Source organism: Streptomyces sp. NPDC041713, from assembly GCF_055591085.1.
The window spans coordinates 57,672-166,104 of record NZ_JBVIZY010000015.1 but is presented as its reverse complement, the minus strand read 5'-3'; the positions used below and the strand labels follow the sequence as shown (position 1 = coordinate 166,104).

Below are 108,433 nucleotides of genomic sequence, written 5' to 3'. Positions count from 1 at the left end.
GGGGGTGCCGGGGGGGGGGGGGGGGAGGGCGACCGCGGTGGTCTTCTCTTCCGTCCTGTTGGGCTCTGTACTTGTTGTGCCGCCCGCCACGCTACTGGGTCAACTCGTCGGCTGGCGGGCCTCGTTCGCCGCGATGGGTGTCCTCACCCTGATCGTCTTCGGCGCGCTCCTCGCCACCCTGCCGCCGCTGCCGCCCCGGCAGGTCACCCGGCTCACCGTGCTGCGCGGCCTGCTCGGCACGGCCCGGGCGCGGGTCGCTCTCGTCGTGACGTTCCTGATCGTGACGGCCCACTTCGGCACGTACACCTACGTCACCCCCTTCCTCGCGGACGTGACCCACGCGGGCCCGGCGCTCATCACCGTGTTCCTGCTCGCCTACGGTCTGGCGGGCATTGTCGGCAACTTCCTCGCGGGCGAGTGGGTACGGCGCGCACCCCGGCCCGCCTTCGCGACGGCGGCGGGCCTGCTCGCCGCGGCGAACCTGCTCCTGCCGTCGCTGGGGGCGGGCCGGGCCGGCGCGCTCGTCCTGCTCCTCGTCTGGGGGCTCGCGTACGGTGCGGTGCCGGTCTGCTCGCAGACGTGGTTCGTGAACGCGGCGCCGGGCGCGCCCGAGGCGGCGTCCGTCCTGTTCACGTCGTCGTTCCAGGCGACGATGTCACTGGGCGCGCTGGCGGGCGGCACGGTCGTGGACGCGACATCGGCCTCCACGGCGCTGCCCCTGGGCGGGCTCGCCGCGCTGCTGGCGGCGGGCCTGGTACTCGGGATCAGGCCCGCGGACCGCAGCAAACAAGGCGGGACGACGTGAGGGGCTCAGGAGTCGGGGCTCAGGCGCGGTCGTGCCACGAGAACGCGGCGATCCGCCAGCCCTCCGGGGTACGGACGTACTGGAAGGCAGTCGTGCCGCCACCGCCGAACGGCTCACCGTCCAGGAGGCCGGACTTGCCGTACTCGCCGGAGCGCGACGCGATGTCGCCGCTGATCTCGGTCCGTTCGGAGATCTCCCACTCGTGGAACTCCGTCACCCGGCCGTCGGCCAGCAACTGTTCGCGCGGCTCGATGAACCCGTCCACGGTGTAGGCCTCGAAGTCCGGCCCGGCCTTGACGATCACGCCGCCCGGCAGCATCAGCCGACGGAGCCGGGCGAGGTCGGCGGCCCTGCCGCCCCGGTTGTCGAGACAGTCGAAGAAGTCGGCGGTCAGCGCATCGATCTCAGCCTTGGACATGCCGGGACCGTAACACCTGGAGTCTGGAGTATTTCCTCGGGGCCGTGCCACGGTGGCAGCCATGGATTGGACTGCGCCGGTCAGTACGGCCCTGGGTGGATTCATCAGTGTGGTCTCGGTGTTGGTGGCACATCGTGCGCAGTGGGGGAAGGAGGTAAAGAAGCAACGGCGGGAAGAGTTGCGGGCCGCATGTGTCCAGTTCTTGTCGGCCGTGACTCGGGCCAGGGAGCAGATACACCGCGCGGGCAGGGACAGCAGCGACGAGGAGAAGGTGCGTCGGGTCCAGGACGCGTTGGCCGATCACGATGTATTCCCCGCACGCATACAACTGCACCTGGTGGCACCGCCGGACCTCGCGGAAATGTCCCGTGAGCTCGTCCACCTGCTGATCCGCTACCGGGACGCGATGACCGGCGGGGAGCCGCACCAGGAGGCTGAACTCGCGTTCACCAACCATCGCAACGCGGTGACGCAGGCCATGCAGACAGCCCTGTCTTAACCGCCGCACACCTCCGCGGAGTTGATGGAGCCGCCCGCGTTTTCGTCGTCGGTGGCGAGGACGGCGTCCCTGGTGCCCGGCACGCACTCGACGGCCTCGATCTTGTGGCCCTTGAACTTCCGCAGCACCTCGGGGTGGCGGGCGACGCTCAGCCGTACCGTGCCGTGGCGGCCCACGGTGACCCGGCCCGCGTCCATGACCGCCGAGTCGAAGGGCCCGTCGTCGCCCGCATCCGACGCCGAGCCGACTATCAGACGGCCGCTCGCGGTGACCGAGATGTCCGAGGCGTGCCGGACGTTGCCGTTCGGGTAGGGCGCGCGCAGGCGGGCCGTGGTGACGCGGCCGAAGTCGGCCTCGCCGTACTCGTTGAAGGAGAAGGACGCCGCGTGGACCGTCGCGGGCCGCTCCTCGCCCGCTCCCCGGTCGGCCCAGACCGCCGCCAGCTTTCCGTGCCGCCTGGTCAGCGCGAAGCTCTCGTAGTCGTCGCCCTCGGCGATGGCGGGGAGCGGGGAGGTGTCCAGGACGCCGACCTCGGAGCCCTTCAGCTTCAGGTGGTAGACGAGCCCCCGGCTTGCCAGTGCCACGTACTCGGTGGAGGTCCCCGGCACCGCCTCGATGGCCTCCAGGTCGATCGGCTCGGCCCCGCCCGTCCAGGCGAGGGGTTCGATCCGGGCCGAGCGGCCGGAACGGTAGGTGAGTTCGGCGACGCGGTTCTGGCCGGGCTTCTTGTTGTCGCGTACGACCAGGGCGTGGGCGGTGCCTCCCGTACGGCCGGTGAGGGCGAGACCGCTGATGCCGGAGTTGATGTCGTCGCCGGCCTGCTGCCAGCCGGGCGCTTGCGCGGGCGCCTGCGCGGGAGCCGCGGCGGCACCCGTACAGGAGAGGACGGCGGCACAGGCGGCGGCGGTGGTCAGCACGGTCGTTCGGAGGAACATGGGGATCTCTCACCTCGGTACGGGGGCTGTCCGTGGCGCGCGCAGGTGGACGCGCGTAGACGGGGAGTTGGGCGGGACCGTATCCAGTTCGACCCGCGGGAGGCAAGAGGAGAGAGGTAAGAGGCAGGAATAGACGCGCGGGGCGCACGTGGCGCCCCGCGCGTGGGGCGGGAGCCGGGGAGGGCCGGCCGCCGCCCGTTGACGGGCGGGCAAAATCACCCGATGTGGTACGGGTCGCCGTAGACCTTCCAGTCCAGCGGCGGGTCGAGGTTGAGGTTCCGCTTCTGCAGGAACACCCGCTGGGCGGTGTCGACCCGGCTGGTGTCCTCGTGCGCCTCCTCCTGTTTCATCGCCCAGACGCGGGCGTCGAGGAAGGCGTTCAGGTACGTCACCTCGTCGCCGCCCTGGGCCGGCGGCTTGGCCGAGCGCAGCGCGCGCTTACGGATGTTGCGGAAACTGGTGGAGTCGCCGCCGTCGCCGTGCATGACGATGGCGTCGTAGTAGCAGAACTGGCCGAGGGTGCCGACGCCGTCCGCCTTGCCCTGCTTGACGGCGGGGTTGAAGTAGACGCGGTCGCGCTCGTCGTTCTGCGCGGTGCGGAACGCCGCGTCCGTGTCGGCGGCCCGCTCCCAGTCGCGCTTGAAGTTCGGGTCGAGGCCTTCGTGCGAGTCGGTGCCGTCGACCTCGCGCAACGCCGGGAGGTACTTGGCCAGGACGTTCCCCGGCTTGCGCTGCGTGTAGAGCTCGACCAGGTCGAGCATGTCGCCGGTGCCGGAACAGAAGCCGATGATGCCCGCGGTGTAGCCGCGGCCGTCGTCGATGTCCTCGCAGTATCGATACTGCTTCTTCCAGTCCAGCGAGGAGTTCTCCGCGCTGCAGACGATCCGCATCGCGATCTCCTTCTTCGCCGGGTCGTCGAGCCCGCCGGCCGCGAGCCGGACCGGCGATGCCGGGGTCGGGGTCGCGTTCGCCGCCTGGGTGGCGAGGAGCGGGCCCGCCACGGCCGCGGCGCCCAGGAAGGCGAGCAGCGTGCGGCGGGTGGTGTGAGTGGTGCGCGGGCGTATGTGGGGGGTCTCCACGAGGGCCTCCAGGTAAGGGAGTTCATGGTTCCGCGTCGGTACCGCGTCTGTTAGTAAGGTTTCCTACCAGAGATTCGGTGTGACGTATACCCGTCAAGACGCGACGAGTCGACGATGCGGAATGGCCGGACCTCGCTCTGGCAGCGCGCCTCAGCGGTCCGTACGCTCCCCCTCGCTCACGCAATCCGCTCCAGGCGCCCGCAATGCGTTCCACGCACCACAGGCACTTCTCCAACCCCCCTCCTCAGAAACGGAATGGAGAACCATGGCCGGTGCACTGCTGCTGAGCGGCGCCATCGTGGCGCTCTTCGGCTCGACACTCCCCGCTCAGGACACGACCGCGATCCTCGATCCGCCCCCGGACAAGATCGTGATCGAGGTCGCCACGGTGAACGGTTCCGGCTGTCCCCTCGGCACCGCGGCCGTCGCCGTCTCCGAGGACAACACGGCCTTCACGGTCACCTACAGCGACTACCTCGCCAGGGCGGGCGGCGGCGCGGACCCCACCGCGTTCCGCAGGAACTGCCAGCTCAGCCTCATCGTGCACGTCCCGTCGGGCTTCACCTACGCGATCGCCAGCGCCGACTACCGCGGCTACGCCTCACTCCAGCAGGGCGCCAAGGGGACCGAGAAGGCGTCGTACTACTTCCAGGGCTCACCGCAGACGGCCTCGATCAGCCACCAGTTCAACGGCGCGTACACCGACAACTGGCAGGCCACCGACACGACCGACTGGGCGCAGCTGGTCTGGGCGCCCTGCGGGGTGAAACGGAACTTCAACATCAACACGGAGCTGCGGGTGGACGCGGGGACATCGGACCCGGCGAAGTCCAGCTTCATGACGATGGACTCCACGGACGGCGACATCAGCACGATCTACCACATGGCGTGGAAGGAGTGCCCCCGCGCGTGAAGCGGAGGCGGTGCCCCGGGGTCTCGCGGCCCCGGGGCACCGCTGTCCGCCCGTCCCTTACGGGGAGCTCAGCCGGTCGCGCACCCGCACGGCGATCTCGTACGTGTCGCCCGTCGGCCGGGTCGCGAGCCGGCCCGGGTCGCGGATCCACGCGTCCTCGACGGCGAACCAGTCGATCGTCCGGGGCGCGCGGTCCTCCGCGAGGGCGGTGCGCAGCTCCGTGAAGTACCGCTCCCAGCGCAGCCGGTATAGGCCGCCGACCAGCCCCGCCCACTCGCGGTTCGCGTAGTCGCGCAGCCCGGCGTCGGCGCCCGACCGCCCTCCCCACACCGTCACCAGCGACAGCTGGTCGTACGCGAGCCGCTCCCGTTCCGCGGCGCCGACGCCCCACGCGCGGGCGTCGGCCACCCAACGGCCCAGCAGATGGCGGGAGTCGGTGGCCAGGAGCCGGTCGAGCAGCTCCATCAGGCCGAGCCAGTCGCGGGTGAGCGCGTCGAATCCGGTCGCGTCCCCGGCGTCGTACGCCTTCTTGATGCGCGGAAGGAGGACGCGGCTGCGGTTGGACAGGGCCTGCCGGGCGACGTCGAGCAGATCCCTGCGGTACGCGGACGAGCCCCGCAACCCGCGCCGTACGGTCAGGAGTTCACCGAGGGCGGGCTCGAAGTCGGCCGGCTCGTACCGCATCTTCTTCGGCGACCAGGCCGCCGCCGACTCCGCGCCCAGGTCGGGCCGCGCACCGAAGAGACCGTCGGCGCCCTCGGCCCAGCCGTCGGCGCGGGTCGTGCCGTAGGCGGTGCGGCGCAGCACGTCCCAGGCCGCGGCCGCGTGCGGGTCGGCGGCGCCGTAGCGGACGGTCGACCAGGTGGCGAACCAGGCTTCGAGGTCCAGGTCGCCCGTGCGCCAGGCAAGCTCCGAGAAGAGGGCGAACGCGGCGGGGTTGTTGTCGGCCGCCTCCGGCATCAGCGAGATGCCGCGCAGGGTGCTGCCCTGCTTCGTGCGCCACTTCTCGAACAGCTCTGCCCAGTCAGGGGTGTTGGCGCCGAGCGTGGTGTGGCCGCCGAAGTTCCAGATGGAGCCGAAGGTGTACGGCGTCGAGCCCCAGTCGGACTCGCGGTCGGTGATCTCCGGGAAGCGGTCGGAGATGCCGTCGACGACGAGCATCCGGCGCTTGTCGACGGCATCCGTGATGGCCTTCGGCGGATTGTGCTGCCAGCCGAGGATCACCCAGGTCGCGCCGGGGTGCGCGGTGCGCAGGGCCTTCTCGACGCCCTTGGCGGCGTCACCGACGGGCACGTCGCCGGGCTTCCCGCCCTCGTGCAGGAGGTCCATCTTGTACATCGTGGACGGCCCGAACAGCTCGTCCTGGGCCCGGTAGAACGCGGCGGCGACCCGCGCGAAGTGGCCGGTGCGCGGATCCAGCCAGTCCGGTCTCGTGAAGCCGACCCACTCGACCTGCGGCACGGTCCTCGCCCCCGGATTCCTCTCCTCGAACCCGGGCGGGACGGTCCCGAAGTAGCCCGGCAGGACCGGCGTCATGCCCAGGTCGCGCAGCCGGTCGCAGATGCGGCGGCCGAGCCGGGCGCGGGCGTCGAGCAGCTGCCGCGACACCGGGTGCGGGAAGGCGGCCATGTTCTGCAGGAGCCACCACGGCTGGTGGGCCGGCGCGGGTATCCAGGCCCGCAACTCCGCGTCCGTGTAGCCGAATTGCCGGAGGGAGCGGTGGTAGACGGTGTCCGCGCCGGCGTAGACGAGGACCTCGTTGTAGCCGTGCAGGGCGAGCACGTCGATCTCGTGCTCCCAGTAGGCCCAGTCGTGATAGGCGCCGGTGTAGCCGTCGTTGGTGTCGTTGAGGACGAAGCGGTGCGGGGTGTTGGCGGCGCCGGTGAGGGGCGTCGCCGGGGCGGGGAGCCGGTCGGGCAGGTGGTCGGTGCTGCTGCCGGCCCAGGTGATGTCGGCGTGCGTGACCCGCGTCAAGTAGTGACGCAGGCCGACGAGTTGGGTGGCGGGATCGGTCGCCGTGACGGTGATGCGGCCGCGCTCGCCGGTGACGTGGAAGGAGTCGTCGGCGCCCGGCTGCTTCGGGGCGGTCCGGAACGTCAGCTGCTCCCCGTGGCGGGGGAGCAGGCGCCGGGCCGCCTCCGCTGCGGCCGTGCGGCGCGGGGCGGGCATGCCGTCGGCCGGGGTGCCGGAGCAGGCGACGGCGGCGGCACCGGCGGTGCCGGCGAGTCCGGTGAGGAAGGTGCGGCGGGGGAGAGGCATAGGGGCTCCGTCGGTGGGAGGGGTGCCGAGGGGTGTCTTCCCCCGGGCCGGCCGGTCGACCCGTGGTGATCCTCCGGGTCCTCCGGGCCTTCCGGGGGGTGAGGTTCGGCCTCGTACATCGCGGATACATCGGATCGGTGGCAGATCAAGGGCGGAACGATGACGGCTCAATGGTGGCCCCGGCCGGGTAAATCGCGCCAGAGCGACGGGAGTTGGGCCCATTGACATCCGATGTATTCCTCCCTACGTTCCCGAGCGACCCCCCAACCCCCCAGGGAATCCCGGGAGCCGCCCCATGCGCCACAGAGCCACTGGACTCGTCCTGCTCCTCGCCGCCGCCCTCGCGGCCACGGTCGTACCGGCCGCCACCGCCGTCCCCGACGGCGCCCCGGCCCCGCACCCCCCACGGGCCGCCGCCGGGCCCGGCACGGACCACGCGGCGGACGACCCCTTCACCGCGGACCGCACCAACTGGTTCCGGCAGGACCGCTTCGGCATGTTCATCCACTTCGGCGCCTACTCGAACCTGGAGGGCGAGTACCGGCGGCCCGACGGCACCATCTGCCGCGACGCCGAGTGGATCAAGCGGCAGTGCGCGATCCCCATGGACGCGTACGAGAAGCAGGCGCAGCGGTTCGATCCCGCCGACTTCGACGCGAAGGCCGTCGTCAAGGCTGCCCAAGACGCCGGCATGCGCTACATCGTCATCACCGCCAAGCACCACGAGGGCTACGCGATGTGGCCGACGAAGGTGAACGGCTGGAACCTGCGCGACCACTCCTCCTTCGACAAGAACCGCGACATCATGGACGAGTTGAAGAAGGCGGCCGACGACGCAAGCATCAAGCTCGGCTTCTACTACTCGATCTGGGACTGGCACGACAAGGACTTCGCGGACCCGGCCACCTTCCCCGCGTACGAGAAGCGCATGTACGCCCAGCTCAAGGAGCTCATCGACCACTACGACCCCGCGCTGCTCTGGTTCGACGGCGAGTGGGACACCGACGGCCCGCACAACCCGTGGACGGCGCGGGACGGCGAGCGCCTGGAGGCCTACCTCCGCGGCCTCGGCCCCGCCCTGGTCATCAACAACCGCGTCGGCAAACGCCGCGTGGTCGACGGCGACTACGGCACCCCCGAGCAGGAGATCCCCGCCGCCCCGGTCGACGGCCAGCTCTGGGAGTCCTGCATGACCCTCAACAACCACTGGGGGTACGCCCGTTACGACCAGGACTGGAAGTCCTCCCAGACCCTGACCCGCAACCTCCTCGCCACCACCTCCCGCAGCGGCAACTACCTCCTGAACGTCGGCCCCGACGCCCGCGGCCGCATCCCGCAGCCCTCCGTCGACCGCCTCAAGCAGATGGGCGACTGGCTGCGCGAGGACGGCCAGGGCGACGCGGTCTTCGGCGCGCGGTACGCCGGCCTCGTCGAGGAGCCGGCCTGGGGGTCGGTGAGCCGCAAGGGCGACACGCTGTACGCGGCGGTCACGCGGTGGCCCGCCGCGGGCGGCACCCTGCACCTCACGGCGCGCACGGACCTGCGGGTGAAGGCGGCGCGGGTCCTCGGCAGCGACCAGCGGGTGACGGTCACCAAGGCCGGCGACGGCTTCGACCTCAAGCCGTCGGGAGCCGCGACCAACGACACGGCTACCGTGATCGAGCTGAAGGTCGACCCCGGCCCGACGGCACGGCCGGGCCACGGCACGGGCCTCAAGCAGGAGATCTTCGACAACGCGACCCTCTCGGGCGACCCGAGGATCACGCGCACCGACGCCACCCTCAACCACGCCTGGAAATACACCGGTTCGCCGGACGCCGCGATCCCCGCCGACCGCTTCAGCGTCCGCTGGACCGGATCGGTGGTGCCGCGCCGCTCGGAGACGTACACCCTGACGACCGTCTCCGACGACATGGCGCGCGTCTGGATCGACGGCAAGCTCGTGATCGACTCCTGGACGCCGCACGAGCCGAAGATCGACAAGGCACAGGTGAAGCTGACCGCCGGCAAGCGCCACGCGGTCAGGGTCGAGTACGCGGAGCAGACGGGCGAGGCCCATCTGCGGCTGCTGTGGTCGAGCCCCGGGCAGGAACAGCAGATCATTCCCCGTTCGCAGCTGTACACACCTTGACGGCTGCGATTCATCGATAATCGGGCCTCAAGTCCTTGGAATCAGGGGCTTGGGGCCCTCGGCGTGAGGACCATCGGCGGCCACTTCGACTTCTCACGGCTTGGCAATGTTGATCGACGTCCGACCGGGGTAGCCGGGCGGAACGACCAAGGTGCCGACAGAGAGAGTGACAGTCACGTGAGCGCGCCAGAAGCCCCCGAAACACCGGCACCGCCCGCGCCCGAAGCCGTGGCCCGCCACCGTGCGCTGTTCCGCGCGATCCACCGCCGCAAGAACCCCAGGCTGCGCCAGACGGACATCACGGTCACCGAGGAAGCCCAGGTCAAGCGGGCGGTGAAGGCGACCGCGCTGGGCAACGCCATGGAGTGGTACGACTTCGGTGTCTACGCCTACCTCGCCGTGATCATCGGCAAGGAGTTCTTCCCCTCCGGGAACGACACCGCGCAGACGCTCTCCTCGCTGGCGACCTTCGCCGCGGCCTTCCTGGTCCGCCCCATCGGCGGCATGTTCTTCGGCCCGCTCGGCGACAAGGTGGGCCGCAAGAAGATCCTCGCGCTCACCATGATCATGATGTCGTCGGCGACGCTCGCCATCGGCCTGATCCCCGGCTACGCCTCGATCGGCGTGTGGGCGCCGGTCCTCCTCGTCCTCTGCCGCATGGTGCAGGGCTTCTCGACGGGCGGTGAGTACGGCGGTGCCGCCACCTTCATCGCGGAGTACGCGCCCGACAAGCGCCGCGGATTCTGGGGCTCCTTCCTGGAGTTCGGCACCCTGATCGGCTACACGGTCGCCGCGGTCCTCGTCACCGCGCTGACCATGGGGCTCAGCGAGGACGCCATGCAGTCCTGGGGGTGGCGCATCCCGTTCCTGGTGGCGGCCCCGCTCGGTCTCATCGGCCTCTACCTGCGGCTGAAGCTGGACGAGTCGCCCGCCTTCCAGAAGATGGAGGAGGGCGAGGGCCCCGCGGCCGAACGCCAGAAGAAGTCCTTCCGGGAGTCCTTCTTCGGCCAGTGGCGCGCGATGCTGCTGTGCATCGCGCTGGTGGCGGCGTTCAACGTCACGGACTACATGCTGCTCTCGTACATGCCGACGTACCTCACGCAGCTCGGCTTCGGAGAGACCGGCGGGCTGATGTCCATCGTGGTCGTGATGCTGATCCTGATGGCCCTGATCAACTCGGTCGGCCGCCTCTCCGACCGCGTCGGCCGCAAGCCGGTCCTGATGGCGGGCTCCATCGGCTTCTTCGTCCTGGCCCTGCCTGCCTTCCTACTCATCAAGCAGGGCGGCACGATCCCGGTCTTCGCCGGCCTGCTCATCCTCGGGCTCGCGCTGGTCTGCTACTTGGGCGCGATGTCCTCGTCGCTGCCCGCCCTGTTCCCGACCGACGTCCGCTACGGCTCCCTGTCGATCGGCTTCAACATCTCCGTCTCGCTCTTCGGCGGTACGACGCCGCTGGTGGTCGCGGCGCTGATCGGCGCCACCGGCAACGACCTGATGCCCGCGTTCTACACGATGCTGGCGGGACTGGTCGGCATCGTGGCGGTGGCCGCGATGAAGGAGACGGCACGCAAGCCGCTGGAGGGCTCGCCACCGTCGGTGGCGACGGACGAGGAGGCGCGGGAGCTGGTGGACGCACAACGGGGTTGAGCGGTTGGGCAGTTGGGGCGTCGCGCCGACGGTGAGCGCCGGCGCCCGAAGGCCGGCAGAGCGGCGCGGACGCCGCTGGGGCCCGTGATTCACCCTGTGTACATTCGGACGGGGTGTTACCGGACGCGCGGCGTACGCCGGAGCGACACGGACGGGCCCCAGTCTCACGCACGATCATCCATCCGTTCCCGGAACGAGGAGACATCGCGTGACCAGACACCGTCCGACCCGCCGAACGACCGGTCCGGCCGTCCTGGCCCTGGCCGCCGTCCTCGCGGCGGCCCCCGCCGCGCCCGCGGCCGACGCCCCGCTGCCGGCGGTCACCCCGAGGGCCGAGACGCCCGTCCTGCACGACGACGAAGCGGGCGGCAACGCGGACGCCGACGACCCCGCGATCTGGCGCGACGCCGCGGACCCGGCGCGCAGCCTGGTGATCGCGACGGCGAAGGAGGGCGGCCTGCGCGTGTACGACCTGGACGCCCGCCCCGTACAGTCCATCGCCGCGCCGCCCGCCGAAGGCCCCGACGACGCCCCCGGCCGCTTCAACAACGTCGACCTCGTGCACGGCCTGAAGCTCGGCACCGGCCGCGCGGACCTGGCCGTCACGAGCGACCGGGGCCACGACCGGCTGCGCTTCCACCGGATCGACCGCGACCGCCCCGGCGGACCGCTCACCGACGTGACGGACCCCGCGGCCCCGCCGGTCTTCTCCGCGAACCAGGCCGAGATCAACGAACAGCGCACCGCGTACGGCCTGGCCACCTGGCAGGACCGGTCGACGGGACGCTCGTACGCCCTGGTCAGCCGCCGCGAGCGCACGAGCGTGGCGCTCCTGGAGCTGATCCCGAGCCGGGCCGGCAAGGTCACCTACCGCACGGTCCGCACCCTGGACCTGCCGTCCACGTTCCGGCTCCCGAACGGCCGGTCGTGGACGCCGTGCGCCGAGCCGGGTGAACTCCCGCAGGTCGAGGGCATGGTGGTCGACCCGGCCACCGGAACGCTCTACGCGGGCCAGGAGGACGTGGGCATCTGGCGCGTCCCCGCGGACCTCACGGGAAAGCCCCAACTCGTCGACAAGGTACGGGAGTACGGAGTCCCCGGCACCTACGACGAGGGGACCGAGGAGTGCGTGCCGGGCCCCGACCCCGGCTACGGCGGCAAGCGGATCGCGTCCGACGTGGAGGGGCTGACCCTGGTGCAGGAGCGTGACGGCGACGGTTACCTGCTGGCCTCCAGCCAGGGGGACGACACGTTCGCCGCGTACGACCGCGAGCCGGGTGAGCACCACGAGTACGAGGGCGGCTTCCGCGTCACCCCCGCGGGCGGCGCGCTGGACGGCTCCGAGGAGTGTGACGGCGCGGCCGCGCTGAACGAGCCGCTCGGCCCGAAGTACCCCCACGGCCTCCTGGTCGTCCAGGACGGCCACGACGCCCCCGGCGAGGGCGACCGCCCGTCGACCGACTTCAAGTTCGTCGATCTGGGGAAGGTCAAGGAGGCGCTGGACGACTGACGGACGCGCCGGGCGAGCCGTAAAGTGCGGCGCCGGTGCACCAAGTCGCCCCGGACCACCGCACGGTGGAGCGGACGGGGTGGGGAAGCGGGGGCGACGTGAGCGAGCCCATCGGTGTCGGCGAGGCCGTGCAGGCGCTCCGGGACGAGCTGTTGAGCGCGGCCACGGCGGGCGCCTCCAGCGACGTGCAGTTCGAAGTCGGGCCCATCGAGCTGGAGTTCGCGGTCACCCTCACCCGGGAGGCCACCGCCCGGGTCGGACTGGGGCGCGTCCTGAGCGCGGTGGTCTCCGCGGGCGCCTCCGGAAAGGTCGCCAAAGAGGACGTCCACCACGTCAAACTCGTCCTCACCCCGCGGGACCGAACCGGCAACCCCCTGCTGATCAGCAACGACGCACCGCCCGAGACGGGCTCGCTGGACTCCTCCTACGGGCGCTGAGACCCGGCGGCCCGTGGTGGAGGACAGACGCCGCACCGCGGTGGTGCGGGCGGCCGGGCAGGGATCCGGTTATGTGCTGGCCCCGCGGCTCGTCCTCACCGCCCGGCACGTGCTGGGCGACCGGACGGACGCGACGGTGCAGACGCCCGGCGGGGAAGCCACGCCGTGCCGGGTGGTCTGGTCGCGCTCGGACGGCCCGTACGACACGGCCCTCCTGCTGGCCGAGCGGGACCTCGCGCGCGATCCCGCCCCGGTGCGCTGGGGGCGCCTCGTGACGCCCGAGCCGACGCAGACCTCGGTCCGCGGTTACACCGGCCTGTCCGGACGCGACGGCCGCCTCGGGTCCACGTCGTTCCGCGGCACGCTCGATCCGATGGAAGCCGTCGAGTCCGACCGCTATGTGCTGGGCCTGACCGGCAGCCCGCCCCTCGGCTCCCCGACGGCGTCACCGTGGGCCGGCCTGTCGGGCGGCGCCGTGTGGTGCGCGGGGACGCTCGTGGGCGTCGCCGTCGCCGACCTGCCCGGCTGGCCGCACAGCAGGATCGAGGCCGTCCCCGGCTATGTGCTCTTCGCGGACGAGGCCTTCCGCGAACTGGTCCGCCGGCACACCGGGTCGGCCGTCCACCTCGAACCGGCGGAGTTCGCCGACCACGCCGAGCCGATCGAACCGCTGGAGCCCAGGTCCGCCGCCACCCTGCTGCACCCCAGGGCGGAGACGGTGCGGTTCACCGGACGCCGTGAACTGCTCGACGAGATGGTGGCCTGGAGCACCTCGGGCGACGACGTGTCGGTGGCGCTCCTCGCGGGGGCCGGCGGCGCCGGAAAGACTCGCCTGGCCCGCGAGTTCGGGCACCGGCTCGCCGCGTCCAGGTACGCGGTGGTGCACCTCAGGCGGGGCAGCGGACCGGAACAGCACCGGCTGCTCGCCGCCACGACGGCTCCCGTCCTGCTCGTGGTCGACTACGCGGAGAGCCGGGTGGAGGAGCTGGGCGACCTCCTGCGTCACCTGGGCCGGCGCCCGCGCGGCGCCCCCTTCAAGGTCCTGCTCGTGGCGCGCGCCGTCGGACCCTGGTGGGAAGAGGTGCGCTCCCACGCGGGAGCCGAGGCGGCCGACATGTCGGGGCAGGCCCGGCGCTGGTCGATCCTGGACACGTCCTCGCTCGGCGTGGACGAGGACGAGGTGTTCCGTACGGCCGTGGAGGACCTGGCGCGCGGGGCCGCGGCGATCGGCCTCGCGGTGGCGCCGCCGACGCCGGGTGGCGGCGGGCCGTCCTCGCCGTCCTCCTCCTGGCCGGGCGTCCCGAACCCGGCGCGGCGGACCGTGCTCGACATCCACATGGCGGCGCTCGCCGGCGTCCTCGCGCCGAGCGCGCGCACGCAGGTGCGGGGTGCCCAAGAGGCGCTTCTGGGCCACGAGGCGGCCTACTGGAAGGAGACGTCGCGGCGCGCCCCGCTCAGCACCCTGGGCGACGCCGCACTGCGCAACGCCGTGGTGACGGCGACGCTGGTGGGCCCGGTCGCGCGAAGCCGCGCCCATACGATGCTCGCCCACGTGCCGCGCATCGGCGACCACCGGGAGTCGGTGCGGCGGGCCGTGGCGGACTGGCTGCACGAGCTCTACCCGCGCCCCGACTCCGCCGAGGGCGGCGCCGCGTGGCAGTGGGGCCCCCTGCAGCCGGACCCCCTGGGCGAGTACCTCGTGGGTACGCGCGTGGCGGCCGAACCGGAGATCTTCCTGCGGCTGTTGCAGGTGCTCGACGCCGAGGAGACCGTGGGCTCCCTGGTCGTCCTGAGCCGGGCCGCCGCCCAGGTCGAGACCGAGCCGCTGACGGAGGTCCTGCGGACGGCCGTGCGGGCGTCCCCCGAGCGACTCGCGTCCCTGCTTGTGGCGGCGGGGACGCGCAGCGCGGAGCCGGCGATCCTGATCGCCGCGCTCGATCAGATCCTGGTGGAGGAGCTGCTCCCCCCGGACCAGCTCCTCGACCTGGCTCAGCGCATTCCGGCGCTGACCCGGGCCTTGGCGTCGTGGAGCGTGCGCCTGCACGAGAAGCTCGTGCAGGCCGAAGCGGAGTCGTCGGCCGCCCCCGAGCTGCAGCGGGCGGGCTCCCTGCACAACTCGCCATGCGGCTGCTGGCAGCGGACCGCTACGAGGAGGGCCTGGAGGCGGCGACGGCCGCTCTGGGCCTCCTCGACGCAGGGCGTTCCGGGGGCTCGTTGCTCCGGGGAATGCTGCTGCACCATCGCGCGTCAGCACTGGGGAAACTGGGTCGGGCAAAAGAGGCCGTGCGCGACGGAAGAAGGAGCGAGGCCCTGTTCGTGTCCATGCGGGACCGCGAGGACGCGCACCGCTCGTTCGCGGACCTGGGGCTGGCGGCAGTGCTCAACAACCTCTCCCAGAACCTCGCCGACACGGGCGACGTCGACGCGGCACTCACGGCGGCCAGGACCTCGGTCGGCCTCCGGCGGGAGAAGGCCCGGTACGACCTCTCGGTCCTCCCCGATCTCGCCCGTTCGCTGAACACGCTCACCCTGCGGCTGCACGAGGCCGGCCGGCTCGCCGAGGCGCTGGAGGCCGCGGAAGAGTCCCTGAGCGTCCGGCGGACGGCTGCTCAGAACCATCCCGACGCGTACGTGGGGGAACTCGCCTCGACGTTGAACAACAGGGCGCGGGTGCTGAACGACCTCGGCGACCTCGCGGGAGCCCGGGAAGGCATGGCAGAGGTCGCATCGATCGAGCGCCGCCTCGCCGCGTCGGGCCCGCCCCGCTCGCGGGCGAAGTTCCTGCGGACGTTGTACATTCTCGCCGATCTGAGCGTTCGCGCGGATGCGACGTCGGATGCTCTGGACCTGGCGGAGGAGTCCGTCGGGCTGGCGAGGAGACTCGTGGTCGAGCACGGCCGCGAACACCTGCCCCTGCTCGCCCGGGCCTTCCTCGTGCAAGCGATGGCTCTGACGCACGCGTCGTGCCAGCAGGTGGCCTACCGGGTGAACAACAAGGCCGCACAGGTCGCGCGAACCGTGTACGACCAGGATCCGACCGAGTTCCTCTCGGCGGCCGGGATGAGCGAAGAGGCGGAGCAGGTGGCGGCCGAAACCCTGGCCGTCCTGTCCGCTCTGCCACCGGAGTCGCGGGAGGTGAGCGCCGAAGAACGCGCGGCGGCCCACGTCAGACACGCGGAGACGCTGCGCGTCCTGGGCCGCACAGTGGCGTGCCGGAAGGCCTGCGACGACGCGCTCGACCTCTACCGGCGACTGGAACGCGAGGCCCCGGGCTCATACACCCGGCACATCGCCGAGACGGAGCGCCTCAGGGACGCCATGGCCTGACGGGACCGCGGGGCGCTCACACCGTCGCCGCGTACCGCCAGAAGTCCCGCATCGCGGCCGGCGGTGTCGGGCTCGTCAGCTCGAGCTGGGTCATGAGGACCGCCACCGTGCCCGTCGACGGCGTGACGTGGGCCGTCGTGCCGGTGCCGCCGACCCAGCCGTAACGGCCCGGGATGTTCCACGGGGAGGTCGGGACGATGTCGACCGAGCCGCCGTAGCCCCAGCCCTGGCCCTCCGTGAAGAGGCCGCTCGCCTCGCGCTGGGCCGCGGTCAGGTGGTCCGTGGTCATCCGGCGCACGGACTCGGGGGAGAGGAGCTCGCGGCCGTCGTCCGAGGTGCCCCGGGCCAGCAGGAAGCGGGCGAAGGCGTGCCAGTCGTCCACCGTCGAGACCAGGCCGCCCGCGCCCGAGGGGAAGGCGGGCGGACGGCTCCACTGGCCGTCGGGCGCGTCCACGAGCTGCAGGGTGCCGTCCGTCGGACCGGAACGGTAGGCGGAGGTGAAGCGGTGGCGTCGGTCGGCCGGGACGTGGAACGCCGTGTCCGTCATGCCGAGCGGCTCGAAGATCCGCTCGGCCAGGAACTCGTCCAGCGGACGGCCCGACGCCCGGGCGATCAGCACGCCCTGGATGTCGGAACACGTGTTGTACAGCCAAGCCTCACCCGGCTGGCGCAGGAGCGGCACGCGGGCCAACGCGGCCATCCACGCGTCCGGCCCCTGGACCAGCTGCGGCTGCGGCGGCCCCTGCTTCAACTCGCTGAACAGCGCCTGCACCGCGGGGAGCGAGAAGTCGGCGGGGAAGCCGTACCCGGCGCGGAAGGTGAGGAGGTCCTCGACGGTGATCGGGCGCACGGCCGGGACGACGTCGTCGACCGGCGAGGACGGTGTGCGCACCACGCTCGGCGACGTGAGCTCCGGGAGCCAGCGCGCGACGGGCGCGTCGAGCGCGAGGCGGCCCTCCTCGACCAGCATCAGCACGGCCGCGGCGACGATCGGCTTGGTGATCGAGGCGATGCGGAAGAGGGAGTCCCGGGCCATCGGCGCGCTGCCGTCGGCGTCGACCGCGCCGACGGCCCGCACCTCCACGCGGTCGCCGCGCGCGACCAGCGCGACCGCTCCCGGCGCCATCCCGGGGCCCTTGCCGACGTGTGCCTCCAGCACGTCCCGCAGTTCCGTGCCGCTCATCGGTCCACCACGTCCACCACGTCCATCACCGTCTCCTTGGGTCCTCGGACCGTACGTACGCCGCATACGCCACGTACATAGAGGAGACCTTCGGCGGGGCCGGAACTCATCGGTGGGAGCGCCACGGATCTGGAGGGCAGCGCGGCGTTACGGCTTCCTACCCACCGCCCCGTACGCGTCGACCTCCGTCGTCTCCCCCGCGTCCTCCGGGCGCCAGCGCGTGACCTGGGCCACGCCCGGCTCCAGCAGCTCCAGGCCGTCGAAGAAGGCGGCGATCTCCTCCACGCTCCGCACGTAGTACGGGATCGCGCCGCTCTTGTTGTACTCGTTCGACGCCGCGATCATGCCCTCGCTCGTCGCCGTCGAGTCGCTGATGGCCAGGTAACTCCCGGACGGGAGGCCGGACATGAGGCGGGTCACGAGGTCGCGTGCCTGGGCGTGGTCGGCGACGTGGCCGAGCGTGTTGAGGATGATCAGGGCGACCGGCTGCGAGAGGTCCAGCGTCTTGCCGGCCTCCGCCAGGATCGCCTCCGGCTTGTAGAGGTCGGCGTCGATGTACGCCGTGTGGCCCTCCGGCGTGCTGGTCAGCAGCGCCCGCGCGTGGGCGAGGACCAGCGGGTCGTTGTCGACGTACACGATGCGCGAGTCGGCGGCGGCCCGCTGGGCGACCTCGTGCGTGTTGTCGGCCGTCGGCAGGCCCGTGCCGATGTCCAGGAACTGCCGTACGCCCTGCTCCACGGCGAGGTGGCGCACCGCGCGCCCGAGGAAGAGCCGGCTGGTGCGCGCCACGTCGACCAGGCCGGGGAAGATCTGCTTGATGTGGTCGCCGAGCTCCCGGTCCTTCTCGTAGTTGTCCTTGCCGCCCACGAAGTAGTTCCAGAAGCGCGCGGAGTGCGGTGTGCTGGTGTCGATGCGCGTGCGTATGTCGGTGGTCGCTGAGTCGAGCTGAGGGTCGTGATCTGACACGGTTGCCTCCTGGCAAGGTGCTTGTGTCCTGCGTCCGCCGTACCGGGTAGTTCGACGATCGAGCGACAATCTAGACGGTTTCACGGCCCGTTCCATGCCCTGTCCCACGGTTCGTGCCGGGCACCTTCGCGTCGTCGGGCATTCCCGGTCCTCTCAGGTCGAACTCGTGCGCCCGCAGGCCCGCTTGGAAACGGGACGTGGCGCCGAGCACCGTCATCAGTCCCGCGACGCGTCTGCGGTACGTACGCAGCGACATGCCCAGCTCGCGCGCCGTCACCTCGTCCGTCTGCCCGGCGCCGAGCGCCCGCAGGATCCGGCGCTCCCCCTCGTCCAGCGCGGGCGGCCGGGTGCGGCGGAACTCGGCCAGGTCGGTGGCCGTCTCCCAGGTCGCGTGCACCAGGGCCCTGACGCCGTCGACGGCGACCGGGGACCGGATCACCGTGAAGGTCCGCACGCCGCGCACCGGGGCGCCGGCGAGGATCGCCACGCGCCGGTCGATGACGATGGCCTCGTGGGCGAGCGGCGCCGCCGAAATGCGCACGTGCGCCCCGGACTCGGCGATCCTGAGCAGCCGTTCCTCGGACTCCTGGTCCGCCAGCGCGCGTGGCGTGTACAGCTTGCGCATGGTCAGCCCGCCGGGGGTGAGCGGCGGCCGTCCGCACGCGGCGAACGCGGCGTTCACCCCGGGCGAGAAGGTCACGAGATCCGCGGCCGCGCACAGGAACTCCTCGCGGGCCCCGGTGAACAGGCCGCCCGCCCGTCGCACCAACTCCCGCTCGCCCCGCAGGGACACGATCTGATCGCTGTCCGATGTGCTCGCCATGGTGGCGACAGTCTGCGGCGCGGGACCGAGGGGGTCAACGGTGGCAGCAAGTGGCCATGTGTTCGCGTACGAAATGCGTACGACGGAGGATTTCGCCCATGACGACGACGAACGGTACGGACACCTCGGCCGCCGCGGCCTCTTCGGACGGTACGGCCACCCGGGCCGCTGCGGCCTCCGCGGGCCACTTCCGCATCGGCGGTGAACTCCCCGTCCGGCGCATGGGGTTCGGGGCGATGCGGCTGCCCGCCGCCCAGTGGGGCGGGCCCGCGCACGACCCCGACCGGAGCGTCGCCGTGCTGCGCCGCGCCGTCGAGCTCGGCGTGAACCACATCGACACGGCGGCCTTCTACTTCTTCGAGGACATCGCGGCCAACGACCTCATCCGCACGGCCCTGCACCCGTACCCCGACGACCTCGTCATCGCCACCAAGGTCGGTCCGGGCCGTCGGCCCGACGGGAGTTGGACGGATCCGGCCGGTCCCGCCGAGCTGCGCGCGGCCGTGCACCGCAACCTGCGCGAGCTGGGCCGCGACCACCTCGACCTGGTCTATCTCCGGTTCCTGCGGACCGACGGCCCCGGCCAGGACCGCTTCGCCACGCTGGCGGCGCTGCGCGAGGAGGGCCTGATCCGCCACCTCGGCGTCAGCGGCGCAACGCCCGAACAGCTCGCCGAGGCACAGGAGATCGCGCCCGTCGCCGCCGTGCAGAACAGGCTCAGCCCGCTGTCGCGCGAGCACGCGGGGCTGGTCGGCCGGTGCGCGGAGCAGGGCATCGCGTACGTCCCGTACTTCCCGTTCGGCGGCGCGGGCGCGCCCGACCTCGGCGTGCTGCGGCGCGTCGCCGACCGGCACGGAGCCACGCCCGCGCAGGTCGCGCTGGCGTGGCTGCTCGGCATGTCGGCGGCGACGCTGGTGATCCCGGGGACGTCGTCCCCGGACCACCTGGAGGAGAACGTGGCGGCGGCCGGACTGCGACTCGACGCCGGCGATCTCGCGGAACTCGCCTGACCTACCAGACCTCTTCCACCCACTCCGGGTGGTCGATGAACGGGTTCCGGTTGTGCTGGAACTTGTCAAATATGACCTGGTTGCGGTTCTTCTCGAACGCGTCCGGCGGATCCTCGTCGCTCCACTGCTTCAGGACCGAGAGGCGGCCGATCGCGGGGGCGCTGCCGTTGTCGACCTTGTCGTTGGGCTCCAGGTCGGGGAAGCCGCCGTCGCCGTCGTACCGTACGGCCATGTAGAGGATCATCCGGGCCACGTCGCCCTTGACCGCGTCGCGCGGTTCGAAGGAGTCGTCGTCGGTGAGGCTGCCGGGGGCGCCGTCGACCGCGCTGCCGCCGTTGTCGAAGTCCTTGTTGCCGCGGATGCTGTTGACCGTGACGTCCGCGGGGCGCAGGTGGTGGATGTCGGTGCCGGGCCCGGTCGCCGTGCCGAAGTCTCCGTGGGACTTGGCCCAGACGTGCTCGCGGTTCCAGTCGCCCTGGTCACCGCCGCTCGCGCTCTTGCTCCGTGAGGCGCCGCTGTAGAGCAGGATGACGTTCGAGCTGTTGGCCGGGTCCTGGTCGGTGGTCTTGATCGCGTCCCAGACCTGGTCGTACGTGAGCTTGGTCTGCTCGCTGATGATCGTGTGCAGCGCCGACTTCAGCTCGGGGCCCGTCTTGCCGAGCGCGTCCTTGTAGTACGTGTCGTCGTAGGCGCCGACGGACGTGCGGGGCGGCGCGGGGGCGGCCGGGGTCGCCGTGGCGGTGGCCGGGACGGTGACGCCGGCGAGGAGGGCGGCGGCGGTCAGGGCCAGCGGTTTCCAGCGGGGTACACGCGGGAGGGGCATGTGGGGGTGTGTCCTTTCCCGAAGGTCTCGCGCACGCCGCGCGCCCGGCCGTGGGGGGCCAAGAGGCGTGCGGTCTACGCGAGTTGACTAATCAACCATCGGGAGAGTGGCACGGATGTGCGGACGACCGTGTGAACGGATTGCGACGGTTGGGTGACGATGTCATGTGCACGGTCGGCGGTGCGGAGGACTCGGTGTGGCGCCGTGGGGGCGTGCCGTTTCGGAGTGCGGAAGAACTATTCTGAAAACTGAGTGTCCGGGCCATCGACCCGGCCCGGCGCGCCGGTTGGATCACCGCGTGTCGCCTGTCGCGCACCGCCGCCGTACCCGTGAGGAGCTCCCGTTGCCCGAGGCCCTGCCCGCCGCCGACGCAGGCGCAGCCGGACGTGACGAGACGAAGAGATCGGCACCCGGCGGCCTGGTGCTCGGCGTGTTGCTCTCGGCGATGTTCATCGTCCAGTTCGACTTCTTCGTCGTGAACGTGGCCGCGCCGTCGCTGGAGCGCGACCTGCACGCGAGTGCGGGCATGCTCGAACTCGTCGTCGGCGGTTACGCGTTCGCCTTCGCCAGCGGAATGATCACGGGCGGCCGCCTCGGCGACCTCTACGGTCACCGCCGGCTGTTCGTCATCGGCATGGCCGCGTTCGGGGCCGCCTCGCTGCTCTGCGGCGTCACGGTCACGGCCGGACAGCTCGTGGCGGCGCGCCTGGTGCAGGGCGCGGCGGGCGCGCTGATGGTTCCTCAGGTGCTCGCCGTGATCACCGCCCACTTCCCGGCCGCGTCGAAGCCGCGTGCCCTCGCCGGGTACGGCATGGCGAGCGGGCTGGGGTCCATCGCGGGGCAGGTGCTGGGCGGCGCGCTGCTCGAAACGCATCTGTTCGTGCCGGGCTGGCGGCTGATCTTCCTGATCAACGTGCCGGTCTGCGCGGTGGCCGCGGTGCTCGCGGCCCGCCACCTGCCCGCCCCGGTGCCGGGCGGGAAGGCGGGCCTCGACCCGGTGGGCGCGGTCGGGGTCTGCCTCGCGCTGGTCCTCGTCCTGCTGCCGCTCTCCCTGGGGCGGACCTCCGGCTGGCCCGCGTGGTCGTGGATCTGCATGGCGGCGGCGGTCCCGGTGGCCGTCGGCACGCTGCTCTGGGAACGCGCCCTGACCCGCCGCTCGGGCAGCCCCGTCCTCGACCTCACGCTGTTCCGCAGCGCCTCCTTCAGCTCGGGGATGATCGCGGGAATCGCCTTCCAGCTCTACTTCGGCAGCTTCATGTTCACCCTCACGCTGCTGCTCCAGTCGGGCCTCGGACTCGGTCCGCTCGCCGCCGGTCTGGCGTTCGCTCCCATGGGGGTCCTCTTCGGCGTGAGTTCACTGCTGGGGCGACGGTTCATGGGCCGGTACGGGATGAGGGTGCTGCTGGCGGGCAGCACGACGACGGGGGCCGGCCTGCTGGCGCTGACGCTGCTGCTCCACGCGTCCGGCGCGTCGGTCGAGGTGCCGTGGGTCGTGCTCTGCCTCTGCCTGATCGGCTTCGGCAACGGCCTCGTGCTGCCCGCGCTGATCGGCGCGGCGCTGGTGCAGGTACGTCCGCACAAGGCGGGCGCGGCCTCCGGAGTGCTCACCACCTCGCAGCAGTTCGCGAGTTCGGCGGGCGTCGCGGTGGTCGGCGCGACGTTCTTCGCGATGCTGGGCGCGTCCCCGACGGCGCGCGACTACGCACACGCGATGACGGGCTCCGCCCTGATCGACCTGGTACTGGTGGCGGCGGTCCTGAGCATGTGCTGGCTGATCAAACGCCGTACGGAGGCGGTGGGGGCGGCGGCCACCTGACCCCGCCGCGAGCCGACGCGGCCGCCCCCCGCTCACGTCCTCCGCGGCGACGCCAGCACATACCGTCCCCCGGCGCGCCGCTCCGCGTGTTCGCTCGTCTGCCAGCCCGCCCGGGACAGGGCGTCCGCGCACGCCCGCAGGCCCTCCGGCGTCGGTTCCCGGACGGCCACCGCCTCCGGCTGCGGGGTCTCCTCCACCCGGTAGCCGGGGGTGCCGGGGGCCGCAGGGCGGCACGCGGCCGCCTCCAGGGCCAGTGCCGCCGCCTGCACCAGGTGCGCCCGCTCCCAGCCGCACGGACGGTCCCGCGCGCCGTCCGTGTTCGTCATGCGGCGCAGCTCCACCAGGCCCTCCCAGGCGCTTCGGACCTCCCGCGCGCGGGCGGCGCCCTCGGTGCCGGGCCGCTCCGTCTCCGTGCCCGTCCGCGCGGCGAAGACCCCCGAAGCCGCCGAAGACGTGGGTGCGGGTGGCGGGGAGGGATCCGGGGCCGCGCCCTCCTCCCGTACGCGATGACCCGCCGGGGTCAGATAGCACGCGTGGGGCGGCCGCGGATGGCGGAAGGCGAGACGCGCTCGCACCAGGCCCGCGAGCTGCGTCTCGGTGCCGGACAGGCGCCCGGTCTCCGGGTCCGCGGCCTCGATGATCCGTCGCTGAACGGCAGTAGGCGGTCTCACCGCACGCACCCCTTTCCCGGCCGGTCCCCTCACCTCCTACCGATGGTGCACCGAGCCACTGACATCAGGGCGCCGTCGACATCACGAGCTCGAGCACCCGCCGGTCCTCCGCCGCGTCCGCCCGCTCCTCGGGCGTGCCGGGATACGTGTCCAGGAGTACGTCCGTGGCGCCGAGCCCCGCCAGCGCCTCCAGGTCGGCGCGGACCTGCTCCGCGCTGCCGTGCCCGAGCGGACGCTCCGGGGAGTCGGGGAGCTCGCCGAGCCTGATCTGCAGACGCGGCACCAGGTCCGGCACCGGGCGGCCCGCCGCCTCCGCCTGCGCGGCGATACGGGGGAGCGCCTCGTCGAGCAGCGCGCGGCTCGGCATGAACGGGTGCCAGCCCTCGCCGAGACGTGCCGCGCGGCGCTGCGCCGCCGGGGAGTTGCCGCCGACCCAGACGGGCAGGTGAGGCCGGGTCGCGGGCGCAGGGGCGGTGCGGACGCCCTCGTACGCGACGTACCGGCCGGCGAAGGACGTCGGGTCCTCGCTCCATGCCGCGCGGATCGCCGTCAGATACTCGTCGGTGATCGCGCCGCGCTCACGGAAGGGCACGCCGAGCACCTCGTACTCGGCGGCGGACCAGCCCACCCCCGCGCCCAGGATGAACCCGGCCTCGTTCAACTGGTCGATGTTGGCGGCCATCCGCGCGGTCTGCAGCGGGTGCCGATACGGGATGACGGTGATCGTCGTGCCGAGCCGCAGCCCCGGCACCCGGCCCGCGAGATACGCGGCGAGCACGAACTGGTCGTAGAACGGCGCCGGATAGACGCCGTGGACGTCCGGGGTCACCGCTATGTGATCGGAGATCATCGCGAACTCGAACCCGAGGTCGCGGGCGTCGGTGGCCTGCCGCAGCAGGGAGTCGGGGGTGGTGCCGGAGCCGAAGTTGAGGAGGTTCACGCCGTATCGCATGACCGCAGTCTTGATGATCATCGGCGGGCGTGTCGAATACGGAAGGGGCCCCGGCATCCTCGTACGGGGGAGCCCCCTAAGTCGTACAGGGGAGCCCCCTAGGGCACGGTCCGTCAGTTCAGCAGCTGCGGCCGCAGGTTCCAGCTCGCCACCACATGGCGCCGGTGCTCGGTGCTCAGCCGGCTCACCGTGCCGGTGGCGAGCAGGAACATCGAGCCGCCCGACGCGGGCAGGCCGAGCCTGCGGGCCGTCAGGACGCGCAGGAAGTGACTGTGGGCGAAGAGGACCACGCTGCCCTCGTTGTCGGCGAGCGCCGCGTCCACCTTCGCGAGCATCCGGTCGGCGCGCTCGCCCACCTGCTCGGGCGACTCCCCGGGGTGCTCCGGCGGGCCCGGGGCGACGCCGTCCGTGAAGAGGTACCAGTCGGGCCGGGTGCGGTGGATGTCGAAGGTCGTGATGCCCTCGTACGCCCCGTAGTCCCACTCGGCGAGGTCCGGGTCCACCCGGGCGTCGGCGAAACCGGCCAGCTCCGCGGTCTCCCGCGAACGCTGCCGGGGGCTGGTGAAGGCGGCCCCGATCCGGAACCTGCCGATGAGCGGGGCGAGGGAGCGGGCCTGCTCCCTGCCGTTGTCCGTGAGGGGGATGTCCGTCCAGCCGGTGTGCTGCCCCGAGAGGGACCACTCCGTCTCGCCGTGCCGCACGAGGAGCAGATCACCCATGGTCGCGCCGTTCCTGTTCTTCCGGTGGTGGCGGAGCCGTCCGGCACCGCCACCACCGAGCCTGCCACGCCCCCGGGGACCGGCGCCCGGCGGGGACCGGCAAGCGGGCGCTACAGGCCCTGCGGCGCCCGCGCGGGACGGCCCGAGCCGCGCGTCAGGGCGTAGCCGCCGACGCCCGCGAGCGCCGCGAGGACACCGCCGGCGCCCGTCCACAGCCAGCGCGAGGACCACCAGCCGCCCGACCAGCCGTCCTCGGGCTCGACGGCGGCCGCGCCGGCCTGTTTCTCGTCCGCGCCCGCGCCCGGCACCAGGGGCTCGCCGAGCGTCCCGTCCACCGCCTGCGCGCCGCCCGCGTCGGTCGTGGTGACCTTCGCCTCGGCCCGTACCGGAAGGCCCAGGTCGTCCGCCTTGAGGTCGGCGACGGTGAGCCGCGCGTAGTACGTGCCCGGCAGCGGGTCGTTCGCCCACTGCTCCGACCAGGACCGCACCGTGCGCAACGTGCACGTCAGCGACACCGACGCGGCGTCCTGCCCGACGGTCCTCGAGGGTGTGCCGAGCCGGCAGGCCTGGCGGCGCCGCAGCCCGTCGTACACGTCGACCCGCCAGGTGGACGCGGCGTGCCGGGCCGCGGCGTCCGGCAGCTTCACCGTCACGTGCACGGTGGCGCGCTGTCCGGTGTCCACGGGGAACGCCCAGTAGAGGTAGTCACCCGTGGACGCCTCCGCGGAGGCCTCCTGGTCCGGGCGGATCGCGGTCGCCGTACGGAAGGACGTGCCCGCCTCGGTGACCTTCTCCGGCGCCTCGTCGTCGGCGGTCGCGGCCCCCGCGGCGCCGGTCAGCGCCAGCAGGGCGGTACCGGTCACGGCGGCGAAGCGCCGTACCCCACGTGTCGTACGCATCAGTTGGTCCTCCAGACCGCGAAGCGCCAGCGCGACAGCCAGCCCCAGAGCACACCGGCGAGGAAGCCGACGAGGACGAGCAGGCCGAGCAGCCACCAGCCGTGGCCGAGCCCGAAGAAGGCGACGTCGGACGCGTCGTCGGGGGAGTCGACCAGGTCGACCGCGAGCTCGACCGGCAGGCCGGGCGACGTCTTCACCGACGCGGGCGCGGAGAAGGAGTTGCTGACGCGCAGACAGACGGTCTTCGGCGCGGCGCTCTCGTCGTCCTCGTCATCCGCCTCGGGCCTCGGGTAGCGCAGGCCGGTCGAGATCACGTCGGTGCGTCCGTCGCCGGACTCCTGGCCGCGCACGATCTCGCGGCCCCTCGGCGTCTCGGCGCGCAGCAGCACGCCGTAGTCCTGGTTCACGGCGCGGTCCGCGGCCACGCTGACGGAGGCGCGCAGCTCCTTGCCGGCCGGGACGTCCACCCGGTACCAGCGGTGCTCGCCGAACTTCTCCCGGTCGGTGTAGAGGCCCGAATCCAGCTTGGGGGCGGCGGCGCACTGCGCGGCGCCCTTCGCCTCGACGGGTGTGACGACCGGGTCGGCCGCCCGGTCCACCAACTGCTTGACGCGGCCGGAGAGTTCATCGGTGTGCCGGACGGAGGTGTACGTGCCGCCGGTGGCCTCCGCGATGCAGCTCAGCTGGTCGCGGGTCTTGGCGTCGGGCACCAGGCCGAGCGTGTCGATGGTGAGGTGGATGCCCTTGGCCGAGATGTCGCGGGCGACCACGCACGGGTCGAGCGGCCGGCAGGTGTCCTCGCCGTCGGAGATCAGCACGATGCGGCGGCTGCGTTCGGCGGTGTCGTCCGTCAGGTCGTGGGCGGCCTTGAGCAGCGTCGGGCCGATGGGGGTCCAGCCGGTCGGCGCGAGCGTCGCCACGGCGGTCTTGGCGTCGGTGCGGCCCGCCTTGTCGAGCTGCTCCACGGGGTAGAGCAGCTCGGTGTCCTTGCAGCCCGTCCTGCGGTCGTCGCCGCGGTAGTTGGCGCCGAGGGTGCGTATGCCGAGCGCGACCTCGTCGGGCGTCGCGTCCAGGACCTCGTTGAAGGCCTGCTTCGCGGCGGCCATGCGGGACTTGCCGTCGATGTCGCGGGCGCGCATGGAGCCGCTGACGTCGAGGACCAGCTCGACCTTGGGGGAGGGCCGGGCCGGTTCGTCGCCGTCGTCGGCCGCGGCGGGGCCCGCCGTGACGAGCCCGGCGGTCAGGGCGGCGAGCAGGGCGATGACCCAGGCCGCCGGCCGTTGTCTTGTGATCATCGCCGGATCTTATTGATCTCCGCGCGCATCCCCCAAAACGAGGTGCGCGCATCCCCGAAACGAGGATCGTGCATCCCCGAAGCGTGGTCAGCAGGGCACGCACAGCCACCGTCTGACCACGCGTCACACCGCCCCCGCGCGAGCGGATCAGCGCTTCAGCTCCCGGCCACCGAACGCCCCGGACCCGTCCGCCCGCCTCCACCACGTCTCCAGTGCGGCCTGGTCCATGGCGTGCCAGTCGGGGGTCGCCTGGACGAGCACTCCGCCGAGCCGCCGCCCGAGGTCCACCAGCGCGCGGCCGGAGGCGGTGCGCTCGGCGTCGTACGCCGCGAGGGCGTCCGTCCAGGTGTCCGCCGAGGTCAGGGCGGCCTCCAGGGCGGCGGCGTCCTGCAGCGCCTTCACCGCGCCCGCGCCGGTGTGCGGCCGGGCCACCGCCGCCGCGTCGCCGAGCAGCAGGGTGCGGTCGGCGGTGCAGCGCGGCGCGGTGAAGTCGTACATGGGCTGCAGGAAGAGCTCGTCGGGCGCCGTCGCGCGCAGCAGCGCGCCCCAGTACGGCGGAAGCAGTTCGTCGGCGACGTACGCCAGGTGCGTGGCGAGCGCCTCGGTGAGGCCGCCGGGCGGCAGGATCGAGGGGCCGGTCAGCCGCAGGTCGAGGCCGAGCCCGAGGTCGAGGTCCGGGGGTGGCGCGGTGTACAGGACCCAGTTGACGCGGTGGCCGCCCGCGCCGTCCGGGATGCGGTAGATGATGACGTGACCGCCCGGGAAGACGGCGTACACGCAGATGTCGTCAGCCCACAACTCCGCATCGCGCAGCCGGGCTTCGGGGTACGCGCCGCGCCAGGCGAGATACCCCGCGTACGCCGGACGCACCGCACCGAAGCGGGCCTCGCGGACCACCGAGCGGTACCCGTCGGCGCCGACGACGAGATCGTGGCGCGCGCTCCCCGCCTCGGTGACGACCTCGACGCCGCCGTCCCCGGCGTGCGCCGGCCGGACCGACCGCACTTCGGCACCCGTCCGGAAGTCGACGCCCTGCGGGACGCGCCCGCGCAACTCGCGCCAGAGCGGGCCCCAGTTGTACGTACGGAAGGGGAACGGCAGCACGCCGATCTCCCGCCCCACGGGGGAGCCCGCCGCGTCGTCCCGCACGTACCAGCGCCGCCGCGTGAGCTGCACCCACGGCATGCCCGCGTCGAGGTAACCCGCCGACTCCAGCTCCGCGTAACGGGAGTTGTGCACGGCGAGCCCCACGCCTCGGTCGGCCAGGTCCCCCGCGGCGCGTTCGTACACGGTGATCCGGTCCGCGCCGCCCCGGTGCGCTGCCAGCGCCGCCGCGCACCCGGCGATGCTGCCGCCGACGACGGCGACGTTCCCTCCACGCATCATGACGGCATCCTGGCAGCCCCGGTGACCGTCTGTCAGCGCAGCGAGACCCCGCGCCCGGCGAAGAACGGCTCGAACTCGCCGGGGGAGAGCCGCGCGGTGCGGGTCGCCGCGTCGATGCCCGACGGGTTGTGGAAGTGCAGGGCCCCGTCGCCGGTGCGGCGGGTCACGAGGACCAGGTGGCCGCCCCTGCCCGGCGCGGGGCGGTGCGGGCGGCGGATCTCGAAGTGCACCGAGGCGATGACCTTGCGGCCCTCGTCGAGGAGGGCGCCGATCTCCTCGACGGAGAGGTGCCGGTGGACCTCGGCGTCGACGCCGTGCACGGCGCGGGCGTACTCCGCGAAGGGGGCGTAGACCATGCCTCGGATCTCGCCGTCCACGTCCGTGTAAGCGCCGAACTTCAGTGCGCCGTCCCGCAGTTCGAAGAGCGACGGCGCGGCCGGGCCGAGCGCCATCCGGTAGCAGGTCAGACCGCACAGGTGGCCGCACCAGCGGGCGTAGTCCTGCACGGTCGCCGCGCCCGAGGCGGGCCACGCCGGGTCGGCGGCCCGGTCGAAGCCCTCGTACACGATGGGCCCGACGAGGTCGGGCGAGGCGAACTGCGTGAGGACCGGCACGTCGCAGGTGGCGCAGGGCGGCACGGGGCTCCAGGGGTCGGTGTCGGCGGGGCGGGTAGGTCTCAGTGACTCCGGGGCCTCGGCGGCGGGTCCGGTGTCACTGACGATATCCGCTGAGGAAGCGGCCGATGCGGCTGATCGCGGCGTCCAGGTCGTCGGCGTGCGGGAGCGTGAGGACGCGGAAGTGGTCGGGGCGGGGCCAGTTGAAGCCGGTGCCCTGGACGACCTGGATCTTCTCCTGGAGGAGCAGGTCGAGGACGAACTTCTCGTCGTCGTGGATCGGGTGGACCTTCGGGTCCAGGCGCGGGAAGGCGTACAGGGCGCCCTTCGGCTTCACGCAGGAGACGCCGGGGATCTCGTTCAGCTTCTCCCAGGCCCGGTCGCGCTGCTCGTGCAACCGGCCGCCGGGCGCGGTCAGTTCGTGGATGGACTGGCGGCCGCCGAGCGCGGCCTGGATGGCGTACTGCGCGGGGGCGTTGGGGCACAGCCGCATGGAGGCGAGCATCGTCAGCCCCTCCAGATAGCTCTTCGCGTGCTGCTGCGGCCCGGTGACGACCAGCCAGCCCGACCGGAACCCGGCCACGCGGTACGTCTTGGAGAGCCCGCAGAAGGTGAGGACGACGAGGTCGGGGGCGAGGGCGGCGACGCTGTGGTGCACGGCGTCGTCGTACAGGATCTGGTCGTAGATCTCGTCGGCGAAGACCATCAGGCCGTGCCGGCGCGCCAGGTCGAGGATGCCCTCCAGGATCTCCTTCGGATAGACCGCGCCCGTCGGGTTGTTGGGATTGATGATCACGACGGCCTTGGTGCGGTCGGTGATCTTCGAGGCCATGTCGTCGAGGTCGGGGTACCAGTCGGCGGCCTCGTCGCACACGTAGTGGACGGCCTTGCCTCCGGAGAGGGTCGTGACGGCGGTCCACAGGGGGAAGTCCGGGGCGGGGATGAGGACTTCGTCGCCGTCCTCCAGGAGCGCCTGCACCGCCATGGTGACGAGCTCGGAGACGCCGTTGCCGAGGAAGACGTCGTCGACGGAGACCTCGTCGAGGCCGAGCGCCTGGTAGCGCTGGGCGACGGCGCGGCGGGCGGAGAGGATGCCGCGCGAGTCCGTGTAACCGTGCGCCTGCGGGAGCATCCGGATCATGTCCTGGACGATCTCCTCGGGCGCCTCGAAGCCGAAGAGCGCGGGGTTGCCGGTGTTGAGCCGCAGCACGCTGTGGCCCGCCTCCTCCAGGGCGTTGGCGTGCTCGATGACGGGGCCCCGGATCTCGTAACAGACCTCGCTGAGCTTGCTCGACTGCCGGAACTCCATGCGGTGCGCCTCCCGTGACGTGTGTTACTTGGTTTTACCAAGGATGCGCTTGGAAAGTCCAACAACTTGCATAGACTATGTCGCATGCCACCTCGCCGAAGCTACGACCAGTACTGCGCGGCCGCCCGTGCGCTCGACGCCGTGGGCGACCGCTGGACCCTGCTGATCGTCAGGGAGCTGCTGGCCGGCCCCCGCCGCTACACCGACCTCCACGCCGACCTGCCGGGCGTCAGCACGGACGTGCTGGCCTCGCGCCTGAAGGACATGGAGCAGCGGGGCCTCGCGACGCGGCGCAGGCTGGCCCCGCCGTCGGCGGCGTACGTCTACGAACTGACTGTGCGGGGCCGTGAGTTGCTGCCCGTCCTGGAGGCGCTCGCCGCCTGGGGCGCGCCCGCTCTGGCGGAGCGGGCGCCGACGGACGCGGTGCGGGCGCACTGGTTCGCGCTGCCGCTGCTGCGGGGGCTCGCGGCGGCGGCAGCGGGGTCGGGGGCGGAGGGTGTGGTGGAGGTGCGGCTCGACGAGGGCTGCTTCCACGTGCGGCTCGCCGCCACCGACGACGACCGGACGTACGGGGACGGGCCCGCGCCGGACGGTGCCGACGCGGCCCTCGCGCTGGACGCGGCGTCGTGCGTGGCGGTGAGCCGCGGCGAGCTCACGATCGCGCAGGGCGTACGCGAGGGCCGGATCGAGGTCACCGGCGACTCGGTGCTTGCGAAGGCGCTGCGGGAGTCGTAACGGCGGCCGGTTTCCGAGGAGTCAGGCTTCCCGGCCGCTCGCGCGGGTCACGGCAGCGGGCCGCCGCGGGCCGTGATCCAGAGCTCGTACCACTCCTCGTGGGTGAGTTCCGGCTCGCGGGTGACGGCGTCGCGGCAGGCGAGGATGCGTTCGGGGCGGCTCGTGCCGATGACCGGGGCGATGCGGGCCGGGTGGCGCTGGAGCCACCAGAGCAGGATCGTCTCCGGTGTCGTCCGCTTGCGTTCGGCGAGGGCGGAGACAAGCGTCGCGGTGGGGGAGTCGGTGCGACCGGTGTAGCGGCCCTGGGCGAGGGCGCTCCACGCCTGCAACTGGACGTCGTGGGCCCGGCAGTACTCGATCGTGCCGTGCGGGAAGCCGTTCTCGGCGGCGGCCGGGGTGTTCACGAGGACCCCCGCCTCGACCCAGTCCCTGCTGCTCAGGCTCATCTCCAACTGGTTGGCCACCAGCGGGAATGCGAGGTGCTCCTGCAGGTGCGCGATCTGCGCCGCGCTCATGTTGGACACGCCGAAGTGGCGCACCAGGCCCTGGTCGCGCAGGGAGGTGAGCGCCTCCGCGATCTCCTCCGGGCCGGTCAGCGGGTCCGGCCGGTGCAGCAGGAGGACGTCGATCACGTCCGTGCGGAGCCTGCCGAGGCTCTCCTCGACGCGGCGGAGGATGCTCGGGCCGCGCAGGTCGTACCTCCCCGGCAGCTCGCCGTCGGCCTGCCGGATGCCGCACTTGGTCTGCAGCACGATGCGGCCGCGCAGCTCCGGCGCCCTGGCGAGCAGCTCGCCGAAGACCGCCTCGGCCTTGCCCTTCCGGTAGATGTCGGCGTGGTCGAACACCGTGATGCCGGCGGCCAGCGCGGCCTCGACGGCGGCCTCCGCGTGGGCGATGTCCGCGGCGGTGTACGGGGCGGTGTCCCAGGTGCCGCCGAGCCCCATGCACCCGTACAGCGGCTGTCCCGCGGGCAGGTCGTTCTGCGCGGTCATGCGTCTCCCTCCGTGGTGAACTCCGTGACGCGTCAGCTCATCGTCGCTCACCCGCTCCATCGCCACTCCACCACTCGACCGCTCAATCGTCGCCCAACCGCCCCATCGTCGCTCAACCCCTCAGCGGACGTGCTGGACTTCCGGGCGACGGTCCGCCGTCCGGGCGGCGGCGAGCTCCCGCGCCGTGGCCATGTCGCTGAAGACGAGCAGCTGTCCGCGGACGGTCTGGTGCGGCTCGCTGCCCTTGCCCGCGATGAGCACGGTGTCCCCGGGGGCCGCCGCCGACAGGGCGAAGGCGATGGCCTCGCGGCGGTCGGCGAGCCGCTCGAACGGGACGCCGGCCGCGGCGAGGCCGGGCACGATCTGGTCGAGGATCGCCTCCGGGTCCTCGTCGCGCGGATTGTCGGAGGTCAGGACGCACAGGTCGGAGTGGTGCCCGGCGATCCTCCCCATGTCGGCCCGTTTCGTGGTGTCCCGGTCGCCGCCGCACCCGAAGACGGTGATCACCCGGCCGCGCGCGTAGCCACGGATGGTGGCGAGGACCTTGTCCAAGGAGTCGGGGGAGTGGGCGTAGTCCACGACCACCGAGACACCTTCGGCGGTCTCGAAACGCTCGAACCGCCCCGGCACAGGCGGCAGTTGACCGAGCGCGGTGACGAGCGCGTCCAGGTCGTGTCCCAGTACGTGGCAGGAGGCGAGCGTCGCGAGGGCGTTGGCCACCGAGTAGCGGCCGGGGAAGGGGATCGACGCCGGGCGGGCGCGCCCCTCGTGGTGGAGCACGAACCGCGTGCCCTCGGCGCTCACCACCAGGTCGGTCGCCCGGTAGTCCGCCGGGGCGTCGAGCGCGTACGTGGTCACCGCGCCCGGCATCATCGCGCCGATGCCGGCCCCCACCGGGTCGTCGGCGTTGACCACCGCGTGCCGGCACAGGCCCTGGAAGAGCCGGAGCTTGGCGTCGCGGTAGGCGGCCATCGTGCCGTGGTCGTCGAGGTGATCCTGCGTCAGGTTGGTGAACACCCCGACGTCGATGAACGTCCGGTCCACCCGGTGGGTCAACAGCGCCATGGAGGTGGCCTCCAGCACCACGCTGCCGGTCGCGCGGTCACGCATGTGGCCCAACAGGTACTGCAGATCGGGTGATTCGGGCGTGGTGAGCACCGACGGCGGCATCGGGATGCGCTCGTCACCGATGCGGCTGCCCGCGGTCCCGATGACGCCGGCCTTCGCCCCGGTGGCGAGCCGCAGGGCGGACTCGACCATGTACGAGACGGACGTCTTGCCGTTGGTGCCGGTGACCGCCACCACGTCCATGTGCCGCCCCGGTTCGCCGAAGTACCGGGAGGACACCACCGCGGCGGTCCGTCGAGTGTCCGCCACGCGTATGAGGCACCCGGCCGCGGACAGTGGCACGGCCGCACGTGTGGGGTCCGCCCCTTCGACGATGACGGCGGCGGCGCCGCGGGCGAACGCGGCGGCCACGGAGCCGGGCCCGCCCTCCCGGTGACCGGGCACCGCGACGAAGAGGGCTCCGGGCCCGACCCGGTCGACGTCGAAGGTCACCCCCGCGGTGATCGCGACCGAACGCGGCTCGCCCTGGAGGACGTGGTGGTCGTGTCCGGCCAACAACTCGTTCAGCTTCACGGTGATCCCTTCGAGGCGGCGCGGCCCGGTCGTGCGGTCGCGGCCGGGCTGCGGCGCCGGCGGGGGCCGGGGCGCGGGTGGGCGGAGAAACCCTGAGGTGGAGAGGGAAAACCAGAGGTTGGATGAGGAAACCCCGAGGTTGGAGAGGGAAACCCTGAGGGGGAGAGGCGGACTCGGGGGGTACGGCGGGTGGGCCGGCGGGCCGAGCCGCAGGGAGAATCGCTAGCCGTGCTCGTGCACGGCGATGCGGAGGGCGCGGGGCGCTCCGGTCCCCGGAACGGCCGTCGGCCGGCCGGCTCCCGGGCGCGGTTCGGAGGCGGCCCGCTCCCGGCCCTGCCTCGTAGAACCCGTGTGACCCATGGGGCCGAGTGTACGGCTGTTGCGGGGGCCGCGTCCCCAGGCGCCGGTCAAGCGCTCACAGGGCCGACTGGATGCCAGGGCCGACGGGGACGCCCAGCCGCTCGGCCACCGTGGTGAGCGCCGGTCCCAGCGGGAGCGAGATCCGTGTGACGGCGTGCTGGTCGCCCCGGGTCGGGTCCTGGTTGACGATCAGCACCGGCGTCCCCGCGGTGGCGGCCTGGCGGACGAACCGGAGGCCCGACATCACCGTCAGCGAGGAGCCGAGGACCAGCAGCGAGGTGGCCCCGCGCACGAGCTCGCGGCAGTGTTCGACCCGCTGCGGGGGGACGGCCTCGCCGAAGAAGACCACGTCCGGTTTGAGGACGCCGCCGCAGACCGTGCAGGGCACGACGTGGAAGTCGCCGACCTGCTCGTCGTCGAGGTCGGCGTCACCGTCGGGGTTGATGCCGGCGGCGACCGGCGAGAAGCCGGGGTTGGCCTCCTCGAGCCGGCGGGCGAGTTCGCGTCGCGGGGCGAAGGTGCCGCAGGTGAGGCAGACGACGCGGTCGAGGCTGCCGTGCAGCTCCACGACGTCCTCGCTGTCGGCACCCTGGTGCAGACCGTCGACGTTCTGGGTGATCACGCCAGAGAGGAGCCCGTGCCGCCCGAACGCGGCCACGGCCCGGTGCCCGGCGTTGGGACGGGCACGGCCGAAGGTGCGCCAGCCGAGGTGACTGCGCGCCCAGTACCGGCGCCGGGCCCGTTCGGAGGCGGTGAACTCCTGATACGTCATCGGGGTGTGCCGGCTGAGACTCCCGCCCTCGCCCCGGTAGTCGGGGATCCCGGACTCCGTGGAGATCCCCGCCCCACTGAGCACGAGCACGCCGCCCGCGCCGAGCGCGTCGGCGACGGGCTTCAGATCCACGGTCGCGGGCGGCAGATCCTCGGGAGGGTTCCAGCTCAGGGTGGGGCGCATCCGCATGGGGCCCAGCGTACGCAACGCCTGGGCGGCGGGCCTGGACGGTTTCCGGTGCCCCGGCGCGGGGCGGGGGCCTGGGCGGTTGGGGGTGCCCCCGGCGCGGGGTGGGGGGCTTGGACGGTTGGGGTGCCCCCGGCGCGGGGTGGGGGGCTTGGACGGTTGGGGTGCCCCCGGCGCGGGGCGGGGGGCTTGGACGGTTGGGGTGCCCCCGGCGCGGGGCGGCGGGCCTGGACGGTTGGGGCGCCCCGCCAGCCCGGGGCGGGGCCGGTGAGGCTGCGGCGCAGCGCCTCGCGCACGGCGGGTGCCCCCCAGCCCGGGGCGGGGTCGGAACGGTTGAGGTGCGCCCCTGGCGCGGGGCGGGCCGGGGGCGGTCGAAGGCGCCCCTCCCGGCACGGGGACGGCGGGCTGGACGGTTGACGGCCCCGGGACGGTGCCCCCGGTGGGGGGGGGGGGGGGGAGGGGGCCGCCGCGCGCGGCCTGGCATCACCCCGCCGCCCCGTCGGCGCTCGGGCTTACCCGTGGCGGGTGGGGTGATCGCCCCTGTCGCGGGCAGAGAGAGGTCGTCCCGGCCGGGGGGGAGAGAGACCGTCCCGGTGGGGGACACCTGCTCTGCGCCACCAGGGCCTGAGCCCTCCGGACCGGTCTGCGACCGACGGCCGGATCCGTTCAGCGGCCGCTCCGCCCCCGGACCATGCCGAGCAGCCCGTCCAGTTCGTCGACCTTGAGCCGGCGCGCGAGGGCGACATAGAGGACCACGAGCACGAAACCGCCCGCCACGAGGGCCGTGGCGGAGCCCAGGGCTCCGGTGCCGAGGGCGTCGAGGAGAAAGAAGGCGAGCGCGCCGCTCGCGAGGGCCGCCGGTAGCGAGGCGGCGGCGAGACGCCCGTACGTCCGCGCGACGCGCGCCCCGTCCAGGTCGCCGCCAAGCCGGTCACGCAGCCGGCGCCAGGCCACCCCGACCCCCACGGCGAAGGCCACCCCGTACGCGGCCGCCATGCCGACGACGGCCCAGCGCGCGGGCAGCACGAAGAAGGAGAGGGCGGCGCCCGCCGCGTTCACCATGGCCACGACGACCGTGTTGTAGAAGGGCGTACGGGTGTCCTCGAAGGCGTAGAAGCCGCGCAGCACCACGTACTGCACGGAGTACGGGATCAGGCCGAGGCCGAACGCCATCAGGATGTAGCCGATGTTCCGCGCGCCGCTGCCCGCGGTCGCGAACATCAGCGTGGCCATGGGCACGCCCAGCGCCAGGAAGGCGAAGGCGAACGGCACGATGGCGACGGCGGAGGCGCGGAGCCCGTACGAGATGTCGGCGCGCACGGCACCGGTGTCCCCGGCGTCGGCGGCGCGGGCGATCCGCGGCAGCGCCGCCGTCATCACGGACACGGTGATGATCGCCTGCGGCATCAGCCACAGCTGCAGGGCGACGTTGTACGCGGCGATGCCCGTGCCGGGGTGCCCCTGCTTCTCGGCGATCGGCCCCGCCCACGTGGCGAGTTGGGTGACGACGATCAGGCCGAGCTGGTTGGCGAGGACGAACAGGAGGGTCCACTTGGCGAGGCCGAAGGCCCGCCCGAGCCCGTGCCCACGCCAGTCGAAGCGGAGCCTGAGCCGCACCCCCGCCGCGCGGACGTACGGCACCATGGCGAGGGCCTGGACCACGAGACCGAGGAGCGTGCCGATCCCCAGCAGCCGCACCCCCTGCGGCGTGATGCTGCCGGCGTCGAGGTGGGAGTCGGAGAACGGGCCGAAGGCCCAGATGAAGGTGCCGAACGACGCGATGATCAGGACGTTGTTGAGGACCGGCGTCCACATCATCGCGCCGAAGCGGCCCCGGGCGTTGAGGATCTGCCCGAGCACGACGTGCGCGCCCATGAAGAACATGGTCGGCAGGCAGTAACGGGCGAAGGTCGTCGCCAGTGCGAGCTGCTCCGGATCCTTCCGCAGGGACGGCGACATCATCTGGACGAGGAGCGGGGCGGCAAGCACGGATATGAGGGTGATGGCCCCGAGCAGCACGAGGACCAGCGTCATGAGGCGGTTCGCGTACGCTTCGCCGCCGTCGGCGTCCTCCTTCATCGACCGCACCAACTGCGGGATGAAGACGGAGTTCAGCGCGCCGCCGCAGACGAGCACGTAGATCATCGTCGGCAGGACGTTGGCGACCTGGTAGCTGTCGTTGAGCGTGCCGACGCCGATGGCCGCGGCCATGACGAGCGTGCGCAGGAACCCGGTCAGCCGGGAGGCGACGGTGCCGACGGCCATCAGCGCGCTTGACTTCAGCAGACCGGAGTCACGTCCGCCGGTGCCGCGGCCTCCGCCACCCGGGCCCTGGCCGCCGGGCACGGTCTCCTGGGCCGGGGGCGGGCCCGGCCTCAGGACACCCAGGTTCAGCGTCGGTTCGGGCGGGGGGACGGGCCGGTCGATGCGCATGGGGCTCCAGGGGGTACGCGGATTCGCGGGTTCGCCTGTTTCAGGAACGGGCGGTGAAGGAGCGGCAGTTCCTTCGAACCGGGCCAGAAGCCTAATAGATGGTCAGATCAATCCCTTTCCGTGTGGCCCGGACAGCAGCGCGTACCGGACAGCCGCGCGGTCCGCCGGGCCCCGCCTCGATCGGCCGCATCGGTGGGTGTGCGTGTTATGCCCGGATGTCGGCGGGTACCTCTGTGCGGACGAAATCGGTGCCGAGGTGCGAGGAGACGAGAGGTACATGCAGATCGGATACAAGCTGGCGGCCGAGGCGTTCGGCCCGGCGGAGCTGGTGCGGCAGGCGGTTCTCGCGGAGCGGGCCGGCTTCGACTTCGTGGAGATCAGCGACCACTACCACCCGTGGCTCGACAACCAGGGCCACTCGCCGTTCGCGTGGACGGTCCTCGGCAGCATCGCGGCCAAGACCGAACGGATCGGTCTCGCGACCGGCGTGACCTGCCCGACGGTGCGCTACCACCCGGCGATCATCGCGCAGGCCGCCGCCACGCTCGCCCTCCTCTCGGAGGGGCGGTTCGTGCTCGGCCTCGGCTCGGGGGAGCGGCTCAACGAGCACGTCACGGGCGTCGGCTTCCCCGACGCCGTGTCCACCCGGCACGAGATGTTCCGGGAGGCCCTGGAGATCATCCGGCTGCTGTGGCGCGGCGGCTACCGGTCGTACGAGGGCAAGCACCTGCGGCTGAGCGACGCCCGGGTCTTCGACCTGCCCGACGAGCTCCCCCTGATCGCGGTCGCCGCCAGCGGCAAGGCCTCGACGGGGCTCGCCGCCGAGCTGGGCGACGGCCTGTTCGCCACGGAGGACAAGCCGGAGATCGTCCGGCAGTACCGCGAGGCGGGCGGGGACGGGCCGTGTTACGCGGAGGTCCCGATGGCCTGGGCGCCGGACGAGCACACCGGGGCGAAGGCGGCCCTGGAGACCTCGCGCTGGGCGCTGACCGGCTGGAAGGTCATGAGCGAGCTGCCCAACCCGGTCAACTTCGACGCGGCGACCGCGACCGTGCGCGAGGAGGACATCCGGGAGAAGTTCGCCTGCGGCACGGACCCCGCCCGGTTCGTCGAGGTGGCGCAGCCGTTCGTGGACGCGGGCTTCGACCGGCTGGTCATGCAGAACGCCGGGCCCGACCCCGACGGCTTCATCGACTTCTACCGGAGCGAACTCGACGGGCGCATGCGCGCGCTGCGGCCGGGGGGCGGGCAGGGCTGAACCGCCCGGTCGCCGAGAGGGCTGCCCGGCCTCCGCCGGGGGCCCTGTTCCGTCGCGGCGGGCGCGGCGCTCAGCCCGCCGCGTTGTCGACGCGCAGCCGCACCTGTTCCTCCAGCCGCTGCAGGCTGCTGTCCAGGGCGGAGTGCACGGCCTGCTCGCCCGGGTCGTGCGCCTCCTCGAAGAACGACAGGTGCACCGTGACCTCGCTGGTGCCGCTGTCGAGGCCGGCGACCTGCAGCCAGCCCGTGTAGCCGCCCTGCTCGCGCGTGCCCCATTCGAGCCGCATCTGCTCGGGCTGGGCCCGCAGCAGCGCGGACACGTCCTGGTCGGTGCGGTCCTCGTGCACGGTGACGGCGGGCAGCTCCCCGGCGTCCACGTGCAGCTCCCGCGGCAGCCACTCGTCCATCTGGGCGACGTCGGAGGCCTGGTCGAAGACGTGCTCCGGCAGGGCGGGCATCGTGCGCGAACGCTCGTACTCGGTCATCGGGACACCGTTTCCTCGGCTCGGGTGCGTACTGGGGTGCGTACTCGGGGGACGTACGAGACAACGCATGCCCGGCCCTCCGGATGGGAAGCCGCGGTGCGACAAATCCACCCGATTGCGCGCGGGGGCGGCGCCGGGCTCGCGGTGAGCGCCGTGCCGTCACGTCACGCGCGGGGGGACGAAATCCGGCCCCCGTGCATGGAAGCGGAATGCCGCACGGCGCCGGCCCCCGTACAGCCGAGCGACATGATCGCCCGATCGTGACTTCCGCCCACCCTGGGCCCGGCGCGTCCCGATGCTGGAGAACGTGGCGCCCGACCGGCGTCGAAGGACGTGCTGGGGGTGGGGAGCGCCATGACACGAGACACCGGCAGTGGTGGAACCGGAATGGGCGGCGGCGGGAGAAGCGGAGGCAGCAGGGGCGGCGGCCTGGACGAGCGGATGGTCCTGCTGGTGGCGGGCCTCGCCGATCTGGCGGTGAGTACGGCGGGGTCGGTGCTCGGGACCGTGCGGGAGCTGACGCGGCGCTCGGACGCCGCGGAGCTGGCGGCCGACGCCGAGCACGACCTGCTGGCCCGCGGACGCCTGGCCCTCGACCGGTACGCGGCCGCGCCCCCGGCCCATCTGGAGATCCTCGCCCGCCAGGCCATGGCCCGACGGGTCGCCGATGACGTCTGAGCGGTGGGAGCCGGCCGCGTTCAAGGCGCGCGTCGACGCGGTGCTGCAACCGTTCGTCGCCGAGGAGGGCGACCGCTTCGCGGCCGTCGACCCGGCCCTCGAACCGGTGGCCGAGCAGCTGGGCGCGGCGGTCGCGGACGGCAAACGCCTGCGGGCGGCCTTCTGTTACTGGGGCTGGCGGGCGGTCGGGCAGCCCGACAGCGACGCGCTGGTGCGGGCCGCGGCCTCCATGGAGCTCGTGCACGCCGCCGCGGTCGTGCACGACGACCTCATCGACGACAGCGCGCGGCGGCACGGCCGGCCCACCGCGCACGTGGCCCTGCGCGGCGCGGTACGCGGCCGACCGCGCGCCGTCGCCGCCGCCAGGTCGCTCGCGATGCTGGTGGGGGACCTGCTCATGGGGATGGCCGGGCAGCTGTTCACCACCAGCGGCCTGCCCGCCGCGTATCTGGCCCGGGCCCGCCCGCTGTGGTCCGTGCTGGCCCGCGAGCTGATCGCCGGGGAGTGCCTGGAGATCCTCCGTACCGGTGCCGAGCCGGACACCGCGGCCTCGCTCAAGGTGATCCGGTACAAGACCGCCAAGTACACCGTCGAGCAGCCGCTGCTGATCGGCGGCGCCCTCGCGGGTGCCTGCGGGCGGCTGCGCGCGGGGTACTCCGGCTACGGGCTTCCGCTCGGCGAGGCCTTCCAGCTCCGGGACGACCTGCTCGGCCTGTTCGGGGATCCGGCCCATACGGGCAAGGCCAACGCCGACGACGTACGCGGCCACCGGCCGACGGCCCTGCTGGCCGAGACGTGGCGGCTCGCCGGTGACGACGACCGCGCACGGCTCGGCGCTCTGCTGGGCCGGCGAGATCCGGACGGGGAAGGCCTGCGGGAGGTGCGCGAGGTGATGCGGCGGCTCGGGACGCCCGACCGCGTCGAGGCCATGATCGCCGAGCGCGTGGAGGAGGCCTTCGACGCCCTCCACGAGCTGAACCTGCCCCCGCACGCGGACACCGCGCTGACCGCGCTGGCGCACTCGGCGGCGGCGCGGGTGTCCTGACGTGAGGGCCCGCAGGCCAGGCCCGACCTCACGTACGTCCCGCCTGCGCCGTCCCACCCCGTACGAGACGAGGAGCCCCCGCCATGAACCGCTACACCGACGCATCGATGGACGCCCTCAGAACCGTCGGCGACGAGCTCGCCGACGCCACCGTCACCACCCTCTTCGCGCGCGGGGAGGTCGGGAAGTTCAACACCCTGATGCGGTACGTCTCCACGGCCGGCGCCCCGCTCCCGGAGGGCCTGCCGGACGTCGCCCGCGAGTACCTGCGGGCCACCGCCGCGCCGCCGGACTGGGTGGACTGGGGCGAGATGGAGAAGGCCCGGCTGTTCTTCATCGACAACAACGTGCACATCTCCACCGCCCTCTCCTTCGCCTCCATGCCGGCCTGCTACGTCGTCCCGCACGTGGCGAAGCTCCTGTCCACCACCCACGGGCTGAAGTACCCCTCCAAGCGCATGGCGGAGACCGGGCAGTTCACCGTCCACCTGATGCGGCCGGACGCCTTCGAGGCGGGCAGCCGCTTCATCCCCGCCGCCCAGAAGGTCCGCCTCCTGCACGCCTCCATCCGCCACCACCTGAAGCGGGAGGGACTCTGGGACACGGGGTCCCTGGGGGTGCCGATCTGTCAGGAGGACATGATCGGCGGGCAGATGTTCTTCTCGATGCTGGTCCTGGACAGCCTGCACCGGCTCGGCATCCACATGTCCGACGAGGGCGCGGCCGCGTACTACTACGCGTGGCGTGTGGTCGGCGCCATGCTCGGCGTCGACCAGGACGCCGTGCCCAAGTCCCTTGAGGAGGCACGGCAGTTCCTCGACCTCTACATGCTGCGGTACATGGGCCCCTCCGAGGAGGGCGCGCATCTGACGCGCCAGCTCATCGACCTCTACGAGGAGGTCGTGCCCGGCACCTTCTTCGACCCGATCGTCTCCGCGCTCATCCGCCATCTCACCGGCGACACCTGCGCCGACTGGCTGGAGGTGCCCCGCACCTCGTGGGACACGGTCGTCAAGGCGGTGCCGCACCTCCTCGGCGTCCTGGAGACCATCGAGGACCGCTCGCCGCTCGGCGCCTGGGCCCTGGACCGACTCGGCCACCTCACCGCCGTCCTCGAACTGTCCTCGCTGACCCGTGGACGCGTCATGCACTACGCCATCCCCGAACAGCTGAAGACGGAGTACGGGCTCGCGCACACGGTGCCGCCGGGCCACCGCTGGACGCCCCCGGCGCCGAGCGTCCCCTCGTGAGACCGTCGCGGACCTGCCGCTCCGTCCCGGGGGAATTCGCTTGCCTCGGCGACGGACCGGCGTTGGACTGGTGCGCGACGCCGCGCACCGCGGTGCCGGTCTTCCGAGGAGGCAGCGGCCGCGATGCAGATCCGATCGACCACCGATGAGGACTTCGACGTCTTCGTCGACACCCTCCATACGGCGTTCGGGCGTTTCCCGGAGACCCCGGTCGACGGGGGCGGACTCTGGTGGTCGGCGCTCGAAACGGACCGCTGCCTGCTCGCCCGTACGGACGACGGACGGCCCGTCGGCACCGCCGCCGCGCACTCCTTCGAGCTCACGCTGCCCGGTGAGAGCGTCATCCCGGTCTCCGGAGTGACCGCGGCCGGTGTCCTGCCGACGTACCGACGCCGGGGCGTGCTCAGCGCGCTGATGCGGCATCAGCTCGCCGGCCTGCGGGAGCGCGGCGAGTGCGTCTCCGTGCTGCTGGCGTCCGAGGCCCCGATCTACGGGCGGTTCGGCTACGGGCCGGCGACGTATACGGCGCGGCTGACGGTGCCGCGGCACAACGGGGCGTTGGCGGCTCCGCGGGCGGGCGGGGACTTCGGCGGGGGCCCTGGCTCGGGCTCCGTCTCGGGTTCCGGCTCGGGACCGGGATTGGATCCCGGCTCGGGCGGGGGCCCCGGCTCGGTCGAGGTGCTGCCCCGTGCCGGGTGCGGGGACATCCTCGCGGAGGTGTACGACTGGTACCGCCGCGCCCAGCCCGGCGCGCTGTCCCGGCCGCAGGTCTGGTGGGACCGGCGCGCGGGCCGGCCGCCGATCTCGCCGGCGCCGCGCCACATCGCCCTGCACCGCGACGCCGACGGCGTCCCGGACGGCTACGCCAGCTACGCGATGGGCGAAGGCGGCACGTTGACGGTCGACGAGACCATCGCCACCGACGACGGCGTGTACGCGGAGCTGGCCCGGTTCGTGCTCGGCCACGACCTGGTCTCCCGGGTCGTGTTCGCGTCGGTCTCGACCGAACACCCGCTGCGCTGGCGGTTCGCGGACTTCCGTGCCGCCGAGGTGAGCGATGACCCGACTGCGTCCCGACGGACCGGACGCCCGACCTCTCCCTGGACGTACGCGATTTGGGCTCGGTCTATCTCGGCGGCACGGCGCCGAGCACGCTGGTGCGGGCCGGTCACATCCGGGAGCACCGGCCGGGCGCGGCCGCGCTGGCCGACGCGCTCTTCCGCGCGGAACGGCCGCCGCACTGCCTGCACTGGTTCTGAGGGAGGGGAGGGGAGTGGAGTGGACCGAGGCGACGGAATCCGTAGGTGGACGAGAATGTGAGCGTGACCGACCCGACGCGGACCCCCCGGCCCCTCCAGGACTCCCAGCCCCACCGGGACCCCCAGCCCCACCGGGGCTCCCAGCCCCACCGGGACTCCCAGCCCCACCGGGACCCCCAGCCCCTTCAGGACCCCCAGCCCCTCCAGGACTCCCAGCCCCACCAGGGCGCCCAGGGCCCCCAGTCCGACCAGGACCCCTACCCCGCGTACGCGGCGATGCGGTCCGCCTGCCCGGTGCAGCGCGTGCCCACCGGTTCGGGCGGGCGCCACAGCTACGTGGTCACCGGATACGCCGAGGCCAGGGAGGCACTGGCCGACGCCCGGCTCTCGAAGGACACGGCCGTCTTCTTCGCGGACAAGGGGTCACGGCGCCGGCTGCACCCGGCGGTCGCCCATCACATGCTGGCCACGGACCCGCCCGAACACACGCGGCTGCGGGGGCTGGTGACCAAGGCGTTCACGACGGGAGCCGTAAGGAAACTGCGCCCCTTCATCACCGCCGTGACCGACGATCTGCTGGGCCGGTGGAACGCCGACGAGCCGTTCGACTTCGTGGCCGGTCTGGCGGTACCGCTGCCCGTCATCGTCATCTGCGAGCTGCTCGGCGTCCCGGAAGCGGACCGGTCCCGGGTGCGGCGCTGGTCCGCCGAGCTGTTCACGGCGGGGGCGCCCGACGTCATCGACGCGGCGTCGCACTCCCTGGCCGACTACATGACGGACCTCATCGCCGCCAAGCGCCGCGACCCCGGCGGCTCGCTCCTCGACGGGCTCATCGCGGCCCGGGACGGCGACGACCGCCTGAGCGAGCAGGAACTGGTCTCCCTGGCGGTCCTGTTGCTCGTGGCCGGGCACGAGACGACCACCAACTTCCTCGGCAACGCCCTCCTCGCGCTGCTCCGCAGTCCCGCCGACCTGGCTCGCCTCAGGGAGGACCCGGACTCCGTCCCCGCCGTCCTGGACGAACTGCTCCGGTTCGACGCCCCCGTGAGCACGGCCACCTTCCGTTTCACCACGGAGCCCGTCACGCTGGGCGGCACGGAGATCCCGGCCGGCGTCCCGGTCCAGATCGCCCTGGGGGCGGCCAACCGCGACCCGGCGCGCTTCCCGGCACCGGACCGCCTCGACCTGACCCGGGACGCCACCGCCCACCTGGCCTTCGGCCACGGCATCCACCGCTGCGTGGGCGCTCCGCTGGCCAAGGCGGAGGCGGAGATCGCGCTACGAGCGGTCCTGACCCGCTACCCGGCCATCCGCCTGGCCACCCCACCGCACCAACTGACCTGGCGCCACACCCGCTTGGTCCGCGGCCTGACGTCACTTCCGGTACGGGCGTGACCCCGCGAAGGAGGGTGCTGAGGGGCATGACGACGACGGGTGCAGCAGCACCTGGTGAGGGGCCTTCGCGTCACGAGGGCTGACGGTTTCACTTGGTCGGCTGAACGAGCTGAAGGATGGCCGTACCGTCCTCGCCGGTCGCCGCCTGGATCACCACGGCGTCGGGCTGGGGGTTCGGCCGGGTGGCGTTCCCCAGGCCGCCGCAGGAGTTTCCGCTGCCGTTTTTGCGGAGGACCGTGATGCACCCTTGGCCCGGGCCGCTCACCCCGCCGCGGGAATGGCCGGTGCCCGACTTCACCGTGTATGCGACCTTGTTCGGGCCGACCTTGGTCACGGACAGGGTGGCCGGACCGGCCGGGCCCTTGAAACGGAGCGTCGTCGGCTCGGATACCGCGATCTCGCAGTCGCCGTCCGCGCAGGCGCCGACGTCATGCCCGTCCGCCGCCGACACCGACGGCTTCGCCGACGACTGCCCGGGGGAGGGTCGGGCGGACGGAGAATCGGAGGTCTGCCGCTGAGGTGAGGACGCCCCGTCGGCCTCGTCCGAGCTGTCGCAGCCGGCCACCGTCAGGCCGGCCAGTGCGGCAAGCACGATGCTCGTTGCCCACCGATGCGCACGCCCTGCTCGCAGCCCGTATGCGGATGTTGTCGCGGCCATGATGTTTCCCCCGTGTCCCGGCCTGCCTAGGTTCGGCATTCGGCGCCAGTCTTCCCTCTCGCCATCGCCGTCACGCGCCACGGCGGCAGGAAGGAGGCAGGAAGGACCAGCTCAGCAAGATCCTTACGTACCACGTGGTCGGCGAGAAGCTCACCCCCCAAGGACGCCTTGCGCCGGGAGGGATTCCCGGTCGGCGTCCGGTCCGCTGGGGGCCGGCAGGCCGGAGGTCTCAGGTGCGAAACGCGATCAGACCGACGGGAGGGAGCGTCGGGGTCTTGGAGCCGCCTGCGGACTCAAGCGTGATGCCCATACCGGTCGCACTGTTCAGTGCCCCTTGCGCCAGCGTGATCTGGTTGCTCCGCCGCTGTTCCAGGAGACCGGCGGGTCGCATCGTCCCCGTCGTCGTCGAACCAGAGTTGGTAGACCTTGCCCTCGGGTGGTGTCTCCAGGCCGGACGCCGTGAAGACGGCGCGGTTCCGCGCCGCCGAGGTCACGACGACGCCGCGAGCGCCGTCGGGCAGGGTGGCGGTGTGGGTCCGCGCGTCACCGGCGGCCAGGACGGAGGCGATCTGATCTGCGCTGCCATGCGCCAGGCCAAGGTGGTACAGCCTCGGGCCCCCACCGGGTGCGAAAGGCCCGGCCGTCATCGTCGGCCACGTCACCTGGAACGGAACACCCTCCGTCTTCTTGCCTCCGCCTCATCACCTGCGGCGGCGACTACTCGAAGGAAGACCGGCACTGCGCCGACAACGTCGTCGTCTATGCCACCCTCACCGGCCTTCACCGCTGACCCGCGACCACCACGATCGGGCACCTCATTCGCGATCACCCCCGGTTACTATGCTCACTTCATGCCGGAGGGCGGAGGCAGGAGGCACAGATGGGTGGCCCGGGAACATGCTGAGAGAGGTCACCGCGACCCGGTACGTCGAGCCCCTGCGCACCGGCGGCTCCGTGCCCGGTGTCGTCGAGGCCGACGATCTCGGTACGTACGTCGTGAAGTTCACCGGCTCCGCCCAGGGCCGCAAGGCGCTCGTCGCCGAGATCATCGTCGGTGAGCTGGCGCGCCGCCTCGGGTTGCGCTTTCCCGAGCTGGTCCTCGTCGACTTCGACCCCGCGGTCGCCGCCGACGAGCCGCACCAGGAGGTCCAGGACCTGCTGCGCGCGAGTGCCGGGGTCAACCTCGGCATGGACCTGCTGCCGGGCGCCGCGGACTTCACCCCCGAGGCGCTGGACGTGGATCCGCTGGAGGCGGGCAAGGTGGTGTGGCTCGACGCCCTCACCGCGAACGTCGACCGCACGGTGCACAGCTCGAACCTGATGATCTGGCCCACGTTCGGCGTCCACCCACCGCGCCTGTGGCTGATCGACCACGGCGCGGCCCTGGTCTTCCACCACCGCTGGGGGACGACGGCCCCGGACAAGGCGTACGACTTCCGCCACCACGCCCTCGGCGGGTACGCCCCCGACACGGCCGCCGCCGACGCCGAACTGGCGCCCCTGGTCACGGAGTCGGTGCTGCGCGAGATCGTCGCCCTCGTGCCGGACGCGTGGCTCGCGGACGAGCCGGGGTTCTCCTCGGCGGCCGAAGTGCGCGACGCGTACGTGGAGTTCCTGCTGGCCCGCGCCCGCTCCTCGGCGGCCTGGCTGCCCACCGACTTCCCCAGCAGGGGAGAGCTCGCCGCCGCCGACGCGCGCCGCGCCGCCGCCACCGAGAAGGGCCGCCCCGCCTGGCTGAAGCGCGTCCCCGACCTGCACGGGAAGCCTTCGGCGGAGCAGGACTGGTCCTCACATCTCGGTTAGCCGGAAGCCGGAAGCCGGTGGCCGGTAGCCCGGCTCTCGGCGCGCGGGCACGCCAAAGCCCCCGGCGCTGTGCGGTGCCGGGGGCCTTGTCACAGGTGCGTCGTACGGGCGAACGTCAGCGCAGCTGCTCGTACGCCGGGAGGGTCAGGAAGTCCGCGTAGTCCGCGTCCAGGGAGACCTGGAGGAGGAGGTCGTGGGCCTGCTGCCACTTGCCGGCCGCGAAGGCCTCGTCGCCGATCTCGGCACGGATGGCGTCCAGTTCCTGCGCCGCCACCTTGCGGGCGAGCTCCGCGGTCGCCCGCTCGCCGCTCTCGAAGACGACACCGGCGTTGATCCACTGCCAGATCTGCGAGCGCGAGATCTCGGCGGTGGCCGCGTCCTCCATGAGGTTGAAGATGGCGACGGCGCCGAGGCCGCGCAGCCAGGCCTCGATGTAACGGATGCCGACCTGGACGGCGTTGACCAGACCGTCGTACGTGGGCTTCGCGTCGAGGGAGTCGATGGCGATCAGGTCGCCCGGCGCGACGTGCACGTCCTCGCGCAGCCGCTCCTTCTGGTTGGGCTTGTCGCCCAGGACCGCGTCGAAGGACTTCATGGCGATCGGGACCAGGTCCGGGTGCGCCACCCACGAGCCGTCGAAGCCGTCGCCGGCCTCGCGGTCCTTGTCGTTCTTGACCTTCTCGAACGCGACCTTGTTGACCTCCGCGTCCTTGCGGGACGGGATGAACGCGGCCATGCCGCCGATCGCGTGCGCGCCGCGCTTGTGGCAGGTGCGGACGAGGAGTTCGGTGTACGCGCGCATGAACGGCGCGGTCATCGTCACCAGGTTGCGGTCCGGCAGGACGAACTTCGAGCCGCCGTCACGGAAGTTCTTGACGATGGAGAAGAGGTAGTCCCAGCGGCCGGCGTTGAGGCCGGAGGCGTGGTCGCGCAGCTCGTAGAGGATCTCCTCCATCTGGTACGCGGCGGTGATCGTCTCGATCAGGACGGTCGCGCGGACCGTGCCCTGCGGGATCCCGACGTAGTCCTGCGCGAAGACGAAGATGTCGTTCCAGAGGCGCGCCTCCAGGTACGACTCCGTCTTCGGCAGATAGAAGAACGGGCCCTTGCCGAGCTCGATGAGGCGCTTGGCGTTGTGGAAGAAGTACAGCCCGAAGTCGACGAGCGCGCCGGGGACCGGCTTGCCGTCGACCTGCAGGTGGCGCTCGTCCAGGTGCCAGCCGCGCGGCCGCATGACGACCGTCGCCAGCTCGCCGGCGTCCTTCAGGGCGTACGACTTGCCGGTGCGCTCGTCCGTGAAGTCGATGCGGCGCTCGTAGGCGTCGGTGAGGTTGAGCTGACCGAGGACCACGTTCTCCCAGGTGGGCGCGGAGGCGTCCTCGAAGTCGGCGAGCCAGACCTTGGCGCCCGAGTTCAGGGCGTTGATGGTCATCTTGCGGTCGGTCGGGCCGGTGATCTCCACGCGGCGGTCGTTCAGCGCGGCCGGGGCCGGGGCGACCTTCCAGGAGTCGTCCTCGCGGATCGCGGCGGTCTCCGGGAGGAAGTCCAGGGTGGAGGTGCGGGCGATCTCGGCACGGCGCTCGGCACGCCGGGCGAGGAGCTCGTCACGCCGGGGCGTGAACAGCCGGTGCAGCTCGGCCACAAAGGCGAGGGCCGCGTCGGTGAGCACCTCTTCCTGCCGGGGCAGGGGCTCTGCGTCGACGATGGCCAGCGGCGACGGCGCTAGTGCGGACATGTCCTGTCACTTCCTTCAGAGAGCTGCACGGACGGGTGCCGGGCCAGCCGCCGGGCAGACACAGTGGCACTGGGTGCCACGGGAGCCGAGGTACGGCTGCGGGCCCCGTCCGAGGTAACGGGCCTTCTGGTCAGTGGATACTAGTTTCCTCATAGTGGAAGTTCAATGGTTTGTTGATGTCGAGATTCTCTTCGTCGACAGAACGTGTCGCTGAGTGCCACGCCGGTCACTCCACGTGGGCCGGGGCGTCCGATGTGTCGGAGGCGGAGATTCCGGGGGCCGGTTCCAGTCGGGCGAGGTCCTCCGCCGTGTCGATGTCGTACTCCTCGGCGACATCCCCGCACGGGACGAGGACGATCTCCGACGCGTGCTCGCGCAGATAGTCGCGCGCCCCGCGGTCACCGACCGCACGCGCCGCGATCCCGGCCCAGTGCCCGGAGCCGAAGAGCACCGGATGGCCCCGCCGCCCCTCGTACGAGGCGGCCGCGAGCGTCATGGGGGAGCGGTACGCGGCGCGCACGCGGGCGATGGCGGCGGCGCCGATGCCGGGCTGGTCGACGAGGGAGACGAGGGCGGCGCCGGCGGCTGTGGCGGTGCGCGCGCCTGTGTCTGTGTCTGTGTCTGTGCCCGCGTCAGCGTCCGCGCCCGTGGCCGTGCCCGCGTCAGCGTCCGCGCCCGTGGCCGTGCCCGCGTCAGCGTCCGCGCCCGTGGCCGTGCCCGCGTGAGCGTCCGTGCCCGTGGCCGTGCCCGCTTCCGTGTTCCGGAGCGAGTCGAGCCCAGCCCGCAGCGAGGACCCCATGCCCTCCTCCCAGTCCGGGTTGTCGACCAGGACGCAGCCCGGGAGCGAGGCGCGGGCGCGGACGATGTCGGCGGAGGCGCCGAGCACGACGTGGATCCGCTCACACCCCGCCTCGCGCAGCACCCGTACCGCGTGCTCCACGAGCGGCCGCCCCCGGTGCTCCAGCAGGGCCTTCGGCCGCCCCCCGAGACGCCGCCCACCGCCCGCGGCGAGCAGCAGCCCCACGACTTCGCCCGCTGCTCCCGCTCCTTGCGCCGCTCCCGCACCGTCGGCCCGCGCGTCCGTCGCTTCAGTCGTCATGCCTCCTGGATACACCCAACGGAGACGCCGCGTTCGAGACGGAGATCACGTCACTCGCCGACGCCGCAAAAGTCACAGCGTTCACAGCATGCGCAAAGTGGCGCATCGCTATCGGGAACGGTTTACTGACCCGCGGTCCTCAGGTGCCCGACCAGCATTGGACGGACCGGTGAAGACATGCACGAGAACGGCCGCACGGAGACGTGCGAGGGGGAGAACCGTGTTGCGGAGTGTGGAGCAGAGGCGAGTGAACGGCGAGGACGAGGACCCGAGAGTGGCGGAGCTGCGCTCCGCCGTGTCCCGCCTGCGCCGTGAACTCGCCGCGCACCCGGCGGAGTTCACGGACCGCGGCATCGCCGAGGACGAACTGGCCGCGCTCGCGGCGATGGCCCGCGGCGGCACCCCCGAGATCCCCCGGATGCGCAGGTCCCTGCTCCTGGTGGCAGGCGCGATCGGCTCCGTCAGCGCGCTGGCCGCGGGGCTCGCGGGGGTGCGGGGCGCGGTGGAGATGTTCGGGGAGACGGGCCGGTAGCAGCGCCGTTGTTGCTGTTGCTGTTGCTGTTGCTGTTGCTGTTGCTGTAGCTGTAGCTGCCGCCGCCGCAGCTCGGCTCCGTGCTGCGCGGCATCGGTTGAGGGATCCGCGGCATCGGCTGAGGGCTCCGCGCGGGCGCGTGTCTTCCGTTCGGGTCAGGCCACCCAGTGGCGGGGGCCGGTGCCGGTGGTGGGGTCGCCGGTGCTCCGCAGGTCGCCGGTGAGTGCGGTCGCCAGGCGCCGTACCGCCTCGTCCAGGCATTCCGGTGGCAGTACGTACGGAATGCGAAGCCGGTGCTCGTGCGTTCCCGGATCCGCGCCGAAGCGTGCGCCGCCCTCGATCCGTACGCCCTGCGCCAGCGCCGCCCGCGCCAGGGAGGACGCGATGGGGCGGCCCAGGTCCACCCAGAGCGAGAGCCCGCCCGGCGGCAACTGCCAGCGCCACTCCGGCACATGGCGGGCCAGCGACGCGGCGAGCGCCTCCCGCTGCACCCGCAACCGTTCCAGTCGCTCGCGCAGCACGCCGTCCATGCCGCGCAGCAGATGGAGCGCGACCAGCTGCTCGATGACGGGCGTCGCCATGTCGCTCGGCACGCGCTTCGTCGCGAGTTCGGTGATGACCCCCGACCCCGCTCGCACCCAGCCGATGCGCAGTCCGCCCCAGTGCGTCTTGCTCAACGAGCCGACGGTCACTACCTGTTCACCCGTCCCGTGCGGCGCGAGCGACGCGAACGGAGGCGGCGGCGTGACGTCAAGTGCGATGTCCGCGATGGTCTCGTCGATCAGCAGCCACGTGCCCGTCGCGCGCGCCGTCTCCAGAATGCGGACCCGCTGCTCGCGCGGCATCAGACTGCCCGTCGGATTCTGGAAGTCCGGTACCAGGTACGCGATACGGGGCGCCGCCTGCCGCAGCGACGACTCGACGAGCCCGCTGTCCCAGCCGTCCTCCGTGACCGGCACGGGAACCGCCCGCAACTGCGCGTCGCGGATCGCGTCCACGGCGTTCGGGTACGACGGGTTCTCGATCAGCACCCGGTCGCCCTGCCCGCCGAGCAGGGACAGCGTCAGGGACAGGGCGTGCTGCGCGCCGGTGGTGATCAGGATCTGGTCGGGGAGGGTCGGCAGCCCGCGCCGCGTGAAACGGTCGGCGACGGCGGCCCGCAACTCCGGTATCCCGTACGGGTGGTAGCCCGGCGTCGGCGCGTGCCGGGCCAGCATCGCGCCGGCCGCGACGAGGGCCTGTGCGAGTTCCGCCTCGGGGGCGCCGGGTGCGGCGGACGCGAGGTCCAGCGTGTCGTCCCCGGCCGGGAACGCCGCGACGTTGGACGGCCGGCCTCCCTCCGGGAGCTCGGTCCAGGTGCCCGCGCCGCGACGGCTGCGCGCGTAACCGCCCTCGCGCAGCACGTCGTACGCCGCCGTGACGGTGGCCCGGCTGACCGTCAGCGCCGAGGCGAGCTCGCGCTCGGCGGGCAGCCGGGTGCGCAGCGGGATGCGGCCGTCGAGCAGCAGGGTGCGGACGCCCTGCGCGAGGGCGCGGTAGCCGGGGCGCTCCCCGGAGACGCCGGTCAGCAACCCGGCCAGCTGACGGCTGCCGAGCCGCCTGTCCACGGTCTGGACCACACGTACCCCACCCATGCCAACTCCCGCCGATTGGCCCTGCTCCCCAGGCCAATCAGAGTACAGACTCCGTTCCAGGGAGCTCGAAGGGCTCTCGGAGAGCTTCAGTCGGCTGTTTGGCCTGGGGAGGGGCACCGATGTCAGGGCACGGAAGCAAAGCGGACGCCGCGAGGGCCGAGCGGGCGGATAGGAGGCGGCTGGCTGGGCGATCAGGTACGGGCGGCGGGCGCGTCGTGGTGGGGGCCAGCGGTTCGCCCGCGAGCCTCGCGGCGCTGCGGGCCGCGGCGGAGCAGGCGCGGCGCGGGGGCCGGGTGCTGGTCGCGGTGCTCGCGTGGGAGCCGCCGGAGGGGGAGGCGCTGTATCTGCGCCATCCGGACCCGGAGTGGGCCCGGCACTGGTGGGGCGAGGCGCAGGCCCGCCTCGACCGAGCCTTCGACGCGGCGTTCGGCGGCGCGCCGCCCGGCGTCACGGTCGAGCGCCGGTTGGTCCGCTCCCGCCCGGGCTGCGCGCTGTGCGAGCTCGCCTCGCACCCGGACGACCTCCTGGTCCTGGGCACGCGGTCCGGCCGCCGCGGCACGGGCCACACCCAACGCCACGTCCGTACGCACGCGTCCTGCGCGGTCCTCACGGTCCCGGCCCCTCGCACCCCGAAGAGCTTCCGCCGCACCCTCCGCAGAATGACCCCACAGGACTTCGCCCTGGCAAGCCACTGATCGCCGGGGGCGGGGGCGGGAGCGGTGCTCTTGGCGCGGAGCGCGGCACCCGGTCGAGAGCACCGCTCTCGACGTGGGGCGGCGCCTTCGGCGCGGAGCGGCTCCTCCGGAATGGAGCAGTGTTCTCGAGGCGGACGGGTGTGCTCTGAGCGGAGCAGTGCTCTCGGCGCGGAGAGGTGTGCGCGGACCGGAGCGCCGCTCTCGGCGCGGAGCGGCACACCCAAAGCGGAGCACCGCTCTCAGGCGCGGAGAGGTGTGCACGAAAGGGAGCACCGCTCGCAACGCGGGGCGGCGCCGTCAGGTGAGAGCACCGCTCTCGAAGCAGGGCGGCACACCCGGACGAGAGCGCCGCACCCGAACCAGAGCACCGCTCTCGACGCCGGGTGGCGCCGTCAGGCCAGAGCACCGCTCTCGGAGCGCGGCGGCACACGCGGACGAGAGCACCGCACCCGGACCAGAGCACCGCTCTCGAACCGGAGCGTGGCGTGCCAGTCAGCGCAGAGCCAGCCCTCGCCCCGGAGTTGAACACGCCCGGCGGCTCAGGCCCAGGCCCCGGCCCCGCCCAGGGCGTCAGCCTCGACACCCGAGGCTCAGGGTCAGACCCCGCTTAGAGCGCCACCCTCACTTCGCCGGAGGCCCAGGCCCAGGCTCCGCCCAGGGGCCACGACCTGCCCGCCCAAGGCTCAGGAGCCAGGCCCCGCGCTGACCAAAGCCGCCGACAGTTCCACAGCCACCTGCTGCAGCACCGGCACGATCTTGTCCGTGGCCGCCTCCGTCACGCGGCCCGCGGGGCCGGAGATGGAGATTGCCGCTGCCGTGGGGGAGTTCGGGACCGGTACCGCGAGGCAGCGGACGCCGATTTCCTGTTCGTTGTCGTCCACCGCGTAACCCGTGCGGCGCACGTCCTCGAGGGCGTCGAGGAAACCCTCCGGCGTGGTGATCGTCTTCTCCGTGGCGGCCGGCATGCCGGTGCGGGCGAGCAGGGCCCGTACCTCGTCCGGCGAGGTGTTCGCGAGCAGGGCCTTGCCGACGCCCGTGGAGTGCGGCAGGACGCGTCGGCCGACCTCGGTGAACATGCGCATGGAGTGCTTGGACGGCACCTGCGCCACGTACACGATCTCGTCGCCGTCGAGCAGCGCCATGTTCGCCGTCTCGCCGGTCTCCTCGACGAGCCGGGCGAGGTAGGGCCGTGCCCACGTGCCGAGCAGGCGGGACGCGGACTCGCCGAGGCGGATGAGGCGGGGGCCGAGCGAGTAGCGGCGGTTGGCCTGCTGGCGCACGTACCCGCAGGCGACCAGCGTGCGCATGAGGCGGTGGATGGTGGGGAGCGGAAGACCGCTGCTGGCGGAGAGCTCGCTGAGACCGACCTCGCCCCCCGCGTCCGCCATCCGCTCGAGCAGATCGAAGGCGCGCTCGAGGGACTGGACACCACCGCTGGCGGCGGGGGTCTTGGTGGCGGCGATTTCAGCAGGGGCGTCGCTGGCGCTTGACGTCGGCACGGCGCGTTCCTTTCGGTGCTGGCGGGCAAGGAAGCAGCCTACCGTTCGGTTCTTCGCGCAGGGTCTCGCGCGGCGGGCCGTCGTCGCCGGTCAGGGGGCCTTTGTCCGTGTCTCGCGGGGGTTGTCCCGCGACCCGTCGGCGCTCGCGTTGTGCGTAGCTACGTTCTGGTGAGCGGAATTCTAATTCCACGTTGTGGAAACGTCCAGTCCGTACCGGAATCAAGGAGTGTCACCCCCGGCGGGGCGTCCCGGGTGGCGAAGTCGACCCTTGACGTCGGAGACACAAGCGTGAAAACTCCTTCAACAGAACGTTGAATTCCGTTAAGCGGAACCAAAAGGTCTGTGTAGCGGAAGAGAAGAGAGCAGAGAGGGGACGCGGGTGTCCGACAAGGACGTGGACGTGGACGCGGCGATGGATGCGAAGGTGGAGCTGGTGCTCCGCTCGACCCGCGTCGTCACCCCGGACGGGACGCGGGCCGCCTCGGTCGCCGTCTCCGGCGGAAGGATCGTGGCCGTCGACGCGTACGACGCCGCCGTGCCGGCCGGTGCCCGCCTCGAGGACCTCGGCGACGACGCCCTGCTGCCCGGCCTCGTCGACACGCACGTCCACGTGAACGACCCGGGCCGCACCGAGTGGGAGGGCTTCTGGACCGCCACCCGCGCCGCGGCCGCCGGCGGCATCACCACCCTCGTCGACATGCCCCTCAACTCCCTGCCGCCCACGACGACGGTGGACAACCTGCGCACCAAGCAGGACGTCGCCCGCAGCAAGGCGCACATCGACGTCGGCTTCTGGGGCGGGGCCCTGCCCGACAACGTGCAGGACCTCAAGCCGCTGCACGACGCCGGCGTCTACGGCTTCAAGTGCTTCCTCTCGCCCTCCGGCGTCGACGAGTTCCCCGAGCTGAACCAGGACCAGCTCGCCACCTCGATGGCCGAGATCGCCGGGTTCGGCGGACTCCTCATCGTGCACGCCGAGGACCCGCACGAGCTGGACGCCGCCCCGCACAAGAGCGGCCCCAAGTACGCGGACTACCTCGAGACCCGTCCCCGTATCTCGGAGGACACCGCGATCGAGGGGCTCATCGCCGTCGCCAAGCGGATCGGCGCGCGGATCCACGTCCTGCACCTGTCCTCCTCCGACGCGCTGCCGCTCATCGCCGCCGCCAAGCGCGAGGGCGTCGAGCTGACCGTCGAGACCTGCCCGCACTACCTGACCCTGACCGCCGAGGAAGTCCCCGACGGCGCCAGCGAGTTCAAGTGCTGCCCGCCCATCCGCGAGGGCGCCAACCAGGACCTGCTCTGGGACGCGCTGGCCGACGGCACCATCGACTGCATCGTGACGGACCACTCGCCGTCCACCGCGGACCTCAAGACCGACGACTTCGCGACCGCGTGGGGCGGCATCTCCGGGCTCCAGCTCAGCCTGCCCGCGATCTGGACCGAGGCCCGCAAGCGCGGCCACAGCCTCGACGACGTGGTGCGCTGGATGTCGGCGCGCACCGCACAGCTGGTCGGACTCGACCAGAAGGGCGCCATCGAGGCCGGCCGGGACGCCGACTTCGCGGTCCTCGCGCCCGACGAGACCTTCACCGTGGACCCCGCGGAGCTGCAGCACCGGAACCGGGTCACGGCGTACGCGGGCAAGACCCTCAGCGGCGTCGTGAAGTCGACCTGGCTGCGCGGCGAACGCATCCTGCACGGCGGCGAGTTCAGCGAACCCGCAGGCCGTCTTCTGGAAAGGAACAACTGATCACCGTGACGGCGATACCCTCTTTCACCGGCGACGCCAGCCCCTACGGCGGCGGCGAGCCCTACGCCGACTACCGCACGGCCGACTTCCCCTTCACCCAGTACGCCAACCTCGCCGACCGTCAGCTCGGCGCCGGTGTGATCGCCGCCAACGACGAGTTCTTCGCGATGCGCGAGAACCTGCTGCTCGCGCACCCCGCGGTGTTCGACCCCGAGCACTTCGGCCACAAGGGCAAGGTCATGGACGGCTGGGAGACCCGCCGTCGGCGCGGCGTCTCCGGCGAGCACCCCTGGCCCACCGCGGACGACCACGACTGGGCGCTCGTACGCCTCGGCGCCCCGGGCGTCATCCGCGGCATCGTCATCGACACCGCCCACTTCCGCGGCAACTACCCGCAGGCCGTGTCCGTCGAGGGCACCAGCGTGGACGGCTCGCCGACCCCCGAGGAGCTCCTCGCCGACGACGTGAAGTGGACGACCATCGTCCCGCGCACGCCGGTCGGCGGCCACGCGGCCAACGGCTTCGCGGTCGACGTCGAGCAGCGCTTCACGCACCTGCGCGTCAACCAGCACCCGGACGGCGGCATCGCCCGCCTGCGCGTGTACGGCGAGGTCGTCGCCGACCCCGCGTGGCTCGCCGCGCTCGGCACGTTCGACGTCGTCGCCCTGGAGAACGGCGGCCAGGTCGAGGACGCCTCCGACCGCTTCTACTCGCCGGCCACCAACACCATCCAGCCGGGCCGCTCCCGCAAGATGGACGACGGCTGGGAGACCCGCCGCCGCCGCGACAACGGCAACGACTGGATCCGCTACCGGCTCGTCCAGCAGGCCGAGGTCCGCGTCGTCGAGATCGACACCGCCTACCTCAAGGGCAACTCCGCCGGCTGGGCCGCCCTGTCCGTCCGGGACGGCGAGAGCGGCGAGTGGACCGAGGCGCTGCCCCGCACCCGGCTGCAGCCCGACACCAACCACCGCTTCGTCCTCGCCGCGCCGGTCGTCGGCACGCACGTGCGCGTCGACATCTTCCCGGACGGCGGCATCTCCCGGCTGCGCCTGTTCGGTTCGCTGACCGAGGACGGCTCGGCCAAGCTGGCCGCCCGTCACCAGGAGCTGGGCGGCTGATCCGCCCCCCCCCGAACGTGGGGCGTACCGGGTGGACAGCCCCGGTGCGCCCCACTCTCATGTCCGCGGCACGGAACGGTGCGACACATCACGGCACATGCGGCGGGTTACGCCGAGTGGCCGCCGTCCACGGCGAGTTCGGTGCCCGTGAGGTACGCGGCGTCGTCGCCGGCGAGATAGCCGACCAGCGACGCCACCTCGTCGGCCGAACCGAACCGGCCCAGCGCGGTGTTGTTCTTCTGCGGCTCCGCGAACGGCCCGTCCGCCGGGTTCAGTTCCGTGTCGATCGGGCCCGGGTGGATCAGGTTCACGGTGATGCCGCGCCCGCCGAGCTCGTGCGCGAGCGCCTTGGTCATGCCGGTCAGCGCCGATTTGCTCAGGGCGTACAGGGTGCCGCCGGGCCCGCCCGCGTACCGGGCGAGCGCCGTGCCGACGGAGACGATGCGGCCGCCGTCGCGCAGCAGCCCCGCGGCCGCCTGGGAGGCGAGGTACGCCGAGCGCACGTTGACGGCGAGTACCCGGTCGACGTCGCCGAGCGTCAGGTCGCCGATCGGGCCGAGTACGCCGATCCCCGCGTTGTTGACCAGGATGTCCAGGCGTCCCAGGTCGTCTGCCGCGCGCTCCACGGCGCCCGCCGCGTCCCCGGCGTCGGCCGCGTCCGCCCGGATCGCGAAGCCGCGCCGGCCCATCGACTCGATCTTCGCGACGACTTCGCGGGCCGCGTCCTCGTTCCGTACGAAGGTGATCGCGACGTCGGCACCGTCCGCGGCGAGGCGCAGCGCGATCGCCGCGCCGATGCCGCGGCTGCCGCCGGTGACCAGGGCGGTCCTGCCGTTGAGAGAAGACATGTCCGAACCTCTTCCGAGTGACTTTCAGTGGTTGCGGGTTCAATGAAAGTCACTCGCGGGGGTGTCGGCTGGCGGTCATCGGACACGGTTCTCCGCGGGTGGCCGGGCGGCCGGGTTGCCGGGTGGTGACGGGTGGTGAACTCCCGGAAAACTTCACAGACTTGACGTTGACACGCCAACCTCTACGCGCGTCACACTGGACCCATGCGAATCCCCCCACGAAGCCGATTCCTCGGCGCCACCGCCCTCGCCGCCGCCCTTCTCCTCGGCGGCCCCGCCGCGGTCACGGCGACCGCCGCCCCGGCCGCCCCCGCCGCCTCGACCGCCCCGGTCTCGTACGCCCCGGTCCCGTACGCGATCACCGCGGTCGGCGACATCTGTTACTCCGCGCTGCCCTCTCAGGCGCACGACACGCTCGACCTGATCGACAAGGGCGGCCCCTACCCGTTCCCGCAGGACGGCACCGTCTTCCAGAACCGCGAGAACGTGCTGCCGCAGCAGGGTTCCGGCTACTACCACGAATACACGGTCATCACGCCGGGCTCCGAGGACCGTGGCGCCCGCCGCATCGTCACCGGCGAGAAGAACCAGGAGGACTACTACACCGCCGACCACTACGCGTCGTTCGACCTGGTCGACCACGGCTGCTGAACGGACGGTTCTCGGGCGGGGCCTCAGTCCGTCCCCTCGCTCCGCGCGGCCGCGAACAGCGCGCAGGCCAGCACGATCAGGGCCACGCTCGCGTAGATCTCGTAGCCGTCGAGGAAGTCCAGGCGCTGTACGAGTCCCCAGCCGCGCAGTGCGCCGGTGAACCTGTCGACCAGGCCGCCCACGCCCTGGAACAGCAGGATCACACCGAGAAACTCCAGTAGCTGCTTCATGCGGAGATCCTCGCTCCGCGCCCCGGCCACGGGCATCGGCCGCGGGGCGAGGATCCTTTCCGCGGGCGGTCCGAAAGTCGACGGCCCGCGCGACTTTGGTCGACGGTCCTGCGCGGGACGCGGGCGGGGCCGCCACGGGTGCGTAGATTTGTCGACCATGAGCGGCACTGACCCCACGCGGCGCATCGAGTCCGAAGCGCCCGCGAGCGGCCCCCGGGACGGCGGCGCCTCCGCGGCGGGAGGCCGCGGCCTGCCCGGCAGCCGTCCCTGGACGCTGCCCTCCGCCATCGCCAGGGAGTTCGACCCGGCCCGCGCGGGGCGCAGGTCCAGGCGGACCGCGCGCGACTGGCTCGTCGACTTCAGCTGCTTCTGCGCCGCCGTCCTCATCGGCATGCTCGGCGCCGACGCCGTCAGCGCCAACCCGCATGTCTCCCCGGGGTACGCCGAGTTCGACCAGGTCGTCGGCGCGCTCGCCTGTGCCGCCGTCTGGCTGCGCAGGCGGTGGCCGACCGGGCTCGCGCTCGCCATGGTGCCGGTCGGGGTCGCCTCGGACACCGCGGGCGGCGCGGCCGCGGTGGCGCTCTTCACGCTCGCCGTGCACCGGCCGTTCCGGTACGTCGCGTGGATCGGCGGCGCCTCGATCGCGGTGGTCCCGCTCACGTTCTGGCTGCGGCCCGACCGCGACATGCCCTACGGCGTCGCCGTCGGATTCGGCGTCCTGGCGAGCGCGGCGGTCACCGGCTGGGGCATGTTCGTACGCTCCCGCCGCGAGCTCCTGCTCAGCCTGCGCGACCGCGCCGTCCGCGCCGAGAACGAGGCCGCGCTCCGCGCCGAACAGGCCCAGCGCCTGGCCCGCGAGGGCATCGCCCGCGAGATGCACGACGTGCTCGCGCACCGCCTCACCCTGCTCAGCGTGCACGCCGGGGCCCTGGAGTTCCGTCCCGACGCACCCCGCGCCGAGATCGTCCGGGCGGCGGGCGTCATCCGGGAGAGCGCGCACGAGGCGCTGCAGGACCTGCGTCAGGTGATCGGCGTCCTGCGGGGCGGCGAGGCGGACGTCGCGGGCCGCCCCCAGCCGACGCTGGCCGCCCTGGAGACGCTGGTCGCCGAGTCCCGCGACGCGGGCATGAAGGCCGTCCTCGACTGCCGCGTCGCGGACCCCGCCGCCGTGCCCGCCGCCCTCGGCCGCACCGCCTACCGCATCGCGCAGGAAGGCCTGACCAACGCCCGCAAACACGCCCCCGGCGCCGAGGTGACCGTGACCGTCGACGGCACGCCCGGCGCGGGCCTGACCCTGACCGTACGCAACCCCGCGCCGCCCGGCGACGTGCCCGAGGTGCCCGGCTCCGGGCAGGGCCTGATCGGGCTCGCCGAACGGGCCTCGCTGGCCGGCGGCAGGCTCTCGCACGCGCGCGGGCCCGACGGCGGATTCCACCTGGAGGCCTGGCTACCGTGGGCGTCATGAAACCGATCAAGCTGCTGCTCGTGGACGACGATCCGCTGGTGCGCGCAGGACTGTCCTTCATGCTCGGCGGCGCGGACGACATCGAGATCGTCGGCGAGGCGGGCGACGGCACCGAGGTCGCTCCGCTCGTCGGCGAACTCCGCCCGGACGTCGTCCTGATGGACATCCGCATGCCCACGATGGACGGCCTCGCGGCCACGGAGGCGCTGCGGCGGCGGCCCGGGGCGCCGGAGGTCATCGTCCTCACCACGTTCCACGCCGACGAGCAGGTGCTGCGTGCGCTGCGTGCGGGCGCGGCGGGCTTCGTGCTCAAGGACACCGCGCCGGCCGAGATCGTCGCGGCGGTCCGCGCGGTGGCCGCCGGCGAACCGGTGCTCTCGCCGACGGTGACCCAGCAGCTGATCACCCAGGTGACCGGGGTGGATCCCCAACTGGACCGCAGGCGGCGGGCGTTGGAGCGGCTGGAGACGCTGGGGGAGCGCGAGCGCGAAGTCGCCGTCGCGGTCGGCCGCGGCGGCTCCAACGCGGACATCGCCGCCGAGCTGTATCTGAGCGTCGCCACCGTCAAGGCGCACGTCTCGCGGATCCTGACGAAGCTGGGCCTCAACAACCGGGTGCAGGTCGCCCTGTTGGTGCACGACGCGGGTCTGCTGGACGACCAGGACGTCTGAGCGGAGCCGCTGCAGGGACGACCCGCACGGCGAGGGCGAGGGCCGGCGATGACCTAGGGGCTGATCCGAACGAACGGCCCTAGGACGGGCGGCCCAGGACCCCCTGATCAAGGAGCGCGGCCATGTGCGTGCGGGCAGGTTTACCGCTCGCGGTGCGTGCGACGGCGCTGTGCGCGACCTCGACCACGGACCGCGGGGCGAGGCCGAAGTCGGCCGTCACCCGGTGGGCGACATCGGACGGGTCGATGTGCTCGCCCCGTCGGGCCACCACGACCAGGGCGAACGAATCCTCGTACGGCAGCGCCACGCACTCGGCGACACCGGGCAGCTCCGTCGCCGACTGCTCGACGTCCGCGGCGAAGACGTTCACGCCGTTGACGCTGACGCGGTCGCTCCTGCGGCCGCTCAGATGGAGCCGGCCCGACCGCAGGCACCCCACGTCACCCGTGTCGAACCAGGCGACGCGGTGATCGGTGGTCCCGTCGTACCCGTTGAAGAGGGTGGCGCCGCGCAGTTGTACGGCACCGGCCTCGGCCTCCGCGCACTCCCGGCCCGACGCGTCGACGATCCGCAGGTCGAGACGGGGCATCGGGGCGCCGAGGCACGCCGTGGTGACGGGCCCTTCGGTGTGGAAGCCGGTCTCCGCGTCCGTGTAACGGTGCGAGGTGGCCATCAGGGCGGCCTCGGCGAGGCCGTAGCAGAACACCAGCGCCGTCGGGTCGAAGCCCCAGCCGCGGGTCGCGCCGACGAAGGTGTCGATCGACGGCTTGCGGATGGGTTCGGCCCCGCAGAAGACCGTGCGCCAGGCGCCGAACAGCCCGGCGTCGGGCGCCTCCTGCCCCGCCGCCTCCCCGATCCGCGCCGCCAGATAGCGCAGCATGAAGTCCGGGAAGGCGCTGTGCACGGCCTCCGCGTCGCGGACCAGGCGCAGGGCGGCGAGCGGCCTGCGCAGGAAGGTGCCCGGCTCCTCCACGACCAGGTCGATGCCGCGCACCAGCGAGGTCAGCACCCCGATGAGGCCCATGTCGTGATGGAGCGGCAGGGCGATGAGGCCCGCGTGGCCCGGCTTCATGCCCGCGACGTCGCTGATCGCCTCGATGTTGCCGAGGACGGCCCGATGGCTGAGCGGAATGGGCCGCGGCATGCCGGTGGAGCCGCTGGTGTACTGGATGAAGGCCACGTCCTCCGGGCCGCCCGGCGCGGGCCCCGGCGCGTCCCCCGAGCGCAGCACGAGCCGGAGCCCGGTCAGGCCGGGCCCGGACACGCGGAAGCCGTGGCGCGCGCCCTGCTGACGCGTCACCGCGGCGAAGTACCGCTCGACGGCCGCCCCGGGCACGTGCGGCTTGACGGAGACCGGCACCGCGCCCAGGTGGATCAGGCCGAGCAGGGCGAGCACCCCCTCCCTGGAGCTGCCGACGCGCAGCAGCACCCGGTCCCCGCGGCGCACCCCCTGGTCCGCGAAGCCGCCGGCCGCCGCGGCGACCTGCGCGGCGAACTCGGGGTACGTCAGGCGCTCCCGCCGGGCGGAGGTGCCGAAGGTGACGGTGGCCTCCGCACGGTGGGACTGCTCCGCGAGGGCCTCCTGCAGGGTGGTCGCGATCATGGCGTGCTCCTCGGGAGGTCGAGCAGGGCGTCGAGGTCGGCCCGCCGGATCCGCTTGGTGCCGCGGTCCACGAGCCCGAGCCGGACCCGGCCCCTGGCCACCACGGTGCCGTCGGCGCGCTCGACGTCCTGGACGAGTGTGAAGCTGTACGCGGTCCGCTCCGCCAGCGAGGTGCGCACGACGAGCCGGCCGACCGGGTCCCAGCCGACCGCCTCCAGGTAGTCGAGGCGCAGCTGCAGGACCACGGCGACGGGCGCGTCCTCGCGCAGGTCACCGCCCCAGGCGCGGCCCCACTCCCAGCGCCCCGTCTCCAGGAGCTGTACGTACACGCTGTTGTTGAGGTGGCCGGCCCAGTCGAAGTCGTTGGGGCGCAGGGCGACTTCGCAGGCGTGCTCCAGCGTCGGCGAGGGGGCGGTGGTCATGGGGTGTGTCCCTTGGTCATGGCGGTGTCCCTTCCCTCGCTCGGCGGCCGGACCAGGAGCACCACGACCGCGCCCGCCAGGTCGCCGGTGTGGCTGATCGACAGCTCGACGTCGATGAGCCGCTCCCGGCACCACGCGGCGATCCCTCCGTGCAGGCGCACCCGGGGCTGGCCCGCGGGGCCGTGCACCACCTCGACCTCGGGGAAGGTGTGCGCGGGCCCGCCGCCCATCGAACTGAGTGCCTTCACGAACGCCTCCTTGGCCGCGAAGAGGCCTGCCAGGGAGGCGTCCGGGTTCGGGCGGGAGCGGCAGTGCGCGCGCTCGCCCTCGGTGAACAGGGCGCCACTAGCGAGCAAGTGCCGCTTCTCGCGCAGCTCCGTCACGGACTGCAGATCGAATCCGGTCGACATCGTTCGTCCGCAGGCTGGCGAAGTAGGCACGCTTGAGGTCCTCGTACGACTGGGTGTGGATGCCGGTCACCTCGCGGACCAGGGCGAACACGCTGGTCAGCTTCTTCATGTGGACCGAGCCCTCGTGCAGGGCGTCGTCGCCGAGGCCGAACTCCTCCTCGGCGGTGCGGGTCCGCTCCCACCAGTTGACGAAGCCCTCGCGCTCGGTCTGCGCCGCACGGGCCGAGCCGAACGTCTCGCCGCCGTCGGGGCGGACCCAGGTGTACGCCATCGAGAGGACGTCCTTGATGGGGTAGACCCCGGACTCGACGAGTGCCTTGGCGAAGGAGGCGAAGTACTGCCGGTGCTGCACCTCGTCCTTCATGATCGTGTGGAAGACGTCGCGCACCAGGCCGTCCTCCGTGGTGCGGGACTGCCAGCCGTACGAGACGCAGGCCTCGATCTCGACGCAGGCCTGGAGGATGCAGACCCGGGCGTAGTTGTCGGTGGGGAAGGCGCCCCGGTGCTCGATCACCTCGTCCTCGTCGATCGGGTCGACGCCCGCCATCTCCATGAGCCGGCCGAAGGCGACCTCGTGGTGCGCCTCCTCCTCCAGCCAGTACCGGGCCGACCAGGCCGCGGCGATGTGCAGGACGTTGGCGCCGAGCGGGTTGGTCTCGCGTATCTCGTTGGCGAGCTTGACGCCGTCCACGGCGAGCCGGATGCCGGCGGGCTGGGTGGTGAGCTCGGCGCGCGAGGCGTGCCAGAGCGCCGCCTTGTCGCCCGGGGCGGGCCGGGACAGCCTGCGGCCGTCGAAGAGGGCGTCGGTGCCCCAGCGGCGCTGCTCGTGGTAGCTCTGCTGGACGCGCAGCACATCGCTGACGGTGGCTCCCGCGCGGAGCTCCTTGACGATGTCGGTCATGATCAGCATGGGTCGGGACGCCTTCCGGTCAGGAGGTGGTGGTGGCGAGCTGCTTGCCCAGCGCCGTGACGACGTCCTCGGCGGTGTGGTCGAGCGTCATCGTCGGCAGCTCCACGTCGTCGTCGACCCCGGTGTCGGCGAGGGCGCCCGCGAACGCGTCGAGCAGGTCGATGGAGTTGATGGCGTCCGGCGACGCGACCAGGACGGCGGAGAGCGGCCGTCCGTCGAAGACCTCCTCCTGCGGCAGGCCGAGCCGGCGCGCGACGTGGGTCCTGAGGTCGGCAAGCATGGATGTCTCCCTGTGGGTCGATGCTGCGGTGATGTCTCGGGCGCGCTGCCGGCGGGTGGCCGGAGCGGTCCAGTCGGGCGTGCGCCCGAGCGCCGCGAGGGCGAGATCGAGCGTCCTGGCTCCTCGGGCCGGGGTCAGCGCGGGACGGAACTGCGCGCCGGGCCCGAGCCTGCGCTCGTCGTCGGGCACCCGCAGCGCGAAGACGAGCGCGGCCTCGGCGACGTCGTCGTCGGGACGCGGGTCGAGGCCAATGGCCCGCGCCACGTCCCAGCCGTGCACGACGTGGTCGAGGAAGTGGAACCCGATGGCGACCGGGGCCGGGAAGGTGATCGTCGTGCTGATCTCCGGCAGGGCGAGCTCGCGCGTGAGTACGCCGCGTTGGGCGAAGGCTTCGAGGACTTCGTCGGCGGCGGCGCGGTAGGTCCGCACCGGGTCGTCGCCGAGTTCGACGGGCCGCCACACGGAGAGGTCCGCGCCGCCGCCCGCCGCCGCGGCGGCGAAGCCGCGGTGCTGGCCGGCCATGTGCGCGACCAGCTCACGGAGGTTCCAGTCCGCGCACGGAGTCGGCGCCGCCCAGTCCTCGGGTGTCGCCTGTTCCAGGATGCGGACGCTCTCCAGTACGGCCGTCCTGTCGAGCTTCCGGACGTCCATGGGGATCCTTTCGGCGAGTGGTGCCCAGGAGGGCGACCGCGGCGCACGTCGCCGTGTCCCCACGGTGCCCGGGCAGAAAAACAATAGCACGACCGTACGTTTAGTTATCGGGGATGCGCCGGATGCGCCGGTGAGTGGGGGCCCGGCTAGCCGGCCGCCGCCTCCGCGGCCCGTTCCGTGATGAACGCGGCCAGCCTGCCCACGCCCTCGCGGATCTGGCGCGGCGTCAGCGCGCTGCAAGAGAGCCGGAGTTGGTGGTCGCCGCCGCCGGCCAGGTAGAAGTCGCTCATCGGCGTCCAGAGCACACCGAAGGCGCGGGCGGAGTGCTCCAGGGCCTTGGTGTCCGCCACGAACGGGACGCGTACGACGAGGAAGAAGCCGCCGTCGGGGCGGTTCCAGTCGACCCCGAGCTCCCGCCGGCGGTCGGCCGGGAAGTGCCGTTCGAGCTCCGTGAGAAGGGTGTTGAGGTTGGTGCGGTAGTACGCGATGGCCTCCGCGTTGGCCTCGCGCAGCCGGCAGCCGGACTCGACCAGGAACCCGCCGATGACGGCCTGGCCGATGGCCGACGTGTTCACCGTCGTCATGCTCTTGATCTTCGAGAGCTGGTCGGCGAGCAGCGTCCGCTCGCCCGCGGGCCCGACCACCTCCTGGTCGGCCACCACGTAGCCGACGCGCGCGCCGGGCAGCGCGGTCTTCGAGAACGACCCCAGGTGCAGCACCCGGCGTGCGCGGTCCAGGGCCTTGAGGGTGGGCCGCGCCGAACCCTCCCGCACGAAGAACCCGTACGGATCGTCCTCCAGGATCAGCAGGTCCTCCTGGGCGGCGATCTCCAGGAGCCGTTCGCGGGCGGCGACGGTCATGCTCGCGCCGGACGGGTTGGCGAAGTCCGGGACCACGTACAGGGCGCGCGGCCGCCGTCCCTCGGCCCGGGTCTCCCGCACGGCGGCCAGGGCCGCGTCGGGGTCCGGGCCCGCGGCGCCCTCCGCGACGGGGCGCACGGCGATGTCGAGCACGCGTGCGGCGCCGGTGACCCCCACGTAGCAGGGGGAGCTGACGAGCAGGGTGTCCTCGGGGCGCGCGAAGAGGGCCCGCAGGGTGAGCAGCATCGCCTCCTGGCAGCCGGTCGTCACGACCACCGACTCCGGGCTGACGACGATGCCCTCGTCGTTGGCGAGGGTGCGGGCGATGAGGTCGTGGATGATGCCGTTGGTGCGCCCGTACTGGAAGAGCACCGTGCGCACCTGGTCACGCGTCCATCCGCGCTCCCGCTCCAAGTGGTCTGCGTAGGACCGGAGATGGCGTGCGAGGTCCTCGGGTTCGAACGTGCCCTCGGAGGGTCTGCCGGGCGCGAAGGAGACGGCGTCGGGGAAGCGCGCGACGACCTCGTTGAGGAAGTTCATCGCGTCGAGCACCGGATCGGTGAGCGAGCCGTGCAGTTCGCCGAGGTCGAGCGCTCCTGACGCGGGTGCGGGTGCGGGTGCGGGTGCGGGTGTGGCGGATGCGGGAGCGGTGGGTTCTGCCGTGATGTCTGCTGCGATGTCTGCCGTCGTGTCCGACGTCGTGTCTGCCATGGGGTCAGTCCTTCTTCGGGGCGTCGGCGAAGGCGGTGCGCAGATAGGTGGCCGCCTGCTCGATGGCGCGACGGCCCACGTCCAGCGTCCCCGCCATGGCGAAGAAGCCGTGGGCCACGCCCGGGTAGCGGGTGGCCTCGACGGGTACGCCGCTGTCGCGCAGGCGCTCCGCGTACTGCTCGCCCTCGTCGCGCAGCGGGTCGTACTCGGCGGTGATCACCAGGGCCTGCGGGAGACCGGAGTGGTCTGGGGCCCGCAGCGGGGAGACCAGGGGGTTCAGACCGTCCTCGGGCGAGGCCAGGTAGTTGTCCCAATACCACTGCACCGACTTGTCGTTGAAGAGCAGCGGATCGGTGTTCTCGCGGCGCGACGCGGTGTCCGCGAGGTGGTCGGTGTTGGGGTAGACCAGCAGTTGGGCCAGGATGTCCGGGCCCCCGGCGTCGCGCGCCATGAGCGAGACCACCGCGGCGAGGTTGCCGCCCGCGCTGTCGCCGCCGACGGCCACCCGCGCGGGGTCGCCGCCGAGCCGCCCGGCGTGCTCGACCGCCCAGCGCAGACCGGCGAGGCAGTCCTGCGGCGCCGCGGGGAACTTGTGCTCGGGCGCCAGGCGGTAGCCCACCGCGACGGTGAGGCAGCCGGCGGCGTTGGCGAGGCTCCGGCAGATCGCGTCGCTGGTCGCGAGGGAGCCGAGGGTCCAGCCGCCGCCGAAGTAGTAGACGAGCACCGGCAACGGGCCCTCGCCCGCGGGCCGGTAGACGCGCACGGGAAGCGGGCCCTGGGGCCCCGGGATCGACTCGTCGGTCACCCGCGCCACCGGCTCCGGGGACCCGGAGTCGGCCTGGATGGCGGCGAGGTCGGCGGCCCGCGCCTCCTGCAGGGTCATGGTGTACAGGGGACGGACCCCCTGCGCCGCGCGCTGGTCGTACAGCGCCTGGAGTTGTGGATCGAATGCCATGGTGCCTCCGGGCCAGAGCCGCGGTCCGGTCGACCGCGGTGCGTGTCGAGGTGTGGTGAGGGTCAAGGTGTGGTGCGTGTCGAGGTGTGGTGAGGATCAAGGTGTGTCGGGCAGCAGGGACGGTTTCGTCGCGACGGCGCGCAGCCGGTTCAGGATGCCCTCGGCCGCTCTCGCGTAGCAGGTGAAGTTCGCGTGCAGCACGGATTCGGAGTTGGCCATCTCCAGCAAGGCGACCAGCTCGAAGGCGAGTTGGGGGATGTCGGTGTCGGTGCGGACCTCACCCGCGTCCCTCGCCTCCGCGATCGACTGCTCGAGATAGGTGAACCAGCTGCCGTGGGCGCCGGCGACCGTGTCGTGGACCTTGCCCTCGCGTGCGTCGTACTCCGCCGAGACGGAGTAGAAGAAGCAGCCGCCGGGGAAGACCCGCTGTTCGGAGTAGGTGAGCCAGCTGATGCACAGGCTCCACAACCGGTGTATTCCCGAGGGGAGTTCACGGTTGGGCTGCACGACGTATTCGATGTAGATCTTGATGGCGGCGCGCACGGTGGCCAGTTGCAGCTCTTCCTTCGAGCCGAAGAGGGCGAAGACGCCGCTCTTGCTGAGCCCCAACTCGCCCGCCAGACGCCCCAGGGACAGCCCTTCGAGGCCTTCCACCGATGCGATCTCCACGGCGCGTCGCAGGATCACCTGCCGGGTCTGGTTTCCGCGTGCGATCCGCCCGTCGGTGCGGGTCGTGGTCACCCACCACCTCCTCAATCCCCCTGGTCGGGGGGTCCGTGTCCCAACGGTCGGACAGTGCGTGCCACTAAGTGGACGACCGTGCGGGCTTTGTGCAAGAGTACAGTTACTGTACGGCCGTGCGTTTAGTTTGGCGCACGGTCGAGGGGATACGGGGATGCGGGGGAGACGAACTGTGGCGGCGCTGACGTTGCGCGAGTACCGGGCCGAGGCGGAGGGGCGCCTCCCGGGGCCCGTGTGGGACTTCCTCGAAGGGGGCAGCGGCACCGAGTCGATGCTCTCGGCGGGGCGTGCCGCGCTCGACCGGATCCGGCTCCGCCCCCGCTGTCTCGTCGACGTCTCCACGTGCGACCCCGGCGTGACCCTGCTGGGTTCGCGGTGGGCCGCACCGCTGGGCATCGCGCCCATGGCCTACCACCAACTGGCGCATTCCGAGGGCGAGGTGGCGACCGCGCGAGCGGCCGGCGCGGCGGGTGTGCCGCTCACCGTCAGCATGTTCGCGAGCCGCACGCTGGAGGACATCGCCGAGGCGGCGAGCGGGCCCCTGTGGCTGCAGCTGTACTGGCTCAGGCGGCGGGAAGTGCTGGCGGAGCTCGTACGACGGGCGGAGGGCGCCGGTTACCAGGCGCTTGTGCTGACCGTGGACGCGCCGCGCGTGGCACATCGCCCGCGGGACGCGCGCAACGGCTTCGCCGTTCCCGCGGGCATGCGCGCGGTGAACGTCGACCCGGCCGTCATGGCCGCGTCCCACGGGGCCGCGGCGGGCGAGTCCGCCATTGCCCGGCATTCGAGGGAGCAGTTCGACCCGTCCATTACCTGGAGCGATCTCGCCTGGCTCCGTGAACGCACCTCTCTGCCCCTGGTATTGAAGGGTGTTCTCGCGTCCGAGGACGCCGAACTCGCTGTGAAATACGGTGTGGACGCGCTCGTCGTCTCGAATCACGGCGGCCGCCAGCTCGATTTCGCCGTCCCGGCCGTCGAGGCCCTCGAAGGGATCGTCGAGGCCGTGGACGGGCGCTGCCGGGTGATCCTCGACGGGGCGATCCGGCACGGCGCGGACATCGCGAAGGCGCTCTGTCTCGGTGCCGACGCGGTATTCGTGGGACGCCCCGTGCTCTGGGGGCTCGCGCATTCCGGGGCCGCGGGCGTCGCCGGCGTACTCCGGGTCCTGATGGACGAGTTCGAGGAAGTGATGGCGCTCATGGGGGCGCCACGAGTGGGGGACTTCGGGAATTCAGGAATTCTTCATCATTGATACGGGCTCTTTGCCTGTAATTGCTTGAGTCGATTCCCGTTCGCCCATTTATCGGGGTGGCCGGGATATTCGGCATGCCCTGAAAGGAACTTACTTGGAAGTAGTTATTTAACAGAAATCGTCACTTGATTACTCGATGGTAGTGAGCAACGATGGAGGTGTCGCCCAGGGGAAACGGTGGTTCTGACACCGTGGGGTTGTGGCGACCACCTGCCCGACATGTATATGGACAATGTCGTCACGAAGGCATTCGGGTTGTTCGCGGGTTTTCAGATGGGTGGGGATTCCAGTGGGGGAAACGGCACCGAAACGGTGCACCGAAGGCGCCTGGGTCGACGACATATTGCTCCAGGGCGAGGGGAGCGACATCGCCCTGCAGCTGGGCGAAGCCGTGAGCCGCGCACAACTCCGCGAGCTCGTCGCCGCCGAGCAGGCTCGTTTCGAAGCGGCGGGACTGACCGCGGGAGGCGTGGTCGCGGTGCGGCTGCCGCCCTCGCTCAGCTGTATCGTCGCGATGCTCGCCGGCTGGCGTACGGGCGCCCAAGTCGCCCTCCTCGACTACCGGTTGACCACCCACGAAGTGGGCAAGGCCATCGCGCGGCTGACACCGCAACTCGTCGTCGAGCCGGTCACCGACGTCAGCGGCACGCTCCGCGGCTTCTTCGACGTCACCTCCCGGATCACCCCCCTGCGCACCGGCCGTCCGGCCGCCACGCCGCACATCCTGCTCCAGCTCAGCTCCGGCTCCACCGGCCCCTCCAAGGTCATCGGACGCACCGCGGGCAGCCTGCTCGCGGAGATCGACCGGTACGGCAGGCTCGACGGCTACCCCCGCCGGGGCGAGCGCATCGTCGTCCTCGCCTCGATCGTGCACGTGCTCGGCCTGGTCGGCGGCCTCCTGTACGGCCTCGCGTGCGGTGCCCAAGTGGTCCTGCCCGCCCGCCAGACGGTCGACGGGATCCTCAAGGCGGTCGCCGCGGGAGACGAACCGACGACCATCCTCGGAGTCCCCTCGCAGGCGACGGTCCTCGCCGCCGCACAGAACCCGCCCCGACTGCCCCAGCTGCGCCGCATGATCACCGGCGGCGAACTCGTCAGGCCGGACGTCCGGGAGCGGTTCACCCGCGGCTATGACGCCGAACTCGGCGTCATGTACGGCATGACCGAAGCCGGCGTCATCGCCACCGACCTCACCGGAACCACCCGACCGGGCCTGACACCCGCGCCCGGCATGCGGGTACGGGTCGACGAGGGCCAGATCCTGCTCGCCCTGCCCACCTCCCCCTACGTCGGACCGTCCGACCCCACCCGCTTCGTGGACGGCTGGCTGCACACCAAGGACGCCGGCAGCCACGACGACGCCACCGGACTCCTCACCGTGCTCGGCCGGCTCGACTCACAGGTGTCCGTCGGCGGACTCAAGGTGGACCTCACGGAGATCGAGGCGTCCATCAGCGCCCTGCCCGGCATCACCGAGGCCGTGGTCGTCCACGGCACCGGCATCGAAGCCTTCGTGATGGTCGAGGAACGAGCCGTGTTCGACGGACTCGCGGACTGTCTCGCCGGCCGGCTCGCCCCCTACAAGCGGCCGCGCACCCTGCACGTACTGCCCGAACTGCCCCGCACCGCGACCGGAAAGCCGGTGCGCAACGCCGACGTGCTGCGCGCCGCCGCGCGGTCCGCCGCCGGGGTCTGACCCCGACTCAGCCCACCTCCGCCACGGACACCTCACGGACGTCGAGGCGCACGTCGCCCGCGCCCGGGGCGTCGCCGGCGCCCCCGTGCAACGCGACACCGACGACGCGCCGCCCGCCGTCCACCCGGACAGCGGTGGAGACGACATCCGGATCACCGGGCAACCGCCGCGGCGCCGAAGGAGCGTCGTCACCGGGCGGCCACTGACCGGGCAGCGGCACCCGGCGGCTCATGCCGCCGCGCCGCAGCCCCCGGCCGAGCGCCTTGCCGACCGACTCCTTCTGCGTCCACAGCCACAAGAACGCCACCGACTGCTCGTCCTCGGGCAGTGCCGTGACCCAGGCCGCCTCGGCGGGGTCCAGCCACGCCCGGGCCAGCGCCGCGGCACGCAGCCGCCGTACCACTTCCACGTCCACACCCACGGGGGCGAGGCCGGTCACCGCGACGGCCAGCGCCCCGCGCCCGTGAGCGACGCTCACGTGCAACGACCTGCCGGCACCGCCCAGTACCGGGCGGCCCCCGGCCTCGTGCTCCAACCAGATCTCGGACGGCGCGACACCGATCAGACCGGCCGCGGCCCGCACCACCAAGGTGTGCGCCCGGCGCCGCTCGTCGCCGTCCGTGGCGCACCACAGCACCGTCACCGCGTCCGGGGAACCGCCTGGATGCCTGTACATGAAACGGGAGTCAATCAAATGTCCGCTGAGGTTGAGAAGTTCATCATCGAGGCCCTGCAGAACATGAACTACGACGTTTCCGACGTGACCGGCGAGACCCCGCTCGGCCCGGCCGGCCTGGACCTCGAGTCCCTCTCCGTCGCGGAGATAGCCATCCAGGTCGAGGACACGTACGGCGTGAAGTTCGAGGAGGACGAGATGGAGACCGTCGCGCTCCTGACCGTCTCCGGCCTGGTCAAGGAGATCGTCGAGCGGGCGTCCGCGTCTGCGGCGACGGCCGGCTGAGTCTCCGAACACCGTCCCGGCACGCGGGCCGTACGCCGAGAGCACGATCCAGAGAGTGGAGACAACGGGGAATGCATCCCAAGAACGAGCGCGCAGAACTCGCCGGTGACCAAGGTCTCGGCGTCGGCAACGTGCTGACCACGCTGCTCGAACGGGGCACCGGCCTCGACGCCCCGAGCATCACCTTCGACACCGAGGTCGACGGGCACCCCGCCTGGCGTGCCCTCACCCTCGCCGAGCTGGGCGAGCGGGTCGCGGCCCGCGCCGCGGCCCTGCACGCCCTCGGGGTCAGGCCCCGCGACGTGGTCGCCGTCTTCGTGACGGCGGGCGCCGACCAGGTGCTCGGCTACCTCGCCCTGGCGCGTCTCGGCGCGATCCCCGCCCTGGTCAACGGGCGGGTCCCGGCCGAACAGGCGGGCGAGTACATCAAGCGGCTGCGGGCCGTGGGCGTCATCGCCGACGCCGCGCACTGGGGCTCCCTCAAGGACCTGGACATCGGCACACCGCTCCTCGCGGAGCCGGCCAACCTCGGCAAGGGCGACCCGGCCGACGCGCCCAAGGCCTACCGCCACCACGGCAACGAGCCGGTGGTCATCACCCACTCCTCGGGCACCACCGGGCTGCCCAAGGCCGTGACCCACTCGCACCACAGCCTCTTCGCCGCCATCCGCCACCGGCTCTCGCTCCCCAAGGGCCAGGGCATCGACCGGATGCTGGGCGCGCTGCCCTCGGCGCACGCGGCCACCGTCATCGCGGTCAACCTCGCGCTGACCAACCGCACCCAACTCGCCGTGCTCTCCCAGCAGTCCGGCGGCCCGGTGCTCGACGCCATCGAGTCCTGGCGGCCGCACGCCGTCCTCGGCTTCGCCACCACCTGGTCGGAGCTTGCGGGCCAGGACCTCTCGACCCGCGTCATGGACTCCGTACGGACCTGGTGGAACACCGGGGACTGCGCGCACGAGGCGCACATCCGCAAGCTCATCGCCGTCGGCACCCGCGAGTCCGTCACCAGCGAGGGGCGAGTCCGCACCCGGGGCTCGTTCTTCGTCGACGGCCTCGGCTCCACGGAGATGGGACACTCCCAGTTCCACATCACCCACACACCCGACACCAGCCGCTACGGCCGCTGCATCGGCAAGCCGCACGCCTTCTCCGACGTGGCGGTCGTCGACGACGCCGGCGAGAAGCTCGGCACGGGGCAGGTGGGCCAGCTCGCCATCAGCGCACCGACGCTCTCGCTCGGATACTGGAACGACTCGGTGACCACCTACCGCACGCGCAGGGACGGCTACTTCCTCACCGGCGACCTGGTCTTCCGCGACGAGGACGGCTACTACTACCACGTCGACCGCATGGTCGACTCGGTCGATCTGGGCGACGGCAAGAGGCTCTTCACCATGCTCTGCGAGGAGCAGGTCCTCGCGGACTGCTCCGACGTCCTCGAATGCACCGTCGTCGCGGTCAGGACCGACGGGCGGGTCGCCACCTCCGTCCTGCTCCTCCTCGACCCGCAGGCCGACCAGGAGGCCGACCGCACCCCCGAGGTGCTCGCCGCCCTGGACCCCCAAGTCGCCGCCACCGTCGAGCGCGTGGTGGTCGTCAGCCCGGACCGCATCCCCCTCGGCGCGACCGGCAAGGTCCGCAAGATCCTGCTGCGCCGGCGCTTCCTCGACGGCGAACTGCTCTCCGCCCAGGCCCCCGCGGGGGTGGCGGCATGACCCGTCCCAGCACGGGGCCCGGCGCCGTCGTCACCGGCCTCGGCGCCTTCACCCCGCTCGGCCGCGGCGCCGCGCAGAACTTCGACGCGCTGTGCCACGGCAAGTCGGGGCTGCGCAGGCCGCCCGAGGACCACCTCCTCGCGGGCAGCATCGACGTCGCGGGCATCGCGCCCGGCATCGAGGCGCGCGAGGTGCTGCCGCCCAGCGAGGGCCGGCTCGTCGACCGCTACGCCCTGATGGCGCTTGCCGCCGCGGACGACGCGCTCGCCGACGCGGGCCTGGTCGTCGGCCGCGACGTCGACCCGCACCGGGTCGCCGTGGTCGTCTCCAGCGGCGCGGGCGGACTCTCGACGTACGAGGCGCAGACGCAGGCCAGGGCGGAGCGCGGGCCCACCGCGGTCAGCCCGTACCTGCTGCCCGGCATGCTGCCGAACATGGCGGCCGCCCGCATCGCCATCAAACACGGGATACGGGGCTGGAGTTCGGCCATCGCCACCGCCTGCGCCGCCGGTGCCCACGCCGTCGCGGAGGCCGCCCGGCTGATCCGCTACGGCGAGGCCGACGTGGTGGTCTGCGGCGGCGCCGAGGCCCCGCTCAACCCGACATCCGCCCTCGCCTTCGCCCACGCCAGGGCGCTGGCCCAGGGCTGGGGCGACGATCCCGAGGCCGCCAGCCGCCCCTTCGACCGGCGCCGCAACGGCTTCGTGCTCGCCGAGGGCGCCGGCGTGCTCGTCGTCGAACGCGTCGAGCACGCCGACGCCCGGGGCGCCGCGGGCTACGCCGACCTCCTCGGCTGGGGCGCCACCACCGACGCCCACCGGCCCACCGCGCCGCGCCCCGACGGCGACGGAGCCGCGCACAGCATGCGCGGCGCGCTCGGCACCGCGGGCCTCACCCCCGAGGACATCGGCTACATCAACGCGCACGGCACGGCCACCAAGCTCGGCGACGTCGCCGAGACGAAGGCCGTACGGGCCGTGTTCGGGGCGAACACCCCCGCCGTCAGCAGCACGAAGTCGATGACGGGCCACCTCCTGGGCGGATCCGGCGCGGTGGAGGCGGCCTTCAGCGCCCTGGCCCTCTCCCGGGGCGTCCTGCCGCCCACCCACAACCTCGACGAGGTCGACCCCAACTGCGACCTCGACCACGTGCGGGGCGAGGCGCGGCAGCAGCGGGTGGACGCCGTGATCTCCAACTCGTTCGCCTTCGGCGGGCACAACGTCAGCCTGCTGCTCGGCACGGCCAGCAGCCGCAAGAAGCGTTAAAGGAAAGGGAATCGTGGACATCGGAGCTGTCGACCACATCGAGTTCTACGTCGGGGACGCCCAGCAGTCGGCGTTCTACCTGTGCACCGCGTTCGGCTTCCGGGTGTGCGGGCAGGCGGGCCCCGAGACGGGCCAGGCCGACCGGCGCTCACTGCTGCTGCGCCAGGGCGGCATCGAGATCGTGCTCACCTCCGCGCTGACCCCCGAGCACCCCGCGGCCGCGTACGTGGCCCGGCACGGTGACGGCGTGGCCAACATCGCGTTCGAAGTCACCGACGCCACCAAGGCGTTCGCCCTCGCCGTGGAGCGCGGCGCCACCGTCGTCGAGGAGCCCCGCACCCACACCAAGGACGGCACCGAGGTGGTCACCGCCTCCGTGCTCGGCTTCGGCGACGTCGCCCACCGCTTCGTGCAGCGCACCGGCGACCGCTCCGAGTTCCTGCCCGGCGTGATGGACATCATCGCCGAGGACCCGGACGAGGGCGCGCACCTGCTGACCACCGTGGACCACGCGGCGATCTGCCTGCCCGCGGGCCAGCTGCGGCCCACCGTCGCCTTCTACGAGAAGGTCTTCGGATTCCGCCAGATCTTCGAGGAGTTCATCGAGGTCGGCGAGCAGGCCATGGACTCCAAGGTGGTGCAGAGCCCCTCCGAGAAGGTGACCTTCACCCTCATCGAGCCGGTGACCGACCGCAAGCCGGGCCAGATCGACGGCTTCCTCGCCCGGCACGGCGGCGCCGGCGTACAGCACCTCGCGCTCCTGGCCGACGACATCGTCTCCGCGGTGCCCGCCCTGGAGGCGCGCGGCGTGCGGTTCCTGGAGACGCCCGACGCCTACTACGACGAGCTGGAAGAGCGCATGGGCCGCCCGGACCTCAAGACCGAGGACCTGCGGCGCACCAACGTCCTGGTCGACCAGGACCACTGGGGCCAGGTCTTCCAGATCTTCACCCAGTCCCCGCACGTCAGGAAGACCTTCTTCTGGGAGGTCATCGACCGCCACGGCGCCAAGACGTTCGGCAGCGGCAACATCAAGGCCCTCTACGAGGCCGTGGCCCGCGAGAAGGCGACCGCCTGACCGCCGCGGCCCCTCATCCGCAGCGCAGCCCGCACCGCAGCACTCGCACCGAAGGAAGACCCGTGACCGTATCTGACCCCACGCTCTTCGCCCTGACGGAGGAGGAGCGCGCACTCCTCCCCACCGACGAGGACGTCCACTTCTACGCCGAGCACGGCTGGTACCTGTCCAAGAAGCTCTTCACCGACGAGGAGATCGACCTCCTGGAGTCGGCGAGCGAGAACTTCTACGCCGGCCACCGCGACCGCACCCTGCCGGTGCGCCCGCCCAAGCTGGCGTACTGGGAGCCGGAGCACGGCCCGGTCCAGCGCCACAACGACTACATCCACTACGAGGACGACACGATCGGCCGCATCCTGCGCAAGCCGCTGCTCGGCGCGGTGGCCGCGAGGATCGCCGAGGCCGAGCAGATCCGGGTGTTCCAGTCCACCCTGATCCTCAAGCCGCCGGTGGCCGAGGAGCAGTCGAACATCGTGCCCTGGCACTTCGACCGGCACTACTGGGCCACCTGCACCTCCGAGCGGATGCTGACGGCGTTCATCCCCTTCCACGACTGCGGCGAGGAGATGGGCACGATCACCATGGTGGACGGCAGCCACCGGTGGAAGGAGATCGCGGAGAACGACGCGACGTCGCTGCACTTCGCCGAGCGCGACCGCAGCGAACTGGAGGTCATGCTGGAGGAGAACGCCCGCTACAACGGCGTCGAGGTCCGCAAGATCCCGGTGAACATCCCCAAGGGCCACGTCAACTTCCACCACTGCCGCACCTACCACGGCAGCGGCGCGAACGTCAGCGACCGCCCGCGCCGCGCCATCTCCTTCCACCTGCAGGACGGCGAGAACCGCTACCGCGAGTTCCGCCGCTCGGACGGCGCCGAGGTCGCCTACAACCACGACGTGCTGGTGCGCAGGACCGCCGCGGGCACGCCGGACTACAGCGACCCCGAGTACCTGCCCTTGCTGTGGAGCAGCCGCTGATGCGCAGTGCCGCGGTGGTCGGAACCGGTCTGATCGGTACGTCCGTCGCCCTGGCCCTGCGGGGCCGGGGCGTGCACGTCCACCTCATCGACCGCGACCCCGAGGTGGCGGCGGTCGCAGCCGACCTCGGGGCCGGCGTGGTCGGCTTCCCGCGCACACCGGTGGACCTCGCCGTCATCGCCGTACCCCCGCAGCATGTCGCGGCGACCCTGCACGAGTACCAACTGCGGGAGCTGGCACAGGACTTCACCGATGTGGCGAGCGTCAAGGTGCGGCCGCAGGAGGAGGCGGCGGAGCTCGGCTGCGACCTGACCCGCTACCTCGGCGGCCACCCCATGGCGGGCCGGGAGCAGTCCGGGCCGCTCGCGGCGCAGGGCGACCTGTTCCGCGGCAGGCCGTGGGTGCTCACGCCGACCGCGCAGACCGGTGAGCCGACCGTGCGGCGGGTGCGGGAGCTGGCCGCGCTCTGCGGGGCGCGGCCCCTGGTGATGGCGCACGCCGCGCACGACAGGGCAGTGGCCCTCACCTCGCACGCCCCGCACGTGGTGGCGAGCCTGGTGGCCGCCCGCCTCCTCGACGGGGACGCGTCCCAGCTCCAGCTCGCCGGGCAGGGGCTGCGCGACGTGACGCGGATCGCCGGCGGCGACGCGGAGCTGTGGACCGACATCCTCGGCTCGAACGCCACGGCGGTCGCCGAGGTCCTCGCCGAGGTCGCCCTCGACCTCGGCACGCTCGTGGACGCGCTGCGGGACATGGGCGCGGCCTCGCCCGCCGTGCCGCCCGAGCGGTACGGCAGCAGCAGGGCGCACCTGGCCTCGGCCCTGGTGCGCGGGGTGCGGGGACGCGGCCTGATCCCGGGGGTGGCCTCGGGCGAACCGCGCCTTACCGGTGTGGCGGCCGGTACCTGAGATGGCGGCGACCGACGTGCCGACGCCCGGCCGAGCGGCGGGGCCCAGACGACTTCCGACGCAGGGGAGAGACTGACTATGACCAGCCGACGGCTCGACGTCTGCCTCATCGGGGCCGGGCCCCGCGGGCTCTCGGTCCTCGAACGGCTGTGTGCGAACGCCGCGTCGGCCGCGCCGCAGACGGCGGTCACCGTGCACGTGGTCGACCCGTTCCCGCCCGGTGCCGGACAGGTGTGGCGCAGTGACCAGTCCGAGCACCTGCTGATGAACACGGTGGCCTCCCAGGTCACGATGTTCACCGACGAGAGCGTGGAGCTCCGCGGGCAGCTCTCGCCGGGGCCCAGCCTGTACGAATGGGCGCGCTTCCTCGTCCTCATCGGCCCGATGGACGACCGGCACCACGACGAGCGCGTGCTCGCCGAGGCCCGCGCGCTCGGACCCGACTCCTACCCCTCCCGCGCCTTCTACGGCCACTACCTGCAGTGGGTCTTCCAGCGCGTGGCGACGACGGCCGCGGGTCTGCTGACCACCGTCGTGCACGAGGCCCGTGCGGTGTCCCTGTCCGACGCGACCGGCACGGCGGACGGGCCGGACGGCGCCGCCCAGAGCGTCCTGCTCGACGACGGCACGCTGATCGAGGGGCTCGACGCCGTCGTCCTCGCCCAGGGGCATCTGCCGGTGCGCCGCTCACCCCGCCAACGTGAACTCGGCGGCTTCGCACGGGCGCACGGCCTCGGTTACGTGGCGCCCGCCAACCCCGCCGACGTGGACCTCTCACCCGTACGGCCGGGCGAGACGGTCGCGCTGCTCGGGCTCGGCCTGAACTTCTTCGACTACATGGCGCTCCTGACGCTCGGCAGGGGCGGCAGGTTCGAGCGCCGCGGCGAGGAACCCGGGGCCGGGCTCGTCTACCGCCCTTCGGGCCGCGAGCCGCGCCTGGTCGCGGGGTCCCGGCGGGGCCTGCCCTTCCACTCGCGCGGCGAGAACCAGAAGGGCGCGCACGGCCGCCACGAGCCCGCGGTCCTGACCCCCGAGGTGATCGGGGACCTGTGCGCGCGGTCCCGGCTGGAGGGCGGCCTCGACTTCCGCGAGGTGCTGTGGCCGCTGGTCGCCAAGGAGGTCGAGACCGTCTACTACACCGCCCTGCTCGCCGGCGAGGGCCGCCCCGTCGACGCCGCACGGCTGCGCGACCGCTACCTGGCCGCCGGGCCGGACAGCGACCGGGAACGGGAGGCCCTGGACGCGTACGGCATCCCGGCGGCGGACCGCTGGGACTGGGATCGTATCGAACGGCCTTACGTGGGGCGGGAGTTCGGCGCGCCCGAGGAGTTCACCCGGTGGCTCATGGGCCACCTCCGCGAGGATCTGCGGGCGGCTCGGGCGGGGAACGTGGCAGGGCCGCTCAAGGCCGCGCTCGACGTCCTGCGGGATCTGCGCAACGAACTCCGCATGATCATCGACCACGGTGGCCTGACGGGCCGTTCGCACCGCGAGGACCTGGACGCCTGGTACACGCCGCTGAACGCCTTCCTCTCCATCGGGCCGCCCGCCCGGCGCATCGAGGAGGCCATCGCCCTGATCGAGGCCGGTGTGCTCCGCGTGCTCGGCCCCGACACCCGGGCGGTGGCGGACGAGTCCACGCGGGCGTTCACCGTCGAGTCGGCCGCCGTGCCCGGCTCGCTGACCCGGGCGACCACCCTGATCGAGGCACGGCTGCCGGAGATCGACCTGCGAACGACCGCCGACCCGCTGCTGCTGCGGCTGTCGCAGGACCGCCAGTGCCGCCCGCACGAGGTGACGGACCCCGACGGATCCGTGTACGAGACGGGCGGAGTCGCCGTCACCGACGCGCCGTTCCACCTGATCGACGCGGACGGCAGACCGCACCCGCGGCGCTTCGCCTTCGGCGTGCCCACCGAGTCCGTGCACTGGGCGACCGCGGCGGGCATCCGGCCCGGCGTGAACTCCGTGACGCTGCAGGACTCCGACGCCGTCGCCCTCGCCGTACTCGGCCTGGTCCCGGACGCCGACCGGCACGACGAGATGATCGGAGAACTGACGCGGTGACCCGCACCCCATCCATCATCGACGCGGGGCTCCTCAGCCCCGTCCGCGCGGGTACGCCCGCCGAGGCCGCGACGTCCGACGGCGCCTGGCTGCAGGCCATGCTCGACGCCGAGGCGGCCCTCGCCCGGGCCCAGGCCGCGCTGGGCACCGTCCCCGTGCGGGCGGCCGGGACCATCACCGAGCTGGCCCGCGCCGACCTCCTCGACCTGCGCGAACTCGCCCGGCTCGGCAGGGGCGCCGCCAACCCGGTGGTCGCCCTGGTGCAGGCGTTCACCCGGCTGGTGGCCGACAAGGACCCGGCGGCCGCCGATCACGTGCACCGCGGCTCCACCAGCCAGGACGTCTTCGACACCGCCCTGATGCTGGTCGCGGACCGCACCCTCGCCGTCCTGGTGGCGGACCTGGAGCACATCGCGGGGTCGCTGCGCGCGCTGACCGAGGAGCACATGGGCGCCCTCATGGCCGGGCGCACCCTCGCGCTGCACGCGGTGCCGACGACGTTCGGCCTCAAGACGGCGGGCTGGCTGACCGCGGTGCGCGAGGCGACGGACCGGCTGCGGGCGCTGCGCGACGGCGGCCTCGTCGTCCAACTGGGCGGCGCCGCGGGCACCTTGGCGGGCTACGTCGAGTACGAGAGGCTGCGGCTCGGCGGACAGGGGAGCGAGGGGTACGCGCGACGCCTGACCGAACGGTTCGCCGCGGAGACCGGCCTGAGCGCCCCGGCCCTGCCCTGGCACAGCAACCGCCTGCCGGTCGCGGCCCTGGCCCATGAACTCGCCCTGGCCACCGGGGTCCTCGGGAAGATCGCGGTGGATGTGCAGTCCCTGGCCCGCACCGAGGTCGCCGAGGTCGCGGAGCCCGCCGCGGCGGGCCGGGGCGTCTCGTCGGCGATGCCGCAGAAGCGCAACCCCGCGCTCGCCACCCTGATCCGCTCGGCCGCCCTGCAAGTCCCCGCGTACGCCGGTGTGCTGACGCACGTGATGCTGTCGGAGGACGAGCGCTCGGCCGGTGCCTGGCACGCCGAATGGCAGCCGCTGCGCGAGTGTCTGCGGCTGGCCGGCGGCGCCGCGCACACCTGCCGCGAGTTGGTGGCGGGTCTTGAGGTGCGGCCCGAACGGATGCGGGAAAACCTAGGCATCACCGGTGGGCTGATCGTCTCCGAGCGGCTCGCGGCCGTACTCGCGCCCGTCCTCGGCAAGGCGGCCGCCAAGGACGTCATGAGCCGGGCCGCACACGAGTGCGCCACCTCCGGCCGCGCACTGTCCGAGGTGCTGGCCGGGGTGCCGGAGGTCGCCGCGCGCTTCGATCGCGGGAGGCTCGACGAGCTCCTGGATCCGGCCGGATACACGGGCGCCGCCGCCGAGTTGGCGCACGAGGCCCTGCGGCTGACGGCCGCACCCGCCGCCTCGACGCGCCGGGCCGCACCCGCCGCCTCGACGCGGCCGGGGGAGGGGGCCGCGTGAGCCGCGCCGAGTTGTTCGTCGGCTCCCTGCTGAACGCGGTGGCGCGGCCGGCCCCCGCCCTCGCGGGCCGCCTGGCCTTCGCGCTGTTCCGCACTCCGGTGCGGCGCGGCAAGGTCCTGCCCGCCGAACGCGCCGTCCACGAGCGCGCCACAACCGAGGAGTTGACGGTCAACGGCAAGCGGGTGCGGGTGTACCGCTGGGGCACCGGCGAGCGCCCGGTTCTCCTGGTGCACGGCTGGCAGTCCAGGGCCTCGCGGTACGCCGCGTTCGTGCCGTACCTGGAGGCGCTCGGCCTCACCCCGATCTCCTTCGACGCCCCCGGGCACGGGAGTTCGGGCGGCCGTGCCACGACGATCCTCGAATACCGCGAGATCATCGGCCGGCTCCAGCGGACGTACGGCGCGTTCCACTCGGTCGTCGCGCACTCCCTCGGCGCCACCGCCGTGCTCCTCGCGCTGCGCGGCGAGGTGAAGGCCGGGCGCCTGGTCACGGTCGCCGCGGTGAAGGACTTCGGGCACTTCCCCGACGCGTTCGCCCGGATCCTGGGGCTCGGCGAGGGTCTGCGCGAGGACCTGTGCGACCGCATCGAGCACCGTCTGTTCGCCGAAGTGACCGATCCCTGGAAGGAGTTCGACGCCACGTGCCGGCCGGAGGAGATCGACGTGCCGATGCTGATCATCCATGACACGGACGACGACATGGTGCCGGTGGCGCAGGCCCGCGCGCTGAAGGCGGCCCACGGGGACCGGGCGGAGCTGGTGGTCACCAGCGGGCTCGGCCACCGGAAGATCCTCGGCGAGCCGGCGATCGTCGACACCGCCCTGGAGTTCATCGCCCGGTAGCCCGGTAGCCCGGTAGCCCGGTAGCCCGGTAGCCCGGTAGCCCGGTAGCCCGGTCGACCGCTGTCCGTGCCGGTACGCCCTTTTAAATGAACGCACGGTCGTTTAGTTTTACCTGGCACCCGATGCGGCTGCGGATCCGACCACGAAGGGACCACCCATGACCACCAGTTCACCTCCCTCGCCCGGGGCAGGGCAGAGGGACGTCGCAGGTGTCGGCGACGAGCAGGCGCACGAGGCGGGGGCCGGCGCGTCGGCGTCCGCGAAGCTCGCGCTGTTCGTCGCCTCCGGTGCCACCTTCCTCGCCGTGCTCGACACCACGGTCGTCAACATCGCCTTCTCCGACCTGCGCGCCGACTTCACCGACGCCTCCCTGTCCCAGCTGACCTGGGTCGTCACCTCGTACACCGTCGTGTTCGCCGCGCTGCTCGCGGTCGCGGGCCGCGTCGCCGACGTCATCGGGCGCAAGCAGCTGTTCCTCTGGTCCACGATCCTGTTCACCCTCGCCTCGGTGCTCAGCGGGTTCGCGGGCGGCGTGCCGATGCTCGTCGGGGCGCGGGCGCTGCAGGGCGTCGGCGCCGCCGGCATGATCCCCTCGGCGCTCGGCCTGGTCCTCCAGCACACCCCGCCGGCCCGCCGGCAGGTCGCCGTCGGCGTCTGGGGCGCGGTCGGCTCCATGGCCGCGGCCGTCGGGCCGAGCCTCGGCGGACTCCTCGTGGACGTGTGGGGATGGCGCAGCGTCTTCCTGATCAACCTGCCGATCGGCCTCGCCATCGTGGCGATCTCCGCCCGCCTCGCCGGTGACACGCCGAGCGGACGCAAGCTGCCCGACCCGGTCGGCACGCTGGCCCTGGCCCTCGGCATCGGCGGTGTCGTCTTCGGCGTCACGCAGGGCACCGAGTGGGGCTGGGGCAGCGGCAGGGTCCTCGCGCTGATCGTCGGCGGCCTCGTGCTCGTCGTCCTCGCGCTGCTGCTCTCCTCGCGCCGGGCCGAGCCCGCCATCGAGCTGGACCTGTGGCGCAACCGCACCTTCGCCGCCACCAACGTCTCCTTGCTGCTCTTCGGCGCGGCGATGTACTCCTACCTCCTCAGCTCGCTGCTCTTCCTCAACGCCGTCTGGGGCTACTCCGAGCTGAAGGCGGGCCTCGCCGTCACGCCCGGCGCCTTCAGTGCCGCGCTCGGCGCGATCGTGGTGGGCCGCAGGGTCGGGGCGCGCTCGCAGTGGGCCGCGGTGGCCGGCGGCTCCCTGCTCTTCGGTGTCTCCTGCGCCGCGATGTACCTGCTGCTCGGCACCGAGCGGCAGTACGCGGCCGTCTGGCTCCCCATCGGGATCCTGGGCGGCCTCGGCATCGGTGGTGCGCTGACCGCCATCTCCAACGCCGCCACCGCCTCGCTCGAACCGCGCCGCTTCGCGTCCGGCACCGGCCTGCTGATGACGACCCGCCAGATCGGCGGCGCGCTCGGCATCGCGGCGCTCGCGGTGATCCTCGAAGGCCACGACGTCCTCGACGACACCGGGTACCTGCAGGTGTTCCTCGCCTGCGCCGTCGGCTCCGTCGCGGCAGCGGTGGCGACCCCCTGGATCCGCGCCCGCGCGCAGTAGGCGTCAGGCGTACGGGTGGCCGGTCCTCGCGGGCCGGCCACCCGCCCCGTACCCCGTAAGCCCGTAGCCCGTAAGCCCGTACCTCCCCCCCCTGATGCCCGCCCCCCGATCCCCGCAGTCCAGATCGACGACGACGTGAAGAGAGAGCCATGCCACCCATCGACCGGTCCGACCGAGCCGCCGCGCGCGTGGAGCACTCGCTCCTCGCCGAACTGCAGCCGGTGGTGGAGGAGAACCTGCACCGCCACCACGGGGTCGCCAAGGAGTGGTTCCCGCACGAGTACATCCCCTGGAGCGAGGGCCGGGACTTCGAGGGCCCGCTCGGGGGCGCGGCATGGGAGCCCCGGGAGGCCACCCTGCCGGAGGTCGCCCGCACCTCGCTCGTGGTGAACCTGCTGACCGAGGACAACCTGCCCGGCTACCACTTCGCGGTGGCCGAGTTCGGCAGGGACGGGGCCTGGGGCACCTGGGTCAACCGCTGGACGGCCGAGGAGGCCAGACACGGCACCGCGCTGCGCGACTACCTCCTGGTCACCCGGGCCGTCGACCCGCGTGCCCTGGAGCGGGCCCGGATGGCGCACATGGAGGCGGGTTACGACCGCCCCGACGGCTTCAGCGCCGTGCACGCGATCGCGTACGCCGCCTTCCAGGAGCTCGCCACCCGCATCTCGCACCGCAACACCGGCCACGTGAGCACCGATCCGGTCTGCGACGCCCTGCTCGCCCGGATCGCCGCGGACGAGAACCTCCACATGGTCTTCTACCGCAACCTCGTCGAGGCCACGTTCGAGCTGGCGCCCGACACCGCCATGGAGGTGGTCAGGGACGTCGTGACCGGATTCGAGATGCCCGGCTCCACGATCAAGGACTTCGGGCGCAAGTCGGCGGAGATCGCCATCGCGGGCATCTACGACCTGCGGCTGCACCACGACAACGTGGTCATGCCGATCCTGCGCAAGCTGCGCGTCTTCGAGCGCGGCGGGCTCGGCCCGGCGGGCGAGGCGGCCCGCGAGGAGCTCGCCGCCTTCCTGGCGAAGCTGGACGCCCAGGCCACGTCCTTCACCGACCGGCGCGAGGGCATCCGGGCGTCCCGCGCCAAGCGGGCGGCCGCCCTGGCCTCTTGACGGGAGCGCCGCGCTCCCGAGGACCCCGCACTCGCGCAGAGGACCCGCACTCGCGCAGAGGACCCCGCACTCGCGCAGAGGACCCCGCACTCCCGAGAACCCTCCGTGACGGCACCAAGACGGCACCAACCGGCGAACAGGACAAGCTCATCAGTACCGACAGAGTTCAACTGTCCCCGTACCAGCGTGACATCTGGTTCGCGGAGTACCGGGCGCCCGGCAGCCCGCAGTTCAACGGTGCCGTCTACGAACGGTTCACCGGGGCCGTCGACGGTGAGCTCCTGCGCGCGTGCTTCACCCGCGTCCTGGAGCGGCACGACACCTTCCGGCTGCGGTTCGACGACGCCGACGGCGTGCCGTGCCAGTGGCTCGCCGACGCCCTGACCGACGACGGTGAACCCGCGGTCGACCTCGTCGACCTCTCCGCGGAGCCCGACCCCGAGGCGGCCTGCCGCGCCTGGCGCGAGCGGGCCATGGCCACCCCCTTCGAGCTGCGCGGCCGGCGCCTGTTCCGGGCGGCGCTGCTGCGCGAAGGGGACGACGCGGTGCAGCTCTTCCTGAAGGGGCACCACCTGCTGCTCGACGGGCGCGGCGCGGAGGTCCTGCACACCGAACTCGTGGAGGACTACGCGCGCCGGGCCCGGGGGCAGCAGCCACGGGACCGCGGCCCCGCCCCGTCCGTGCTCGCCGCCGTCACCGGCCGCGACGACTACTTCGCCGGCCAGGAGTACGCGGACGACCGGACGCATCACCGCGCCGAACTGGCCCTGATGGACCCGGACTTCTTCGCCCGGCGCGTCCCGCCGGGCGGCTCCTCCTTCGGGCTGCACTCCTTCACGCTGCCGGGCGCCGTGGTCGAGAGCATCAAGGAGAGCGGCAGCACGCCCTTCGCCTACCTCGCGGCCGCGCTCGGCACCTGGCTCGCCCGCGTGCACCGGTCCGCGCAGGCCGTGATCGGCGTACCCCTGCTCAACCGGCGCACCCGGGCCGAGCTGACGGCTGTCGCGCAGTACGCCAACACTCTGCCGCTGCGCATCGAGATACCGGAGGGGAAGCCGCTCGCGGGCGTCGCCGCAAGCGTCCAGGAGTCGGTGGACGCACTCCAGCAGCACCAGCGGCTGCCGATCGGTGACCTGCTGCGGGAACTGCCCGCGGACGGGTCCAAGGAGCGCAGGCTCTTCGACGTCACCCTCTCCTACATGACGCTGCGCAACCCGCTGCCGCTGGACGGCGTGCGGCGCGGGGGAGTGTCCTTCACGGCTCCGCCGCACGACCAGGAGGCGCTCGCCGTCGCCGTCGTCGGCGCCCGGGGCAGCTCGGACCTGCGGGTCGAAGTGCGGTACGCCACCGACGTGTTCGACGACGACCTGTCCGTCACCTCGCTGGTGGAGCACCTGACGGCACTGATCGCGCACGGGCTCGACAAGCCCGAACTGGCCGCGGACGAGCTGCACATGCTCGGCGCCCGCGAGCAGGAGGACCTCCAGCGCTTCGCCCGGGGCCCGCGCGTGCCGTTCGCCGACCACACGACCCTGCACGCCCTCTTCGAGGAACGGGCGGTCCGCCACCCCGGCCGTACGGCCGTGCTCGCCGCCGACGGCCAGGACAGCATCGACTACGCCGAACTCGACGCCCTCGCCAACCAGGTGGGCCGGTCGCTGCGCGCACGCGGCGTGGGCCGGGACGACCGGGTCGCCGTGCTGATGGAACGCGGCCCGCGGATGCTCGCGACCCTCCTCGGCGTCCTCAAATCCGGCGGCGCGTACGTCCCCGTCGACCCAGGGCATCCCGCGGCGCGCATCGGGCACATCCTGCGGGACAGCGCCGCCAAGGTCGTCGTCACCGACGCCGGCGCCCCCGCCGACCTGCCGGTGCCGGCGGGGACGCCCGTGTGCCCCGTCGACGACCTGACGCGGGGTCCCGCGGACCGCCTGGAACCCGTGTCGGGCCCCCGCGACCTGGCCTACGTCATCTACACCTCCGGCTCGACGGGCCGCCCCAAGGGCGTGATGGTCGAGCACCGGTCGGTGGTCAACCGCCTCGCCTGGATGCAGCGCGCCCTGCCGATCGGCCCGGACGACGTCCTCCTGCAGAAGACCCCCATCTCCTTCGACGTCTCGGTGTGGGAACTGTTCTGGTGGGCGATCGAGGGCGCCCGCGTGGCGCTGCCGCCGCCCGGCGCGGAGAAGGACCCGCGCCGGCTCCTGCGGACCATCGCCCGGCACCGCGTCAGCGTCGTACATTTCGTGCCCTCCATGCTGGGCCCCTTCCTCGACCTCATCGAGGAGTCGCCCCACCACCGCGACCTGGCGGGCTCGCTGCGCCACGTGGTCTGCAGCGGAGAGGCACTGCCCCCGGGCCGCGTCGACCGGTTCAACCGCGTCTTCGCCGGTCTCGCGCAGGCCCCGACGCTGAGCAATCTGTACGGGCCGACCGAGGCGACCGTCGACGTCAGCGCCCACACCTGCCCGGCCGACCCGGAGCGGCCCGTCACCCGCGTCCCCATCGGACGCCCCATCGACAACACGGAGTTGTACGTCGTCGACGCGGGCGGCGCGCCCCAGCCCGTCGGCGTACCCGGCGAACTGTGCATCGCGGGCGTCGGGCTCGCCCGCGGCTACCTCGGGCGGCCCGACCTGACCCGGGAGGCGTTCGTCCCCGCGCCGTTCGTCGAGGGCGGCAGGCTCTACCGCACCGGCGACCTCGCCCGCTGGCTCGCCGACGGCACCCTGGAGTACCTCGGCCGCATCGACGGCCAGGTGAAGATCCGCGGCAACCGCGTCGAGCCCGGCGAGGTGCGGGACGCCCTGGCCCGGATAACCGGCGTACGGGACGCCGCCGTCGTGGACCGCACGTCGGAGCGGCGCGGCACCCATCTCGTGGGTTACTACACGGGCGACCACGACCTTGACGCGACGGAGGCCAGGCGCCAACTGGCCCGGGAACTCCCGGACTTCATGCTCCCCGCGCACCTCCTGCGGATCGACGCGATACCCCTGACCCCCAACGGCAAGCTGGACCGGCGCGCACTGCCGGAGCCGGACGCGGGCCACCGCGAGCCGGGTGCCGCGCCCCGCACCGAGGTCGAGCGTGTCCTCGTCGGCATCTGGGCGGACGTGCTCGGCGTGGCGCGGGTCGGCATCCACGACGACTACCACGCGCTCGGCGGCGACTCGCTGCTGATGCTGCGCCTGCGCGCCGACGCCGAGCGGCAGGGCGTCCACTTCGCGCTGAACGACCTCGTGCGCCACCCCACGATCGCGGCCCTCGCCACCCACGCCACCATGGGGCCCGCGGGGCCCGCCGCCGAGCTGCCGCCCTTCGCGCTCGTCTCCCGCGTGGACCGGGCCCGCCTCGCGGACGCCGTCGACGCCTGGCCCCTCAGCCGCCTCCAGCTGGGACTCGTCTACCACAGCCGGCAGAGCGAGCGGTCCGCCGTCTATCACGACGTCTTCCGCTACCAGCTGGCGACGGCCTGGGACGAGCCGCGCTTTCGCGCCGCCTTCGCGCGGCTCGTCGCCCGGCACCCCGCGCTGCGCTCCACGTTCGACCTCGGCGGATTCACCGAGCCCCTGCAGATCGTGCACGCGGGCGCGGAATCGGGCGCGGAGTCGGGCGCGGCCGGTGGCCTTGAGGTGGTCGACCTGCGTGGCCGCACCGGGCGGGAGGCCGAGGCCGAGATCCTCGCGCACGTCGAGCAACGCCGCTTCCACCGTTACGAGTTCGGGGACGCGCCGCTCCATCTGTTCCGGGCCCATGTCCGCGAGGACGGCGTCGACCTGGTCCTGAGCTTCCACCACGCGCTGCTCGACGGCGGCAGCGTCGCGAGCCTCATCAGGGAACTCCTCCAGGACTACCTGCACGCGCTGGGCGGGAACATCGGCCCCGTCACCGACGACGCTCCGCCCGCCGCCGCCCATCACGTGCGGGGCGAGCGCGACGCGCTGGCCGACACCGCGGCGCGCGAGCACTGGAAGGCGGTGACGGCGGGGGCCGAGGCGCTGCGGCTCGACGGCTTCGGGCCCGCCGAACCCCCGCGCGAGGAGGGGGCGGTGATCCGGCTCGTCCCCCTTCCCGACGAGGTCGTCCACGGCGCCCGCGCCCTCGCCAGGGAGCAGGCCCTGCCGTTCAAGTCCCTGCTGTTCGCCGCGTACGCCCTGACGCTGCGGCTGTTCTCCGGTGCGGCCGACTTCACCACCGGTCTGATCACCCACAACAGACCGGAGCGCGCGGGCGCCGAGCGGATGGCGGGGCTCTTCCTCAACACCGTGCCCATCAGGGTCGGCGGCCCCGCGTCCGTCGGCTCCGAGCAAGAGTCCGGGGGCAGTTGGCTCGATGTCGTACGGGAGCTGTTCCGGCAGGAGCGCGTAGGCCACCCCCACCAGCGCTACCCGCTCAGCGCCGTCCAGGAGGACCACGGCGCCCCGGTGCTGCACACGGCGTTCAACTACGTGCACTTCCACGTCCTCTCCGACGTGCTGGGCCTGCCCGGCCTGCGCCTCAAGGAGTTCACGGCCTGGGAGGAGACCGACTTCCAGCTCCTCGTCAACGCCTTCACGCACCCGGTCGACGGCACGGTGACCCTGCGCGTCGACGGCGACGGGCGCGGCATCACCCCGGCCCAGGCCCAGCTCTTCGGCGACACCTGCGCCGAGGTGCTGCGCCGGATCGTCACCGAGCCTGACGAGCGGCCCGACTTCGGCTTCCTCACCGAGGGACTCGCTACGGAGCCCGAGCGCACAGGTGCCGGTGTGACGGGCGACGGCGTGACGGGCGACGACGCGGTGGGTGACGATGCGGTGGTCGACGACGCGGTGGGCGCCGGCGCCTATGACGAGGACGTGGTGCGTCTCTTCAGGCGGCAGGCCGACCGCACACCTGGCACGCCGGCCCTGTCCGACGGCGAAACCACCTGGACCTACCGCGAGTTGAGGGACCACGCCGAACGGGTGGCGCGACGGCTCGTCGCCATCGGCGCCCGCCCCGGCGACCGTATCGCCACCGCCATGGACCGCTCCCCGGAGACGATCGCCGCCATCCTCGGCACCGCCATGGCCGGTGCCGCGTGCGTGCCGCTGGACACCGGCTACCCGGCGGCCAGGATCGCCGCCATGGTGGAGCTGGCGCGGCCGCTGCGGATCATCGCCCACCGGGCGGACGCCGGTCAGCTCGGCGACCCCGCGCTGTTGCTGACGGCGGAGTCACTGTTCGACACGGAGACGCTCGCCACCCCGGAGGCCCCGGAGGCGCCAGAGACCCCAGAGACCCAAGGTACCTCCGAGACCCCCGAGACCCCGGAAGACTCCCGCGCGGCGCCTCCCGCCGACCCCCTCGACCCGGACAGCCCCGCGTACATCCTGTTCACCTCCGGCTCCACCGGCCGCCCTAAGGGCGTGGTGATGCCGCACCGTTCGCTCGCCAACCTGATCGGGTGGCAGATCCGGGCGGCCAGTTCGGCCGCGGGTGAGCCCACCGCGCAGTACGCGCCGCTCAGCTTCGACGTCTCCTTCCAGGAGATCTACTCCACGCTCTGCTCGGGCGGCACCCTGTGCCTGGTGCCGGAGGAGGAACGGCGGGACATGCCGGCGCTGATCAGGCTGCTCGACCGCGAGGGCGTGGCGCGGATCTTCCTGCCGTACGTCGTCCTGCAGCAGCTCGCCGAGGCCTCCGCCGCACTCGGTCTCGTGCCGCGGGGGCTGCGGGTGATCTGCTCCGCAGGGGAGCAGTTGCGGGTCACCGACGACATCCGGACGCTGTTCGCCGCACTGCCGGGGGCGATCCTGGAGAACCAGTACGGACCGACCGAGTCACACGTGGTGTCCACCCACACCCTGGCCGGCGACCCGGCGGCCCTCCCGGCCATCGTCCCGATCGGCACGCCGCTCCCCGGCACCGGCGTGCTGGTGCTCGACCCGTCGGGCCGCCCCGTGGCGACCGGGGTGAAGGGCGAGCTGTACCTCACGGGTGTCGCGCTCGCCGACGGGTACCTCGGCGAACCGGCGCTGACCGAGGAACGTTTCGTACTCCTCGCGCGGCCCGGCGGCGATGTCGGCGCCTACCGGACCGGTGACCTGGGGTTCGTGCTGCCCGGCGGCGCCCTCGTGTACGCGGGCCGGGCCGACGCTCAGGTGAAGGTCCGCGGCTACCGCGTCGAGCCGGCCGAGGCCGAACTCGCCCTCGTACGGCTCGCGTCCGGGCCCGCGGGCGCCGGCGTCAAGGAAGCGGCCGTGGTCGCGCGACCCGATGCGGACGGGGCCACCGAGCTCGTGGCCTTCCTGGTCGGCGACCCCGCCGCCACCGATCTGGCGGCGCTGGGCGGCTCGTTGCGCGCGCTCCTGCCGGAGTTCATGGTGCCCCGGCACTTCGCGTGGCTGCCCGCGCTTCCGCTGACACCGAGCGGCAAGAGGGACGACAGGGCGCTGCGGAGCCTGCCCCTCGGCCGGACCGGCGCGGCGGACGACCGGCCCGCGCCCAGGGACGGGTACGAACGGACCCTGGTGGAGCTGATCGAGGGCCTGCTCGGCGTCGACGGCGTGGGGCTCCACGACGACATCTTCGCGCTGGGCGCCACCTCGCTCACCACCATGCGGCTCGTGGTCCTCATCGAGCAGCGGTACGGCGTCTCCGTCCCCCTCTCGCGGTTCGTCTCGGCGCCGACCGTGGCGGCGCTCGCGGAGCTCCTGCGGGCCGGGGGAGCCCGGCTCTCCTTCGACCCCCTGGTGCCGATCCGCGGCGAGGGCGACGGAAACCCGCTGTTCCTCGTCCACCCCATGGGCGGCAACGTCCTCTGCTACCTGCCGCTGGCCCGCCATCTGCCCGCCGGCCGGCCGCTCTTCGCCTTCCAGGCGTCCGGCGGCGACCCGGGCACCGAGCCGCTGCGCTCCGTCCCCGCCATCGCCGCGAGCTACATCGAGGCGATGCGCAGGGTGCGCCCCGAGGGCCCGTACACCGTCGGCGGCTGGTCCTTCGGCGGCTTCGTGGCCTTCGAGATGGCGCGCCAACTGCGGGCCGCGGGCCACGAGGTGGCGGAGACGATCCTCCTGGACACCGTGGCCCTCGGCCCCGTCGAGGAACGGCAGGGGTACACCGACGAGGCGCTGCTCGGCTGGTTCTTCTGGGAGCTGCTCCTGCTCGGCCGCGGTGGCGACTCGCCGCTGGAGGCCATCCCTGCCGAACTCGCCACGCTCAAGCAGAAGTTCGACTTCATCGCGAGGACGGCCGCGGACGAGGGCATCCTGCCCGCGGACAGCGACGGCTCGCTCGTCGGCCGGCTGTTCGGGGTGTACGAGGCCAACTGGCGCGCCACCCAGGACTACCGGCCCACCCCCGGCGCCGACGACATCACCCTCGTACGAGCCACTGAGCCGCTGCCTCAGGTGCTGCGGGCGATGCACGGCGCGGGCGGCACGCAGCACACCGACCCCGTGAACGGGTGGCGCTCCCTGACCAGCGGCCACGTGAAGGTCGTCCCCGTACCCGGCGACCACCTTTCGATCATGGAGGAGCCGTACGTGGCCGATGTGGCGGCAGCGATCGCCGGACCGAGCGGCCCGAGCGGACCGAGCGGACTGGCCGGATCGAGCACCACCGACAGCAGTCAGAACACCGAGAGCACCGAGAGCACCCAAAGCACCGCCGAGAAGGGACACCCCCGTGTCTGAACGCACCGCCCCCCGAGCCATCGTGATCGGCGCCGGCATCGGCGGCCTCGCGACCGCCCTGACCCTGCGCCGCGTGGGCATGGAGGTGGAGGTCTACGAACGCGCCCCCGAACTGCGCCCCGCGGGCTTCGGAATCTCCGTGATGAGCAACGCGGTGGCCGCTCTGCGCGCCCTGGACATCGACCTCGGCCTGGAGAAGCGCGGGCAGACGATCCTGCACACCGGGATCATGACCGACAAGGGCCGCACGCTCCGCTCGCTGCCGGTCGAGACGGCGGGCGACCGGCTCGGCGCCCCGAGCGTCGCCATGTACCGGGGCGACCTCCAGGAGGCCCTGCTGGACGCGCTCGGTGGCCTGCCCGTACGGACCGGCGCGGTGGCCACCGGCTACACCACCACGGGCGACGGCGTACGCGTCACCTTCGAGGACGGCAGGGAGGCCACCGGCTCCGTCCTGATCGGCGCCGACGGCATCAACTCCGCGATCCGCGCCCAGATCACCGGGAGCGCGCAGACTCCGACCTACGGTGGCTTCCTGTGCTGGCTCTCCGTGACGCCGTTCTCCCACCCGAGGATCACCAAGGGGTTCAACGCCCACTACTGGGGGCTCGGCCGCAGGTTCGGCATCCACGACGTGGGCAAGGGCCGCGCCTACTGGTGGGGCACCGTGAACATGCCGGCCGAGGCCGCCCGCACCTGGGACGGCGACAAGGAGCGGATCACGCGCGCCTACGCGGGCTGGGCGGACGAGGTGCGCGAGGCGATCAGGACCACGCCGGCCGAGGACATCGTCGCCGTACCGGCGCAGGACCGGCCGTTCCTGGAGAACTGGGGGGACGGACCCGTGACGCTCCTCGGGGACGCCGCCCACCCCATGCTGCCCAGCCTCGGCCAGGGCGGCAGCACCGCCATCGAGGACGCCGTGGTCCTCGCGCAGTGCCTGGCCGCACGCAAGGACGAGGACCCGGTCGCGGCCCTGCGCGCGTACGAGCGGATGCGGCGCGAACGCACCAGGGAAATGGTGGAGGTCTCCCGCAAGTTCGCCGCCTTCGAGCAGCTGGAGAACCCCGCCCTGCGCGCCGTCCGCGACGTCTATCTGCGCTGCGCCCCCCAGTCCGTGCTGTTCAAGCCGTTCCAGCGGGCCCTGACCCCCCAACTGCTCGACGCATGACCCACCGACCCACGGGAGCACCCATGCACCACCCCGATTCCGCCGCCGCCCGGGCCAAGGACGTCGTACGCGACTACCTCACGGCCCTGCGCGAGCGTGACGCCGCGGCTCTGCCACGGCTGATCGCCGCCGACGCCGTCTTCCGCATACCGGGCGACCACCCGGTGGCGGGCACCTGGAAGGGGCTCGCGGAGATCGCCGAGAAGTTCCTGCTGCCCATGGGGGAGCGCTTCGATCCGACGGCGGAGTACACGGTCGACGTCCGCCACGTCATCGCCGAGGGCGGCGAGGTGTCGGTCGAGTGCGTCACCCGGGCCACGACCCGGGACGGCGCGCCGTACGCCCTGGACATCACCGCCCAGTTCACGGTGGAGGACGGCCGGATCACGAGCATGCGGGAGTACTTCGACACGCAGTACTTCGCCCGCACGCTCTTCGGCCGGGGCTGAGAGGGGGCGGGGCGGGGCGGGATGAGGCGGGGTTCGTCCCGCCCCACTTCACGTACGACCTGCGTACGACCTGCGTACGGCCTACGGTCGGCGTCCCACGACGAGGCGCAGCCCGAGCGTCACGTCCGCCCACTCCGCGCGGACCTGACCGAACCCGGCGGCCCGCAGCGACTCCTCGACGTCGATCTCGGGCGCCAACGCGCCGCCCAGGACGGCGAGTTCGAGCCGCGCGGCAGCCGCCCCCAGCCGGCGTCCGGGCGGGAGCGGGCACGGCACGACGAGCCAGCCGCCCGGCAGGAGCGCCCGCGCGGCGTCGGCCACCTCCCGTCGCAGTCCTTCGGCCGTACGGCCGCCCGCGGGCAGCCAGGCCAGGGCGAGCCCGTCGTCCGCCGCGAAGCGCGCACGCTCCCCGGCCTCCCCGGCCCGTACGTCGACCCGCGCGAGGGCACCGCCCCGGGCCGGTGAGTCGACCTCCACCGCCACCTGTTCCGGCTCCAGCGCGAGCACCGGCACGAACGGGATGTGCCGGGCGAGATGCGCGGCGGTGCGGCCCCCGTCGCCGGCCGCGCAGCCCACCCGCGCGCCGGGGGCGTCCAGCGTCCAGGGCAGCCCTTCGAGCCGTCCGAGCAGCGTGTCGACGAGCGCGTCGACGAGTACCGGTGCCTCCCCGCCGCAGCCCGGCACCATCGTGCGCACCGGATCCAGGGTCCCGGCGCGCAGCCGGGCGCCCGCGACGGCCGTGCGCCGCAGCCGCGCCGCGAACGCCGCGGCGCGCGGCCCGCCGACGAGGACCCGCCGCAGACCGGGGTCGACGACATGGCGTCCCGCGTCGTCCCTGCGCGTCAGCGACGCGTCGCCGAGGACCCGCAGAAGCCCCTCGGTCAGGGCTTCGGTCAGGTCTTCGGTCAGGTGTTCCGGGAGGCCCTCGGCCGCCTCCTCGGTCGTCGCGGGCCGTACGAGGCGGTTCAGGAGCCCCGTCTCGTACGCCACCGTGCACGCCACCAGGGCCCAGGCCCGCTCCGCCACCTCGGCGAGCCGCCCCTCGAACAGGCCCGCGGGGCCCGCCGGCAGCGCGTCGGGCCGCTGCCCGGACCGCACGGCGGCAAGGAGGGTGTGGGCGCGGTCGAGCAGCGCGGTCAGCGCGCCGAGCCGGTCGGGCGCGACGTCCTCGCCGAGCCCCGCGGCGGCGACCCCCTCGCGCACCGCGTCGGCGAGCGCTCCCTGTCCCGACGCGCCGATCCCCGAGGCCCCGATCCCCGACGTGCCGGCCCCCGACGTGTCGGCCGCGTACCACTGTTCGACCGCGTGCAGCGCCCACCAGGCGTCGGCGCACCGGGCGACGGAACGCTCGGCGGCGTCCTCGCGGGCCCGCCTGCCCTCCAGGTCGACGATCGCGCGCTGCCCGAGCTGGATGAGGAGGGTCTCCTGGGAACCCTGCCCGGAGACCAGCCCGAGGACGTCGCGCATGAACCGTTCCCAGGGGAACGCGGACATGTACGCCTCGCCGCCTTGCAGGCCCATCACGAGCCGGCCCACCCGCAGCGCGCACTCCGCGGTCCGGTGTTTGGCGACGGTCGCGAACTCGTCGAAGTGCGGGTCGCGTCCGGGCGAGCGGGTGCCGTCGAGGGCGCGGTGGACGGTCGCGCGTGCGCTCTGCAGCAGCATGCGCATCTCGCCGACCGTCCGTTCCACGTTGCTGTGGTCGAGCACGGGACGGCCGCCGCGCCTGCGCGAGGCGAGCGACTCCACGCACGCGTCGACGACCCCGTCCAGTGCGCCGAGCACGCCGCAGGCGCTCATCGTGCGGCGGATGCGGGCGTACGTGTTGAGCTCGCTGAGCGCGTCGGCCCGCCACACCAGACGCCACGCGGGCAGCCGCACGTCGTGCAGGACGACCTGGCCGAGACCCATCGTGTGCAGGCCCATGGTGTCCATGTGCAGGGCGCTCACCCCCGGGTCGTCCTTCTCGACGGCGAAGGCGAGCATGTCGTTGGACGCCTCGTCGCGCAGGAACAGGATGAACAGATCGGCGAACCGGGCACCGGCGAGGAACCGTTTGGCGCCGTTCAGCACCCATGTGTCGCCGTCGAGACGCGCGGTGGACCGGTAGTCGTACGGATCCCGGTTCTCGTAGGCGCCCTGCACCCCGAAGCGCCGCCCGGCCAGCAGGTCGGGGACGTAGGCCTCGATCAGTTCCGGCCTGCCGCTGGAGAGGATCAACTCGGTGATCTCGACGGTGATGTCGAGCAGCACGGCGAACCCGGGATCGCGCGAGAGCCGGGCCACCTCCTCGACCACCACGCCCCAGGCGAGCTTGTCCCTGCCGTCGCCGCCCGCCCCGACCGGCAGCGAGAAGCGCAGCAGACCGAGGCGCCCGCCTCCTCGAACAGGCGCCGGTCGAGGGGTTCACGCCGGTGGTTGAGGAAGTACGAGCCCGGGTTGACGCGGTCCAGGACGAAGCCCCCGAACCGGTGCCGCGCCTCCAGCCTGACCCGCTCCACCTCGTCGTCGAGCGTGGCGTGCGCGCGGTCCCCGCGGTTCATCACGTCCACCGCGTGGGCCCGGCGCGTCACGCCGCCCCGCCGGAAGCGTCGGGGCCCGCGGCGGCGCCCAGTGCGCGCACCAGGTCGTCGAGGGACTCGTCGCCGAGGAACCGGTCGAGGGCGATGACGGCGCCGGTGCGCTCCTCGACCTCCACGGAGAGCTGGGCCGCGGTGAGCGAGTCGATGCCGAGTTCGCCGAGCGGCCGGTCGACGGCCAGTTCGTCGTCGATGCCGAGCAACTCCCCGATCAGCGCCGGGAGCCAGGCCCCCGCGGACTCGGCGTGGACGTGCGTATGGTCGATCGTGGTGATGGCGTACTCCCAGGATTCGTTCCGACGCCGGCCGGCGGCCGGCCATGGGTCAGCCGCGGTGCAGTCGCGGATCAGCCGCGGTGCAGTCGCAATTCAGTCGCGGTACTGCGGTGCGATCCGCAGCGGTACGAGCGAGAACGCCCGGTCCCCGTCGTCCAGTTGGACGAGATGGCGCACCAGCAGATCCTCGGCCTCGGGGTCGGGCGCGACCGGGCGGCCGAGCCGGGCGAGGACACGGCGCAGAGCGAGCGAGACCCAGTGCCGCTCCGCGGCGAGCCCGCCGAGACTCCCGCCGCGCAGGCGCCAGGTGTGCAGGACACAGGCGGCCGCGTGCACCAGACAGTGCGTGCGGGCCGCCTCGTACGCGTCGGTCGTGCGCCGGGTGCCGAGAGCCCGGAACGCCGCCCGGTTCTCGTCGCGGACCGCCAGCAACGTACGGGCCATGAACCCGAGTTCGGCGTCGTCGGCCAGTTCGTGCACGGCCTCGTCGAGGGAGTCGACGACCTCGTCGGCGCCGCCGAAGGCCAGTGCGGGCCGCAGCTCGCGCGGGGCCGGGGACGGCGCGGGATCGCCGAACCCGAAGAGCAGCGGGAGCGGCACCTGCGCGGACCCGCGCGGACGTCGTGCTGCGGCGGTCAACTGGGCGCGCACCGTGTCGAGTTGGACGAGTTCGGTGCCCTCGAAGACCGGCGTGACGGACACGTCGCGCAGCAGCTTCTGGAACGCGCCGCCCGCGACGCCCTCGCGCAGATGGGCCCGCGCGGAGAGCACTTCGCCGCAGGCGTGCACGGCGTCCACGCACAGCCGCGGCACCGCGTACTTCGCCACCGCGGACCACAGCGCCATCCGGCGGCGCGCCACATCCAGCCCGCGCGCGGCCGCCAGCTCCGTGCACTCGGCGATGAGCAGATCGGTGAAGGCCCGGGCGAGCAGCGAACGCACCGGAGGCAGGGCGAGCGCGGGCTGCCCGTACAGGACGCGGTCGCGGGCGTGCCGCAGCGCCACGCGCAGGGCCGTGTCGGCCGCGCCGAGACTGCTCGCGCCGACCAGGGTCCGGGTGAACTGCAGCATCCCCGAGACCATCTCGATGCCGCGCCCCGGCCGCCCGAGCACGGCGTCGGCGCCGACCCGGCACCCGTCCAACTCGAAGCCGCTCAGGTCGTGCCCGCGCAGCCCGTGCGTGCGGACCTTCGGCAGCCGTCGCACGCCGTGGCCGCCGATGGCCTCGAAGTCGAGCAGGAACAGGCCGTACGACGGGTCGCAGGCGGCGAGCACGGTGGCGAAGGCGGACCTGCTGCCGTTGCCCACCAGCCACTTCGTGCCGTCCAGCGCATGCCCCCCGGCGTCGGGGACGGCGCGGGTCGCGGTGGCGAGCAGGTCGCTGCCCGCCGCCTCCTCGCTGATGCCCGCCGTTCCCCAGGCCCGCCCGAGCACCAGGTCGGCGACGCGGCGCCGCTGTTCCTCCGTACCCCAGACCCAGACCGGTGTCGCGGCGAGCAGCGTCGAACCGAACCCCACGGAGACCGCCAGATCGTGGCGGGACACCACGCGCGCGACCGCCGCGAACGCCTCGAACGAGGCGAGAGCGCCGCCCTCGGAGACGGGCACCAGGTGCCGGTGGAGACCGGCCGCCCAGGCCGCCTCGTAGGCGGCGGTGGGCTCGCTCTCGTGTTCGTCCGCGCGCAGGCCCCCGGCCAGCGACATGCCACTCCCGGGGTCGAACGGGCAGCCGAGCGCCGCCTCCAGGCGCGCCGCGTCCTCGAAGGCGGACGGCGTGGCCCCGGCGACGGACGGGGACTCCGCGGCGACGGGAAAGGACTCCGCAGCCACGGGAGGGGACCCCGCGGCGCGCCGTGTCTCTTCCCCGGCCCCGACGGCGGTCATATGCGCTCCACCACGAGGGCGCAGGGCCCGCCGTCGTCCTCGGCGAGCCCGATCTCGTGGACGAAGGCGAGCTCGCCGCCGTGCCGGTACGCCGTGCTGCGGATCTCCAGGAGGTCCCACAGCTGACCCGAGCGCAACCAGGTCACATCCACCTTGCGGATCCCGTCGGCCAGTGCGCGGCGCAGCTCGGGCGCCGAACGGCCGTGCCGGAGCACGAGTTCCTCCCGGGCGCCCGCGGCGAACCCGAGCGTCTCGGCCCAGTACCACTGGTCGGCCACCTCGCAGTGGTGGCGGTGTACCCGGTACGACGTGGTGCCGGTGGCGAGCCGCTCCCCGTCCCGCTCGAACCGGGCGCGCAGCGCGCGGACGGCGGAGCGGTGCGGCGAGCGCTCGAACTCGTCGTCCTCGAAGGCGGCGACGAGCGCGCCGGGCAGCGGCGCGGGCGTTCCGGAGAGCGCCTGGTCGCCGCCGAGCCGCAGCGGCACCGAGGCACCCCGCGTGCGTACCGCGACACCGGCGGGGCCACGCAGCGTCATCTCCACCTCCAGCTGCGAGGAGGCGGGGCCGCGCAGCCGTGCCCGTACGTCCACGAGCGCCGCGTCGGCGTCGAGGAAGCCGAAGGGCGAGGCGTACTCCAACTGCCAGGACCACAGCACGAAGCCGACCCGATGCTCGGCCACCAGGGCGCGGTGGCTGCACACGTGGTCGCGCAGCCAGCGCGCGCCGGCCTGGAAGGCGAGCCTGCCGACGGCGGTGGTGCCCAGCTGCGTGGGCGTGAACTGGCCCGCGTCGAGCACGGTCTCGTAGGTCGAGGTACGGGGCATCGGCTAGCCCCCGGAGATCGCGGTGACGATGTCCACCCGGTCGTCCTCGGCCGCCTCGCGGTCCAGCTCGCCCTGGGTGAGCCGTTCGCCGTTGAGGGCGATGAGGTGGGTCGGGCGTACGGTCCCGTCCCGGTCGAGCAGCACCTCGCTCAGCCGCGGGTAGCGCTCGGTCAGCCCGGTGAGGCCGGCGCGCACGGTGGCGCCGTCGACCTCGATCTCGTTCTCGTAGTCGGTGAAGCGGAGCAGGACGCCCCTGACCTTGACGATCATCGCCGGGCCCTTTCGTCGGTGCTTGCGAGTTGCGCCAGTTCGCCGGCGAGGTAGTGCCGGCGGGCCAGCCAGCGCTGGACCTTTCCGCTGGAGGTCTTGGGGACGGTCCGCGGCCGCACCAGGACGACGGCGCCCGGCCTGATGTTCAGCTCCCTCGACACGGCCCTGCGGATGCCGTCGATGGTCTCGGCGTACGACTCTTCGTCAGCGACGTCCGCCTCGTACACCACGACGAGCCGCTCGGCACCGCCCGCCGCGTCCTCGACCCCGAACACCGCGCCGCAGTTGCGCCGGATGCCGGGGACCGCGGCCTCGCAGACCCGCTCGACGTCGACCGGATAAAGATTGCGGCCGTTGATGACGACGAGGTCCTTGAGCCGCCCGGCGACGAAGAGTTCGTCGTCCAGGACGAAGCCGAGATCGCCGGTGCGCAGATACGGGCCTTCGCCGGCCGTGGTCCGCGCGCCGAACGTCTCGGCGGTCTCGTCCGGACGCCGCCAGTACCCGTCGGTGACGCTCGGCGAGTCGACCCAGATCTCGCCGACCGTCCCGTCCGCGAGGGGCTCGCGGGTGGCCGGATCGGCGATCAGGAGCCGGGTGCCGGGCCCCGGCCTGCCGCAGCTCACCAGCGATCTCGTCGGCTGCCCCGGCTGCGCGGGCCGTGCCGTGCCGTGCGTCTCCAGTGCCTCGCGGTCCACCGAGAGCGTCTGCCAGCCGCCGAGTGGTTTGCCGCCCGTCACGTACAGCGTCGCCTCGGCCAGCCCGTAACACGGCAGGAACGAGGCGGCCCGGAAACCGGCGGGCCCGAAGCGCGCCGCGAACCGCTCCATCGTCTCGGCCCGCACGGGCTCCGCGCCGGTGAAGGCGAGTTCGACCCCGGACAGGTCGAGCCCGTCGACCTCCGCGTCCGTCGCACGGCGCACACAGAGGTCGTACGCGAAGTTCGGCGCGCCGATGATCGTCGCGCGGTACCGGGAGACCATCCGCAGCCAGGACAAGGGGCGGCGCAGGAACGTCACCGGTGACATGAGGGTCACCGGGATGCCGGTGGCGAGCGGGGTGAGGATGCCGCCGACCAGGCCCATGTCGTGGTAGGGCGGCAGCCACAGCCCGCCGGAGCTGCCGGGGTGGATCCCGAAACCGCGGGCGATCTCCGCGCAGTTGGCCCGCAGTCTGGCCTGGTCGAGCAGGACGCCCCGCGGCAGCGCCGTCGAACCGGAGGTGTACTGCAGCAGCGCGGGCACGCCGGGCCGGGGCGCGAGCGGCGCCACCCCCGGGCCCGTCGGGTCGAGCGTGTCGGTGGCGAGCAGGCGCGGGGCCCGGCCGCCGAGAGTGGTGGTGAGCCAGTCCGCCATGAGCGGCGCGATGTCCGACGTGGTCAGGACGGTGCTCGCCCCGGCGTCCTCGATGATGGCGGCGAGCCGGGGCAGGGTGCGCGCGAGCCGGGCCGGGTCCGGCGGGAAGGCGGGCACCGCGGGTACGCCCGCGTAGAAGCAGCCGAACAGGGCGGCGAGGTAGTCGGGCCCCGGCGCGAACAGGAGCAGCACCGGTTCCGGACGCCCGTCGGTGGCCGCCAGGATCCCCGCCGCGACGGCGCGTGCGCGGGCGTCGAGCGCGGCGTGGGTGAGCTCCTCGGCGGACTCGTCCTCGTGCACGAACCGGTGGGCGACGACGTCGGGTGCCTGCCGAGCCCGCTCGTGCAGGAGACGCGCGAAGCCGAATTCCTCGAAGCCACCGGGATCAGGAACAGCCGACACGGGGCGCCTGCTCCAGGGGGAGGGTGCCCCACTTGCCGGGTCTGTCCCGCCACTGCTCGCCGTCGGGCAGCGGCTCGACGCGCGTGGTGGCCAGGGGGAGGTCGGAGGCGAGCCGGGCGTTCCATTCGAGCGCGGGCGCGAGTTCGGGCGGCAGCTCGTCCTCCGGGTAGATCGCGTCGGCCGGGCAGGCCTCGACGCAGTTGCCGCAGTCGATGCACTCCGCGGGGTCGATCACCAGGAAGGTGCCGGCCTCGCGGAAGCAGGCGACGGGACAGTAGGTGATGCACTCCGCGAACTTGCAGTGGACGCACTGCTCGGTGACCACGTGTGTCACGCGCCCGCCTCCTGAACTCCGCTGCCGCCCTGAACTCCGGTGCCGGCGGCGGTCGTTGCCGGGGCGTCCGGCGGGAGCAGTTCGCCGTGGGCGTCCACGAAGCGGTGTCCCGCGTCGAGTCCGAGCTCGTAGGCCTTGACGAGTCCGTCCGCCGTCGCCGACGCGTAGTCGACGCCGAGGTTCTTGAGGTCGTCCGCCGGCTTGATCACCAGGACCCGGGCCTGCCCGACGACGGAACCGTCGACGATCTCCTCGGACGCGTAGAGGTCGCGGAAGAGGGGGAAGGGGTCGCAGCCGATCGCGATGACCACGTCCACCCCCTTGGCGGCGACCTCGCGCGCCGGACAGGAGCAGGTGTACGAGGCGTCGACGTACGCCTCTCCGTCGATCTCCGCGGGGACGGCCCAGGCGTGCAGCATGCGCGTCGAGGCGTAGGAGACGGCGTCGTAGTTCTCCGGCGTCAGCCGCGGCTCGGCGCCACCGGGCTCGGCGCGCGAGGAGAAGACGACGGTGGCGAGGTTCTCCTCGACCCAACTCCGGTCCCCGGTGAAGACGTTGCGCAGCAGGTCCCTGCCCAGCGCCTTCGCGCCGGGCCCCTGGGTGACCTCCGCGGCGGCGGGATTCGTGACCTTACCGGTGGCCAGCAGGAACTCCGGCGCGTCCGCCCGGAAGAGGCCCTCGCGCAGGATGGGGCCGTACTCCTCGATGCTGTCCAGGACGACCGTGCTCATGCCCTTCTCCGTGGCAGCCGCGGCGGCCTTGAGCCAGTAGTCCACGCCGGTGCGCCGGGCCCGGCCGACCGCTGCGAGCCCGCCGGAGAGGGCGGAGGACGAGGCGGTGCCGTAGACGTCGCCGCGCAGCCCGCGTTCCTCGAACGCGGCCAGCACGCCGTGGCCGTAGACCCCCTTGAGCATCCCCGACGCGACGGCGATGCCTATGCGCTCCGTGGCGCTTGCGTCAGTCATTTCGGCCCTTCCCTGGCTGGTCGGTGAGGTCGGCGAACTCGGCGCAGCCGGACAGGAGAGTCGAGTCGATCAGGCGGTCCAGGTCGTCCTTGAACGACTGGTTCGGCCCCGGGCGGCTGCCTGCCGTCGCGTCCGCGTCGGCGGAGCGCTGCGTCACGTGGTGCGGGAGCGTCATGGCGTCCTCCAAGCAGGGGAGAGCTGACGGGCCGAACGTTAGCACGACCGTCCGTTCACTTTTCTCGTACGAGGCTACTTCTCCCCGCTCGGCAATCAATATGAGCGAACGGTCGTGCTAACATCCCGGCATTCCTGATCATCTGGAGGGCGTGGGATGAATCCCGCTACAGCAGCCGCACACGCTGCCCCGGGGGACCGGGGCGAGGCGATGTTCGACCTCTTCCGTCGCCCTCAGGGCCGCAGCAGGGCCCGGCCCGACGAGCGGGCGGTCATCGAGAGCGCACGGATCTCGGAGCTGGCCGTCGACGGCAAGGTCGCCGTCGTCTACCGATGGGGCGACGGCGAGCGGCCGGTGCTCCTGGTGCACGGCTGGGAATCGCGCGCCTCGCGCTACGCCAAGACCGTCGCCCGGCTCGTCGAACTCGGCTACAGCCCGGTCGCCTTCGACGCGCCGGGGCACGGCGAGGCCACCGGGGACGGCACGACCCTGCTGGAGTACCGCGACATCATCGTCGAACTCCACCGCGCGCACGGCGACTTCGAGGCGATCATCGGGCACTCCTTCGGGGTGATCGCGACCTACGTGGCGCTGCAGCACGGAGTGCGCGCCGGCCGGGTCGTCGCGATCAGCCCGGTCCCCGACTTCGGCTACCTGGTCGACAGCTTCTCCCGTGCGGCGCGGCTGTCCGAGTCGGCCGACCAGGAACTGCGGGGCCGCATCGAGCGTGAGGTGTACCCGGGCGAGCGGGACATGTGGACGCGCTTCTCCGTCTTCCACGGCACCGCGGGGCTGCACGTGCCGCTCCTCGTCGTCCATGACGAGGACGATCGCGCGGTCGACGCCGGCCAGGGGGCACGCATGGCCGAGTTCTTCGGGGCGCGCCTGGTCACCACGCGGCGGTTCGGGCACCTGCGCATCCTCGGTGCACCCCAAGTGGTCGCGGAAATAACGGAGTTCGTCACGGCCGGCGCCCTGGAGCCCGGCAGGAAGACCGAGGTGGTGGCCGGATGAGCGGCATACTCGCGGGCAAGCGCGTGCTCGTGACCGGGGTGCTCATGGAGTCCTCGATCGCGTTCCACGCGGCAAAGATCGCCCAGGAGCAGGGCGCCGAGGTGGTCCTGACCGGGTACGGCAGGCTGAGCCTGGTCGAGCGCATCGCCAAGCGGCTGCCGCGCCCCGCGCCCCTGGTCGAGCTCGACGTGCAGGACAAGGGCCACCTCGACAGCCTCGCGGACCGCGTCAGGGAGAGCGTCGGCGGGGACGCGCGCCTGGACGGCGTGGTGCACTCCATCGCCTTCGCCCCGCAGGATGCGCTCGGCGGCAACTTCCTGGAGACCGGCTGGGACTCCGTGGCGACCGCCGTCGAGGTCTCCGCGTACTCCCTCAAGGCACTGGCCATGGCCTGCCTGCCGCTGATGGAGGAGCGGGGTGGTGCCGTGGTGGGCCTGGACTTCGACGCGCGGACCGCCTGGCCCGCGTACGACTGGATGGGCGTGGCCAAGGCCGCGCTGGAGTCCACCTCGCGCTATGTCGCGCGGGACCTGGGGCCGCGCGGCATCCGCTGCAATCTCGTCGCGGCGGGACCGATCAAGACGATGGCGGCCAAGTCCATCCCCGGCTTCGAGACGTTCCGCGAGGTGTGGCGCACGCGCGCGCCCATCGGCTGGGACCTGTCCGACCCCGAGCCCGCGGCCCGCGCGGTGGTCGCGCTGCTCTCGGACTGGTTCCCGCGCACCACGGGCGAGATCGTGCACGTCGACGGCGGAGTGCACGCCATCGGGGCCTGACCCCGCGGCGGTCGCGGGGCCCCGGCCCCGCCCGAGAACGCGCCGTGCGAGGGCCCGTCACCCCCGGGCGGACCTTCGCACGGCGCCCCCCCCATGTCCGTCCCGACGGGGCCCGTGCCCTAGCCGTCCGCCGGCTCCGCGATGTCCTCGGGCAGCAGGGACGGGTCGGTGGCCACGCCGCGCAGCCGGTTCAGGATGGCGGTGGCCGCCTTGTCGTAGCAGCTGAACTCGTCGTGCAGCACGGACTCGGCGTTGGCCATCTCCAGGAAGGCGACCAGTTCGAAGGCGAGTTGGGGGACGTCGACACCCTCCTCGATCTCCTCCGTCTGCTGCGCCTCCCAGATGGTCTGCTCCAGATACGTGGACCAGTTGGTACGGGCCGCCGCCAGGGTGTCGTGCACCTTGCCCGGACGGGCGTCGTACTCCGCCGACGTCGAGTAGAAGAAGCAGCCGCCGGGGAAGACGCGCTCGCGCGAGTACGTGAGCCAGCTGGTGCACACGCGCCACAGCCGGGTGATCCCCGGCGGGAGTTCGCGGGCCGGCTGGACCACGTGCTCCAGATAGACCTTGATCGCCGCGCGCACCGTGGCCAGCTGCAGGTCCTCCTTGGAGCCGAACAGCGCGAACACACCGCTCTTGCTGAGCTTCAGCTCGCCCGCGAGCCTGCCGAGGGAGAGGCCTTCGAGGCCTTCGACCGAGGCGACCTGCATGGCGCGCTTGAGGACCAGCTGACGGGTCTGATTCCCGCGGGCGACCCGTCCGTCGATGTGTGTCGCTGCCATGGTGGTGCCTACCTGTCTCCTGGGCCGGGTGCTCGCGGTGCCCGATAGGTGACCAGTGTACCGAGTAAGTGGACGATCGTGCGGTCAGCGTGGGTGGGTGGTGATGGCACGACCGTGCGTGCTCCGAGGCTGACTCAGGGCGACGCTCAGTCCGTTACGGGAACCGCGTCGGGCAGCGTCTCCGTACGGTCGGCGGCGGCGCTCGTGGTGGCGGTGGCGGTGGTCCCGTGCTCGACGAACTCCAGGACGGCGCGCACCACGTCGGGGTCGCCGAGGATCCTGCGGTGCCCGAGCCCTCGCGTAGTGATCATCCGCGCCCGGTCGCCGAAGGTGGCCGCGATCCCGCGGCCCTGGTCCAGGCCGATCCGGCCGTCGTCCTCGTCGTGCACCACGAGGACCGGCGCCGTGACCGCCTCGGCGGCGTACGAGACGGAGAAGGGCATGCGGTCGGCGGGCACGCCGGGGAAGAGGTTCTTGCCGATCCGGGCCGTCAACTCGCCCTTCAGGGACGGCCGGAGCCTCAGTTCCGAGCAGAACGCGTCGACCAGGTACGCGAAGTCGCAGACCCCGCTGATGGCGACGATCCGCTCCGCCCGCACCCCCTTGGTGAGCGCGTGGAAGGAGCCGAGCGCGCCCAGGGAGTGCGCGACGAGGGCGTCGAACGTGCCGTACTGGTCGTGCAGTTCGGCGAGGATCGCCTGGTACTCCAGGATGGTGGTGCTGCGGCCCGTGGCGTCGCCGTGGCCGGGGGCGTCGAAGGTGATGACGCTGTGGCCCAGGGCGAGCAGGCCGGGGACGAAGTCGCTGAAGCGCGAGCCGCGCGACTGCCAGCCGTGGACCAGGAGCACGGGGCGCTCGCCGGTGCCCCACCGGTAGGTCACCGCGGACTTGCCGTTGACGCGGATGCTCCCGCGGTGCGCCGACGCGAACAACTCGCGCTCGCTGGACCGCATCGCGCTCCGGGCCAGCGGCATGTGGAACAGCGCGTAGGCGCCGGCGCCGGCGAGCCGCCCCGAGACGCGGGAGACGGCATTGATGGTCGTACTCACGACGGTCTCTGTGGGACCCATGTCCAGTACTCCTCGGTCGGCGGCAACAGGAACGTGGTATATTAGCACGACCGTCCGTGCTGTTAATTCGGAATTCGGCCACGGGTCCACGGGTCCACGGGCTCCGGCGCTCACGAGGGGAACGCGATGCCGTCCACCATCTGGTTCACGCCATGGACGCCGGGACCCGCGGCGGAGGCCGCCCGCGAAGAGGACGTCACGGGTGCGGCGCTCGTCAGCGTCACCGAGTTCGCCCCGCACCGGCCCTGGACCGCGGTGGGCGTCAACCTCACCGGCATCACCCTGCGCAGATCCTGGGGCGAGGTCACCGGCGCCGTCGGGCTCTGGCTGTGGGTGGACCCGGACCCGCGCCGCCCCCGCTCGGGGTCGGTCTCGGTCTGGCGGGACGAGAAGGACCTGAAGGGCTTCGTGGCCCGCCCCGACCACCTGCGCATCATGCGCGCGTACCGCGACCGGGGCGCGATGCGCTCGGCCCTGTGGCGCGCCCCGGACTTCGACGCGACGGCGACGCGGGAGACGGTCCGGTCCTTCCTCTCCGGGCGTTCACCGTGGCCGCGCGACCCCTCGGCGCAATGACGCCCGGCGACGGGAACGGGCCGCGTACGGTGGGTCCATGGACGTTCGACCTCGCCCCGCCCGCAG

92 protein-coding genes and 3 pseudogenes are annotated in these 108,433 nt (G+C 72.7%); 46 read left to right on the top strand and 49 right to left on the bottom strand.

What is annotated here, in order from left to right; all coding sequences use genetic code 11:
• Positions 1 to 4: 4 nt before the first annotated feature.
• The gene (locus tag ACZ6CV_RS32940; protein ID WP_469255008.1) at positions 5 to 805 is read left to right on the top strand and encodes an MFS transporter; all 801 of its coding nucleotides are present in this window, start codon (positions 5 to 7) and stop codon (positions 803 to 805) included.
• 19 nt (positions 806 to 824) lie between these two features.
• Here ACZ6CV_RS32940 and ACZ6CV_RS32935 read toward each other — a convergent pair whose 3' ends face one another.
• Positions 825 to 1,223, bottom strand: coding sequence for a nuclear transport factor 2 family protein (locus tag ACZ6CV_RS32935; RefSeq protein ID WP_469254998.1), 399 nt, complete (start codon positions 1,221 to 1,223; stop codon positions 825 to 827).
• A gap of 202 nt (positions 1,224 to 1,425) precedes the next feature.
• Here ACZ6CV_RS32935 and ACZ6CV_RS32930 point away from each other — a divergent pair, with 202 nt between their 5' ends.
• Entirely contained in the window at positions 1,426 to 1,722 is a 297-nt protein-coding gene (locus ACZ6CV_RS32930) for a hypothetical protein (RefSeq protein ID WP_469254997.1), read from the top strand.
• On the opposite strand, the gene ACZ6CV_RS32925 is transcribed toward ACZ6CV_RS32930, so the two are convergent.
• Entirely contained in the window at positions 1,719 to 2,657 is a 939-nt protein-coding gene (locus ACZ6CV_RS32925; RefSeq protein WP_469254996.1) for a hypothetical protein, read from the bottom strand. The genes ACZ6CV_RS32930 and ACZ6CV_RS32925 overlap by 4 nt on opposite strands.
• 215 nt (positions 2,658 to 2,872) lie before the next feature.
• Positions 2,873 to 3,736: a chitosanase gene (locus ACZ6CV_RS32920; RefSeq protein WP_469254995.1), complete on the bottom strand. Its 864-nt coding sequence runs from the start codon at positions 3,734 to 3,736 to the stop codon at positions 2,873 to 2,875.
• Between the two features lie 265 nt (positions 3,737 to 4,001).
• Between ACZ6CV_RS32920 and ACZ6CV_RS32915 the strand changes: the two genes are divergently transcribed.
• Positions 4,002 to 4,649, top strand: a complete 648-nt coding sequence (locus tag ACZ6CV_RS32915; protein WP_469254994.1) for a DUF4360 domain-containing protein — start codon at positions 4,002 to 4,004, stop codon at positions 4,647 to 4,649.
• A gap of 57 nt (positions 4,650 to 4,706) precedes the next feature.
• Here ACZ6CV_RS32915 and ACZ6CV_RS32910 read toward each other — a convergent pair whose 3' ends face one another.
• On the bottom strand, positions 4,707 to 6,908 hold the full coding sequence (locus ACZ6CV_RS32910; protein WP_469254993.1) for an alpha-N-acetylglucosaminidase: 2,202 nt from the start codon (positions 6,906 to 6,908) through the stop codon (positions 4,707 to 4,709).
• Between the two features lie 295 nt (positions 6,909 to 7,203).
• On the opposite strand from ACZ6CV_RS32910, the gene ACZ6CV_RS32905 reads away from it, so the two are divergent.
• The 6 genes from ACZ6CV_RS32905 (at position 7,204) to ACZ6CV_RS32880 (ending at position 15,960) form a co-directional block, all read left to right on the top strand.
• Complete coding sequence (locus ACZ6CV_RS32905) at positions 7,204 to 9,039, top strand: alpha-L-fucosidase (RefSeq protein WP_469254992.1); 1,836 nt, start codon at positions 7,204 to 7,206, stop codon at positions 9,037 to 9,039.
• Between the two features lie 177 nt (positions 9,040 to 9,216).
• The gene (gene proP / locus ACZ6CV_RS32900; protein WP_362365662.1) at positions 9,217 to 10,686 is read left to right on the top strand and encodes a glycine betaine/L-proline transporter ProP; all 1,470 of its coding nucleotides are present in this window, start codon (positions 9,217 to 9,219) and stop codon (positions 10,684 to 10,686) included.
• Between the two features lie 208 nt (positions 10,687 to 10,894).
• Entirely contained in the window at positions 10,895 to 12,196 is a 1,302-nt protein-coding gene (locus tag ACZ6CV_RS32895) for a phytase (RefSeq protein WP_469254991.1), read from the top strand.
• A gap of 98 nt (positions 12,197 to 12,294) precedes the next feature.
• The gene (locus tag ACZ6CV_RS32890; RefSeq protein WP_362365659.1) at positions 12,295 to 12,633 is read left to right on the top strand and encodes a trypco2 family protein; all 339 of its coding nucleotides are present in this window, start codon (positions 12,295 to 12,297) and stop codon (positions 12,631 to 12,633) included.
• Positions 12,634 to 12,646: 13 nt separating this feature from the next.
• Positions 12,647 to 15,151 carry a P-loop NTPase gene (locus ACZ6CV_RS32885; RefSeq protein ID WP_469254990.1) on the top strand — a complete coding sequence of 835 codons (2,505 nt, stop codon included), beginning with the start codon at positions 12,647 to 12,649 and terminating at the stop codon, positions 15,149 to 15,151.
• Positions 15,148 to 15,960 carry a tetratricopeptide repeat protein gene (locus tag ACZ6CV_RS32880; protein ID WP_469255007.1) on the top strand — a complete coding sequence of 271 codons (813 nt, stop codon included), beginning with the start codon at positions 15,148 to 15,150 and terminating at the stop codon, positions 15,958 to 15,960. Before ACZ6CV_RS32885 ends, ACZ6CV_RS32880 begins: the two co-directional genes overlap by 4 nt.
• 16 nt (positions 15,961 to 15,976) lie before the next feature.
• Here the strand turns inward: ACZ6CV_RS32880 and ACZ6CV_RS32875 are convergent, their stop codons facing one another.
• The 3 genes from ACZ6CV_RS32875 to ACZ6CV_RS32865 form a co-directional block, all read right to left on the bottom strand.
• Positions 15,977 to 17,143, bottom strand: coding sequence for a serine hydrolase domain-containing protein (locus ACZ6CV_RS32875; protein WP_469254989.1), 1,167 nt, complete (start codon positions 17,141 to 17,143; stop codon positions 15,977 to 15,979).
• A 147-nt stretch (positions 17,144 to 17,290) separates the two neighbouring features.
• Positions 17,291 to 18,109, bottom strand: coding sequence for an SAM-dependent methyltransferase (locus ACZ6CV_RS32870; protein WP_469254988.1), 819 nt, complete (start codon positions 18,107 to 18,109; stop codon positions 17,291 to 17,293).
• Between the two features lie 70 nt (positions 18,110 to 18,179).
• Entirely contained in the window at positions 18,180 to 18,932 is a 753-nt protein-coding gene (locus ACZ6CV_RS32865; RefSeq protein ID WP_469254987.1) for a helix-turn-helix transcriptional regulator, read from the bottom strand.
• 98 nt (positions 18,933 to 19,030) lie between these two features.
• Between ACZ6CV_RS32865 and ACZ6CV_RS32860 the strand changes: the two genes are divergently transcribed.
• Positions 19,031 to 19,942, top strand: coding sequence for an aldo/keto reductase (locus ACZ6CV_RS32860; protein WP_469254986.1), 912 nt, complete (start codon positions 19,031 to 19,033; stop codon positions 19,940 to 19,942).
• 1 nt (position 19,943) lies between these two features.
• On the opposite strand, the gene ACZ6CV_RS32855 is transcribed toward ACZ6CV_RS32860, so the two are convergent.
• Positions 19,944 to 20,765, bottom strand: a complete 822-nt coding sequence (locus ACZ6CV_RS32855; RefSeq protein WP_362365641.1) for an endonuclease I family protein — start codon at positions 20,763 to 20,765, stop codon at positions 19,944 to 19,946.
• A gap of 343 nt (positions 20,766 to 21,108) precedes the next feature.
• On the opposite strand from ACZ6CV_RS32855, the gene ACZ6CV_RS32850 reads away from it, so the two are divergent.
• On the top strand, positions 21,109 to 22,581 hold the full coding sequence (locus ACZ6CV_RS32850) for an MFS transporter (RefSeq protein WP_469254984.1): 1,473 nt from the start codon (positions 21,109 to 21,111) through the stop codon (positions 22,579 to 22,581).
• Between the two features lie 32 nt (positions 22,582 to 22,613).
• Here ACZ6CV_RS32850 and ACZ6CV_RS32845 read toward each other — a convergent pair whose 3' ends face one another.
• The 8 genes from ACZ6CV_RS32845 to ACZ6CV_RS32810 all read right to left on the bottom strand — a co-directional run bounded on the left by ACZ6CV_RS32845 (position 22,614) and on the right by ACZ6CV_RS32810 (position 30,426).
• Positions 22,614 to 23,252: a hypothetical protein gene (locus ACZ6CV_RS32845; protein ID WP_469254982.1), complete on the bottom strand. Its 639-nt coding sequence runs from the start codon at positions 23,250 to 23,252 to the stop codon at positions 22,614 to 22,616.
• A 64-nt stretch (positions 23,253 to 23,316) separates the two neighbouring features.
• Positions 23,317 to 24,225: a TIGR03619 family F420-dependent LLM class oxidoreductase gene (locus ACZ6CV_RS32840; protein WP_469254980.1), complete on the bottom strand. Its 909-nt coding sequence runs from the start codon at positions 24,223 to 24,225 to the stop codon at positions 23,317 to 23,319.
• A gap of 92 nt (positions 24,226 to 24,317) precedes the next feature.
• Entirely contained in the window at positions 24,318 to 24,923 is a 606-nt protein-coding gene (locus tag ACZ6CV_RS32835; protein WP_362365632.1) for a histidine phosphatase family protein, read from the bottom strand.
• 110 nt (positions 24,924 to 25,033) lie between these two features.
• Positions 25,034 to 25,822 (bottom strand): hypothetical protein, encoded by a 789-nt coding sequence (locus tag ACZ6CV_RS32830; protein ID WP_469254978.1) that lies wholly within the window; start codon positions 25,820 to 25,822, stop codon positions 25,034 to 25,036.
• Positions 25,822 to 27,117, bottom strand: a complete 1,296-nt coding sequence (locus tag ACZ6CV_RS32825; RefSeq protein WP_469254976.1) for a VWA domain-containing protein — start codon at positions 27,115 to 27,117, stop codon at positions 25,822 to 25,824. The genes ACZ6CV_RS32830 and ACZ6CV_RS32825 overlap by 1 nt, the downstream gene beginning before the upstream one ends.
• Before the next feature lie 147 nt (positions 27,118 to 27,264).
• The gene (locus ACZ6CV_RS32820; protein WP_469255006.1) at positions 27,265 to 28,500 is read right to left on the bottom strand and encodes an FAD-dependent monooxygenase; all 1,236 of its coding nucleotides are present in this window, start codon (positions 28,498 to 28,500) and stop codon (positions 27,265 to 27,267) included.
• A 35-nt stretch (positions 28,501 to 28,535) separates the two neighbouring features.
• Positions 28,536 to 29,141: a peptidase gene (locus tag ACZ6CV_RS32815; protein WP_469254974.1), complete on the bottom strand. Its 606-nt coding sequence runs from the start codon at positions 29,139 to 29,141 to the stop codon at positions 28,536 to 28,538.
• Between the two features lie 73 nt (positions 29,142 to 29,214).
• Entirely contained in the window at positions 29,215 to 30,426 is a 1,212-nt protein-coding gene (locus tag ACZ6CV_RS32810; protein WP_469254972.1) for a pyridoxal phosphate-dependent aminotransferase, read from the bottom strand.
• A gap of 84 nt (positions 30,427 to 30,510) precedes the next feature.
• Here ACZ6CV_RS32810 and ACZ6CV_RS32805 point away from each other — a divergent pair, with 84 nt between their 5' ends.
• Positions 30,511 to 31,161, top strand: coding sequence for a winged helix-turn-helix transcriptional regulator (locus ACZ6CV_RS32805; RefSeq protein WP_469254970.1), 651 nt, complete (start codon positions 30,511 to 30,513; stop codon positions 31,159 to 31,161).
• A 47-nt stretch (positions 31,162 to 31,208) separates the two neighbouring features.
• On the opposite strand, the gene ACZ6CV_RS32800 is transcribed toward ACZ6CV_RS32805, so the two are convergent.
• The 4 genes from ACZ6CV_RS32800 to murJ all read right to left on the bottom strand — a co-directional run bounded on the left by ACZ6CV_RS32800 (position 31,209) and on the right by murJ (position 37,545).
• Positions 31,209 to 32,153 (bottom strand): aldo/keto reductase, encoded by a 945-nt coding sequence (locus ACZ6CV_RS32800; protein WP_469254968.1) that lies wholly within the window; start codon positions 32,151 to 32,153, stop codon positions 31,209 to 31,211.
• A gap of 120 nt (positions 32,154 to 32,273) precedes the next feature.
• The gene (locus tag ACZ6CV_RS32795; RefSeq protein WP_469254962.1) at positions 32,274 to 33,794 is read right to left on the bottom strand and encodes a UDP-N-acetylmuramoyl-L-alanyl-D-glutamate--2,6-diaminopimelate ligase; all 1,521 of its coding nucleotides are present in this window, start codon (positions 33,792 to 33,794) and stop codon (positions 32,274 to 32,276) included.
• Between the two features lie 415 nt (positions 33,795 to 34,209).
• Complete coding sequence (locus ACZ6CV_RS32790; protein ID WP_469254912.1) at positions 34,210 to 35,115, bottom strand: NAD-dependent protein deacetylase; 906 nt, start codon at positions 35,113 to 35,115, stop codon at positions 34,210 to 34,212.
• Positions 35,116 to 35,778: 663 nt separating this feature from the next.
• Complete coding sequence (murJ, locus tag ACZ6CV_RS32785; RefSeq protein ID WP_469254910.1) at positions 35,779 to 37,545, bottom strand: murein biosynthesis integral membrane protein MurJ; 1,767 nt, start codon at positions 37,543 to 37,545, stop codon at positions 35,779 to 35,781.
• A gap of 277 nt (positions 37,546 to 37,822) precedes the next feature.
• On the opposite strand from murJ, the gene ACZ6CV_RS32780 reads away from it, so the two are divergent.
• On the top strand, positions 37,823 to 38,803 hold the full coding sequence (locus ACZ6CV_RS32780) for a TIGR03557 family F420-dependent LLM class oxidoreductase (RefSeq protein WP_469254909.1): 981 nt from the start codon (positions 37,823 to 37,825) through the stop codon (positions 38,801 to 38,803).
• Positions 38,804 to 38,873: 70 nt separating this feature from the next.
• Here ACZ6CV_RS32780 and ACZ6CV_RS32775 read toward each other — a convergent pair whose 3' ends face one another.
• Positions 38,874 to 39,287: an SRPBCC family protein gene (locus ACZ6CV_RS32775; RefSeq protein WP_469254907.1), complete on the bottom strand. Its 414-nt coding sequence runs from the start codon at positions 39,285 to 39,287 to the stop codon at positions 38,874 to 38,876.
• 387 nt (positions 39,288 to 39,674) lie between these two features.
• Between ACZ6CV_RS32775 and ACZ6CV_RS32770 the strand changes: the two genes are divergently transcribed.
• The 5 genes and pseudogenes from ACZ6CV_RS32770 to ACZ6CV_RS32750 all read left to right on the top strand — a co-directional run bounded on the left by ACZ6CV_RS32770 (position 39,675) and on the right by ACZ6CV_RS32750 (position 44,914).
• Positions 39,675 to 39,965: a polyprenyl synthetase gene (locus tag ACZ6CV_RS32770; RefSeq protein ID WP_469255005.1), complete on the top strand. Its 291-nt coding sequence runs from the start codon at positions 39,675 to 39,677 to the stop codon at positions 39,963 to 39,965.
• On the top strand, positions 39,955 to 41,010 hold the full coding sequence (locus ACZ6CV_RS32765) for a polyprenyl synthetase family protein (RefSeq protein ID WP_469254905.1): 1,056 nt from the start codon (positions 39,955 to 39,957) through the stop codon (positions 41,008 to 41,010). The genes ACZ6CV_RS32770 and ACZ6CV_RS32765 overlap by 11 nt, the downstream gene beginning before the upstream one ends.
• An 83-nt stretch (positions 41,011 to 41,093) precedes the next feature.
• On the top strand, positions 41,094 to 42,260 hold the full coding sequence (locus ACZ6CV_RS32760; RefSeq protein ID WP_469254903.1) for an oxygenase MpaB family protein: 1,167 nt from the start codon (positions 41,094 to 41,096) through the stop codon (positions 42,258 to 42,260).
• A gap of 123 nt (positions 42,261 to 42,383) precedes the next feature.
• Positions 42,384 to 43,519: pseudogene (locus tag ACZ6CV_RS32755) on the top strand (GNAT family N-acetyltransferase).
• A gap of 276 nt (positions 43,520 to 43,795) precedes the next feature.
• Complete coding sequence (locus ACZ6CV_RS32750) at positions 43,796 to 44,914, top strand: cytochrome P450 family protein (protein ID WP_469255004.1); 1,119 nt, start codon at positions 43,796 to 43,798, stop codon at positions 44,912 to 44,914.
• Between the two features lie 88 nt (positions 44,915 to 45,002).
• Here ACZ6CV_RS32750 and ACZ6CV_RS32745 read toward each other — a convergent pair whose 3' ends face one another.
• A complete protein-coding gene (locus tag ACZ6CV_RS32745; protein ID WP_469254902.1) occupies positions 45,003 to 45,506 on the bottom strand; it encodes a hypothetical protein in 504 nt (167 codons plus the stop codon).
• A gap of 295 nt (positions 45,507 to 45,801) precedes the next feature.
• Positions 45,802 to 46,219 (bottom strand): annotated as a pseudogene (locus ACZ6CV_RS32740) (anti-sigma factor).
• On the opposite strand from ACZ6CV_RS32740, the pseudogene ACZ6CV_RS32735 reads away from it, so the two are divergent.
• Positions 46,173 to 46,362, top strand: a pseudogene (locus tag ACZ6CV_RS32735) (class F sortase); the annotation flags it as partial. The pseudogenes ACZ6CV_RS32740 and ACZ6CV_RS32735 sit on opposite strands and share 47 nt — an antisense overlap.
• A gap of 107 nt (positions 46,363 to 46,469) precedes the next feature.
• Positions 46,470 to 47,375, top strand: coding sequence for a HipA family kinase (locus ACZ6CV_RS32730; protein ID WP_469254901.1), 906 nt, complete (start codon positions 46,470 to 46,472; stop codon positions 47,373 to 47,375).
• 115 nt (positions 47,376 to 47,490) lie between these two features.
• Here the strand turns inward: ACZ6CV_RS32730 and aceB are convergent, their stop codons facing one another.
• Both aceB and ACZ6CV_RS32720 read right to left on the bottom strand, forming a co-directional pair.
• Entirely contained in the window at positions 47,491 to 49,110 is a 1,620-nt protein-coding gene (gene aceB, locus ACZ6CV_RS32725) for a malate synthase A (protein ID WP_469254899.1), read from the bottom strand.
• Between the two features lie 226 nt (positions 49,111 to 49,336).
• A complete protein-coding gene (locus ACZ6CV_RS32720) occupies positions 49,337 to 50,209 on the bottom strand; it encodes a nucleotidyltransferase family protein (protein ID WP_469254898.1) in 873 nt (290 codons plus the stop codon).
• Positions 50,210 to 50,429: 220 nt separating this feature from the next.
• Here ACZ6CV_RS32720 and ACZ6CV_RS32715 point away from each other — a divergent pair, with 220 nt between their 5' ends.
• Complete coding sequence (locus ACZ6CV_RS32715; RefSeq protein ID WP_469254896.1) at positions 50,430 to 50,741, top strand: DUF5955 family protein; 312 nt, start codon at positions 50,430 to 50,432, stop codon at positions 50,739 to 50,741.
• A 155-nt stretch (positions 50,742 to 50,896) separates the two neighbouring features.
• On the opposite strand, the gene yczR is transcribed toward ACZ6CV_RS32715, so the two are convergent.
• Positions 50,897 to 52,375: a MocR-like transcription factor YczR gene (gene yczR / locus ACZ6CV_RS32710; RefSeq protein ID WP_469254894.1), complete on the bottom strand. Its 1,479-nt coding sequence runs from the start codon at positions 52,373 to 52,375 to the stop codon at positions 50,897 to 50,899.
• Between the two features lie 215 nt (positions 52,376 to 52,590).
• On the opposite strand from yczR, the gene ACZ6CV_RS32705 reads away from it, so the two are divergent.
• Positions 52,591 to 53,070, top strand: a complete 480-nt coding sequence (locus tag ACZ6CV_RS32705) for a universal stress protein (RefSeq protein ID WP_469254892.1) — start codon at positions 52,591 to 52,593, stop codon at positions 53,068 to 53,070.
• Positions 53,071 to 53,753: 683 nt separating this feature from the next.
• On the opposite strand, the gene ACZ6CV_RS32700 is transcribed toward ACZ6CV_RS32705, so the two are convergent.
• Positions 53,754 to 54,569: an IclR family transcriptional regulator gene (locus ACZ6CV_RS32700; RefSeq protein WP_362365541.1), complete on the bottom strand. Its 816-nt coding sequence runs from the start codon at positions 54,567 to 54,569 to the stop codon at positions 53,754 to 53,756.
• 412 nt (positions 54,570 to 54,981) lie between these two features.
• On the opposite strand from ACZ6CV_RS32700, the gene allB reads away from it, so the two are divergent.
• Complete coding sequence (gene allB / locus ACZ6CV_RS32695; protein ID WP_469255003.1) at positions 54,982 to 56,322, top strand: allantoinase AllB; 1,341 nt, start codon at positions 54,982 to 54,984, stop codon at positions 56,320 to 56,322.
• Positions 56,323 to 56,327: 5 nt separating this feature from the next.
• Positions 56,328 to 57,443 carry an allantoicase gene (alc, locus tag ACZ6CV_RS32690; protein WP_469254890.1) on the top strand — a complete coding sequence of 372 codons (1,116 nt, stop codon included), beginning with the start codon at positions 56,328 to 56,330 and terminating at the stop codon, positions 57,441 to 57,443.
• A 107-nt stretch (positions 57,444 to 57,550) separates the two neighbouring features.
• Here alc and ACZ6CV_RS32685 read toward each other — a convergent pair whose 3' ends face one another.
• The gene (locus tag ACZ6CV_RS32685; protein WP_469254888.1) at positions 57,551 to 58,291 is read right to left on the bottom strand and encodes an SDR family NAD(P)-dependent oxidoreductase; all 741 of its coding nucleotides are present in this window, start codon (positions 58,289 to 58,291) and stop codon (positions 57,551 to 57,553) included.
• A gap of 204 nt (positions 58,292 to 58,495) precedes the next feature.
• Between ACZ6CV_RS32685 and ACZ6CV_RS32680 the strand changes: the two genes are divergently transcribed.
• The gene (locus tag ACZ6CV_RS32680) at positions 58,496 to 58,942 is read left to right on the top strand and encodes a guanyl-specific ribonuclease (RefSeq protein ID WP_469254886.1); all 447 of its coding nucleotides are present in this window, start codon (positions 58,496 to 58,498) and stop codon (positions 58,940 to 58,942) included.
• A gap of 23 nt (positions 58,943 to 58,965) precedes the next feature.
• Here the strand turns inward: ACZ6CV_RS32680 and ACZ6CV_RS32675 are convergent, their stop codons facing one another.
• Positions 58,966 to 59,172 carry a hypothetical protein gene (locus ACZ6CV_RS32675; RefSeq protein ID WP_469254885.1) on the bottom strand — a complete coding sequence of 69 codons (207 nt, stop codon included), beginning with the start codon at positions 59,170 to 59,172 and terminating at the stop codon, positions 58,966 to 58,968.
• A 157-nt stretch (positions 59,173 to 59,329) separates the two neighbouring features.
• Here ACZ6CV_RS32675 and ACZ6CV_RS32670 point away from each other — a divergent pair, with 157 nt between their 5' ends.
• Together ACZ6CV_RS32670 and ACZ6CV_RS32665 are read left to right on the top strand one after the other, a co-directional pair.
• Complete coding sequence (locus tag ACZ6CV_RS32670) at positions 59,330 to 60,637, top strand: sensor histidine kinase (protein ID WP_469254884.1); 1,308 nt, start codon at positions 59,330 to 59,332, stop codon at positions 60,635 to 60,637.
• Positions 60,634 to 61,308 (top strand): response regulator, encoded by a 675-nt coding sequence (locus tag ACZ6CV_RS32665; RefSeq protein WP_469254882.1) that lies wholly within the window; start codon positions 60,634 to 60,636, stop codon positions 61,306 to 61,308. Before ACZ6CV_RS32670 ends, ACZ6CV_RS32665 begins: the two co-directional genes overlap by 4 nt.
• Positions 61,309 to 61,387: 79 nt before the next feature.
• Here the strand turns inward: ACZ6CV_RS32665 and ACZ6CV_RS32660 are convergent, their stop codons facing one another.
• From ACZ6CV_RS32660 to ACZ6CV_RS32625, 8 genes are all read right to left on the bottom strand, one after another.
• Positions 61,388 to 62,911 (bottom strand): AMP-binding protein, encoded by a 1,524-nt coding sequence (locus tag ACZ6CV_RS32660; RefSeq protein ID WP_469254880.1) that lies wholly within the window; start codon positions 62,909 to 62,911, stop codon positions 61,388 to 61,390.
• Positions 62,908 to 63,333 carry an acyl-CoA thioesterase gene (locus ACZ6CV_RS32655; RefSeq protein WP_469254878.1) on the bottom strand — a complete coding sequence of 142 codons (426 nt, stop codon included), beginning with the start codon at positions 63,331 to 63,333 and terminating at the stop codon, positions 62,908 to 62,910. Before ACZ6CV_RS32655 ends, ACZ6CV_RS32660 begins: the two co-directional genes overlap by 4 nt.
• Positions 63,330 to 63,689 (bottom strand): holo-ACP synthase, encoded by a 360-nt coding sequence (locus ACZ6CV_RS32650; protein ID WP_469254877.1) that lies wholly within the window; start codon positions 63,687 to 63,689, stop codon positions 63,330 to 63,332. Before ACZ6CV_RS32650 ends, ACZ6CV_RS32655 begins: the two co-directional genes overlap by 4 nt.
• The gene (locus ACZ6CV_RS32645; RefSeq protein ID WP_469254875.1) at positions 63,679 to 64,653 is read right to left on the bottom strand and encodes a ferritin family protein; all 975 of its coding nucleotides are present in this window, start codon (positions 64,651 to 64,653) and stop codon (positions 63,679 to 63,681) included. The genes ACZ6CV_RS32650 and ACZ6CV_RS32645 overlap by 11 nt, the downstream gene beginning before the upstream one ends.
• 19 nt (positions 64,654 to 64,672) lie before the next feature.
• Positions 64,673 to 65,584, bottom strand: a complete 912-nt coding sequence (locus tag ACZ6CV_RS32640; RefSeq protein ID WP_469254873.1) for a TIGR03086 family metal-binding protein — start codon at positions 65,582 to 65,584, stop codon at positions 64,673 to 64,675.
• A 146-nt stretch (positions 65,585 to 65,730) separates the two neighbouring features.
• The gene (locus ACZ6CV_RS32635; protein ID WP_469254871.1) at positions 65,731 to 67,155 is read right to left on the bottom strand and encodes an aminotransferase-like domain-containing protein; all 1,425 of its coding nucleotides are present in this window, start codon (positions 67,153 to 67,155) and stop codon (positions 65,731 to 65,733) included.
• Positions 67,156 to 67,159: 4 nt separating this feature from the next.
• A complete protein-coding gene (locus ACZ6CV_RS32630) occupies positions 67,160 to 68,110 on the bottom strand; it encodes an alpha/beta hydrolase (protein WP_469254869.1) in 951 nt (316 codons plus the stop codon).
• 96 nt (positions 68,111 to 68,206) lie between these two features.
• Entirely contained in the window at positions 68,207 to 68,851 is a 645-nt protein-coding gene (locus ACZ6CV_RS32625; protein WP_469254867.1) for a TetR/AcrR family transcriptional regulator, read from the bottom strand.
• Between the two features lie 172 nt (positions 68,852 to 69,023).
• Here ACZ6CV_RS32625 and ACZ6CV_RS32620 point away from each other — a divergent pair, with 172 nt between their 5' ends.
• Together ACZ6CV_RS32620 and ACZ6CV_RS32615 are read left to right on the top strand one after the other, a co-directional pair.
• On the top strand, positions 69,024 to 70,103 hold the full coding sequence (locus ACZ6CV_RS32620; protein WP_469254865.1) for an alpha-hydroxy acid oxidase: 1,080 nt from the start codon (positions 69,024 to 69,026) through the stop codon (positions 70,101 to 70,103).
• A gap of 289 nt (positions 70,104 to 70,392) precedes the next feature.
• Positions 70,393 to 71,799 carry a class I adenylate-forming enzyme family protein gene (locus ACZ6CV_RS32615; RefSeq protein WP_469254863.1) on the top strand — a complete coding sequence of 469 codons (1,407 nt, stop codon included), beginning with the start codon at positions 70,393 to 70,395 and terminating at the stop codon, positions 71,797 to 71,799.
• A 7-nt stretch (positions 71,800 to 71,806) separates the two neighbouring features.
• Here the strand turns inward: ACZ6CV_RS32615 and ACZ6CV_RS32610 are convergent, their stop codons facing one another.
• On the bottom strand, positions 71,807 to 72,475 hold the full coding sequence (locus ACZ6CV_RS32610; RefSeq protein WP_469254861.1) for a 4'-phosphopantetheinyl transferase family protein: 669 nt from the start codon (positions 72,473 to 72,475) through the stop codon (positions 71,807 to 71,809).
• Between the two features lie 18 nt (positions 72,476 to 72,493).
• Between ACZ6CV_RS32610 and ACZ6CV_RS32605 the strand changes: the two genes are divergently transcribed.
• From ACZ6CV_RS32605 to ACZ6CV_RS32540, 14 genes are all read left to right on the top strand, one after another.
• Positions 72,494 to 72,760, top strand: a complete 267-nt coding sequence (locus tag ACZ6CV_RS32605; protein ID WP_098245803.1) for an acyl carrier protein — start codon at positions 72,494 to 72,496, stop codon at positions 72,758 to 72,760.
• Positions 72,761 to 72,831: 71 nt separating this feature from the next.
• Positions 72,832 to 74,478: a class I adenylate-forming enzyme family protein gene (locus ACZ6CV_RS32600; RefSeq protein ID WP_469254859.1), complete on the top strand. Its 1,647-nt coding sequence runs from the start codon at positions 72,832 to 72,834 to the stop codon at positions 74,476 to 74,478.
• Complete coding sequence (locus ACZ6CV_RS32595) at positions 74,475 to 75,743, top strand: beta-ketoacyl-[acyl-carrier-protein] synthase family protein (protein ID WP_469254857.1); 1,269 nt, start codon at positions 74,475 to 74,477, stop codon at positions 75,741 to 75,743. Before ACZ6CV_RS32600 ends, ACZ6CV_RS32595 begins: the two co-directional genes overlap by 4 nt.
• A 13-nt stretch (positions 75,744 to 75,756) precedes the next feature.
• The gene (hppD, locus tag ACZ6CV_RS32590; RefSeq protein ID WP_469254855.1) at positions 75,757 to 76,821 is read left to right on the top strand and encodes a 4-hydroxyphenylpyruvate dioxygenase; all 1,065 of its coding nucleotides are present in this window, start codon (positions 75,757 to 75,759) and stop codon (positions 76,819 to 76,821) included.
• Between the two features lie 62 nt (positions 76,822 to 76,883).
• Positions 76,884 to 77,801: a phytanoyl-CoA dioxygenase family protein gene (locus ACZ6CV_RS32585; RefSeq protein WP_469254853.1), complete on the top strand. Its 918-nt coding sequence runs from the start codon at positions 76,884 to 76,886 to the stop codon at positions 77,799 to 77,801.
• On the top strand, positions 77,801 to 78,709 hold the full coding sequence (locus ACZ6CV_RS32580) for a prephenate dehydrogenase (protein WP_469254852.1): 909 nt from the start codon (positions 77,801 to 77,803) through the stop codon (positions 78,707 to 78,709). The genes ACZ6CV_RS32585 and ACZ6CV_RS32580 overlap by 1 nt, the downstream gene beginning before the upstream one ends.
• A gap of 78 nt (positions 78,710 to 78,787) precedes the next feature.
• Complete coding sequence (locus ACZ6CV_RS32575; protein WP_469254850.1) at positions 78,788 to 80,776, top strand: FAD/NAD(P)-binding protein; 1,989 nt, start codon at positions 78,788 to 78,790, stop codon at positions 80,774 to 80,776.
• Complete coding sequence (locus ACZ6CV_RS32570; RefSeq protein WP_469254849.1) at positions 80,773 to 82,239, top strand: nitrosuccinate lyase; 1,467 nt, start codon at positions 80,773 to 80,775, stop codon at positions 82,237 to 82,239. The genes ACZ6CV_RS32575 and ACZ6CV_RS32570 overlap by 4 nt, the downstream gene beginning before the upstream one ends.
• Positions 82,236 to 83,081, top strand: a complete 846-nt coding sequence (locus ACZ6CV_RS32565) for an alpha/beta fold hydrolase (protein ID WP_469254847.1) — start codon at positions 82,236 to 82,238, stop codon at positions 83,079 to 83,081. The genes ACZ6CV_RS32570 and ACZ6CV_RS32565 overlap by 4 nt, the downstream gene beginning before the upstream one ends.
• A gap of 157 nt (positions 83,082 to 83,238) precedes the next feature.
• A complete protein-coding gene (locus tag ACZ6CV_RS32560; protein WP_469254845.1) occupies positions 83,239 to 84,681 on the top strand; it encodes a DHA2 family efflux MFS transporter permease subunit in 1,443 nt (480 codons plus the stop codon).
• A gap of 149 nt (positions 84,682 to 84,830) precedes the next feature.
• Positions 84,831 to 85,805 (top strand): acyl-ACP desaturase, encoded by a 975-nt coding sequence (locus ACZ6CV_RS32555; RefSeq protein ID WP_469254843.1) that lies wholly within the window; start codon positions 84,831 to 84,833, stop codon positions 85,803 to 85,805.
• A complete protein-coding gene (locus ACZ6CV_RS32550; RefSeq protein WP_469254842.1) occupies positions 85,802 to 93,466 on the top strand; it encodes an amino acid adenylation domain-containing protein in 7,665 nt (2,554 codons plus the stop codon). The genes ACZ6CV_RS32555 and ACZ6CV_RS32550 overlap by 4 nt, the downstream gene beginning before the upstream one ends.
• Complete coding sequence (locus ACZ6CV_RS32545) at positions 93,459 to 94,637, top strand: FAD-dependent monooxygenase (protein WP_469254840.1); 1,179 nt, start codon at positions 93,459 to 93,461, stop codon at positions 94,635 to 94,637. Before ACZ6CV_RS32550 ends, ACZ6CV_RS32545 begins: the two co-directional genes overlap by 8 nt.
• 23 nt (positions 94,638 to 94,660) lie before the next feature.
• On the top strand, positions 94,661 to 95,086 hold the full coding sequence (locus ACZ6CV_RS32540; protein WP_469254838.1) for a nuclear transport factor 2 family protein: 426 nt from the start codon (positions 94,661 to 94,663) through the stop codon (positions 95,084 to 95,086).
• An 81-nt stretch (positions 95,087 to 95,167) separates the two neighbouring features.
• On the opposite strand, the gene ACZ6CV_RS32535 is transcribed toward ACZ6CV_RS32540, so the two are convergent.
• The 9 genes from ACZ6CV_RS32535 to ACZ6CV_RS32495 form a co-directional block, all read right to left on the bottom strand.
• Complete coding sequence (locus ACZ6CV_RS32535; protein ID WP_469255002.1) at positions 95,168 to 97,435, bottom strand: acyl-CoA dehydrogenase family protein; 2,268 nt, start codon at positions 97,433 to 97,435, stop codon at positions 95,168 to 95,170.
• Between the two features lie 220 nt (positions 97,436 to 97,655).
• The gene (locus tag ACZ6CV_RS32530) at positions 97,656 to 97,880 is read right to left on the bottom strand and encodes an acyl carrier protein (protein WP_469255001.1); all 225 of its coding nucleotides are present in this window, start codon (positions 97,878 to 97,880) and stop codon (positions 97,656 to 97,658) included.
• Between the two features lie 153 nt (positions 97,881 to 98,033).
• Positions 98,034 to 99,770 carry an acyl-CoA dehydrogenase family protein gene (locus tag ACZ6CV_RS32525; protein WP_469254836.1) on the bottom strand — a complete coding sequence of 579 codons (1,737 nt, stop codon included), beginning with the start codon at positions 99,768 to 99,770 and terminating at the stop codon, positions 98,034 to 98,036.
• Between the two features lie 50 nt (positions 99,771 to 99,820).
• Positions 99,821 to 100,648 (bottom strand): acyl-CoA thioesterase, encoded by an 828-nt coding sequence (locus ACZ6CV_RS32520; RefSeq protein ID WP_469254835.1) that lies wholly within the window; start codon positions 100,646 to 100,648, stop codon positions 99,821 to 99,823.
• Between the two features lie 3 nt (positions 100,649 to 100,651).
• Positions 100,652 to 100,918, bottom strand: coding sequence for a MoaD/ThiS family protein (locus ACZ6CV_RS32515; RefSeq protein WP_469254833.1), 267 nt, complete (start codon positions 100,916 to 100,918; stop codon positions 100,652 to 100,654).
• The gene (locus ACZ6CV_RS32510; protein WP_469254831.1) at positions 100,915 to 102,675 is read right to left on the bottom strand and encodes a fatty acyl-AMP ligase; all 1,761 of its coding nucleotides are present in this window, start codon (positions 102,673 to 102,675) and stop codon (positions 100,915 to 100,917) included. The genes ACZ6CV_RS32515 and ACZ6CV_RS32510 overlap by 4 nt, the downstream gene beginning before the upstream one ends.
• Entirely contained in the window at positions 102,659 to 103,009 is a 351-nt protein-coding gene (locus ACZ6CV_RS32505; RefSeq protein WP_469254829.1) for a 4Fe-4S dicluster domain-containing protein, read from the bottom strand. The genes ACZ6CV_RS32510 and ACZ6CV_RS32505 overlap by 17 nt, the downstream gene beginning before the upstream one ends.
• A complete protein-coding gene (locus tag ACZ6CV_RS32500) occupies positions 103,006 to 103,974 on the bottom strand; it encodes a patatin-like phospholipase family protein (protein ID WP_469254828.1) in 969 nt (322 codons plus the stop codon). The genes ACZ6CV_RS32505 and ACZ6CV_RS32500 overlap by 4 nt, the downstream gene beginning before the upstream one ends.
• Entirely contained in the window at positions 103,967 to 104,149 is a 183-nt protein-coding gene (locus ACZ6CV_RS32495; RefSeq protein ID WP_469254827.1) for a hypothetical protein, read from the bottom strand. The genes ACZ6CV_RS32500 and ACZ6CV_RS32495 overlap by 8 nt, the downstream gene beginning before the upstream one ends.
• Positions 104,150 to 104,305: 156 nt before the next feature.
• Between ACZ6CV_RS32495 and ACZ6CV_RS32490 the strand changes: the two genes are divergently transcribed.
• A complete protein-coding gene (locus ACZ6CV_RS32490; RefSeq protein ID WP_469254826.1) occupies positions 104,306 to 105,163 on the top strand; it encodes an alpha/beta fold hydrolase in 858 nt (285 codons plus the stop codon).
• Entirely contained in the window at positions 105,160 to 105,939 is a 780-nt protein-coding gene (gene fabI / locus ACZ6CV_RS32485; protein WP_469254825.1) for an enoyl-ACP reductase FabI, read from the top strand. Before ACZ6CV_RS32490 ends, fabI begins: the two co-directional genes overlap by 4 nt.
• Before the next feature lie 119 nt (positions 105,940 to 106,058).
• Here the strand turns inward: fabI and ACZ6CV_RS32480 are convergent, their stop codons facing one another.
• Both ACZ6CV_RS32480 and ACZ6CV_RS32475 read right to left on the bottom strand, forming a co-directional pair.
• The gene (locus ACZ6CV_RS32480) at positions 106,059 to 106,721 is read right to left on the bottom strand and encodes a TetR/AcrR family transcriptional regulator (protein WP_358773650.1); all 663 of its coding nucleotides are present in this window, start codon (positions 106,719 to 106,721) and stop codon (positions 106,059 to 106,061) included.
• A 146-nt stretch (positions 106,722 to 106,867) separates the two neighbouring features.
• Entirely contained in the window at positions 106,868 to 107,791 is a 924-nt protein-coding gene (locus ACZ6CV_RS32475; RefSeq protein WP_469254824.1) for an alpha/beta fold hydrolase, read from the bottom strand.
• Between the two features lie 126 nt (positions 107,792 to 107,917).
• On the opposite strand from ACZ6CV_RS32475, the gene ACZ6CV_RS32470 reads away from it, so the two are divergent.
• Positions 107,918 to 108,367 carry a hypothetical protein gene (locus ACZ6CV_RS32470; protein ID WP_469254823.1) on the top strand — a complete coding sequence of 150 codons (450 nt, stop codon included), beginning with the start codon at positions 107,918 to 107,920 and terminating at the stop codon, positions 108,365 to 108,367.
• Positions 108,368 to 108,433: the final 66 nt, after the last annotated feature.

Excerpts from the sequence above, each read along its gene's own strand:
- ACZ6CV_RS32935 (WP_469254998.1), bottom strand. The coding sequence starts at position 1,223 with ATGTCCAAGGCTGAGATCGATGCGCTGACCGCCGACTTCTTCGACTGT.
- ACZ6CV_RS32925 (WP_469254996.1), bottom strand. The coding sequence starts at position 2,657 with ATGTTCCTCCGAACGACCGTGCTGACCACCGCCGCCGCCTGTGCCGCC.
- ACZ6CV_RS32915 (WP_469254994.1), top strand. The coding sequence starts at position 4,002 with ATGGCCGGTGCACTGCTGCTGAGCGGCGCCATCGTGGCGCTCTTCGGC.
- ACZ6CV_RS32910 (WP_469254993.1), bottom strand. The coding sequence starts at position 6,908 with ATGCCTCTCCCCCGCCGCACCTTCCTCACCGGACTCGCCGGCACCGCC.
- ACZ6CV_RS32905 (WP_469254992.1), top strand. The coding sequence starts at position 7,204 with ATGCGCCACAGAGCCACTGGACTCGTCCTGCTCCTCGCCGCCGCCCTC.
- ACZ6CV_RS32875 (WP_469254989.1), bottom strand. The coding sequence starts at position 17,143 with ATGAGCGGCACGGAACTGCGGGACGTGCTGGAGGCACACGTCGGCAAG.
- ACZ6CV_RS32865 (WP_469254987.1), bottom strand. The coding sequence starts at position 18,932 with ATGGCGAGCACATCGGACAGCGATCAGATCGTGTCCCTGCGGGGCGAG.
- ACZ6CV_RS32860 (WP_469254986.1), top strand. The coding sequence starts at position 19,031 with ATGACGACGACGAACGGTACGGACACCTCGGCCGCCGCGGCCTCTTCG.
- ACZ6CV_RS32855 (WP_362365641.1), bottom strand. The coding sequence starts at position 20,765 with ATGCCCCTCCCGCGTGTACCCCGCTGGAAACCGCTGGCCCTGACCGCC.
- ACZ6CV_RS32840 (WP_469254980.1), bottom strand. The coding sequence starts at position 24,225 with ATGATCATCAAGACTGCGGTCATGCGATACGGCGTGAACCTCCTCAAC.
- ACZ6CV_RS32835 (WP_362365632.1), bottom strand. The coding sequence starts at position 24,923 with ATGGGTGATCTGCTCCTCGTGCGGCACGGCGAGACGGAGTGGTCCCTC.
- ACZ6CV_RS32830 (WP_469254978.1), bottom strand. The coding sequence starts at position 25,822 with ATGCGTACGACACGTGGGGTACGGCGCTTCGCCGCCGTGACCGGTACC.
- ACZ6CV_RS32825 (WP_469254976.1), bottom strand. The coding sequence starts at position 27,117 with ATGATCACAAGACAACGGCCGGCGGCCTGGGTCATCGCCCTGCTCGCC.
- ACZ6CV_RS32820 (WP_469255006.1), bottom strand. The coding sequence starts at position 28,500 with ATGCGTGGAGGGAACGTCGCCGTCGTCGGCGGCAGCATCGCCGGGTGC.
- ACZ6CV_RS32810 (WP_469254972.1), bottom strand. The coding sequence starts at position 30,426 with ATGGAGTTCCGGCAGTCGAGCAAGCTCAGCGAGGTCTGTTACGAGATC.
- ACZ6CV_RS32805 (WP_469254970.1), top strand. The coding sequence starts at position 30,511 with ATGCCACCTCGCCGAAGCTACGACCAGTACTGCGCGGCCGCCCGTGCG.
- ACZ6CV_RS32800 (WP_469254968.1), bottom strand. The coding sequence starts at position 32,153 with ATGACCGCGCAGAACGACCTGCCCGCGGGACAGCCGCTGTACGGGTGC.
- ACZ6CV_RS32790 (WP_469254912.1), bottom strand. The coding sequence starts at position 35,115 with ATGCGGATGCGCCCCACCCTGAGCTGGAACCCTCCCGAGGATCTGCCG.
- murJ (WP_469254910.1), bottom strand. The coding sequence starts at position 37,545 with ATGCGCATCGACCGGCCCGTCCCCCCGCCCGAACCGACGCTGAACCTG.
- ACZ6CV_RS32780 (WP_469254909.1), top strand. The coding sequence starts at position 37,823 with ATGCAGATCGGATACAAGCTGGCGGCCGAGGCGTTCGGCCCGGCGGAG.
- ACZ6CV_RS32775 (WP_469254907.1), bottom strand. The coding sequence starts at position 39,287 with ATGACCGAGTACGAGCGTTCGCGCACGATGCCCGCCCTGCCGGAGCAC.
- ACZ6CV_RS32770 (WP_469255005.1), top strand. The coding sequence starts at position 39,675 with ATGGGCGGCGGCGGGAGAAGCGGAGGCAGCAGGGGCGGCGGCCTGGAC.
- ACZ6CV_RS32765 (WP_469254905.1), top strand. The coding sequence starts at position 39,955 with ATGACGTCTGAGCGGTGGGAGCCGGCCGCGTTCAAGGCGCGCGTCGAC.
- ACZ6CV_RS32760 (WP_469254903.1), top strand. The coding sequence starts at position 41,094 with ATGAACCGCTACACCGACGCATCGATGGACGCCCTCAGAACCGTCGGC.
- ACZ6CV_RS32750 (WP_469255004.1), top strand. The coding sequence starts at position 43,796 with ATGCGGTCCGCCTGCCCGGTGCAGCGCGTGCCCACCGGTTCGGGCGGG.
- ACZ6CV_RS32730 (WP_469254901.1), top strand. The coding sequence starts at position 46,470 with ATGCTGAGAGAGGTCACCGCGACCCGGTACGTCGAGCCCCTGCGCACC.
- aceB (WP_469254899.1), bottom strand. The coding sequence starts at position 49,110 with ATGTCCGCACTAGCGCCGTCGCCGCTGGCCATCGTCGACGCAGAGCCC.
- ACZ6CV_RS32720 (WP_469254898.1), bottom strand. The coding sequence starts at position 50,209 with ATGACGACTGAAGCGACGGACGCGCGGGCCGACGGTGCGGGAGCGGCG.
- yczR (WP_469254894.1), bottom strand. The coding sequence starts at position 52,375 with ATGGGTGGGGTACGTGTGGTCCAGACCGTGGACAGGCGGCTCGGCAGC.
- allB (WP_469255003.1), top strand. The coding sequence starts at position 54,982 with ATGGATGCGAAGGTGGAGCTGGTGCTCCGCTCGACCCGCGTCGTCACC.
- ACZ6CV_RS32685 (WP_469254888.1), bottom strand. The coding sequence starts at position 58,291 with ATGTCTTCTCTCAACGGCAGGACCGCCCTGGTCACCGGCGGCAGCCGC.
- ACZ6CV_RS32680 (WP_469254886.1), top strand. The coding sequence starts at position 58,496 with ATGCGAATCCCCCCACGAAGCCGATTCCTCGGCGCCACCGCCCTCGCC.
- ACZ6CV_RS32675 (WP_469254885.1), bottom strand. The coding sequence starts at position 59,172 with ATGAAGCAGCTACTGGAGTTTCTCGGTGTGATCCTGCTGTTCCAGGGC.
- ACZ6CV_RS32670 (WP_469254884.1), top strand. The coding sequence starts at position 59,330 with ATGAGCGGCACTGACCCCACGCGGCGCATCGAGTCCGAAGCGCCCGCG.
- ACZ6CV_RS32665 (WP_469254882.1), top strand. The coding sequence starts at position 60,634 with ATGAAACCGATCAAGCTGCTGCTCGTGGACGACGATCCGCTGGTGCGC.
- ACZ6CV_RS32660 (WP_469254880.1), bottom strand. The coding sequence starts at position 62,911 with ATGATCGCGACCACCCTGCAGGAGGCCCTCGCGGAGCAGTCCCACCGT.
- ACZ6CV_RS32655 (WP_469254878.1), bottom strand. The coding sequence starts at position 63,333 with ATGACCACCGCCCCCTCGCCGACGCTGGAGCACGCCTGCGAAGTCGCC.
- ACZ6CV_RS32645 (WP_469254875.1), bottom strand. The coding sequence starts at position 64,653 with ATGCTGATCATGACCGACATCGTCAAGGAGCTCCGCGCGGGAGCCACC.
- ACZ6CV_RS32640 (WP_469254873.1), bottom strand. The coding sequence starts at position 65,584 with ATGGACGTCCGGAAGCTCGACAGGACGGCCGTACTGGAGAGCGTCCGC.
- ACZ6CV_RS32635 (WP_469254871.1), bottom strand. The coding sequence starts at position 67,155 with ATGGCAGACACGACGTCGGACACGACGGCAGACATCGCAGCAGACATC.
- ACZ6CV_RS32630 (WP_469254869.1), bottom strand. The coding sequence starts at position 68,110 with ATGGCATTCGATCCACAACTCCAGGCGCTGTACGACCAGCGCGCGGCG.
- ACZ6CV_RS32610 (WP_469254861.1), bottom strand. The coding sequence starts at position 72,475 with ATGTACAGGCATCCAGGCGGTTCCCCGGACGCGGTGACGGTGCTGTGG.
- ACZ6CV_RS32605 (WP_098245803.1), top strand. The coding sequence starts at position 72,494 with ATGTCCGCTGAGGTTGAGAAGTTCATCATCGAGGCCCTGCAGAACATG.
- ACZ6CV_RS32600 (WP_469254859.1), top strand. The coding sequence starts at position 72,832 with ATGCATCCCAAGAACGAGCGCGCAGAACTCGCCGGTGACCAAGGTCTC.
- ACZ6CV_RS32595 (WP_469254857.1), top strand. The coding sequence starts at position 74,475 with ATGACCCGTCCCAGCACGGGGCCCGGCGCCGTCGTCACCGGCCTCGGC.
- ACZ6CV_RS32580 (WP_469254852.1), top strand. The coding sequence starts at position 77,801 with ATGCGCAGTGCCGCGGTGGTCGGAACCGGTCTGATCGGTACGTCCGTC.
- ACZ6CV_RS32575 (WP_469254850.1), top strand. The coding sequence starts at position 78,788 with ATGACCAGCCGACGGCTCGACGTCTGCCTCATCGGGGCCGGGCCCCGC.
- ACZ6CV_RS32560 (WP_469254845.1), top strand. The coding sequence starts at position 83,239 with ATGACCACCAGTTCACCTCCCTCGCCCGGGGCAGGGCAGAGGGACGTC.
- ACZ6CV_RS32555 (WP_469254843.1), top strand. The coding sequence starts at position 84,831 with ATGCCACCCATCGACCGGTCCGACCGAGCCGCCGCGCGCGTGGAGCAC.
- ACZ6CV_RS32540 (WP_469254838.1), top strand. The coding sequence starts at position 94,661 with ATGCACCACCCCGATTCCGCCGCCGCCCGGGCCAAGGACGTCGTACGC.
- ACZ6CV_RS32520 (WP_469254835.1), bottom strand. The coding sequence starts at position 100,648 with ATGCCCCGTACCTCGACCTACGAGACCGTGCTCGACGCGGGCCAGTTC.
- ACZ6CV_RS32515 (WP_469254833.1), bottom strand. The coding sequence starts at position 100,918 with ATGATCGTCAAGGTCAGGGGCGTCCTGCTCCGCTTCACCGACTACGAG.
- ACZ6CV_RS32500 (WP_469254828.1), bottom strand. The coding sequence starts at position 103,974 with ATGACTGACGCAAGCGCCACGGAGCGCATAGGCATCGCCGTCGCGTCG.
- ACZ6CV_RS32495 (WP_469254827.1), bottom strand. The coding sequence starts at position 104,149 with ATGACGCTCCCGCACCACGTGACGCAGCGCTCCGCCGACGCGGACGCG.
- ACZ6CV_RS32490 (WP_469254826.1), top strand. The coding sequence starts at position 104,306 with ATGAATCCCGCTACAGCAGCCGCACACGCTGCCCCGGGGGACCGGGGC.
- fabI (WP_469254825.1), top strand. The coding sequence starts at position 105,160 with ATGAGCGGCATACTCGCGGGCAAGCGCGTGCTCGTGACCGGGGTGCTC.
- ACZ6CV_RS32480 (WP_358773650.1), bottom strand. The coding sequence starts at position 106,721 with ATGGCAGCGACACACATCGACGGACGGGTCGCCCGCGGGAATCAGACC.
- ACZ6CV_RS32475 (WP_469254824.1), bottom strand. The coding sequence starts at position 107,791 with ATGGGTCCCACAGAGACCGTCGTGAGTACGACCATCAATGCCGTCTCC.
- ACZ6CV_RS32470 (WP_469254823.1), top strand. The coding sequence starts at position 107,918 with ATGCCGTCCACCATCTGGTTCACGCCATGGACGCCGGGACCCGCGGCG.